Annotated in this window: 101 protein-coding genes and 1 pseudogene (2 of these 102 cut by a window edge); 49 read left to right on the top strand and 53 right to left on the bottom strand. The window is 72.2% G+C overall.

What is annotated here, in order from left to right:
* The 5 genes from mqnC to ABZT14_RS14235 form a co-directional block, all read left to right on the top strand.
* A protein-coding gene (gene mqnC, locus ABZT14_RS14255; protein WP_356301210.1) for a cyclic dehypoxanthinyl futalosine synthase crosses the window boundary here: on the top strand, positions 1–960 show its 3' portion. It extends 237 nt beyond the left edge of the window; 960 of the gene's 1,197 nt are visible here — the last part of the coding sequence; the start codon falls outside the window, past its left edge; its stop codon occupies positions 958–960.
* Positions 961–1,111: 151 nt separating this feature from the next.
* Positions 1,112–1,774, top strand: a complete 663-nt coding sequence (locus ABZT14_RS14250) for a hypothetical protein (protein WP_356301207.1) — start codon at positions 1,112–1,114, stop codon at positions 1,772–1,774.
* A 317-nt stretch (positions 1,775–2,091) separates the two neighbouring features.
* A complete protein-coding gene (locus ABZT14_RS14245) occupies positions 2,092–3,351 on the top strand; it encodes a hypothetical protein (protein ID WP_356301204.1) in 1,260 nt (419 codons plus the stop codon).
* Positions 3,352–3,417: 66 nt separating this feature from the next.
* Complete coding sequence (locus ABZT14_RS14240; protein WP_356301201.1) at positions 3,418–4,110, top strand: demethylmenaquinone methyltransferase; 693 nt, start codon at positions 3,418–3,420, stop codon at positions 4,108–4,110.
* Positions 4,111–4,143: 33 nt separating this feature from the next.
* Positions 4,144–4,818 carry a hypothetical protein gene (locus tag ABZT14_RS14235; RefSeq protein ID WP_356301198.1) on the top strand — a complete coding sequence of 225 codons (675 nt, stop codon included), beginning with the start codon at positions 4,144–4,146 and terminating at the stop codon, positions 4,816–4,818.
* Between the two features lie 34 nt (positions 4,819–4,852).
* Here ABZT14_RS14235 and ABZT14_RS14230 read toward each other — a convergent pair whose 3' ends face one another.
* The 8 genes from ABZT14_RS14230 to ABZT14_RS14195 form a co-directional block, all read right to left on the bottom strand.
* Positions 4,853–5,272 (bottom strand): NUDIX hydrolase, encoded by a 420-nt coding sequence (locus ABZT14_RS14230; protein ID WP_356301195.1) that lies wholly within the window; start codon positions 5,270–5,272, stop codon positions 4,853–4,855.
* Positions 5,273–5,390: 118 nt separating this feature from the next.
* Positions 5,391–6,131, bottom strand: a complete 741-nt coding sequence (locus ABZT14_RS14225; protein ID WP_356301192.1) for an ATP-binding cassette domain-containing protein — start codon at positions 6,129–6,131, stop codon at positions 5,391–5,393.
* A 14-nt stretch (positions 6,132–6,145) separates the two neighbouring features.
* Positions 6,146–6,730: a hypothetical protein gene (locus ABZT14_RS14220; protein WP_356301189.1), complete on the bottom strand. Its 585-nt coding sequence runs from the start codon at positions 6,728–6,730 to the stop codon at positions 6,146–6,148.
* On the bottom strand, positions 6,730–8,049 hold the full coding sequence (locus ABZT14_RS14215) for a hypothetical protein (protein WP_356301186.1): 1,320 nt from the start codon (positions 8,047–8,049) through the stop codon (positions 6,730–6,732). The genes ABZT14_RS14220 and ABZT14_RS14215 overlap by 1 nt, the downstream gene beginning before the upstream one ends.
* 319 nt (positions 8,050–8,368) lie before the next feature.
* Positions 8,369–9,535, bottom strand: a complete 1,167-nt coding sequence (locus ABZT14_RS14210) for a hypothetical protein (protein ID WP_356301183.1) — start codon at positions 9,533–9,535, stop codon at positions 8,369–8,371.
* Positions 9,536–9,789: 254 nt separating this feature from the next.
* Positions 9,790–10,638, bottom strand: a complete 849-nt coding sequence (locus tag ABZT14_RS14205) for a helix-turn-helix transcriptional regulator (protein ID WP_356301180.1) — start codon at positions 10,636–10,638, stop codon at positions 9,790–9,792.
* A gap of 4 nt (positions 10,639–10,642) precedes the next feature.
* Positions 10,643–11,161: a DUF6879 family protein gene (locus ABZT14_RS14200; RefSeq protein WP_356301177.1), complete on the bottom strand. Its 519-nt coding sequence runs from the start codon at positions 11,159–11,161 to the stop codon at positions 10,643–10,645.
* Complete coding sequence (locus ABZT14_RS14195) at positions 11,142–11,420, bottom strand: hypothetical protein (protein ID WP_356301284.1); 279 nt, start codon at positions 11,418–11,420, stop codon at positions 11,142–11,144. The genes ABZT14_RS14200 and ABZT14_RS14195 overlap by 20 nt, the downstream gene beginning before the upstream one ends.
* A 236-nt stretch (positions 11,421–11,656) precedes the next feature.
* Here ABZT14_RS14195 and ABZT14_RS14190 point away from each other — a divergent pair, with 236 nt between their 5' ends.
* Positions 11,657–11,848, top strand: a complete 192-nt coding sequence (locus tag ABZT14_RS14190) for a DUF397 domain-containing protein (RefSeq protein WP_356301174.1) — start codon at positions 11,657–11,659, stop codon at positions 11,846–11,848.
* A 508-nt stretch (positions 11,849–12,356) separates the two neighbouring features.
* Here ABZT14_RS14190 and ABZT14_RS14185 read toward each other — a convergent pair.
* The 3 genes from ABZT14_RS14185 to mshD all read right to left on the bottom strand — a co-directional run bounded on the left by ABZT14_RS14185 (position 12,357) and on the right by mshD (position 16,893).
* Complete coding sequence (locus ABZT14_RS14185) at positions 12,357–13,367, bottom strand: CHAD domain-containing protein (RefSeq protein WP_356301281.1); 1,011 nt, start codon at positions 13,365–13,367, stop codon at positions 12,357–12,359.
* A gap of 85 nt (positions 13,368–13,452) precedes the next feature.
* Positions 13,453–15,696, bottom strand: a complete 2,244-nt coding sequence (locus ABZT14_RS14180) for an RNA degradosome polyphosphate kinase (RefSeq protein WP_356301170.1) — start codon at positions 15,694–15,696, stop codon at positions 13,453–13,455.
* A 297-nt stretch (positions 15,697–15,993) separates the two neighbouring features.
* The gene (gene mshD / locus ABZT14_RS14175; RefSeq protein ID WP_356301167.1) at positions 15,994–16,893 is read right to left on the bottom strand and encodes a mycothiol synthase; all 900 of its coding nucleotides are present in this window, start codon (positions 16,891–16,893) and stop codon (positions 15,994–15,996) included.
* Positions 16,894–17,232: 339 nt separating this feature from the next.
* On the opposite strand from mshD, the gene ABZT14_RS14170 reads away from it, so the two are divergent.
* Both ABZT14_RS14170 and ABZT14_RS14165 read left to right on the top strand, forming a co-directional pair.
* Positions 17,233–19,029, top strand: coding sequence for a bifunctional metallophosphatase/5'-nucleotidase (locus ABZT14_RS14170; RefSeq protein WP_356301164.1), 1,797 nt, complete (start codon positions 17,233–17,235; stop codon positions 19,027–19,029).
* A 259-nt stretch (positions 19,030–19,288) separates the two neighbouring features.
* Positions 19,289–19,978, top strand: coding sequence for a class I SAM-dependent methyltransferase (locus tag ABZT14_RS14165; protein ID WP_356301161.1), 690 nt, complete (start codon positions 19,289–19,291; stop codon positions 19,976–19,978).
* A gap of 133 nt (positions 19,979–20,111) precedes the next feature.
* Here ABZT14_RS14165 and ABZT14_RS14160 read toward each other — a convergent pair whose 3' ends face one another.
* The 5 genes from ABZT14_RS14160 to ABZT14_RS14140 form a co-directional block, all read right to left on the bottom strand.
* Positions 20,112–22,379 carry an ABC transporter permease gene (locus tag ABZT14_RS14160; protein WP_356301158.1) on the bottom strand — a complete coding sequence of 756 codons (2,268 nt, stop codon included), beginning with the start codon at positions 22,377–22,379 and terminating at the stop codon, positions 20,112–20,114.
* On the bottom strand, positions 22,376–23,059 hold the full coding sequence (locus tag ABZT14_RS14155; protein WP_356301279.1) for an ABC transporter ATP-binding protein: 684 nt from the start codon (positions 23,057–23,059) through the stop codon (positions 22,376–22,378). Before ABZT14_RS14155 ends, ABZT14_RS14160 begins: the two co-directional genes overlap by 4 nt.
* Before the next feature lie 164 nt (positions 23,060–23,223).
* Positions 23,224–24,237: a LacI family DNA-binding transcriptional regulator gene (locus tag ABZT14_RS14150; protein ID WP_356301156.1), complete on the bottom strand. Its 1,014-nt coding sequence runs from the start codon at positions 24,235–24,237 to the stop codon at positions 23,224–23,226.
* A 145-nt stretch (positions 24,238–24,382) separates the two neighbouring features.
* Positions 24,383–25,204 (bottom strand): endonuclease/exonuclease/phosphatase family protein, encoded by an 822-nt coding sequence (locus ABZT14_RS14145; RefSeq protein ID WP_356301153.1) that lies wholly within the window; start codon positions 25,202–25,204, stop codon positions 24,383–24,385.
* A 184-nt stretch (positions 25,205–25,388) separates the two neighbouring features.
* Positions 25,389–26,168 carry a response regulator transcription factor gene (locus ABZT14_RS14140; RefSeq protein WP_356301150.1) on the bottom strand — a complete coding sequence of 260 codons (780 nt, stop codon included), beginning with the start codon at positions 26,166–26,168 and terminating at the stop codon, positions 25,389–25,391.
* A 480-nt stretch (positions 26,169–26,648) separates the two neighbouring features.
* Between ABZT14_RS14140 and ABZT14_RS14135 the strand changes: the two genes are divergently transcribed.
* From ABZT14_RS14135 to ABZT14_RS14110, 6 genes are all read left to right on the top strand, one after another.
* The gene (locus tag ABZT14_RS14135) at positions 26,649–26,915 is read left to right on the top strand and encodes a MoaD/ThiS family protein (protein ID WP_356301147.1); all 267 of its coding nucleotides are present in this window, start codon (positions 26,649–26,651) and stop codon (positions 26,913–26,915) included.
* 77 nt (positions 26,916–26,992) lie between these two features.
* Positions 26,993–27,790 (top strand): hypothetical protein, encoded by a 798-nt coding sequence (locus ABZT14_RS14130; protein ID WP_356301144.1) that lies wholly within the window; start codon positions 26,993–26,995, stop codon positions 27,788–27,790.
* Positions 27,791–27,983: 193 nt separating this feature from the next.
* A complete protein-coding gene (locus ABZT14_RS14125; protein WP_356301141.1) occupies positions 27,984–28,688 on the top strand; it encodes a DUF2993 domain-containing protein in 705 nt (234 codons plus the stop codon).
* Between the two features lie 196 nt (positions 28,689–28,884).
* Positions 28,885–28,968 carry a putative leader peptide gene (locus ABZT14_RS14120; RefSeq protein ID WP_356301276.1) on the top strand — a complete coding sequence of 28 codons (84 nt, stop codon included), beginning with the start codon at positions 28,885–28,887 and terminating at the stop codon, positions 28,966–28,968.
* Positions 28,969–29,209: 241 nt separating this feature from the next.
* A complete protein-coding gene (locus ABZT14_RS14115) occupies positions 29,210–30,049 on the top strand; it encodes a sulfurtransferase (RefSeq protein WP_356301138.1) in 840 nt (279 codons plus the stop codon).
* A 79-nt stretch (positions 30,050–30,128) separates the two neighbouring features.
* Positions 30,129–30,416, top strand: a complete 288-nt coding sequence (locus ABZT14_RS14110; RefSeq protein WP_356301135.1) for a DUF1416 domain-containing protein — start codon at positions 30,129–30,131, stop codon at positions 30,414–30,416.
* A 167-nt stretch (positions 30,417–30,583) separates the two neighbouring features.
* Here the strand turns inward: ABZT14_RS14110 and ABZT14_RS14105 are convergent, their stop codons facing one another.
* Positions 30,584–30,952, bottom strand: coding sequence for a DsrE family protein (locus tag ABZT14_RS14105; RefSeq protein WP_356301132.1), 369 nt, complete (start codon positions 30,950–30,952; stop codon positions 30,584–30,586).
* Between the two features lie 321 nt (positions 30,953–31,273).
* Here ABZT14_RS14105 and ABZT14_RS14100 point away from each other — a divergent pair, with 321 nt between their 5' ends.
* The 3 genes from ABZT14_RS14100 (at position 31,274) to ABZT14_RS14090 (ending at position 34,533) form a co-directional block, all read left to right on the top strand.
* The gene (locus tag ABZT14_RS14100) at positions 31,274–31,837 is read left to right on the top strand and encodes an FABP family protein (RefSeq protein ID WP_356301130.1); all 564 of its coding nucleotides are present in this window, start codon (positions 31,274–31,276) and stop codon (positions 31,835–31,837) included.
* A gap of 184 nt (positions 31,838–32,021) precedes the next feature.
* Complete coding sequence (locus tag ABZT14_RS14095; RefSeq protein ID WP_356301127.1) at positions 32,022–32,921, top strand: virginiamycin B lyase; 900 nt, start codon at positions 32,022–32,024, stop codon at positions 32,919–32,921.
* Positions 32,922–33,363: 442 nt separating this feature from the next.
* On the top strand, positions 33,364–34,533 hold the full coding sequence (locus ABZT14_RS14090; protein ID WP_356301124.1) for a family 43 glycosylhydrolase: 1,170 nt from the start codon (positions 33,364–33,366) through the stop codon (positions 34,531–34,533).
* A gap of 127 nt (positions 34,534–34,660) precedes the next feature.
* Here the strand turns inward: ABZT14_RS14090 and ABZT14_RS14085 are convergent, their stop codons facing one another.
* Genes ABZT14_RS14085 through ABZT14_RS14075 form a run of 3 tightly spaced genes read right to left on the bottom strand, consistent with a single transcriptional unit; the run spans position 34,661 to position 37,454 of the window.
* Positions 34,661–35,722 carry a hypothetical protein gene (locus tag ABZT14_RS14085; RefSeq protein ID WP_356301121.1) on the bottom strand — a complete coding sequence of 354 codons (1,062 nt, stop codon included), beginning with the start codon at positions 35,720–35,722 and terminating at the stop codon, positions 34,661–34,663.
* 23 nt (positions 35,723–35,745) lie between these two features.
* Complete coding sequence (locus ABZT14_RS14080; RefSeq protein WP_356301118.1) at positions 35,746–36,198, bottom strand: VOC family protein; 453 nt, start codon at positions 36,196–36,198, stop codon at positions 35,746–35,748.
* A gap of 11 nt (positions 36,199–36,209) precedes the next feature.
* Positions 36,210–37,454, bottom strand: coding sequence for an FAD-dependent monooxygenase (locus tag ABZT14_RS14075; protein WP_356301115.1), 1,245 nt, complete (start codon positions 37,452–37,454; stop codon positions 36,210–36,212).
* Between the two features lie 189 nt (positions 37,455–37,643).
* Here ABZT14_RS14075 and ABZT14_RS14070 point away from each other — a divergent pair, with 189 nt between their 5' ends.
* From ABZT14_RS14070 to ABZT14_RS14045, 6 genes are all read left to right on the top strand, one after another.
* Entirely contained in the window at positions 37,644–38,618 is a 975-nt protein-coding gene (locus ABZT14_RS14070) for a TetR/AcrR family transcriptional regulator C-terminal domain-containing protein (RefSeq protein ID WP_356301112.1), read from the top strand.
* A gap of 334 nt (positions 38,619–38,952) precedes the next feature.
* Positions 38,953–39,318 (top strand): PadR family transcriptional regulator, encoded by a 366-nt coding sequence (locus tag ABZT14_RS14065; RefSeq protein WP_356301109.1) that lies wholly within the window; start codon positions 38,953–38,955, stop codon positions 39,316–39,318.
* A complete protein-coding gene (locus ABZT14_RS14060; protein WP_356301106.1) occupies positions 39,315–39,887 on the top strand; it encodes a hypothetical protein in 573 nt (190 codons plus the stop codon). The genes ABZT14_RS14065 and ABZT14_RS14060 overlap by 4 nt, the downstream gene beginning before the upstream one ends.
* Before the next feature lie 213 nt (positions 39,888–40,100).
* Complete coding sequence (locus tag ABZT14_RS14055) at positions 40,101–40,406, top strand: hypothetical protein (RefSeq protein ID WP_356301103.1); 306 nt, start codon at positions 40,101–40,103, stop codon at positions 40,404–40,406.
* Between the two features lie 331 nt (positions 40,407–40,737).
* Entirely contained in the window at positions 40,738–42,021 is a 1,284-nt protein-coding gene (locus ABZT14_RS14050) for an MFS transporter (protein ID WP_356301099.1), read from the top strand.
* 131 nt (positions 42,022–42,152) lie between these two features.
* On the top strand, positions 42,153–42,749 hold the full coding sequence (locus ABZT14_RS14045; RefSeq protein WP_356301096.1) for an isochorismatase family cysteine hydrolase: 597 nt from the start codon (positions 42,153–42,155) through the stop codon (positions 42,747–42,749).
* Positions 42,750–42,789: 40 nt separating this feature from the next.
* Here the strand turns inward: ABZT14_RS14045 and ABZT14_RS14040 are convergent, their stop codons facing one another.
* On the bottom strand, positions 42,790–46,023 hold the full coding sequence (locus ABZT14_RS14040; protein ID WP_356301093.1) for a molecular chaperone Hsp90: 3,234 nt from the start codon (positions 46,021–46,023) through the stop codon (positions 42,790–42,792).
* A 314-nt stretch (positions 46,024–46,337) separates the two neighbouring features.
* Between ABZT14_RS14040 and ABZT14_RS14035 the strand changes: the two genes are divergently transcribed.
* Both ABZT14_RS14035 and ABZT14_RS14030 read left to right on the top strand, forming a co-directional pair.
* The gene (locus ABZT14_RS14035; protein WP_356301090.1) at positions 46,338–46,742 is read left to right on the top strand and encodes a DUF4357 domain-containing protein; all 405 of its coding nucleotides are present in this window, start codon (positions 46,338–46,340) and stop codon (positions 46,740–46,742) included.
* Positions 46,743–46,754: 12 nt separating this feature from the next.
* Positions 46,755–47,069, top strand: coding sequence for a hypothetical protein (locus tag ABZT14_RS14030; RefSeq protein WP_356301087.1), 315 nt, complete (start codon positions 46,755–46,757; stop codon positions 47,067–47,069).
* 251 nt (positions 47,070–47,320) lie between these two features.
* Here the strand turns inward: ABZT14_RS14030 and ABZT14_RS14025 are convergent, their stop codons facing one another.
* Positions 47,321–48,202 carry a DUF3027 domain-containing protein gene (locus ABZT14_RS14025; protein WP_356301084.1) on the bottom strand — a complete coding sequence of 294 codons (882 nt, stop codon included), beginning with the start codon at positions 48,200–48,202 and terminating at the stop codon, positions 47,321–47,323.
* A 384-nt stretch (positions 48,203–48,586) separates the two neighbouring features.
* On the opposite strand from ABZT14_RS14025, the gene ABZT14_RS14020 reads away from it, so the two are divergent.
* Genes ABZT14_RS14020 through ABZT14_RS14005 form a run of 4 tightly spaced genes read left to right on the top strand, consistent with a single transcriptional unit; the run spans position 48,587 to position 52,002 of the window.
* Positions 48,587–49,912: an MFS transporter gene (locus ABZT14_RS14020; protein WP_356301274.1), complete on the top strand. Its 1,326-nt coding sequence runs from the start codon at positions 48,587–48,589 to the stop codon at positions 49,910–49,912.
* 26 nt (positions 49,913–49,938) lie between these two features.
* Positions 49,939–50,424, top strand: coding sequence for a DUF2771 domain-containing protein (locus tag ABZT14_RS14015; protein ID WP_356301081.1), 486 nt, complete (start codon positions 49,939–49,941; stop codon positions 50,422–50,424).
* A gap of 10 nt (positions 50,425–50,434) precedes the next feature.
* Positions 50,435–51,139 carry a futalosine hydrolase gene (locus tag ABZT14_RS14010; RefSeq protein WP_356301078.1) on the top strand — a complete coding sequence of 235 codons (705 nt, stop codon included), beginning with the start codon at positions 50,435–50,437 and terminating at the stop codon, positions 51,137–51,139.
* The gene (locus ABZT14_RS14005) at positions 51,136–52,002 is read left to right on the top strand and encodes a 1,4-dihydroxy-6-naphthoate synthase (protein WP_356301075.1); all 867 of its coding nucleotides are present in this window, start codon (positions 51,136–51,138) and stop codon (positions 52,000–52,002) included. The genes ABZT14_RS14010 and ABZT14_RS14005 overlap by 4 nt, the downstream gene beginning before the upstream one ends.
* Before the next feature lie 123 nt (positions 52,003–52,125).
* On the opposite strand, the gene ABZT14_RS14000 is transcribed toward ABZT14_RS14005, so the two are convergent.
* Positions 52,126–52,509: a cold-shock protein gene (locus ABZT14_RS14000; protein WP_356301072.1), complete on the bottom strand. Its 384-nt coding sequence runs from the start codon at positions 52,507–52,509 to the stop codon at positions 52,126–52,128.
* Positions 52,510–53,407: 898 nt separating this feature from the next.
* On the opposite strand from ABZT14_RS14000, the gene ABZT14_RS13995 reads away from it, so the two are divergent.
* Complete coding sequence (locus tag ABZT14_RS13995; protein ID WP_356301069.1) at positions 53,408–53,704, top strand: hypothetical protein; 297 nt, start codon at positions 53,408–53,410, stop codon at positions 53,702–53,704.
* Here ABZT14_RS13995 and ABZT14_RS13990 read toward each other — a convergent pair.
* On the bottom strand, positions 53,647–54,282 hold the full coding sequence (locus ABZT14_RS13990; protein WP_356301272.1) for a haloacid dehalogenase-like hydrolase: 636 nt from the start codon (positions 54,280–54,282) through the stop codon (positions 53,647–53,649). The two genes, ABZT14_RS13995 and ABZT14_RS13990, sit on opposite strands and share 58 nt — an antisense overlap.
* A gap of 235 nt (positions 54,283–54,517) precedes the next feature.
* On the opposite strand from ABZT14_RS13990, the gene ABZT14_RS13985 reads away from it, so the two are divergent.
* The 4 genes from ABZT14_RS13985 to ABZT14_RS13970 are packed head-to-tail and all read left to right on the top strand — an operon-like array spanning position 54,518 to position 58,518.
* Entirely contained in the window at positions 54,518–55,486 is a 969-nt protein-coding gene (locus tag ABZT14_RS13985) for an iron ABC transporter permease (RefSeq protein WP_356301270.1), read from the top strand.
* A 20-nt stretch (positions 55,487–55,506) separates the two neighbouring features.
* Entirely contained in the window at positions 55,507–56,610 is a 1,104-nt protein-coding gene (locus tag ABZT14_RS13980) for an iron chelate uptake ABC transporter family permease subunit (RefSeq protein WP_356301268.1), read from the top strand.
* Complete coding sequence (locus ABZT14_RS13975; protein WP_356301066.1) at positions 56,600–57,523, top strand: ABC transporter ATP-binding protein; 924 nt, start codon at positions 56,600–56,602, stop codon at positions 57,521–57,523. The genes ABZT14_RS13980 and ABZT14_RS13975 overlap by 11 nt, the downstream gene beginning before the upstream one ends.
* A 17-nt stretch (positions 57,524–57,540) precedes the next feature.
* Positions 57,541–58,518 carry an iron-siderophore ABC transporter substrate-binding protein gene (locus tag ABZT14_RS13970; protein WP_356301063.1) on the top strand — a complete coding sequence of 326 codons (978 nt, stop codon included), beginning with the start codon at positions 57,541–57,543 and terminating at the stop codon, positions 58,516–58,518.
* A gap of 58 nt (positions 58,519–58,576) precedes the next feature.
* Here the strand turns inward: ABZT14_RS13970 and ABZT14_RS13965 are convergent, their stop codons facing one another.
* Positions 58,577–59,161: a hypothetical protein gene (locus tag ABZT14_RS13965; RefSeq protein WP_356301060.1), complete on the bottom strand. Its 585-nt coding sequence runs from the start codon at positions 59,159–59,161 to the stop codon at positions 58,577–58,579.
* A gap of 469 nt (positions 59,162–59,630) precedes the next feature.
* On the opposite strand from ABZT14_RS13965, the gene ABZT14_RS13960 reads away from it, so the two are divergent.
* The 4 genes from ABZT14_RS13960 to ABZT14_RS13945 all read left to right on the top strand — a co-directional run bounded on the left by ABZT14_RS13960 (position 59,631) and on the right by ABZT14_RS13945 (position 65,690).
* Positions 59,631–59,969 (top strand): SseB family protein, encoded by a 339-nt coding sequence (locus ABZT14_RS13960; protein WP_356301057.1) that lies wholly within the window; start codon positions 59,631–59,633, stop codon positions 59,967–59,969.
* A 2-nt stretch (positions 59,970–59,971) separates the two neighbouring features.
* On the top strand, positions 59,972–60,427 hold the full coding sequence (locus tag ABZT14_RS13955; protein WP_356301054.1) for a hypothetical protein: 456 nt from the start codon (positions 59,972–59,974) through the stop codon (positions 60,425–60,427).
* Positions 60,424–64,794 (top strand): DUF6531 domain-containing protein, encoded by a 4,371-nt coding sequence (locus ABZT14_RS13950; protein WP_356301051.1) that lies wholly within the window; start codon positions 60,424–60,426, stop codon positions 64,792–64,794. Before ABZT14_RS13955 ends, ABZT14_RS13950 begins: the two co-directional genes overlap by 4 nt.
* A 566-nt stretch (positions 64,795–65,360) precedes the next feature.
* A complete protein-coding gene (locus tag ABZT14_RS13945; RefSeq protein WP_356301048.1) occupies positions 65,361–65,690 on the top strand; it encodes a hypothetical protein in 330 nt (109 codons plus the stop codon).
* 458 nt (positions 65,691–66,148) lie between these two features.
* Here the strand turns inward: ABZT14_RS13945 and ABZT14_RS13940 are convergent, their stop codons facing one another.
* Entirely contained in the window at positions 66,149–66,637 is a 489-nt protein-coding gene (locus tag ABZT14_RS13940; protein ID WP_356301045.1) for an N-acetyltransferase, read from the bottom strand.
* 168 nt (positions 66,638–66,805) lie between these two features.
* Positions 66,806–67,894 carry a hypothetical protein gene (locus tag ABZT14_RS13935; RefSeq protein ID WP_356301042.1) on the bottom strand — a complete coding sequence of 363 codons (1,089 nt, stop codon included), beginning with the start codon at positions 67,892–67,894 and terminating at the stop codon, positions 66,806–66,808.
* A 536-nt stretch (positions 67,895–68,430) separates the two neighbouring features.
* Between ABZT14_RS13935 and ABZT14_RS13930 the strand changes: the two genes are divergently transcribed.
* Entirely contained in the window at positions 68,431–71,010 is a 2,580-nt protein-coding gene (locus tag ABZT14_RS13930) for a helicase-associated domain-containing protein (RefSeq protein WP_356301039.1), read from the top strand.
* Between the two features lie 125 nt (positions 71,011–71,135).
* On the top strand, positions 71,136–72,797 hold the full coding sequence (locus tag ABZT14_RS13925; protein ID WP_356301037.1) for a DNA repair helicase XPB: 1,662 nt from the start codon (positions 71,136–71,138) through the stop codon (positions 72,795–72,797).
* A gap of 760 nt (positions 72,798–73,557) precedes the next feature.
* Here ABZT14_RS13925 and ABZT14_RS13920 read toward each other — a convergent pair.
* Complete coding sequence (locus ABZT14_RS13920; RefSeq protein WP_356301035.1) at positions 73,558–73,869, bottom strand: hypothetical protein; 312 nt, start codon at positions 73,867–73,869, stop codon at positions 73,558–73,560.
* 437 nt (positions 73,870–74,306) lie between these two features.
* Here ABZT14_RS13920 and ABZT14_RS13915 point away from each other — a divergent pair, with 437 nt between their 5' ends.
* Together ABZT14_RS13915 and ABZT14_RS13910 are read left to right on the top strand one after the other, a co-directional pair.
* Complete coding sequence (locus ABZT14_RS13915; protein ID WP_356301033.1) at positions 74,307–76,466, top strand: AAA family ATPase; 2,160 nt, start codon at positions 74,307–74,309, stop codon at positions 76,464–76,466.
* Positions 76,467–76,559: 93 nt separating this feature from the next.
* Positions 76,560–77,351, top strand: a complete 792-nt coding sequence (locus ABZT14_RS13910; RefSeq protein ID WP_356301030.1) for a maleylpyruvate isomerase family mycothiol-dependent enzyme — start codon at positions 76,560–76,562, stop codon at positions 77,349–77,351.
* 848 nt (positions 77,352–78,199) lie between these two features.
* On the opposite strand, the gene ABZT14_RS13905 is transcribed toward ABZT14_RS13910, so the two are convergent.
* From ABZT14_RS13905 to ABZT14_RS13860, 10 genes are all read right to left on the bottom strand, one after another.
* Positions 78,200–79,621: an FG-GAP-like repeat-containing protein gene (locus ABZT14_RS13905; RefSeq protein ID WP_356301027.1), complete on the bottom strand. Its 1,422-nt coding sequence runs from the start codon at positions 79,619–79,621 to the stop codon at positions 78,200–78,202.
* A gap of 227 nt (positions 79,622–79,848) precedes the next feature.
* Positions 79,849–81,345 (bottom strand): FGGY-family carbohydrate kinase, encoded by a 1,497-nt coding sequence (locus ABZT14_RS13900; protein ID WP_356301024.1) that lies wholly within the window; start codon positions 81,343–81,345, stop codon positions 79,849–79,851.
* A 137-nt stretch (positions 81,346–81,482) separates the two neighbouring features.
* A complete protein-coding gene (locus tag ABZT14_RS13895; protein ID WP_356301022.1) occupies positions 81,483–82,526 on the bottom strand; it encodes a substrate-binding domain-containing protein in 1,044 nt (347 codons plus the stop codon).
* The gene (locus ABZT14_RS13890; protein WP_356301019.1) at positions 82,523–83,803 is read right to left on the bottom strand and encodes an ABC transporter permease; all 1,281 of its coding nucleotides are present in this window, start codon (positions 83,801–83,803) and stop codon (positions 82,523–82,525) included. Before ABZT14_RS13890 ends, ABZT14_RS13895 begins: the two co-directional genes overlap by 4 nt.
* Complete coding sequence (locus ABZT14_RS13885; RefSeq protein WP_356301017.1) at positions 83,800–85,443, bottom strand: sugar ABC transporter ATP-binding protein; 1,644 nt, start codon at positions 85,441–85,443, stop codon at positions 83,800–83,802. Before ABZT14_RS13885 ends, ABZT14_RS13890 begins: the two co-directional genes overlap by 4 nt.
* Positions 85,440–86,858, bottom strand: coding sequence for an L-fucose/L-arabinose isomerase family protein (locus tag ABZT14_RS13880; RefSeq protein WP_356301014.1), 1,419 nt, complete (start codon positions 86,856–86,858; stop codon positions 85,440–85,442). Before ABZT14_RS13880 ends, ABZT14_RS13885 begins: the two co-directional genes overlap by 4 nt.
* 59 nt (positions 86,859–86,917) lie before the next feature.
* Positions 86,918–87,802: a carbohydrate ABC transporter permease gene (locus ABZT14_RS13875; RefSeq protein ID WP_356301012.1), complete on the bottom strand. Its 885-nt coding sequence runs from the start codon at positions 87,800–87,802 to the stop codon at positions 86,918–86,920.
* Positions 87,792–88,748, bottom strand: coding sequence for a sugar ABC transporter permease (locus ABZT14_RS13870; RefSeq protein WP_356301009.1), 957 nt, complete (start codon positions 88,746–88,748; stop codon positions 87,792–87,794). Before ABZT14_RS13870 ends, ABZT14_RS13875 begins: the two co-directional genes overlap by 11 nt.
* Entirely contained in the window at positions 88,745–90,154 is a 1,410-nt protein-coding gene (locus tag ABZT14_RS13865) for a sugar ABC transporter substrate-binding protein (protein WP_356301006.1), read from the bottom strand. The genes ABZT14_RS13870 and ABZT14_RS13865 overlap by 4 nt, the downstream gene beginning before the upstream one ends.
* A gap of 92 nt (positions 90,155–90,246) precedes the next feature.
* The gene (locus tag ABZT14_RS13860) at positions 90,247–91,326 is read right to left on the bottom strand and encodes a glycoside hydrolase family 172 protein (RefSeq protein WP_356301003.1); all 1,080 of its coding nucleotides are present in this window, start codon (positions 91,324–91,326) and stop codon (positions 90,247–90,249) included.
* A gap of 234 nt (positions 91,327–91,560) precedes the next feature.
* Here ABZT14_RS13860 and ABZT14_RS13855 point away from each other — a divergent pair, with 234 nt between their 5' ends.
* From ABZT14_RS13855 to ABZT14_RS13845, 3 genes are all read left to right on the top strand, one after another.
* Entirely contained in the window at positions 91,561–92,568 is a 1,008-nt protein-coding gene (locus ABZT14_RS13855; RefSeq protein WP_356301000.1) for a LacI family DNA-binding transcriptional regulator, read from the top strand.
* Positions 92,569–92,612: 44 nt separating this feature from the next.
* Entirely contained in the window at positions 92,613–93,206 is a 594-nt protein-coding gene (locus ABZT14_RS13850; protein ID WP_356300997.1) for a TlpA disulfide reductase family protein, read from the top strand.
* Positions 93,207–93,274: 68 nt separating this feature from the next.
* A complete protein-coding gene (locus ABZT14_RS13845; protein ID WP_356300995.1) occupies positions 93,275–93,547 on the top strand; it encodes a hypothetical protein in 273 nt (90 codons plus the stop codon).
* 281 nt (positions 93,548–93,828) lie between these two features.
* Here the strand turns inward: ABZT14_RS13845 and ABZT14_RS13840 are convergent, their stop codons facing one another.
* Positions 93,829–95,298, bottom strand: a complete 1,470-nt coding sequence (locus ABZT14_RS13840; protein ID WP_356300992.1) for an FAD-binding protein — start codon at positions 95,296–95,298, stop codon at positions 93,829–93,831.
* Positions 95,299–95,911: 613 nt separating this feature from the next.
* Here ABZT14_RS13840 and ABZT14_RS13835 point away from each other — a divergent pair.
* Positions 95,912–96,349, top strand: a complete 438-nt coding sequence (locus ABZT14_RS13835; protein ID WP_356300989.1) for a glutaredoxin domain-containing protein — start codon at positions 95,912–95,914, stop codon at positions 96,347–96,349.
* Positions 96,350–96,820: 471 nt separating this feature from the next.
* On the opposite strand, the gene ABZT14_RS13830 is transcribed toward ABZT14_RS13835, so the two are convergent.
* From ABZT14_RS13830 to ABZT14_RS13800, 7 genes and pseudogenes are all read right to left on the bottom strand, one after another.
* Positions 96,821–97,153: a hypothetical protein gene (locus ABZT14_RS13830; protein WP_356300986.1), complete on the bottom strand. Its 333-nt coding sequence runs from the start codon at positions 97,151–97,153 to the stop codon at positions 96,821–96,823.
* Positions 97,154–97,484: 331 nt separating this feature from the next.
* Positions 97,485–98,753 (bottom strand): ATP-binding protein, encoded by a 1,269-nt coding sequence (locus ABZT14_RS13825; RefSeq protein WP_356300983.1) that lies wholly within the window; start codon positions 98,751–98,753, stop codon positions 97,485–97,487.
* The gene (locus ABZT14_RS13820) at positions 98,750–99,412 is read right to left on the bottom strand and encodes a response regulator transcription factor (protein WP_356300981.1); all 663 of its coding nucleotides are present in this window, start codon (positions 99,410–99,412) and stop codon (positions 98,750–98,752) included. Before ABZT14_RS13820 ends, ABZT14_RS13825 begins: the two co-directional genes overlap by 4 nt.
* A gap of 366 nt (positions 99,413–99,778) precedes the next feature.
* Positions 99,779–100,762, bottom strand: a complete 984-nt coding sequence (locus tag ABZT14_RS13815) for a VOC family protein (protein ID WP_356300978.1) — start codon at positions 100,760–100,762, stop codon at positions 99,779–99,781.
* A gap of 180 nt (positions 100,763–100,942) precedes the next feature.
* Positions 100,943–101,062 (bottom strand): annotated as a pseudogene (locus ABZT14_RS13810) (DUF397 domain-containing protein); the annotation flags it as partial.
* A gap of 146 nt (positions 101,063–101,208) precedes the next feature.
* Complete coding sequence (locus ABZT14_RS13805; protein ID WP_356300975.1) at positions 101,209–102,309, bottom strand: MerR family transcriptional regulator; 1,101 nt, start codon at positions 102,307–102,309, stop codon at positions 101,209–101,211.
* Between the two features lie 973 nt (positions 102,310–103,282).
* Positions 103,283–104,140, bottom strand: coding sequence for an aldo/keto reductase (locus ABZT14_RS13800; protein ID WP_356300972.1), 858 nt, complete (start codon positions 104,138–104,140; stop codon positions 103,283–103,285).
* Positions 104,141–104,500: 360 nt separating this feature from the next.
* On the opposite strand from ABZT14_RS13800, the gene ABZT14_RS13795 reads away from it, so the two are divergent.
* Positions 104,501–105,199 carry a Clp protease N-terminal domain-containing protein gene (locus ABZT14_RS13795; RefSeq protein WP_356300969.1) on the top strand — a complete coding sequence of 233 codons (699 nt, stop codon included), beginning with the start codon at positions 104,501–104,503 and terminating at the stop codon, positions 105,197–105,199.
* 154 nt (positions 105,200–105,353) lie between these two features.
* On the opposite strand, the gene ABZT14_RS13790 is transcribed toward ABZT14_RS13795, so the two are convergent.
* Genes ABZT14_RS13790 through ABZT14_RS13770 form a run of 5 tightly spaced genes read right to left on the bottom strand, consistent with a single transcriptional unit; the run spans position 105,354 to position 110,076 of the window.
* Complete coding sequence (locus tag ABZT14_RS13790; RefSeq protein WP_356300966.1) at positions 105,354–106,046, bottom strand: histidine phosphatase family protein; 693 nt, start codon at positions 106,044–106,046, stop codon at positions 105,354–105,356.
* Positions 106,047–106,050: 4 nt separating this feature from the next.
* Positions 106,051–107,148, bottom strand: a complete 1,098-nt coding sequence (locus tag ABZT14_RS13785) for a phosphotransferase family protein (RefSeq protein ID WP_356300963.1) — start codon at positions 107,146–107,148, stop codon at positions 106,051–106,053.
* Positions 107,145–107,894 carry an SDR family oxidoreductase gene (locus ABZT14_RS13780; protein WP_356300960.1) on the bottom strand — a complete coding sequence of 250 codons (750 nt, stop codon included), beginning with the start codon at positions 107,892–107,894 and terminating at the stop codon, positions 107,145–107,147. The genes ABZT14_RS13785 and ABZT14_RS13780 overlap by 4 nt, the downstream gene beginning before the upstream one ends.
* Complete coding sequence (locus tag ABZT14_RS13775; protein WP_356300957.1) at positions 107,891–108,808, bottom strand: SDR family NAD(P)-dependent oxidoreductase; 918 nt, start codon at positions 108,806–108,808, stop codon at positions 107,891–107,893. The genes ABZT14_RS13780 and ABZT14_RS13775 overlap by 4 nt, the downstream gene beginning before the upstream one ends.
* The gene (locus tag ABZT14_RS13770; RefSeq protein WP_356300954.1) at positions 108,805–110,076 is read right to left on the bottom strand and encodes an acyl-CoA dehydrogenase family protein; all 1,272 of its coding nucleotides are present in this window, start codon (positions 110,074–110,076) and stop codon (positions 108,805–108,807) included. The genes ABZT14_RS13775 and ABZT14_RS13770 overlap by 4 nt, the downstream gene beginning before the upstream one ends.
* Positions 110,077–110,117: 41 nt before the next feature.
* On the opposite strand from ABZT14_RS13770, the gene ABZT14_RS13765 reads away from it, so the two are divergent.
* Entirely contained in the window at positions 110,118–110,708 is a 591-nt protein-coding gene (locus ABZT14_RS13765; protein WP_356300951.1) for a TetR/AcrR family transcriptional regulator, read from the top strand.
* A gap of 35 nt (positions 110,709–110,743) precedes the next feature.
* Here ABZT14_RS13765 and ABZT14_RS13760 read toward each other — a convergent pair whose 3' ends face one another.
* Positions 110,744–111,661 carry an amidohydrolase family protein gene (locus tag ABZT14_RS13760; RefSeq protein WP_356300948.1) on the bottom strand — a complete coding sequence of 306 codons (918 nt, stop codon included), beginning with the start codon at positions 111,659–111,661 and terminating at the stop codon, positions 110,744–110,746.
* A 231-nt stretch (positions 111,662–111,892) separates the two neighbouring features.
* Here ABZT14_RS13760 and ABZT14_RS13755 point away from each other — a divergent pair, with 231 nt between their 5' ends.
* On the top strand, positions 111,893–112,990 hold the full coding sequence (locus tag ABZT14_RS13755) for a branched-chain amino acid aminotransferase (protein ID WP_356300945.1): 1,098 nt from the start codon (positions 111,893–111,895) through the stop codon (positions 112,988–112,990).
* A gap of 209 nt (positions 112,991–113,199) precedes the next feature.
* Here the strand turns inward: ABZT14_RS13755 and ABZT14_RS13750 are convergent, their stop codons facing one another.
* Positions 113,200–113,500, bottom strand: the 3' end of a protein-coding gene (locus ABZT14_RS13750; protein WP_356300942.1) for a medium chain dehydrogenase/reductase family protein. 782 nt of this gene lie beyond the right edge of the window; 301 of the gene's 1,083 nt are visible here — the last part of the coding sequence; its start codon lies beyond the right edge, outside the window; its stop codon occupies positions 113,200–113,202.

Here is a 113,500-nt window from a genome sequence, read left to right as displayed (position 1 = left end):
TACGCCCCGCCCAAGAGCGAGGACGTGTGGGTGCGGGACCTGGACGACATCCTGCGCCGCTGCGCGGAGACCGTCGAACTGGGCGGCACCCAGATCATGTTCCAGGGCGGACACCACCCCGACTTCGGCGTGGAGTACTACGAGAAGCACTTCGCCGCCATCAAGAAGGCCCACCCCGAACTGGTCATCCACTCCCTGGGCGCCTCCGAGGTCGAGCACATGGCCCGCATCTCCGGCGTCACCCCCGAGGAGGCCATCCGCCGCATCCGCGACGCCGGACTGGACTCCTTCGCCGGCGCCGGCGCCGAACTCCTCCCCGCCCGCCCCCGCAAGGCCATCGCCCCCCTCAAGGAGTCCGGCGAACGCTGGCTGGAGATCATGGAGATCGCCCACGGCCTGGGCGTGGAATCCACCACCACCATGCTGATGGGCACCGGCGAGACCAACGCCGAACGCATCGAACACCTACGGATGATCCGCGACGTACAGGACCGCACCGGCGGCTTCCGCGCCTTCATCCCGTACACCTACCAGCCGAACAACAACAAGCTGCGCGGCCAGACCCAGGCCACCCTGTTCGAGTACCTGCGGATGATCGCCATCGCCCGGCTGTTCCTCGACAACGTCGCCCACATCCAGGGCTCCTGGCTGACCACCGGCAAGGAGATCGGCCAACTGTCCCTGCACTACGGGGCGGACGACCTCGGCTCGGTGATGCTGGAGGAGAACGTGGTCTCCTCCGCCGGCGCCAAGCACCGCTCCAACCGGCTGGAACTCCTCCACCTGATCCGGGACGCCGGACGGGTACCGGCCCAGCGGGCCACCACCTACGAACACCTGGTGGTCCACGACGACCCGGCCCAGGACCCCACCGACGACCGGGTGGTCTCCCACCTGTCCTCCACCGCCATCGAGGGCGGCACCGCCCACCCCGAACTGAAGCTGGTCGAGGCCAACTGACCCCGGGCGGGCCACCGGACACCCCCTGGGGCACACCCACGGCACGGCACGAGACGGCGGAGGGAGTCGAAGCGGTGCTTCGACGGCTGACGGCCCCGGCCACCGGGCACACGTACCGCCCGGTGGTCGACCGCCCCGAGGGGCCGGCCCGTTGACCCGCGTACTCCACGCGGCGGAGGAACTGCTGCCCGCGCTGGGCGCCGAGCCCGTACCCGACGGCGCGGTGCTGGTGGAGGGTGACCGCGTCCTGGACCTGGGCCCCCTGGAACGGCTGCGGGAGGCCAACCCCACCGCGCGGGTACGGAGTTGGGCCGGGCTGCTGCTGCCCGGCCTCACCCACCCCCACACCGGCCCGCTGCTGGAGGCGGCCTACCACCCCGACCCCCGCGAGTACGCCGCACTGGGCGACCAGCCTCTGACCGGCCCCGCCCTGGACGCCCTCGCACCGGACGACACCCGCTGGGGCGGCAGCGCCCGACGGGGCCTGCAACGGCTGCTGCGCCACGGGGTCACCGAGGTGACCGGCCCCTTCCACCGCCCGCCCGTCCAGGTCGCGGTACGCCGCTCGGGGCTGAGGTCCCGCCCGCCCTCGTACGCCGCCCCCTCCGACGCCGGCCCCGTACTGGACCCGCTGGCTCTGGCTCCCCTCGACGAGGTGCTGCTCGGCCGGCTGGCCCCCGGCGCCCCGGCCGACCTGACGGTGCTCGCCCTGACCGCACGGGACCTGGCCGAAACCCGGCTCGGGGGCGGCACCGACCGACCGGAGTGCCGGGCCACCGTGGTCGGGGGCCGGCTGCTGTACCGGGGCCGCTGACGCGCCCCTGAGCTGAGGGGTCACACCCTCGGCCGGCGACCCATCCGTCCCGGGCGACCACGCCGGACCGGAGGCGGCACCCACCCAGACGCCCGGCCGCCATGCCCAGCGGCCGACTCCCGTACCGGAACCGCTGAGGGGCCGTGCCCTTCCGGCAGCCCCTCGGGAGACCCCGGACACCGTCGGACATCAACCCGGTCTCGTCCCGGTCACCCCGGGCAACCGCGCCGGACCCGGGGCGGTCCCACCCGGGAGCACCGTACGAACGAGACCGTGGGAACGGGCCCGCCCCCAGGGGCCGGTGAGCTGGAGGTCCGATGCGTGACCGGGAGAAGCGGGCACTCGCCACGGCGGGGAGCCTGCTGCTGTTGACCCCGCTGGTGGCCGCCTGCGGAGACGAGGGGGCCACCCCACCCAGGACGCCCACCGGCGCGGACCAGCGCGCCCGGGGCGAGGGCGGGGCGTCGCTCACCCTGCCCGACGGCACCCGGGTGGAGGTCCGGTGCGCGGACCGCTCCGGCCGGCGGGTGCTCAGCGAACGCCACCGCCCCTCGGGGGGCGACTGGTCCCGGCCCCGGAAGCTGCACGCCAGTGACCAGGAGGCCTGCCAGGAAGTGGAGTTGGCCTCCTCTCAGGGCACCGTCGCGGTGAACGCCGACTTCGGGCCGCCCACCGGGGTGGGGCAGCCGCCGGAGGAGACCCTGGCCGCCGTCGGCGCGGAAGGGCTGGACGAGTGGCGGACCCGCCTGGTGAAGGACTCCGACGGCTGGGACCGGGTGAACGTCTCCGACGGTGGCGGCACCGCCGCCTTCCTGGCGTACACCGAGAAGACCGTCACCACTCTGTGGTGGACCAGGGACGACGGCTTCACCGGCCCCCGTACGAGGAAGCGCCCGCCCAAGCGGCTGGACCGGGACTTCCACGGGAGCTGGAAGACCGGCGACGGTTCGTGGCGCCTGGCCGTCCAACCTCGTGGCAGGGGCGGGGTCGCCACCTTCTTCCGCGCCGACGGCACGGAATGCGTGGTACGGGTCGCGCTGTGGCCCAACTCCCGCCGGGTGGGCGAGTTCACCGAGGTCCACCGGGACCGGGGCTCCTACTCCCCGAAGTGCCCGGGCTGGAGCACCGACGACTTCGTGAAGCTGAACGCCGAGGGGGACGCCCTCACCTTCCAGGTCTCCCGGCTCCGCTTCACCCGCACCGAACCCGACTCCCGTGAACGGAAGCTCCCCGAACCGCCTGGGCCGGTCCCCGCGCTGGACCGGGCGTGGCGTGGCGAGTGGCGGCCGAAGGACGGTGGCCCGAAGGTCACCCTCACCGAGGAGCGGCCGGGCCACCCTCGGGCGACCTTCACCGACCGGCGCGGCGGCACCTGCGTCGTACGGGTCGAACTGTTCGTCGCCCACGTCGACTTGCTCACCGACACCGCGAACAGCGAGCCCCGGGTACTGAAGGGGAAGCGGACCGCCGACTGCCCACCCCGGGAGTTCCGGTTGCGGCTGGCCGAGGACGGCGACTCCTTCCGACTGGAACGCCAGGGGAAACCCGACCGGGTCTTCGTACGCCCCGGGAACTGAACGCGATGGAGCCGGGCCGAGGGGGCGTCCCGGCCGACGGCCGGGGCCATGGGCGAGAATGGCCGGGTGAGCCGAGCAGACCTGCACAAGCAGCCCCACGAGGTGGCCGCCATGTTCGACGACGTGGCGGCACGGTACGACCTGACCAACGACGTGCTGTCCCTGGGGCAGGCGCGGCTGTGGCGCCGGGAGGTGCGGCGGGCAGTGGCCGCCCGGCCGGGGGAACGGGTGCTGGACCTGGCCGCCGGTACCGGCACCTCCTCCCTGCCGTTCGCCGAGGACGGGGCCGAGACGGTCTGCGGCGACTTCAGCCTCGGCATGTTGCGGGAGGGCCGCCGGCGCCACCCGTGGATGCCGTTCGTCGCCGCCGACGCCACCCGACTCCCGTTCCGGGACGGGGTGTTCGACGCGGTGACCATCTCCTTCGGGCTGCGGAACGTGCAGGACACCGAGGGCGCGCTGGGTGAGCTGTGCCGCGTCACCAAACCCGGGGGGCGGCTGCTGGTGTGCGAGTTCAGCCACCCGGTGTGGGGGCCGTTCCACACCGTCTACACCGAGTACCTGATGCGGGCCCTGCCCCCGGTCGCCCGCGCGGTGTCCAGCAGCCCGGACGCCTACGTCTACCTCGCGGAGTCCATCCGGGCCTGGCCCACCCAGCCCGAACTGGCCCGGCTGATCGGCAAGGCCGGCTGGGGCCGGGTGGCCTGGCGCAACCTCACCGGGGGCATCGTCGCCCTGCACCGGGCCTACCGCCCCTGAGCGGTACCGGCCCGGGGTGGCTACGATGCCGCCGTGGCGGAGACGACGTACGACTGGGACCGGCCCGAGGGCATCCTCGCGGCGCTGAACGACACCCCGTTGCCCGAGCTGCGGCGGCGGGCGGCGGTCGTGACCGACCTGGCGGCCGTGATCCCGCTGTACGTGTCCGCGTCCCCGTCGTACCGGCTGGGCAACGCGACCCGGTACGCCTGCAACGACTCCGGTGGCTCCTCGAACACCCTCTATGTCACCGACGACGGTCGGGCACTGCTGCTCGGCCTCAGCCGTGACAGCGAACTGCACGTGGGCCGGGAGAACAACGGGAGGGACTTCGCGAACCTGCGGGACCTGTACCGGGGGGTGCCCGAGGACCTGATGCGGTACGCCGGGGACCGCACCGACGCCTACGAGAACCTGACCGTGACCGACCGGGAGACGGGCGCCTCGCTGCTGCTGGTGTCCGGGGCGTGCTGGTTCGACGGTGAACAGTGGCACTTCGCCCGGGGGCTGCTGGACCTCTGTGCGGCGGAGGGCCTCAACCCGGCCTTCGAGGCGGGACTGGTCCCGGACGAGTACCTGCTCGGCCACGAGTTCACCCTGGAGAACTTCTTCGAGGAGTACATCGGCCCCGGGGTGCTGTCCGACGAGGAGTGGGCGGAGTCGGTGGCCCTCGCCCGCCCCGTCTTCGAGCGGTACCCCCAGCCCTGAGCCGCCCCGAGGGGCGGCTCAGCCACGACGCGGTTCAGGTCAGCAGGGCCTCCACCGCCGCGTCCAGGGTGCCCCGGTCCAGCTCGTGGGTGAGCCGCTCGCGGGCCTCCCCCGCCGGCAGCCACTCCATCTCGTCCACCTCGGGCCCGGGCCGGAACGCCCCCTGGGTCGCCTCGGCCGTCCAGTAGTGGACCTCCTTGGGGCGGCCCGCCGACACGTAGCGCACGGTGGGCAGTTGGAGGCCCAGCGCGCAGTCCATACCGGTCTCCTCCCGCACCTCCCGGACCGCCGCCAGGGGGAACGACTCCTCGGGGTGCAGCTTGCCCTTGGGCAGCGACCAGTCGTCGTACTTGGGCCGATGGATCACCGCGAACTCCACCGCCTCCTCCCCCGGCCGCCACAGCACACAGCCAGCCGCGCGTACCGGCTCGTCAAGGGGGTGGGGATCGGACATCGATGGCCTCCTCCGTGTACGCCGATTCGGCCTCGATGTTCCACCCCCACCCCGGAACGAAACGCCCCCCACCCCTCCGGGGTGGCGGTCCAGGGGGTGGCGACGTGGAACTGCCCCCTCAGAGGGAACCGTCAGGCTCACTGAGGTGGGCGTAGGCGGCCTCGGCCTGACGTCCGGGCGCGGTACCGGTGGGGGCGTGCGCGAGGAAGCCGGTGGTGGTGCCGTCGAAGGTGACGGTTCCCCGTTCGAGCACGGTGACGTGGTGGGCCTCCTCGGCCAGGTCGGCGACGTCGTGGGTGGAGAGCAGTACCCGGACGTGCTCGGTGAGCGGGACCAGCAGGTCCCGGAAGAGGCGCCGCTGGCGGGGGTCCATGCCGGCGGTGGGTTCGTCCAGCAGCAGGACGCGCGCCTCGTGGACCAGGGCGGAGGCGACGCCGACCCGGCGGAGCTGTCCTCCCGAGAGTCTCCCGGTCCGGGTGTCCGCCTGGGGCGTCAGCTCCACCCGGGCGAGCGCGCCGGCCGCCCGGTCCCAGGCGTCGCGCCGGTTCATGCCCTTGAGCCAGCCGGTGTACGCGACCTGTTCGCGGGCGGTGAGCCCGCCCATGGCGGTGATCTGCTGGGGCATCCACGCCACCGCCGCCCGGAAGGTGCGGTGGTGCGAGGGCACGCCCTCGTGGGTGACGGTCCCCTGACGGGGGCGGGTGACGCCGGCGGCGAGTTTGAGCAGGGTGGACTTCCCCGCTCCGTTGGGGCCCAGCAACACGGTGAGGCCCGGGGGGAGTTCGTAGCTGAGGTCCCTGAGGATCGGAGGGGCCCAGGGGCGGTAGGCGAAGGTGCAGGAGTCCAGGTGGAGGCTCATGGGTGTCGTCCCGTTCAGGTGCGGGTGGGGGGTCGGTGCAGGGCCAGGGCGAGGAGGCCGACCAGCAGGGAGACCGTGGCGGCGACCAGGGAGGCCGGGTCACCCGGTTCGCGGGGGAGGACCGTCCAGAACAACGGGTGCCCCTGCCGGAAGCCGAACAGCATCACCGCCGTCAACCAGGCGACCGGCACCATCACCCCCGCCGGACCGGTCAACGGCCGTACGCACAGGGCCAGTCCACAGAGGAAGGCGGTGTTGCGCCCCAGCGAGAGGGCGGCCGGGGCGTCGAGAACGGCTCCGAGTACCAGGCCCACCAGGCTCGCGGCGGCCACGGTGGCGAGCGCGAGCCCGACGTCCCAGAGCCGGACCGTACGTACGGCGGTGGCCTCGGCCGGAAGCCGGTTCTCCAGGCAGAGGAGCAGCGTGGCGTAGAGGGGCACCGGGACCAGCAGCATGGCCACCACGGGGTTGTCGCCCCCGGTGAGGAAGGACGGCAGGCGGGCGACGGTGTCCTGGAGGAGGACCGTCAGGACGGTGAAGGCGAGGAGCGCGCCCGACAGGTACGTGGTGACGCGACGGGCCCTGAGCCACCAGAGCATCAGTCGTCCTCCCCCGTCGAGGACCGCGTACAGGCCCGCTCCCGCTGCTGGTGGTACCAGGCACTCTGTGCCCGCGCGGACTTCGCCCGCACCACGTCCACCGTCCGCCGGGCGGTTCGCACCAACCTGTCGCCACCGTCCGTCCGCCCCAACTCCCGGCGCTGCTCCCGGAGATAGGGCTTCTCCAGTCCGGTGACCCGGGCCGCCCACAGTCCCGTGCTGCGGGCCGCCAGCTCGTCCCGGGGTTCGGCGCAGGGGAGTTCGTTCACCCGGCGCAGCGCCTGGTACGAGGTGGTACCCGCACGCTGGCTCGACGTCAGCGGCAGCCGCCAGCGCGTGGCCGTACCGGCGGAACGGTGCTCCGCGACACTGTCGAGTACGGACACCGGCTCCGGGGTGCGGACACCGGCCGCGCGGAGCCTTGCCAGCGGGGCCATGACCTCGGCCTGGGCCCGCCGGGGGTCGGCCCGCCCGGCGGAGGGCACGCAGACCCGGGGAGCGGAGTTCACACAGCTCCAGTCCACCGGGGCGGCCACCTCGGGCGCGGTCGGCCCCCAGTCCCTGACCTGGTGGTACGCGGCGAGGGTGCCCGTGACCCCGACGGCGACCGCGAGCGCGAGCACCAGTGGGCGGAGGCGCCGGTGGCCGGGGGTGACCCACAGCAGCAGGACGCCCGTGGCGAGGCTTCCGGCGAACAGCAGGTGCGGGGCGACCGAACCCCAGGGCAGGGCGCTGCCGAAGCCCACCACCCCGAAGTACTGGCCCGCCAGGTGCCGTGGCCACATCGTCTCGCCGGAGGAGGCGGAGGCGACGACCACGTAGAACACCCCCACGGCGAGCACCGGCGCGGCCACGAGTCGGGGCACCCGGAGGCCCACCGCGAAGCCGAGCACCGCGTGGGCGCAGCAGACCCCCAGCGGCATCACCACCAGTGGGAGCGCGTCGAGGGGGAACCCCAACCCCTCCCGTACCAGGCCCACCACCACCGGTGTCAGTACGGTCAGCCACGCCAGCCCCACCACCGGCACCAGCACCTGGAGGGCCACCGTGAAGCGGCTTCGGGCCGGCGCCAGCAGGAAGACCTGGCCCCTCGTCAGCCGTCCGGCCTCCCAGGCGGCCAACGCCGAGGCGGCGGCGTAGGCGATGGCGGAGGCCGGGTTCAGTACCAGGGAGACCACCGTCGGGGCGTAGTCGATCGGGCCCCGGCTGTGGGCGTAGTCCTCGGTGAAGACCACGTACAGGTACAGGACGACCAGCGCCAGAACCACGGGAGAGGCCCACAGGGCACTGCTGGAACGAAGGACGGTACGAAACCTCATGAACACGCGCTCCGGGGAGAAGGCCACAGGCACCCGACTCCCCGGAGCCCCCGTGGACCCATGCGATGGTCTGGCGCGGACCACGGCCTTCCGCACCCGCGAGGCGGGGCCCGTTCCGACGCCAGTGGGCCTGTTGGTCTGTGCGTCCCTCCCCGCGTTCGCCCGACAGTGCTCCCACCCTAGGAAGCGGTGGCCCGTTCCCCCTCGCGCACGAACGGAAGGGGAGGGTCCGCGAGTTCGGTGCCCCCTTCGGCCGACGCCCGCTGCCGGGGGGCGCCCGCCGTACGGAGCCGCTCCGACCTGGCGGAAGCCCGGGCGGTCACCAACTCCCCGGCAGGGCCCCCGACTTGGCTTCCTGCCCCAGGGGGTTCGCCGCGTCGTCGAGCCACGGATGCGTACCGGTGTCATCCACCGTCAGGCCGAACCGCTGGAGGTGCGGCTGCCCCTCCCGCCGCCACCAGGAGTACGCGCGGACCAACTCGGCCCACAGGTTCCGTGGCCCGTAGACGGTCACCGCGCCCGACCGCCACCACTCACCGTGGCGGACGACGGTGACCGACGTCCCGGCCTCGTCCCAGAGCTGGGACTGCCTCCGCTGCCCCTCTCCCCGGTGGGCGTAGGCGACGTCCGGCAGTTGAAGGCCGAGTACGAACCGCTGGGACCAGTCCCCGGCGAACACCTCCTCGGGGTCGATCACCGAGCTCTCCCTACACGCCACGTCAGGCGGGTGGAGACGGTTCCGGGGCCGATGGCCTCGGGCCCACAGGTAACAGGCCCCGCCGACGAACCTCCCCGTCGCCACCCCGCCGCTGACCACGAGCCGCAACAGGCCACCGGCGGCGAACAGCGTGTTGAACGGCGCCAGGATGACGGCGCTCTCGCCCGCCTGCCGACGCCACTGCCCGGGGATGTGGCGCACGGCCGCCGTCGCGATGATCCGGTCGTACGGCGCACGGGGTGGCCAACCGACCAACCCGTCACCGTTCACCGTCGTGGGCGCGTAGCCGGCCCCTTCCAGGTTGGCCGCTCCACGGGCCGCCAGGACGGGATCGCACTCGATCGTCGTCACCCGGTCGCCGCCGACCAGTTCGCACAGCAGCGCGGAGTCGTAGCCGGAGGCCGTACCGATGTGCAGGACACGGTGGTCCGGCCGCACGTCAAGCTGGTTCAGCTTCTCGAAGGCGATGTCCAGTGCCGAGATCGAGGACGTGAACTCGCCCCGGGCCGGCCCCTGTTCGGGGGTCACCTCGTCGTCGATCTGCGTGATCAGGGAACGGTGGGTGCCCCACACCGCCCACCGCCACGCGTCCTCGTCCCTGGACCTGTCGATGACCTCGTGCAGCCCGTTCTCGTCGGTGTCGTACCCCCAGAACCGGGCCGGGGCGAACGCCTCCCGGTCGACGGCGTCGAAGGCCGACCGGAGGCCCGGGGACCGGAACGCCCCCATGACCTCAAGCTCCGCGCGGGCGATCTCCCGCTGGTCCATGGCCTGACTCACCTCGGCCGGGAACCGTCGGGAGACGGCGGCTGCGGCGGCGGGGTCCACGGCTTGTCGTCCGGTGGCCCTCCGTGCTTGCCGTCGTCGACCGTCCACACCACGCACATGCGCGTACCTCCTTGTACGGGGAGAATCCCAACGAGGCGACGCGGATCCGCTCAACGCGGCCCGGGTCGAACCACTGACCACGCTAGGGGCCGCGAGCGCCCGACTCCCCCTCGATTGCACCGGATTGCGCACCACTACCGGAGGCCGCTCCGCACCTCGGCGACCAGGGCTCGCAGCGATTCGCCGTACACCGCCTGACGCCTGAGCTGGACGAACGTGTCCTCGTACGCCGCTATCTCACTCGGCTCCGTCACGGTGAGGTACCCCGCGACCAACTCGACGTTCACCTGTTCCTGGTCGAAGATCCAGAAGCCTTCAACCGGCATACGCCGACGGCTGGTTGACGCGGGCACCACTCCCAGGCTGACGTGCGGCCGGCTCGCCACGTCGAGGAGACGGTCGAGCTGGGCGCGCAGGGCGTCGGCGGTACACGGCCCGTTGCGCAGAACGGACTCCTCCACCAGAAACGCGAACCGGCGCGAGCCCTCGGTCAGAACCTGCTGACGGTCCATACGAACGGCCACCGCCTCGGCCACGTCGTCGACCGCGACACGTCTTCTCTGTACGGCCCGGAGAACGGCCTCGGTGTAGGCGGCCGTCTGGAGCAGACCGGGCACGAACCACGAGGAGTAGGCACGGAACCGGTACGTACGCTCGAACAGCGGAAGACGTCTCTCCTGGGCCTGTCGCAGCCCGGTACGCTCCATGCGCCGCCAGCCGATCCACATGCCCTCGGCGGAACGCAGGGACTCGATCAGGTCCGCCGCCTGCTCTTCCGCTCCGCACGCGCGGGCCCACACTCTGATGTCGTCGGCGGACGGCAGGGTCCTGGCGTTCATCACCCGCGACGACTTGGACGGGTGCCAGCCGCACTCGGCGGCCAGGGTGGCGCCGGTGTGTCCCGCGTCCCGACACAGTTCCGCGAGCCGGTCCGCGAGAGCTTGCCGGGCCCGCTGGGCACTGGAGGACGGTGACCGCGCCACGATCTCAGACGGGCCGGTAGTCCTCGTGCGGGACGGCCAGGTCCCACGCCTCTTCCACCGCGTCGGCGAACCGCTGGACGCACGTCGCCTCCTCGACGTACTCCCGCCCGTCCTCGGCGAGTTGGCCGTCCCCGGTGAAGTGGTGGAGGAGGGCGAGCTTCCGGTCGAACACCCACCCGTCCGTCGCCGGCAGCAACAGGCGCGACGCCCTGCGACGAGGCAGCCAACGCACCTGTTCGCCCGCCGCGAGGTTCGTGAACGTCACGTCGTACTCGTACCTGACGTAGTCACTCAGCGGCTCGGACACGACTCGCACGCGCCGCACCTCGACCCCCCGGGCGACCGCGTCGGCCACGGCGTCGTGCCAACCTCCCCACCACTCCCCCCGGTCGGCGGGATCCAGGCGTACACCGTCCCGCCATGCGAGGAACCCGGGGTCGTCGGCCATGTATCCGTCGCGCAGTTCGATGTGCACCGCGGACTGTCGTGCTTCCGCGAGTGCGCTACGCGCTGGGGGTCGCACTGTCGATCTCTCCGTTGCTCTGGTCCGCGAGTTGGTGAATGTACTGCAACATTTCAGCGGGCAGGCGGACCATCACCTCGTGGTCCGGTACCTCGGTCGAGTGCCCGGGAACGGAACCCACCTCCTGGCACTTCCTCACCTCGTCCGGCGTCGCCCGATACGACTGGATCAGCAGGTCTCCCGTTTCGGAGTCGAGCCAGATCGTCGGGGACTCGTCAGTCGGAGTGTTACTGATGATTCCCAGGAACGTGTACGACACTTCCACCCCCTGCTGGATAGCGGATCCCCCGGCCTTGGAAAAGCCTCACCATCCCGGGTGAGCAGCATCAAGAGAGCACCGAAGCACACCGGGAGCGTCGACGTGGTCAGCCAGGTGGGGCGGGTGACAACGACGACTGGCCTCGCCCTTCAGGGGAATCACTCCACGGAAGACGGTGGCTCCGCCCCCTGGGGCAGCCGATGAGGGTTCTGATCGCGTATGAGGAGCGGTGGGAAATGCGGATCGATCTGAGCAACGCGGACTGGCGGAAGTCGACTTACTCCGACAACGGCAGCAATGCCTGTGTTGAGGTTGCCGCCGGTCTCCCCGGCATCGTTCCGGTACGGGACTCCAAGGACGTGTCCCTGCCGGCTCTGGTCGCCTCGGACGAGGCATGGGGCGCCTTCCTGGAGTCCCTCAAGGCATGACATCCCAAGGCCCCCACCCCGACGGGGTGGGGGTTCCGCGTTCGGCTGACAGGGGCCCCAGCGCCTTCCGTGGGCAGCGGGAGCGCAGAAGGGCGCGGTCGCGAACCCACAAGGGTTGAAGACGCCCCGCCCCTCAGACCGGCGAAGGTCGCCCCCTCCCGGGGGGGGCGGCCCTCAACCAGGTCAACGCCCCACGCCCACACCGAAGTTGGCGCACCACCAGGGACAGTGGCCGACCGGCGAGCCCTCCGGGGCACCCCAACACCCGGGGCACCGCCCGACGCCTGGTCCAGCCCCCTCCCCCGGCGAGACAGGGTCCCGCGCGACCCCCCTCACCCCTCACCCACGGCCGAGGCCGCCGTGCGGGCCCTCCCCCCTCACCCCCTCACCCCCTCACCCCCTCACCCCCTCACCCCACGGTCGGGGGTCGTTCCCGCGTACCCGACGCGAAGTGGTCCCCTCGGGGTCACCGCGCTCGGGGTGGGCCCCCCTCGGGGTCACCCGCCCCTCAGCCGCCCGACTCCCGGCCACCCGACTCGGGGTGAGCCGACTCGGGGGTGGCGTTCCAGAGTTGGCCGAAGGCGAAGCGGGTGGCCTCGACCTGGTGCCGTTGGTCGGCGTGCAGGACCCCGAGGGCGTAGGCGGTGGCCGGGGCGATGCGGGGGGTGCGGGCGGCCTCGGCGGCGGCTGCCGCCGCCTCCGCCGCGTCCCGGTGCCGTTCCAGTACCTCGCCGGCGGACACCAAGGTGCCCTGGGGCAGGGCGGGTGGGGCGGGGGTGACCTCCAGGGCGTAGCGGTGTCGGGCGAGCCGGAGGCGTACCCGGCGCCAGGACAGGTCCTCGGCGGTCTCGGCGACGAGGACGTGGGCGAGGCCCTCGGCGCGGTAGGGGTGGGGGGCGGGGGGTGACAGTTCGGCCACCGCCTCGCGCAGTGCCGCTCCGGTGGCCTCGGCCAGGGGGCCGGTACGGAAGCGGGCGGGCTCGCCGGGGTCGGCGAGCGGTACCTCGGAGGCGAGTACCGCGACCGCGTCGGCCACCGCGTGGAAGCGGGAGGAGCCGAGGGACCTGAGGGCGGCGGAGTGGGCGCGGGTGCGGGCCAGGGTCAGTTGGCGTTCCAGCAGGGCGGCGGCCCGGGCGGCTCCTCCGGGGAGGGCGCCGCGTACCAGGCCGGCGGTGTCGGCGGGTGCGGGACCGGGGTCGCTGGCCAGCCGGTGGAGGGCGGTCAGCAGGCGTTCCAGTCGGCTGGCGAGTACGTGTTCGCGGACCATGACGCCGGCCAGCCAGCCGAGTTCGGGGCGGAGCCGGTCGGCCCAGTCGGGGTCGAGGAGCGGGTGGAAGGTCTCCAGGGTGGCGTTGATCCGGCGGGCGGCCCGGTCCAGTCGCCGTACCGCCTCGGCCTCCTCGGGGGCGCGGTCGGCGCTGCCGGAGGCCTCGGAGTGGTCGCGCAGCGCGCGCAGGAGGTCGGCGGCGCGGGCGCGCAGGTAGTCGGTCAGGACCGGCGCCTCCCCGGGGTGCGGCACCGTGGCGGGCGGGCCGGCGGGCGCCGCGATCCGGGGCACGGTGGGGGCGCGGGTGGCGGGAGTGGCGGCCCCGGGGGCGGTGTTCCTAGGTGGTCTGGGGGACACGTCGGCGCCTCCGGGCGTCGATGAGCATCTCCTGGATGTTCCGCAAGGGTTGTCCCTCCGCGTCGAGCGAGTGGCGGGTCCAGTCACCGTCCGGGCCCAGGTGCCAGGAGGCGGTGGTGTCGGAGGTGCCGTTCTGCACCAGCTTGTTGAGCTGGGCGCGGTGGGCGGGGTCGGTGACCCGTACCAGCGCCTCGATACGGCGGTCCAGGTTGCGGTGCATCATGTCGGCGCTGCCGATCCACACCTCGGGTTCGCCGGCGTTGCCGAAGACGAAGACCCGGGAGTGTTCCAGGAAGCGGCCGAGCACGCTGCGTACCCGGATGGTCTCGCTGAGCCCGGGGACGCCGGGGCGCAGGGCGCAGATGCCGCGTACCCAGACGTCGACGGGTACGCCCTCCCGGGAGGCCCGGTAGAGGGCGTCGATCACGGCCTCGTCGACCATGGAGTTGACCTTGATGCGGACGTAGGCGTCCTGGCCGGCGCGGTGGTGGGCGATCTCCCGCTGGATACGGCGGATGAGGCCGTCCCGCAGGGACCGGGGGGCGACCAGCAGCCGGCGGTAGGTCTCCCGGCGGGAGTAGCCGGAGAGCCGGTTGAACAGGTCGGACAGGTCGGCGGCGACCTCCTGGTCGGCGGTGAGCAGGCCGAGGTCCTCGTAGAGCCGGGCGGTCTTGGGGTGGTAGTTGCCGGTGCCCACGTGGGCGTAGCGGCGGAGGCGTTCGCCCTCCTGCCTCACGACCAGGGAGAGCTTGCAGTGGGTTTTCAGGCCCACCAGCCCGTAGACCACGTGGCAGCCGGACTCCTCCAGTTTGCGGGCCCACTTGATGTTGGCCTGCTCGTCGAAGCGGGCCTTGATCTCGACCAGGACCAGCACCTGCTTGCCGGACTCGGCGGCGTCGATCAGGGCGTCCACGATCGGGGAGTCGCCGGAGGTGCGGTACAGGGTCTGCTTGATGGCCAGTACGTCCGGGTCGGCGGCGGCCTGTTCCAGGAAGGCCTGTACGGAGGTGGAGAAGGAGTCGTACGGGTGGTGGAGGAGCACGTCCCGTTCCCGCAGGGCGGCGAAGATGTCCGGGGCGGAGGCGGACTCCACCTCGGCCAGGTCGCGGTTGGTGCCGGCGACGAACTTGGGGTACCGCAGCTCGGGCCGGTCGATGGAGCCGACGATGGTGGACAGCCCGGACAGGTCCATCGGTCCGGGCAGCGGGTAGACCTCCGCCTCGGACACCTTCAGCTCCCGTACCAGCAGGTCCAGTACGTACGGGTCGATGTCCTCCTCGACCTCCAGCCGTACCGGGGGGCCGAAGCGTCGGCGCAGCAGTTCCTTCTCCAGGGCCTGGAGGAGGTTCTCGGCGTCGTCCTCCTCGACCTCCAGGTCCTCGTTGCGGGTGACCCGGAACATGTGGTGGGCCAGTACCTCCATCCCGGGGAACAGCTCCTCCAGGTGGGCCGCGATCACGTCCTCCAGGGGGACGAACCGCTGCGCGGAGGCCTCCAGGAAGCGGGTCAGCAGGGGCGGGACCTTCACCCGGGCGAAGTGCTGGTGGCCGGAGACCGGGTTGCGCACCACCACGGCGAGGTTCAGCGAGAGGCCGGAGATGTACGGGAAGGGGTGGGCGGGGTCGACGGCCAGCGGGGTCAGCACCGGGTAGATCTGCTGCCGGAAGAGGGTGAACAGCCGGGACTGCTCCTTGTCGGTCAGCTCGTTCCAGCGCACCAGGTGCAGGCCCTCGTCGGCGAGGGCGGGGGCGACGTCCTGCTGGTAGCAGGCGGCGTGCCGGGCCATCAGCTCCCGGGAGCGGGTCCAGATGTGTTCCAGTACCTCGCGGGGCTGGAGGCCCGAGGCGGAGCGGGTGGCCACCCCGGTGGCGATGCGGCGCTTGAGGCCGGCGACCCGCACCATGAAGAACTCGTCCAGGTTGCTGGCGAAGATCGCCAGGAAGTTGGCCCGCTCCAGCAGGGGCACGCTGGGGTCCTCGGCCAGTTCCAGTACGCGTTCGTTGAAGCCCAGCCAGGAGCGTTCCCGGTCCAGGAACCGGTCGGAGGGCAGGTCCTCCTCGGCGGCCCGCTGGGCGTCGTCCTCGCGGTAGGCGTCCAGGTCGGAGTCGAGGTCGGGTTCCAGTTCGGACACCAGCGAGGGTGCCACGGCGTTCGGGCGGTGCGCGGCGATCGAGCCCACCGAGGGCTGGGCGGGGGCCGGGGAGGACGACGGTGGCTGGCTCATTCCCCCATTCTTCCGCCGAGTGCCCATCTCGGACACCTCGGCGAGGGCCCCGGGCCGGCTGGCCTGCGGGGCGCCCTCCCGGCCGGGCCGGGGCGAGGTGTCTCGGGGGGACGGCATGGGGTGAGCGTCCCAGGCCAGGTTGAATCGATGGTTACGGCGACATGGCGGCCAGGCGAGCGGGCGGGGCCGGGGCGTTTCCCCTACGGGGCGTGCCGACCGGGCCGTACCAGGGGGTCACACGGACACGGGGCGGCCGGGGGCCGGGCCCACCCGTCGGCGGGTGGGCCCGGGGCGCGCTCAGTGTTCGGTGCGGTACATCAGGTCCTTCTCGTGGACGTGGAACCCCAGCCGCTCGTACACCGTCACCGCCGCCGTGTTGTCCGCGTCCACGTAGAGCATGGCGGTGGGCAGTGCCCGGTCCCGGGCCAGGTGGCGCAGGCCCAGCACGGTGAGGGCCTTCCCCAGGCCGGAGCCCTGGGCGCGGGGGCTGACCCCCAGTACGTAGACCTCGCCCAGCCGCTCGGCGCTGTGGACCTTGGTCCAGTGGAAGCCCAGCAGGGTGCCCGAGGTGTCCTCGGCGAGGAAGAAGCCGCCCGGGTCGAACCAGGGCTCGGCCATCCGGTCGGCCAGGTCCCGTCGGGTCAGCGAGCCCTGTTCCGGGTGGTGGGCGAAGGCCTCGGCGTTCAGCTCCAGCCAGGCGGCCTCGTCCTGTCCGGGGACGAAGGACCGTACCCGCACACCCTCGGGAAAGGTGGGCTCGGGCAGGTCGAGGTCGGCCAACGACCGCCGCATCTGCCGGAGTTCGCGGAACAGGGTGAGCCCCAGCGTCTGGGCCAGGTGGCGGGCGGCGGGGTGCCCTCCGTGCGCCCACAGCCGCAGCCGTCTGCCGGACAGGTTCAGGAGTTCGGTGCCCAGCGCCCGGCCGTACCCCTGACCCCGGTGCGAGGGGTGCACCACCATCTCGCTGGCCGGTGCCTCGACCGGGTCGGTGTCCTCCAGCTGCGCGTACCCCACCAGGGCTCGGCCGTCCCTCAGCAACAGGTGCCGTACGCCCTCCCGGCGCCCGCCGCGCAGTTGCAGCCGCCCCTGTTCGGACACCGCCGGTTGCCCGTCCACCTCGGCACCGGCGTCGAGCAGCGCCTCAACCTCCGGTACGACATCGGGAGTTACCTCGTCCACCACCAGCACGTCGCTCATACCCGGAGCTTACGGTGCCGGCGGCCCCTCCCGGGCGGCCCCGGCGGCCGGCGGGCGGCGTGTGTGGGGGCGGGTAACGCGCCGGGCTGGGGAGTCGCCGGGGAGTTGGGGAAGACCGAAGGGGGCGCCGGTCAACGCCGGGTGAGCGCCGGCCCCGGTCCTGCGGTACCCCAACCCGGCCTCGGCGAGGGGCCGTTGCCCACCTCGGGGGCCAACAGCGGGGGGTCGGGCGCCCGCTGGGCTTGACCCAGACGTAACCTCAGGGCTCCTGACACGCTACGCGCGTTGCGTTAGCTTTTCTGCGCCACACGACCACCCCCCACCCCCGAGGGAGCCCAGGTGCCCACGAAGAGAACCCCCAGACCGCGGGCCCGCAAGTGGGCTGCCGCACTGACCGTGCTGGCCGCCGCCACCGGACTGCTGACCACCGCACTGCCGGCCGGCGCGGACGGCCGGGGCGGGGGCAAGGGCGACGACACCGTCGACGTACAGCTGCTGTCCTTCAACGACCTGCACGGCAACCTGGAGCCGCCGCAGGGGTCCTCGGGCGAGGTGACGAAGAAGCACGAGGACGGCACCACCGAGCAGGTCAAGGCCGGCGGGGTGGAGTACCTGGCCTCCAGCCTGCGGGAGGCCCGGGACGGGCACCCGTACTCGGTGACCGCCGCGGCCGGTGACATGGTGGGCGCCAGCCCCCTGATCTCCGGGCTGTTCCACGACGAACCCACCATCGAGGCCCTCAACTCCCTGGACCTGGACGTCACCTCGGTGGGCAACCACGAGTTCGACGAGGGCCGCAAGGAGCTGAAGCGGCTCCAGAACGGCGGCTGCCACCCGGTGGACGGCTGCGCGGAGGAGGGCAAGACCTTCGCCGGCGCCGACTTCCCGTACCTGGCGGCCAACGTCACCGACAAGAAGAGCGGCAAGCCGCTGATGAAGCCGTACAGCGTCTGGAAGCACAAGGGCGTGAAGATCGGCTTCATCGGCGTCACCCTGGAGGGCACCCCGGACATCGTGTCCGGTGACGGCGTCAAGGGACTGAAGTTCCACGACGAGGTCAAGACCATCAACAAGTACGCCAAGAAGCTCCAGGCCAAGGGCGTGAAGTCGATCGTGGCGCTGGTCCACGAGGGCGGCGAGCCGGCCGACCAGTCCTACAACTACGACTGTGACAGCCCCGGCCCGGGCGACGGCATCTCCGGCCCCATCGCCGACATCGCCAAGAAGGTCACCCCCAAGGTCGACGCCCTGGTCACCGGCCACACCCACCAGGCGTACGTGTGCACCCTGCCCGACCCCTCGGGTGCCCCCCGGATGGTGACCTCGGCCTCCTCCTTCGGGAAGCTCTACACCGACACCACCCTCACCTACGACCGCAAGACCCGCGACATCGTGCGCACCAGCGTCAAGTCCGCCAACCACGTGGTGAACCGGGACCAGCCCAAGGCCACCGACATGACGGCCCTGATCAAGCGCTGGAACAAGCTGGCCGCCCCGGTGGCGAAGAAGCCCATCGGCTGGATCAGCGAGGACATCAAGGCACCGAGCGACCAGCCCGAGGCGCCCCTCGGCGACCTGATCGCCGACGCCCAGCTGGCCAGCGCCAAGGAGAAGGACGACAAGGCCGAACTGGCCCTGATGAACTCCGGCGGCATCCGCACCGACCTGGTGTACGAGGCCTCCGGTGACGAGGGCGACGGTGTGGTCACCTACTCCGAGGCCTTCGACGTCCAGCCGTTCTCCAACACCGTGAACGTCGTGGACCTCACCGGCGAGCAGCTGCTGAAGGTCCTCCAGGAGCAGGTCACCGGGGACAACGAGTCCCAGAACAAGATCCTCCAGGTCTCCGACGGCTTCACCTACACCCTGGACACCACCAAGTCCGGCGCGGACAAGATCGTCGCCGACTCGGTGAAGCTCAACGACGAGCCCCTGGAGTCCGACCGCACCTACCGGGTCGCCATCAACTCCTTCCTGGCCGGCGGCGGAGACGGCTTCCCCACCCTCGGCGAGGGCACCAACCCGCTGGTGGGCGACGACGACATGGCCGCGCTGGAGAACTACCTCAGCGCCAACTCCTCGGACGGCAAGCCGCTGCCCACCCCGAAGGCGGACCGGATCACCGTGAAGAAGTAACCACCACCCCGGCGCCGTTGATCGGCGCCCCTCCCCCGGCGTCGGGTCACCGACACCGGGGACCCGCTCCCCGAGCGCCCCGTGGGCCCTCCTCCCCGAGGAGGGCCCACGGTCGTGTTCCCCTCCCGTCACCGAACCCCGAAGTGGCCGCGTACCGGGGGGTGTGGGCGGAGGTGAGCCCGCTGGGCGTGGGTCACCCTCGGGTGAGAAACTGGGAAACCGGCCACGTGCCCGGGGCGCCGCCCGGAGGATGGGGCGGGTGACCACCACGGACCTCTGGCACCACTACGGCCGCACCCGAGCCGGGCGGGACCGTTCCGTACCCGCCGCCTTCCACTGGACCTGGAGCCAGGACGGGGGCCCCGGCCCGGAGGTTCTGGGCGATCTGAGGGGGCGGGTCGTCGGTGACCTCGGCGCGGGCGCCGCGCGGCACGCCGCGTACCTGGCGACCCGTCACCAGCCGGACCGCGTCGTCGCGGTCGACGCCTCCCCCGCGCAGTGCGCCATGGCCGGCGACCTCTACGGCCGCCACACACCGAGGCTGCGCGTCCTGAGGTCCGACGCGGTGGAGCACCTGCACGCGTCGCCGGACACCTACGACGTGCTCTACAGCGTCTTCGGCGCCGTCGACTTCACCGACCCCCGCAAACTGCTGCCGGCCGCGAACGCCGCCCTGCGGCCCCGGGGCCGGCTGGTCTTCTCCACCCTCGCCCACCACCTCACCGGCACACCCGCGCGGTGGGACGTCGTGGCCTCCGAGATCCCCGCGAGGACCCCCGACCGCGAACCGGCCGTGCTACGACGCTGGGTCCTCCAGCAGCCCCTGTGGACCGAACTCCTTGACCGGGCGGGGTTCGTGGACGCCGACGTCGTGGTCCTGCCCCCTGTCGCCGAAGGACCACGAGCGGCGAGCACCCTGCTGGTGACGGCCTTCCGCCCCCTCCCCTGAACCTCCGCCGCTCCGTCACCGAACCCCGAAGTGGCCACGTATCGGGGGTGTGGGCGGAGGTGAACCCGCTGGACGTGGGTCGACGAGCGTCGGAGGCCTCTGAACCCGGCGCCCCGAGCCCCCGTCGCCCCGGTCAGTCGCGACGGATCAACTCCGGGTCCACGCGCCGGCCGACCAGGGGCAGGGTGCCGAGGGCGGCGACCAGGAGCACCCCGAGGGCCGCCGCGAGGACCAGGGGAACCCCGTCGCCGTCCCAGAAGACCTGCCCGCCGCCGGTCACCAGGTAGGCGGACTCGGCGAGTCGCCCCGCGACCACGGCGAGGAGCAGCCCGGCCGCCAGGGGGAGCACCACCTGTACGCACTGCACCGCCCGCAGGGTGCGGGCGCGTGCCCCGAGCAGGGCCAGGGCGATCACCTGGGGTCGGCGCTCCACGGACCGGTCGGTCACCGCGACCAGGAAGGCGGCCACACCGATCACCAGGCCGAGCACCATCCCGAGGGCGAGCAGGGTCTCGATGACCGTGATCTGTTGCAGTGCCTCGACGTTGATCCCGACCGGTTCGACCTCGATGGTGGGGGCGACGGCTCCGATCGCGTCCAGTACCGCCCGTACGGTGGCCGGTGCCGAGGAGCTGGAGACCACGAGGGTGCCCGACGCGGGTCGCGCGCCCTCCGGCAGCCGTTCGGGCGGGACGAGCAGCGGCAACGACAGGTTCGACGGGTCGTTGCCCTCGTACCGCAGCCCCCTGTCCGGCACCCTGAGGGTCAGCTGGGTCCGCTCCCCGTCCCGTATGAGGGGGAACCGGCTGACGTCGGCGAGTGGTTCGGTCGCCTCGTTGACGTTGACCAGTCGCGTGACCCGGCCGTCCTGGCAGCCGGCCGCCCGGTGGACCAGCTCGCGGAACTGGGCGCAGGTCGCCACCACGGCGTCAGCGGAGACCACCTGTTCGTCGCCGCTCCCCCGCGCCTCCATGACCACGGCGTGGGCCCTGACCTCGGGGATGCGCTGGATACCGCGCTGTTGCTCGGCGGTGAGCCGCTCCAGGGGCAGGCCGTACTCCTGGGTGGGTGACTCGGGGCGGAGGATCTGGCTCTCCTCCACCAGTACCCCCTGGGCCAGCGAGGCGGAGAAGACCAGCAGCACGAGGCCGGTGACCACGCGCATGGCGCTGCCCGGTTCGACCTCGTTACGGCGCATGGCCATGCTCAGCGTCAGGGACTCGGAGCGGGCGAGCCACCTGGCGAGCAGATGGGACAGCAGGGGCGCCATCAGCACCAGGCCGAGTCCGGTCAGCAGCACCCCGGCGAGGAGCAGGGGTACGTGGACGCCGACGCTCTGCGCGGGGTGGTCGGTGAGGCCGGTCGCCGCGTAACCGGAGACGATGCCCAGTCCGGCGACGAAGCACAGTCCGCTCCACATCCGGGGCGGGCGGGGTACGGCGGTACGCCGGGTGGCCAGCGGATTGGAGGCGGCCGACCGGGCGGACAGCCGGCCGGTGCACCACGCCAGGGCCGGCGCCCCCAGCAGGCAGACCGCGAGGGTGCCCGCCGACAGCGCCCCGTCGTCCGGGTACCACCGCATTCCGGGCAGCCCCGCCCGGGCCATGCCCTGGTTCAGCAACACGTACTCGCCGATGCCCAGTACGGCGCCGACCAGGGCGGCGACCACGGTCTCTGCGGCGTTCACGCGCCGTACGCCCCGGGCGCTGACCCCCAGCAGACGGAGCGAGGCCAGCCGGCGGTTGCGGCTGGCGGCGGACAGTCTGGCGCAGACCGAGAGGAACACGGCCAGCGGCAGCAGGACCAGCGTGGCCAGGGTGAAACGGAGCATGTCGAGGGTGGACGGTTCGACGGTGGGGCTGGGGGTGTAGTCGACGCCGAAGCCCCTCAGGTCCCGGGTGCCGTCGTCCCGCAGCAGCCGGGACCTGTCGGTACCCACGTAGGCGTACAGCTCGGAGGGGTCGGTGAGTCCCTCGGGGGAGATCAGGCCCCGCTCCCGGCCGGGCAGCAGGCCCTTCAGGGCGGGCTCCCGGCGCAGCTGGTCGTGCAGCGCCGGGGACACGAACACCTCGCCGGGGCCCGGGAGTCGGTCCAGCCCGGGTGGCGGGGCGGGGGTGTAGCGAGTGCCCTGGGCGAGGAAGACCCGGTGGAAGGGCTTCGCTCCGTGGGGGTCGGAGCGGTTCAGTACCAGGGTGCGGTGCTGGGTCGGTTTGCCGCTGTGGGTGTCCGGCTCCCGAGCCGAGCCCCGGCCGTCCCGCGCGTCCAGGATGGCGGGGATGGTCAGCACCAGGGCCAGGCAGCACACCCCGAGGGAACTGCCGAGCGTCATCAGCGCGAACCGGACCCGTGTGCCGCGTCCCGAGCCGAACAGCAGCCGGAGTCCGAGGACGAACTCCCTCATCGCGCGGCCCCCGCCATGTCGAGGACGCCGTCGGCCATCGTGTACCGGGTGTCCGCCTGGGACGCCACCGTCGTGTCGTGGGTGACCAGCAGCACCGCGGTGCCCCGCGACCTCGCCAGTTCCAGGAACTCCCTGAGCACCGCGCCCGCGTTGGCGCTGTCCAGGGACCCGGTGGGTTCGTCGGCGAAGACCACCGTCGGGCGGTGCACCAACGCCCGGGCCACGGCGACACGTTGGCTCTGCCCGCCGGACACCTGCCCGGGCCGTCGTTCCCGCAGGTCCCCGATACCGAGCCGGTCCAGCACCTCGCCGGCCTCCCGCAGCGCGGCACGCTTACGCCGGCCGGCGAGGCGGAGGGGCAGGGCGGTGTTCTCCTCGACGGTCAGCTCGGGGAGCAGTTCGCCGTACTGGAAGACGAACCCGAACCGCTCCCGCCGCAGTGTGCTGATCTCCTCGTCGTCGAGGTCGCCGAGCACGCGCCCCTCGAACCGGACCTCGCCACGGTCGACCGGGAGGACCCCGGCCAGGCAGTACAGGAGCGAGGACTTGCCCGATCCGCTGGCTCCGGTGATGGCGGCCACCTCACCGGCCGCGAGGCTCAGGTGCGCCTCCCGTACGGCGGGGGTCTCCCCGTAACGAAGGCTGACCCCACTGGCACGCAGGACTTCTGACGTACTGATGTCTCCCCCAGGGCCCGGTGGACGGCGTGACGCTAACAAGGGCCCGCCCGGGTCGGGTTGGTGTGGGGAAAGCCGCGAGGAAACGCGGGGCGGGGCGGCAGCGGGGCGCGGTGGGGCGGGGGCCGTTCGGATCGGCCCGCCCGACCGGAGGGCTGAAGGGGGGGTCAGCAGCCGCAGGAGCGGCGGATGAGGAGGCGGGAGGGGAACTGGCGCATCCGGTCGCCGTCGGTGAGGCGGGGGGTGTCGTTCAGCACCAGGTCGACCGCCGCCATGGCCATGGCCTCCCGGTCGGAGCCGACCGTGGTCAGCGGCGGGTCGGTGAGGCCGGCCTCCTTCACGTTGTCGAAGCCGATCACGGCCAGTTCGCCGGGTACGTCGATGCCCAACTCCCGTGCGGCGCGCAGCAGTCCGATGGCCTGGTCGTCGGTGGAGCAGAACACGGCCGTGGGGCGGTCGGGGGCACTGAGCAGGTCGAGGGCGAGGAGGTAGGTGTCGTAGCGGTTGTAGGGGGCCTTCACCATCTGGCCCTCGGTCTCCAGGCCGGCGTCCTCCATGGCCCGTCGCCAGCCCTGTACGTGGTAGGTCACCGGGTCGCCGGACTCGGGGGTGCTGTCGAGGCCGCCCAGGCAGACCACGGTGCGGTGGCCGTGGTCCAGCAGGTGGCGGGTGGCGGTCTCGGCTCCGCCGACGTCGTCGATCATCACGGCGACCTCGTCGATGGCCTCGGGCTTGCGGTGGACCAGCACCACCCTGGCGTCCCAGGCCTCGATCTCGGCGGCGGCGTGCTCGCTGGGGCCCTGGCTGATGAGGATCAGCCCGGAGACCCGCATCCCGAGGAAGGCGCGGAGGTAGTGGACCTCGCGTTCGTCGAGGTAGTCGGAGTTGCCGACCAGGACCATCTTGCCGCGTTCGGCGGCGGCCTGTTCCACCGCGTGCGCCATCTCGGCGAAGAAGGGTTGTCGGGCGTCGGGGACGATCAGCCCTATCAGGTCGGTACGTCGCGAGGCCATCGCCTGGGCCACCCGGTCGGGGCGGTACCCCAGCTCCTGGATGGCGGCCAGCACCCGTTCCTTGGTGGCGGCTGCCACCGGCCTCGGACCGTTGTTGATCACATAGCTGACGACCGCGGTCGAGGTTCCCGCCAGCCGTGCCACATCGTCCCGCGTCACCTTGGCCACGCCGGGAGTCTACGCGGGGGGACCGGAACCGTGTTCCCCGGTTGTCCGAATCCGTACTCCTCTCCCGTGATCCGTCCCTGAGGCCCAGGTCGTACGGTTTTGGATCATGGTGCCCCCGGGCAACCCCCGGCCTCGGGAGGCGGGTTCAGCGGGCGGAGACCGAGATCCACACCGGCCGGTGGTCGGAGTGCAGCCGCTTCATACAGCCCTGCCGGTGCAGCCGGGTCCTCTTCGGGTCGTAGGCGAACCCGTCGATACGTCCGCCCCGGGCGCTGGTGCCGCTGGCGCAGGGGGTGCCCTTCAGCCAGTTGGTGGTCATCGCCATGCCCCGGTTCACCGGGACCGGGCTCCAGGCCTCGCGCCGTACGTCCAGGGGGTGGTTCCAGTCGCCCCCGGCGACGGGGTGGCGGCCGTGGGAGCGCAGGTCGCGGACCAGTGCGCGGTAGTTGCCGTTCATGGTGCGGTACAGCTTCCGCATCGCCGGGTCCTTGCTGGAGTCGGGGGGATAGTGCAGCCCGATCACCGTGTGGAGCTGGCCGTCGACGCGGTCCTTGAGGGTGACCCACAGCAGGTGGCGGCTGTAGTCGGGGCCCTTGAAGGCGGGTCGGGTGCCGGAGCCGACCTTGCTGAAGCGGGCGGTGTTCCAGGCGACGGCGGAGGCGCCCTTGGCCCCCTTGGGCTGGAGGACCTTCCAGGTGCCGGACTTGGTGCGCTCCTTGAGGAGCCGGTTCACGTTGCGCTTGCGTACCTCCTGGAGGACCAGGACGTCGGCCTTGGACCCGAGTACGTGCTTCAGCTGGGCGCCGGCCTTCTTGGCGGACAGCCCGAACGGCACGTTGGCGGTGACCAGGCGCACCTGCGGGGCGGCGGCCCGCTCCCGCACCGGGTGCTCCTCGCCGGCGGTGGCGCTGCTCTGGTGCAGGGCGAGGCCGGTGACCACGGCGGCGGCCGACAGCAGGGCCGTCATCCGGGAGGTGTGCCGTCTGCGTGCCCGATGCCTACCGCGCGCCCGCGCCATCTGGTCCCCCGAGTGCCCTCGCGTACGGCCTTCCGGCCCTTGCCGTCCCCGCAAGCTAGCAACGGAAGATCCCGCTGCCCATGGTCCGGGACAGCGGGATTACCGAAACCTGCTCGAAACCGTTCGAAACCGGTCAGTTGGCGCCGGCCTCACGCGCGGCCTTGCGGGTGACCTGTTCGGCGGCGTCGGTGACCGCCCTGGCGTCCGCCTCCGCGCGCCGGGCCTCGGCGCTCCTCTCCGGCTTCTCCGGGGAGACGAAGCGGTAACCGACGTTCCGTACGGTGCCGATCAGCGACTCGTGCTCCGGCCCCAGCTTGGCCCGCAGCCGCCGCACATGGACGTCCACGGTGCGGGTGCCGCCGAAGTAGTCGTAGCCCCACACCTCCTGGAGCAGCTGGGCCCGGGTGAAGACCCGGCCGGGGTGCTGGGCGAGGTACTTCAGCAGCTCGAACTCCTTGAAGGTCAGGTCGAGCACCCGGCCCTTCAACTTGGCGCTGTAGGTGGCCTCGTCGACCGACAGGTCGCCGTTGCGGATCTCCTGGGGACCCTCGTCGGCGGAGCCCTGCTGGCGTCCGGTGGCCAGCCGCAGCCGGGCCTCCAGCTCGGCCGGGCCGGCGGACTCCAGGATCACGTCGTCCACCCCCCAGTCGGCGGTGACGGCGGCGAGCCCGCCCTCGGTGACGATCAGCACCAGGGGGCAGCCGGGGCCGGTGGAGCGCAGCAGCTGGCACAGCGCCCGCACCTGCGGCAGGTCACGTCGGCCGTCGACGAGGATCACGTCGGCCCCGGGGGTGTCCACCAGGGCGGGCCCCTCGGCGGGGGCGACCCGTACGTTGTGCAGCAGCAGGCCCAGGGCGGGCAGCACCTCGGTGGACGGCTGGAGGGCGTTGGTCAACAGGAGCAGGGAACTCATCGGACGTCCCCCCTCACCCGGTGCGCCCGTCCCGTCGCCGGGGAGTGGTCGCGGGTGTGTGGATCGTCGATCTGCGTCGTTCGCTTGCCCATGACGTTGAGTCCTTCCGGTCCCCGGAATCGGGAGTGGGGACGATGGCGGCACTGCTTCGTACGGCACTTCGCTGGGGACGACGATGGCCCCGAAAGCACAAAAGGACCCGGGGGCGACGCTGCCCGGATCCCGCTTGCCCAGCAGGGTATCCCAGGTGGGGGCAAGATCGGAATGCGAGGTGTCTCACCCGGGGATCCACCTGGACACGGACGGTAGTCAAGGATGGCGGTACGAAGTGGGGCCATCCGGGCTCTCCGGGCATCCCACGCCGATACGGAGCTTCCGCCCCGTTTGCCGCCACGGGGCGGGGGACCGAACGCCGGGGCGGCCCCGGCCACCGGCGAGGGTCCATGATGGGGGCCGACACCGTCCGAAGGGGAACCGAACATGGCCAGCGGCACCATCCGCTACTGGGCCGCCGCCAAGGCCGCCGCCGCACGCGCGGAGGAGCCGTACCAGGCGGCCACCCTCGCCGAGGCACTACGGGCGGCACGTGAACGGCACGGCGGGCGCCCGGAGTTCGGCCGGGTGCTGGACCGGTGCTCCTTCCTGGTGGACGGCTCCCCGGTGGGCACCCGCGACCACGCCTCGGTGGAGCTGACCGAGGGCGGCACCGTCGAGGTGCTGCCCCCCTTCGCCGGGGGCGCCCGGTGAGCCAGCCACCACCCCGGCCGGGCTCGCCCGGTCACCGCCCGCCCAGCCCGCAGCCCGAAGGAACGGAACCGCCCCCAGTGAGCCCCACGCCCCTGCCACCCGAGCGCCCGCAGACCGCCCAGCCGCCCGCCGACCCGGGCCCGCGCCGGGACGGTGACCCGCTGATCGCTCCGGGGGCGCAGCCCGCCGCGCTGACCGTCGTCCTGGCCGGACTGCTGGCCCTGGGGGCGGTGGTGGGCCGCCCGGCGCTGGTGGTCCCGGTGGTGCTGCTCCAGGCCCTGACCTCGGCCGGCTGGTTCCGGCTCAACGGGATGTGGCCGGCGCGGCAGGGCATCGCCCTGGCCTTCGCCGGCGGACTGGCCGTGGACGTCGGGCTGTTGGCGGTGGACGGCGACCGGCGACCGGTCGTCCTGCTGGGGCTGCTGGGCTGCTGGTTCCTGCTGGTGCTGGTGCTCCAACTGCGCAACCACTCCGGCCCCGAGGAGCGCCTCTACGCGCTCACCGCCCTGGTGACGGCCACCGCGCTGTCGGTGGCCGCCGGGGGGCTGCTGGCCGCCGAGGCCCGGGTGGTGTGGGTGGGCGCGGTGGCGGTGGCCGCCGCGACACTGGTGCGCTCGCTGCCGCTGCCCGAGCCGGTGGCCGTGGTCCTGTCGGTACTGGCCGCCACCGGGGCCGGCCTGGGGGTGGGCTCGCTGGACGACTGGCTGGGAGGTGCCGCCGCGCTGTCCGCGCTGGTCGGGGTGGCGGCCGTGGTGGGCCTGCGGGTGGCCAGCTACGACTGGCCCTCCCGGTTCGTCCACTTCACCGCCGGGGTGGCGCTGCCGCTGACCCTGGGTGGGGTGGCCGCTCAGCTGGCCGGGAACTGGCTGGCCTGACCGGGCCGGGAACTGGCTCGCCTGGTCGACACGTCTCCTGGGTGGACGCGGCCGTGGGAGGCCCGGCCCGTGGGGTCGGGGTCCGCCCGGGCTCCCGGGGTACGGCGGGTCCGGGTCGGCCGGGTTCGCGTAGGCTCGCGAGCCCGTGCCGGTGTTCGACGTAGGCAACCGCTCCTGGGGGGAACCGACCGCTATGCGCGCTGTGTGGACACTCGTCGTCGTACTGGCGGTGCTCGCCGGACTGGCCGTGGTCGCCGACCGCGTCGCGGTGGGGATCGCCGAGGACCGGGTGGCCAAGGAGATCAAGCGGAGCTGGAAGCTCAGCGGGGACGCCGAGGTCGACATCAAGGGCTTCCCCTTCCTGACCCAGGTCGCCTCGGACCGGCTGGACGAGGTGGAGACCACCCTGCACGGGATGAGCGCCCGGGCCGGCGAGCGGGACCTGAGACTGAGCGAGCTGGACGCGACCTTCCACTCGGTGCGGATCAGCGGGGACTACTCCTCGGCCACCGCCGAACGGGCCACCGGCAGCGCCACGTTCAGCTACGCCGACCTGTCGAAGGCCGCCGAGGACGGGGTGCGGGTGGAGTACCCGGGCGCCGAGCGGGCCCGGGAGAACCAGGTGAGGGTCGTGGTGTCCCTCAGCTTGCTGGGCCGGTCGGTGGAGCGCAGCGTCTACAGCGAGGTCAGCGTCACCGGGGAGAACACCGTGCGGTTCCGCGCCGACAAGGTGCCCGGTGGCTCGATCCCGGGGCTGGAGCAGGCGGTGCGGTCCCGGACCGACACCAGCCGGAAGCTCAGCGGGCTGCCGAAGGGGCTGGAGCTGTCGGACCCGAAGGTGACGAAGGACGGGGTACGGGTGGCCGGTTCGGGGCGGGACATCAGCCTGTCCCAGTGACCGGCTCCGCCCGGCACCGCCGTCCCACGCACTGAGACCACGGGGTCCGCACCCCAGAAGAACGGGGCGCCGAAAGGGTCCCCGGCCGACTCCGACCCCGCCTCGCGACCCCACCCGTCCCGTACCGCAGACACTCTTGTCTCATCATGCGGATTCGCCATGACAGCCGGGGGGCCGGCTCCTTACGATCGACCACATGGCGCGACAAGCGGAACTCACCAAGCGACGGGCAGTGGACCTCTGCCGCGTCGCCGCCATGCTCTGTCGCTCCGTCGTCTGACGGCCGAAGGGCAACGGCAGACGAACTGAGCCGCCGCACGCGGATCGCCCCGGTCAAGTGCCGTCATCTCCCCGCCGCACAGCGCCGTGCGCCCAGCCGGGCGCCCCGACGCCCTGCTCGTACAGCGCACCCGCAACGCCCGTACAGCGCACGCACGGCGCCACCCGCGAGCGCCCCCGCAAGCGCCCCCACAAGCGCAGCAGTCCGCATCAGCAGCAGCACAGCCTCAGAGGAGAACCGCATGAGCCGTAGTGACGTCCTGGTGGACGCCGACTGGGTACAGGACCACCTGGACGACCCCAAGGTCGTTCTGGTCGAGGTGGACGAGGACACCTCGGCGTACGACAAGAACCACATCAGGAACGCCATCCGCATCGACTGGAAGCAGGACCTCCAGGACCCGGTGCGCCGTGACTTCGTGGACCAGGAGGGCTTCGAGAAGCTGCTGTCCGAGAAGGGCGTCGCCAACGACGACACGGTGGTCCTCTACGGCGGCAACAACAACTGGTTCGCGGCCTACGCCTACTGGTACTTCAAGCTCTACGGCCACCAGGACGTCCGGCTGCTGGACGGCGGGCGCAAGAAGTGGGAGCTGGACTCCCGCGACCTGGCGACCGAGGTGCCGCAGCGTCCGCGTACCGAGTACCGCGCCAAGCCCCAGGACACCTCCATCCGGGCCTACCGCGACGACGTGGTCTCCGCCATCGGCGACCTCAACCTGGTGGACGTGCGCTCCCCCGACGAGTTCAGCGGCAAGCTGCTCGCGCCCGCGCACCTGCCTCAGGAGCAGTCGCAGCGGCCCGGCCACGTGCCCACGGCCCGCAACATCCCCTGGTCCAAGTCCGCCAACGACGACGGCACCTTCAAGTCCGACGAGGAGCTGAAGGAGCTGTACGAGAACGAGGGCGTGGACCTGGGCAAGGACACCATCGCCTACTGCCGTATCGGCGAGCGCTCGGCCCACACCTGGTTCGTGCTGCACGAGCTGCTGGGCCAGTCCAGCGTGAAGAACTACGACGGCTCGTGGACCGAGTACGGCTCCCTGATCGGCGTGCCGATCGAGCTGGGCGCCAACTCCTGACCGGACCGTCAGCCGACCGAACCGACAGATCCACCGACCGACACCGACCGCGTACGCGAAGACCCGTAAAGGAAGCAGCATGTGCGGAGCACAGGCAGGCGGCCCGGACGCCTCCACCATCAAGCCCGGTGAGACCACCATCCAGGGCTCGGTGACCCGTGACGGCGAGCCGGTGACCGGCTACGTGCGCCTGCTCGACAGCAGTGGCGAGTTCACGGCGGAGGTCCCGACCTCCGCCACCGGACAGTTCCGCTTCTACGCGGCCGAGGGCACCTGGACCCTGCGGGCCCTGGTACCCGGCGCCACGGCGGACCGTACCGTCGTCGCCGAACAGGGCGGTCTCGCGGAGGTCGCCATCGCGGTGTGACCCGGCGCGGGCGCGGTGACCCCAGGGTCCGCGCCCGTTCCCCGGCACCACGCACCACGAACACAGGGGCCGCGCCCCCGGGTTGGACAGCTCGGGTGGGGGCGCGGCCCCTGCGCGTGCGCTCGGCCCGGGCACCCGCCCGAGGCGCTCCGCGCTCAGGAGAGACCTCAGTAGACGAGGGCCTGTACGCCGTCCTCCATCACCTCCTGGACGAACATCTGCGCCCCGGCGATCCGCACCCCCTCCAGTACGTCGTCCTCGGTGATGTCCCTGCGGGCCGCGCACTGGGTGCACAGGGTGATCCGGCCGGCCGCCAGGACGCCGTCCAACAGGTCGGGCAGCGGCGCCGCGTGCGGCAGCTCGAACTCGGCCGCCCGCCCCGGCAGGGCGAACCAGGAGGACTCCCCGGTCAGCCACACCGACACCTCCACCCCGCTGGCGGCGGCCACCGCCGCCACCGTGAACGCCTGCGCGCAGCGCTCCGGGGAGTCCGTGCCCGCCGTCACCTTGACCACCAGCTTCTTCTTCGTCGCCATGGACGCGAGCCTACGCACTCCCCCGGTGGTCGCCGCCCGTCCCCTGGGCCGTACCCCGGGCGGCACACCTCACGGCGCGGGTCGTTCCGGGGCCGACTAGACTCGGCGGCGGTCCCCTACGCAGTCCGCTCAAGGAGAGCCCCGTGATCGAGGCAGTGTTCACCGCACTCATGGTCCTGGTGTCCGTCGGCACCCTGGCCTTCGCCGTACTCGCAGTGAGCAAGCTCTACCAGGGCCAGCGCTGAGCACCCGGCTTCCCGACCCCTCGCGCACCCCGTCCGCGAGCCCCCGGCCCGACTTCCCCCGAGCGACTGAGTTCCCATGATCGAGATTCCGTCCGACCTTCACCCCGACCTGGTCCCCCTGGCCTTCCTGATCGGCAACTGGCAGGGCGCCGGGGTGGCCGACTTCCCCGGCACCGAGAAGTGCAACTTCGGCCAGGAGGTCAGCTTCACCCACGACGGCCGCGACTTCCTGGAGTACCGCTCGCACAGCTGGGTGCTGGACGAGGAGGGCAAGCGCGCACGCCCCCTGGAGTCCGAGACCGGCTACTGGCGGATCGGTGAGAACCGCCGCATGGAGGTCGTGACCGTACGCGACCAGGGCGTGGTCGAGGTCTGGCACGGCGAACTGGCCGAGCAGAAGCCCCAGATCGACCTGGCCACCGACGCCATGGCCCGCATCCCCTCCTCCGGCCCCTACTCCGGCGGCAAGCGGCTGTACGGCTACGTCAACGGCGACCTGATGTGGGTGGGCGAGAAGGCCACCCCCGAGGTGGAGCTGCGGCCCTACATGTCCGCCCACCTCAAGCGGGTGGTCGACCCCCGCGAGTGGATCCACGAGGTCAAGGACCTGCCCGACGACGGCATCGCCTTCTTCAAGTAACCCCGCCCCCGGGCCGGTCGGACCCGCCCGGACGGTGACGCCCGCCCTGCCGAGGGGCGGGCGTCGTGCGTGCGCGCCCGTACGCCCGTACCCACCCGCCGAAAACCCGGTTGCCCCGGGCCGCCGTTCTCCGGTGGGCTGACCCGCGAACGCGGGAGCCCTCCCGCGAGGAACGGGAGGACACGTGACCGAGCGAGGCGGAACACCCCGGCGGATACGGGAGGTGGCCGTCGCCGACCCGGAGGCCGGCCCCTACGGCGTCACGGCCGGCCCGGACGGCGCGCTGTGGGTCACCCTCACCCACCGGGGCGCCCTGGCCCGGGTCACGGTGGACGGCCGGGTGACCGAGTACCCCCTCAGCCCGTCCGACTGCCGGCCGGCCCTGGTCACCACCGGGCCCGACGGCGCCCTGTGGTTCACCCGCTCCCTGGACCACCGGGTGGGGCGGATGACGGTCGAGGGTGAGACCACGAGTTTCCCGGTACCCACGCCGGGCGCCGGCCCGTTCGGCATCACCTCCGGCCCCGACGGTGCCCTGTGGTACGCGGCGATGAACGCCGACCTCGTCGGACGGGTCACCGTCGACGGGGAGTTCGAGGAGTTCCCGCTGCCGGTGGAGGGCGGTTTCCCCTCGGTGATCACCGCCGGCCCGGACGGCGCGCTGTGGTTCACCCTCAACCAGGGCAACGCCGTCGGGCGGATCACCACCACCGGCGAGGTCCGGCTGCACCCCCTGCCCACCGAGGACGCCGCCCCGGTCGGCATCACCTCCGACGGGGAACACCTGTGGTTCGTGGAGATCGGCGCGGGACAGATCGGCCGCGTCTCGGTGGACGGCCGGATCGAGGAGTTCCCCCTCCCCGACCGTACGGCCCGCCCCCACGCCATCGTCGCCTCCGCCCCAGGTCAGTGCTGGTTCACCGAGTGGGGCGCCAACCGGATCGGCCACATCGACGCCGACGGCCACGTCACCGGCCACCCCTTGCCCACCCCCGCCTCCGAACCGCACGGCATCGCCCTCGGCCCCGACGGTGCCCTCTGGGCCGCCCAGGAGACCGGCACCCTGGCCCGGTTGGCGCCCTGACCCGGGGGCTCTTCGCGCGGTGTCGGGGGCGGGTGGCCGGACACCGGCGCGAGCGGTGGGCAGACCGGGGCCGGCACCGTGGCCTCGCGCCGGGACGCCCGGACCGCGGCCAAGGGGCCCGGCCCGGCCCCGTACCTCACCATGACCACGGTCGCCCTGGCGCCCTGGCGTCAGGAGAAAGCCCCCGAGATCGTGAAAGGCCAAGCCGGATTCCACGGTTCCGCCATGGGGATTTTCCGCACGCCCTGGTCGGGCGGAACGAGCCAGTGACCTCCGTGGCCGGGGGAGAACTCCCGGTGGGCGGGGTGACCACGGTCCATGGACCCCTGGTACGGCGCCCGGACGGCCGGCACGGGGCACTGACCCACCCGTTGACTCGTCCCTTTTCCGCACCGTCCAATACGGTCCAACGCCCGCATGTCGTCGGCTACAGGGGGAGCGCATGGACGAGGGATCGAGCAGGCGCGGGAGCGGCCGGAAGCGTGTTCTGACCCGCCGTCACGGAGCGGTGGTGGTCGCGGCGGTCACCGCCCTGGCGATCGGCGCGGGCATCAACGCGGCCAACGGTTCGGCCGTACCGTCCTCACCGGGCGGGAAACCGGGCGGGAAGGGAAAGGACGGCCAGGCGCTGTCGACCAGGGCCGAGGAGTCCAGCTTCCCGCTGGCGGACCCCGACACCGTACGCGCCAAGAACGGCAAGTACGTCACCTACGGCACCACGGTTCCGGCCGGCCGGGGCAAGCGGTGCGACGGCGCCAAGGGCAAGCTCAACGTGCCGGTCATGGTGCACGGTTCGGGCAACTCGGTCGGCATGACCAACTGCGCCTCGGACGACGCCCTGCCGGGCGGCCCGGGCAAGTGGGCGAGTTCGACCAGCAGCATCTGGGCGCCGGGCGTGGTCCACTTCGGCGGCCAGTACCTGATGTTCTACACGGCCAGCCGCAAGGGGACGAAGCAGAAGTGCATCGGCCGGGCGGTGTCCAGCACCACACGCGGGCCGTTCCGCAGCGTCGGCGTCTGGGCCTGCCCGCCGGCCGGTCGATGGGCCATCGACGCCAACCCCTTCGTTAGCGGCAAGTCCCTGTACGTGACCTACCGGGACGACGCCATCGCCTCCGGTGCCGAGACCGGCATCTCCACCGTGCGCACGGACAAGAAGGGCCGGGCCGTGTGGAAGACCCGCCGTGACGTCCTCAAGAGCACGGACATCAAGTGGGACAGCAAGAAGAACCCGGGTCGCCCGCACATCGTGGAGAACCCGGCGATGTGGCGGGCCTCCAACGGGCGCTGGTACCTGATGTTCTCCGGCAACCGGTGGGACAGCCCCCGGTACTCCACCGGCATCGCCACCTGCGGCAAGTCCCCGCTGCCCGCGTCACGTTGCAAGCCGGCCCGTCAGGGCGCCAAGCGCCCCTACTTCGGCTTCACCGGCAGCACCGGGCTCAACCCGTACCGGGGCCTGCCGAAGAACCACAAGGGCGCCGCCGGCATCGACGTCTTCACCGCCGCCGACGGCAGCCACCGGGTGGTGTGGCACTGGTGGGACGGCAAGCTGCGCCGTCCCATGACGGGAGTCCTCAAGCGCACGTCCAGCGGATACAAGATCAGCTAGCCGCGTCGCCCCGGGGCAGGACGACAGCAGGGGGCCCAGGCCGGACACGTCCGGCCTGGGCCCCGCTCCCCCCGGAGGAACCGACCGGGACGTCAACGGCGTCCGGGCCGGTTCCTCTCCCCCCGTCTCACCCGGCCCCGAGCGGGGCCGGTGCGGTCTCGCGCCCCCGGATGTGGCGCCCGAGGGCCCGGACCAGGACCAGTTCCAGACCGAGGGTGACCAGCCCGATCGCCGCGCTGACCAGCGAGGCGGGCATCATGAACACCGTGTGGGAGACGAGGACGCCCCCGATCAGCCACATCCGGTGGCTGTGGGACCAGTTGGCCGCGCTCCGCCAGCGCAGCACCACCCAGCCGAAGGGGATCGCGGTCATCGCCGCCGCGACCAGTCGGAACTGCGGTGACATCGCGTCGCCGAACAGCAGGTCCGATCCCAGACCGAGCGGCAGCAACGTGGTGAGGAAGGCCATGGTCAGGTACATCGACACGAAGCCGACCACCCCGGGACGGGGAGCCTGGCGATCCTGTCGCACCCCCACCGGCGACCTGCGGCGTGGCAGTACCCGCAGGGCCACCCAGCCCAGCAGCGCGATCAGCACCAGGTAGCCGACGGTCCACCCCCAGGGGGTGTGGTAACCGGGGTCCTCGGTGGCCGAGACGACGGCCCGCAGCCCGAGGACGCCGACCACCGCCAGGGCCCCGGTCACGACCAGACCGCCGGTACGCAGGTAGCTCCTGCCGCGCAGGGCGGGGAAGAGCAGGTCGGCGATCATGACCGGCAACAGCACGCTGAGCACCAGGTGTACGCCGATCTGGGATTCCCAGTAGCTCCAGTTGACGCCGAGGGAGCGGAGCCCCCAGTCGGCGGCGCCGTACATGTCCGGGCTGTTCAGTGCCTGGAGCCCGAGTCCGTCCTCGGCCACCTGGTAGGCCACGCCGAGCACGACCAGGCCGGGCCATCCGGTGCCCGCCCGGACGACCAGTTCCCGTACCAGCAGTACGCCCGCGCCGTACATCACCAGCAGCAGGGGGAGCAGTACCCAGGTGGAGGGGACGGCGACGGCGGTGAACGTCAACTCCGCGCACAGGGTCGTCAGCAGGACCAGGGCCCAGGCGGCGCGCAGCCGGTGGTGCGCGACCCGGGAGGTCCCCGGACGCGGGCGCGTGGCGGTGGGGGGTTGGGGGTTCATGGGAGGGTGCTTTCCGTCCGTGCTCACCGCTGGTCGTGGGCGTCGACCAGCGCCTGGATGTCGATCCTGGTCATGGCGTGCAGGGCGTTCAGGACGCGTTCGGCCGCCTCCGGGGCGCTCTCCCGGACCAGTTCCTTGAGGTTGCCGGGCAGGATCTGCCAGGTCACGCCGAACCGGTCGACCAGGGAGCCGCCCGGCCCCTCCTTGCCCCCGTCGGTCAGGCCCTCCCAGAGCCGGTCCAGTTCCCGCTGGGTGTCGCACTCCACGTACAGGGAGACGCCCGGGGTCAGGGGGTACCGCGGTCCGCCGTTGTAGGCGACCAGCCGCTGGTCGCCCAGGGTGAACTCGACGGTGGTGACGCGGCCTTCGGGGTCCCGCTGGACGTCGCGGATCTCGGAGTCGTCGAACAGCGCCGTGTAGTGGGCCGCCAGTGCCTCGGCCTGGCCGTCGAGCCACAGAAAGGTGCTGGTACGCATGGTGTTCTCCCTTACGGATGGTGGGTGTGGTGAGGTGTCGGGCCGGCGTAGTCGTCGAGGGTGACGGTGTCGGCCACCTTCTCCAGCCCTCGGCCGACGAGACGTCTGGGCAGGTGCGGCAGGACGCGTACCGACTGGTTGCGCAGCCACATCTGTACGGAGGAGTCCGGCATCAGGCCGCCGTCGCCGGAGGTACGGGCGAACTCCTGCGCCCGGTGGGCGAATTCGCGCATCCCGGACTCGTAGGCGGCGTGGGCCACCCGGTGGTCGCCGCCGGCCCGGAACAGTTCGCCGGCGAGGACGTAGGCGCCGACCAGGGCGAGGCTGGTGCCGATACCGGACATGGGTGAGGCGCAGTAGGCGGCGTCCCCCACCAGTACGGTCCGGCCGGTCGACCAGCGGTCGAGGTGGACCTGCTCGACCCGGTCGAAGTAGAAGTCGTCCGCGTCCCAGATCCTCTCCAGCAGCCCCGGGACCTCCCAGCCGGAGTTCTCGAAACGGCTGGCGACCTCGCGCTTCTGCGCCAGCACGTCGCCCCGGTCGAAGCGGAGCCCAGGCGCGCGGAAGAAGAAGCCGGCGAGCGCCCTGCCCGGGTCGGCCAGCGGCCGGAGCGCCGCCGTCCTCCCCGACCTGCCCTGCCGACCGGGGACGGTGTACATCAACTGCCAGCCGTCCAGGTCGGCTTCCCAGTCCAGGGAGAACAGGGCGATGAAGGAGTCGAGGTCACGGACGTAGCGGTCCTCCGGGCCGAAGGTCAGCCGTCGTACGGCCGACCGCACCCCGTCCGCGCCCACCAGCAGGTCGAACCGCCGGGGCGCGCCCCGCTCGAACGCGACGGTGACCCCGTCCTCGTCCTGATCGACCTCGGTGACGGCGTTGTCGAAGACGTACTCGACGTCCTCGCGGACCGCCTCGTAGAGGACCCGGGCCAGGTCGGTACGCAGGAGGGTCCACTCGGCGACGGGGCCGCCCGAGGGCCCGAAGGTGTCGAGGCCCATGCGCGCCACGTGCCTGCTGGTGGCGTCGACGAAGGCCATGCCCCGGGCACTGGTGCGCGCGGCCCGGACCTCCGCGACCAGCCCCATGCGTTCGATCACCTGGCGCGCGGTGCCACGGATGTCGACCGCGTGGCCTCCGGTACGGGGCGCGGGCGCGCGTTCCACCACCGTCGGCCGGAACCCGTACCGGCGTAGCCAGTACGCCAGGGTCGCCCCGGCGATACCACCCCCCGACACCAGGATGTCCCGATTCTCCATACGTCCGTCCGTCCTTCACCTACGTCGATACGCCGTCTCCCGGCGTCACTGCTCGTACAACGTATGGACTCAACTGGACGGTTGAACAGGGGAATCAAGGGCATAGTGCACTAGTTCTCCCAGCACAGTGCACTAGTTCACTGCCATCTGACATGCTGACCTCCCAACCCAGGCCAGCGGAGGGGAACCGTGCCGTCAGCGCAGAACACCGAGCCGCCCTACCGCGTGATCGCGGCCGAGATCCGGTCCCGGATCGCCAGCGGCGAACTCCGCCCCGGTGACCGGGTCCCGTCCATCCGGGCCATCTCCCAGCGGTGGGGGGTGGCCATCGCGACCGCGACCAAGGTGACGGCCGTCCTGCGCGCGGAGGGGCTCGTGGAGGCCCGGGTCGGCTCCGGCACCGTGGTCAGCCCCCGGGCCGGCGGCGAACGGACCTCCCCGGCCCACCGCACCGCCACGGGAGCCCGCGCGGCCGGGCCCCCGGACCAGGAGGCGCTACGGCCGCACGTCCTGCGCACCGCCGTCGAACTCGCCGACACCGAAGGGCTCCCGGCACTGACCATGCGCCGACTGGCGGCCGAACTCGACCTGGGGCCGATGTCCCTGTACCGGTACGTCACCGGCAAGGACGACCTGTTGGCGCAGATGGCCGACCTGGTCTTCGGCGACGTCACCCTGCCCGAGGACGGTCCACGGGGGTGGCGCGCCAAGCTCGAACTGGTCGCCCGTCAGCACTGGCGGCTCACCCGGCGGCACCTGTGGTTGCCGCACGTCATCTCGTTCACCCGCCCCGTACTGGCCCCCACCATGCTGGCGCACACCGAGTGGACGCTGCGGGCCCTGGACGGGCTCGACCTCCCCATGGACGTCCGCCTCCAGGAGGCGCTCACCCTGCACGCGTTCGTCGTCACCATCGGGCTGTCCAAGGCCGACGAGGCCCGGGCCGAGCGCGACACCGGACTGTCCCTGAACCGCTGGTCGGACTCCCAGCGCCCCCAGCGCCGGCAACTCCTCGCCAGCGGACGGTTCCCCCTGTTGGCGGCCCTTTCCGACGACGCCGCCCCCGACCTGGACGCCCTGTTCGAGTACGGCCTCGCCCGCCACCTCGACGGCTTCGCCGTCCTGGTCGGCGACCGGACCCAGGAGGCCAACGACCCGACGTAGGCGGGCCGTTGGGCGGCCCCGGCACACTCCCGCCGGGCGCCACCCGTCGTCCGTACAAGGGCGGGACCCCTCTTGCTGTGGCCGCTCGCTCGCCTCCCGCTCGCCTGTCCATGAGCGCTCGGGCCGTGCGGTACGACGAACCCGCGCTCTCGCGGGGGAACTTCCCGACCTTCCCGTCGTGGCCCGAGAGCCGTGGCACGTCCTCGCCGAGGACCTACGGCCCGGTCAACGGTGTCCGACGAGCCCCAAGTACCCCTCGGATGCCGGGTGTTGACCAAGGCGGGTGGCCGGCCGATCGGGACCGGTCCACCTTCCCGCATGTACTATGCATTGCATGGTAGCTGGCAAAGCAAGCAACGAACACGCGAACCGTGGCGTCAGCCAGCTACGCAAGGGCGTCCTTGAGTACTGCGTTCTGGCGTTGCTGCGTGACCAGCCCCGTTACGGAGTGGAACTGCTGGAAGTCCTCGCGGACTCACCGGTCATGGCCACCAGCCAGGGAACGCTGTACCCGCTGCTGTCCCGCCTGCGCAGATCAGGCCTGGCGGACACGTTCCTGGTGGAGTCGGCCAGCGGGCCGTCCCGCAGGTACTACGAGCTGACCGACCAGGGGCGGCAGGCCCTTGAGGGGTTCGCCGGGAACTGGCCCGGCTTTCGCGATGCCGTCGACCGTTTCCTCGTTCCTGGAGATGAAGCATGAGCAGGACATCCACCCACCCCCTGGTACGCGCCTACCTCTCCTCGGTCGAGAGGGAGACAGCGACGCTGCCCGACGCACGGCGCCGAGACCTGGTGGCCGACCTGCGCGAGCACATCGAGTCCGTACGGGCGGAGGGCGGCGACGAGCCGGTCCAGGAGACCCTGGACCGGCTCGGCACGCCCCGGGAGATCGCCGCTGCCGCGATCGAGGAGGAGCCCGGCGTCGAGCCACCGAGGCCGGATGGCCGCGCTCGTACCGCCGTGACCCTGGGCATGTTGGTGCTGTCGGCACCCCTCTGGGTCGTCGGCGTCGGCCTCGTACTGGCCGTCCTCGCCGCCGTGCGGATCTGGCGCTCCACGGCCTGGTCCCGGCGAAACAGGCGCCTGGGCGTCATCTGCGCGTTCTCCCCCCTCCTGGTGACACCCGGGATCGCCGCGCTGTTCTCCGCCGGTGGCCGCCTCGGCGCCCCCCAACTCCTGTGCGCCCTGCTGCTCTCCGCGGTGATCCCGCTGGCCGCCGCGGTCCGGCTGGGCCGGGACACCGCCCGCCTGCGAACGGAGACCCCCTGACCGGACGACCACCTCCCGGGTTCCGGTGGGACGGTGCCGCCGGGCCAGGCGCGGTGACCGCAGGCATGACGGGTCGTCAGATTCCGGGCAGCGGCCCGTAGGAGCGGCGGACTTCGCCACCGGACGCCACCCGTCGGTATGCTCGCGTGCCCGTCCTGGCGGGGCCGGCTGTACGGAGTTGGCGAACGGTACGGGGGAAGGGGGGAAGGGACCGTGTGGTGGGCGCTGCTTCTCGCTTTGGTACCGACGGCTGTCCTGGCCACCACGGGTACCGGCCTCCTGCTGGGCGCGGTGCGGGCACTGCGCACACGAAGCCCCGGAACAGTCGCCTCGGTGCTGCGCCTGGTCGCCGGCACCGGCACCCTGGGGCTGGCCGTGCTCAGCCTCGCCCCGCTGTGGAGCGAGATGCAGTACGGGGTGGTCATCCTCCCCCTCGCCGCGCTCTGCGCCGCACTGGTGTGGAACGGGATCCTGCTGGGTGCCGCCGCGTTGGCGTGGCGGATGAGGCGCTCACGCTGAGGTCCACGACACGGTCGAAGGTCGGACCCCGGGTACGGCCGTCGCGCGTGACGCCGAACCCGTACCGCTGACCGCACCCCCGTCGGCCCGAACTCACCCCTCGGTGACCGCGCTTCCGGCCGGGCAAACGGGCCGGACCCACCGGTGGCGGAAGCCTGGCCCCGAGGAACGGGGCGCTGACAGGGCGCTGACGGCGGGATGGCCGGAAACGGGCCGGCTCCCCTCGCCGTTGTGCCACCGTGCGAGGGCGCCCCCGATACGCGGTGGACACGGTGGGCCGGCCCGGGGGCGGGCGGGGGCCCCCGACGCCCCGGGCGGTGGGAGGAGACGGTTGGCGCGCGAACGGTTGGGGCGGGAGTTCGGCTGGCTGTGGGCGGCGTACGCGGTCAGCGCCTACGGGTCCGGCCTGGGCTTCGGGGCCCTGCCACTGATCGCGGTGCTGGTGGTGCACGCCAGCCCCGCCGAGGTGTCCGCCCTGTCAGCCGTCGGACCGGCGGTGGGCGCGCTGGTCGCGGTGCCGCTCGCCCCGTGGGTGGAGTTCCGGCGCAAGCGCCGGGTCATGATCGCGACGGACCTGGTCCGGTTCGCGGCCATGGCGACGATCCCGGTCGCCTACGCCCTCGGGCTTCTGGGCTTCGTCCACCTGCTGGTGACCTCGGTCGTGGTGGCCGCGTCCAGGATCGCGTTCGGCGCGGCCAGCGGCGCCTACCTCAAGTCCCTCGTCCGACCGGACGACCTGCTCGTGGCCCACGCGCGGTTCGAGTCGACCAACTGGAGCTCCATCGCGGTCGGGCCACCGCTGGGCGGGGCGGCGATCGGCCTGTTCGGGCCGGTCACCACCGTGGTGGCCGACGCGTTCAGCTACCTGCTGTCGGCGCTGAGCCTCACCGCGATCCGTGACCGGGAGAACCCGCAGAACCCGGAGGCCCCACAGAACCCGGAGGCCCCGCGGAACCAGGAGAGCCCGCGCACCCGGGGCCCGGACCGGGCGGGGGCCTGGCTGGACGGTTGGCGGCACCTCACGGGGCATCCCGGACTGCGGGCGCTGTACCTCAACCAGGTCCTGGTCGCCGGCCTGATCATGGCCACCGAGCCACTGCTGGCCGTGCTGTTGCTGCGTCAACTCGGGTTCTCCCCCTGGCAGTACGGTCTCGCCTTCGCCGCCCCCTGCCTCGGTGGGCTCATCGGTTCCCGGCTGGCCCGCCGGGTGGTGGACCGCTACGGGCAGTACGCGGTGTTGCGGACCGCCGGCGCCCTGCGCGCGGTCTGGCTGATCGGGCTGGTCCTCGTACGGCCCGGCGTCGTCGGCCTGGTCACCGTGATGGCCGTCGAGCTGGCGATCATCGTCAACATGAGCCTGTACGGGCCGGTGTTGGCCACCTACCGGCTCCAGCACACACCCCAGCACCTGGTGGCCCGTACCCTGACCGCCTGGTCGATCGGCCAGCAGGCGACCGTCGCCGCCCTCACCGCCCTCGGGGGGCTGTTGGCCGGCGTCACCAGCCCGCGTACCGCCCTGGCGGTGGCGGGGCTGCTCATCCTGGCCACCCCGTGGCTCCTCCCCGGGCGTGACCGGTTGGCGTCCGGGCCGGAACCCGTCGAGAGCCGTACGTGAGGCACGGGCCCACCGGCGGTGGCCGGGACAACCGCCGCCCGGCTCCCGCGCGTTCACCCCGACCGGCCGGCACCCGTCTCCTTTTCGTGGTTGGGTGCCGGCCGGCACCCAACCACGAGAAGGAGACCCACGTGAGCGCCACCCCCGTACTCGACCCGGTACGCACCGCCCTGCTGGTCATGGACTACCAGCCGGGCATCCTGGCCCGGCTGCCCGAGGAGGAGGCGGACGCCCTGCTGGACCGCCTGGCGGGGGCCGTCGCCGACGTGCGCGCGAGCGGCGGCACGGTGGCCCACGTACGCGTGGGCTTCACCGAGGCCGAGTGGGACGCCGTACCGGCCGGCAACAGGTCCTTCGCCGCGCTGGCCGAGCGTCGCGCGATGCACCACGAGGACCCGGCCACCGCCTTCCACCGGCGTCTGGCGCCCCGGGAGGGCGACATCACGGTACGCAAGATCCGCTACGGCGCCCTGTCCACCACCGACCTGGACCGGCGGCTCCGTGAGCGGGGCATCAGCACGCTGGTCGTCTCCGGTGTCAGCACCAGCGGCGTCGTGCTGTCCACCGTCATGGACGCGGCGGACCGCGACTACCGGCTGCTGGTCCTCTCCGACGGTGTCGCCGACCCGGATCCAGAGGTCCACGACGTCCTGCTCCACCGGGTGCTGCCCACCCGGGCCCACCTCGTCGACAGCGTGGAGCTGCGTGCCCTGCTCCGGGCGGGCTGAGCCCCACCACCCCCACGTGACCGGTGGTTGAGCCCCCGGGCTACTCGTACCAGCGTTCCCGTTCCAGTTCGGCGACCCGGCCCGGGTCCTCCAGCAGGGCGGCGACCTCGAAGCGGCGGGCCCACTGGCCGGCCGCCCAGGCGAGGCCGGCGGCGACTCCCTCCAGGGTGGACGCGTGCAGGGCGCCCCCGGGGACCAGTCGCCAGTCCACCTCGGTGCCGGACAGCAGCAGCTGTTCGTGCTCGCGGTAGCCGGTCGGGGCGCCGGGCAGCAGGCGCCGTACCGAGGGGGGCACCTCGCGGGGCTCGCCCTCTCCTTCGGGTACCGCCCGGTCGGCCAGGGTCTCGCTGAGCCGGGGCACTTCCAGCAGGGCGGCCAGGGCGCCGGCCATCCGGGGGCTGACCGGCAACAGCGGGCGGTCGCCGGCCAGGGGCACCAGGTCGGGGGCGTCGGCGACCACGGCCTCCTCGGCGTCCACCACGACCACGGTGCCGTCGTCGGCCCGTACCGCCCTCAACTCCTCGGGCAGGGTGACCTGTTCGGGGTCCAGCTCGGCCAACAGCCCGTACAGGCCGTGGAGTTGCTCGGCGGTGACCGTGCTGTCGGGGTCGACCAGGCGGGCCAGCAGCTCGGCGGGACCACCGGGCTCGTCCAGCAGGGCGGCGGCGGAGCTGCGGACACCCAGGGCGGCCAGTACCCGTACGTCCCCCTCCCCTCCCGAGTGGCGGAGGGCGGAGGTGTCCACCGGTGCGTAGAGGCCGGCCAGCAGGGGGTCGCCCTCGGCGGAGCGCAGTCCGGCCGGGCGCCGGCCGTCCAGGATCGGGTGGCCGCGCAGCCACCAGGCGGTGTACGGGCGGACCAGTTCGGTGGGCCCGTCGGGGGCGCCGGTGGGGCCGGCCACGCCCCGTACCCGTACCGGCTCCACCAGGGCGTCCCGCAGCGGGGGTTGGGCCAGCATCGCCAGGGCCCGGGGCCACTGGTCGTCGTCCACCAGATCCAGGTCACGTACCGCGACGATCTCGGCGGCGACCGGGGGCACCGCGCCCTCCGGGAGGCCGTCGAGGGTGTCCTCGCACCACACGTCCACCGCGTCCAGCAGGCCCACGTCGTCCGGCTCGGGGTAGTCACCCTCGCGGGGTTCCAGGTCGTCCGGGTCCAGCACCACGTCGGTGGCCCGCACCAGGGCGAAGGTGGCCAGTACGCCCACGGCCGTCAGCGGCTTCTCGCCCCAGCGCTCGGCCCACTCGGGGTCGACGGTGGCCAGCTCCTCGGGCCGGATCACCTGGTGGAAGGCGCTGCCCGGGTACACCAGCTCACCGGCCGGGCTCAGTTCGCCGTCCTCGTCCGGCAGGGCCAGCGCGGCCAGCCAGGGTTCGTCCCCGGGCTGGAGGCCGGCGTCCCGCACCAGGCCCAGGACGAGTTCCGCCAACTCCTCGGCGTCCGGGGCGCCTTGGGGCCCGGTACCGTCCAGGGCGGCGTCGAGGTCGTCCAGCCCGCCGAAGGCGCTGTCGGCCAGGTCCAGGGAGGCCGCCACCGCCGCCCGCACCTGGGGGGTGGTGAGCACCGCCCGGGGGGTGGCCGGGGTGGCGCCCAGCCGCTCCAGCAGGGGGTGAGCGGCGTCCGGGTGCGCCACCTTCAGCCCCAGTCGGGCCAGCCGGTCGGCGTCCTCGGTGGCCGGGTGCGGCAGCAGTACCCGACGGGGCCCGATGGTGGTGCGCCCGTCGGCCAACGGCACCGGAAGCCCGGTCAGCCGGTCGGGGTCGATGCCGGCCAGCGAGTCGTACAGCCGCCGCCACCAGCCGGTGGGCCGCTCCACTCCGGCCAGGCGGTCGATGACCTCGCCCAGCGGCACCCGGCTCACCTGGAGGGTACGCAGCTCGGGCCGACGTTCCAGACCGGCCGGCAGCAGCCCGGGGAACAGTTCGGCCAGCACGGTCAGGGTCTCCGCGCCGGCGCCCTCGACCAGTTCCGCGTCCCGGGGCCGCAGCCCGCTGGGCGACGGCTCGTCCTCCTCGGCCGGTTCCTCCCCGGCCACGGGGGCGGCACTCGGCAGGAACGGCACCTCCGGCAGCAGCCGCAGCAGGTGCCGCCGCAGCGCGGCGTCCAGCTCGCCCCGGCCCAGGGGGCCCGGTACCAGGTCGACGATGCCGCTCGTCAGGGGCCGCCACTCGCGCAGCAACCGTACGTAGACCTCGGCGGCGCGCTCCAGCAGGTGGTCGGTCAGCGGCCCGGGGGCGATCCGGCGCCGGGTGGACTCCAGCGGGAAGGTCCCGATCAGCAGCGCCGGCAGCCCCAGTTCGTCGTCGGTGGGGGTGGGGGCGTGCACCACCGCCCGGGTGCGGGGCGGGGCCGGGTCCCCCTCGGCGTCGACGGGAACCGCCCAGGTCACCGCCCACTCCGGGCGGCGCCGCTCCTCCTGGGGCCGGTCGGCCACCAGGGCGGGGTCGGTACGGCCGTGGGCGGTGGCCACCCGCCACCGGGTGGTGCGCGTGCCCTGGGCCGGGTGCCGGTCCTCCACCAGGGTGTCCGGCCCCTCCGTACGGCGGCACAGCAGCCGGGTGGCTCCGTCCACCTCCACGCTGACCTCGGCCAGCCCGGGCAGGGTCAGCAGCAGGGCGTCGTCCAGCTCGTCCAGCAGCCGCCGGGTCAGCTCCCGTGCCGCCGCGTCCCGCAACGGGAGGATGACGGCGGTGTCGTAGCCGGTGGGCGGGGTGCCCTGGGCGGGCAGGGGCAGCCGGAGCAGCGGGAGGTGGCCCTCGCGGCGGCGGAGTTCCTCGTCCAGCCCGGGCTGGACGTGGGCGCGTTCGGTGACCAGTTCGCGGGCGTCGGCCAGGGACCACCGCACCCCGCCGGTACGGCTGACCACGGCCGGCTCGTCGGTCACCGCGAGTACGGCGGAGAAGCCGACGCCGAACCGGCCCACCCCGGGGCTGTCCCGTTTGGCGGAGGCGCGGAGGGTGGCCAGCGACTCGACGCCGGCCGCGTCCAGGGGGGCGCCGTTGTTGGCGGCGACCAGCACTCCGTCCCGGAGCGCCAGCAGCAGCCGGCCGGGGGTGTCGGCGCGGGTGGCGGCGTCGGCCGCGTTCTGGGCCAGTTCGACCAGGAGGCGGTCGCGGTAGCCGCCGAGGACCAGTTCCTCCTCGGCGTTGGCGTCCTCCCGGAACCGGGCCGGGGAGGACGTCCACGCGTCCAGCACCGCGCCTCTGAGGCGTGCGGTGTCGAAGGCGTCCGTGTCCCCGTCCTGTCCCACCCACACCGTGCCGCCGCCGCTCACCTGGCTACTCCCTCGGGCCGCTGCCTGCTTCGTAGCGGCGACGGTACGACATCGCCACCGAACAGGCAGCGCCGGACACCGTCAGCCAGGCGTCTCCCCAGCACCCCGCACCCCCCAACACCCCCCGCTCCAGGGCGAGTCGGGACACTCCGCCGGTCTCACGGAGACCTCGGGCGACTCCTCTTCGGGGGCCGTCGCCGGGAGATCGGGAGCGGGTCACAGCGCACCTCGGGGTGGGCACGGAGATCGCGCTCACAATTCTATCTTCGCTCTTTTGCTGGCTTGAAACGCTCACGCGTGGCAGACTCCCCACCATGACCACCCATCGCATCGACCTGGAAGCCGACACCCACGAGAAGGTCACCCTCCTGTCGCGGGCGTGGGAGGTGACACCTGGCCAGGCCGTCGCCCGCCTCGTCGACCACTTCCACAACGCCGCCGCGTCACCCGTGTCGCCCCCCGCCGCCCCGGAGGACGACACCGTGCCGGTACACGCTTTCTACCGGGGGAAACGCGTCACCGGACGCTACGACCTGAACAACCGCAGCCTGACGGTGGACCCCGGCCCCGGCGAGGGCCACTACAAGTCCCCCAGCGGGGCGGCCGTGGCGGTGCTGCGGGACCTCAAGCCGGACGGAACCGCCAACCGCAACGGGTGGTCGTTCTGGCTGATCGACTCCAACGGGGAGACCCTACAGAGCATCAGAGAGCAATATTGAGATCGGCAAGAGATGTTCGAGACAGAGGGAGGCTCTCGCCTTCCCGCCATCACGCTCCCCGTCCTCGTCACCGTGCCCTGGTGGTTGGGCGCGCTCTGCGTGGTGACGCTCGCGGCCGGACAACTCCGTGCGCTGATGCGCGAGCGGGCCAGCCGCCAGTACGACGAGAACTTCGTGGCCACGGTCAACCACATGAACGACCCCGCCCAGCAGGTCCAGGCCCTCCTGGAGTACCGGAAGGCTGGCGTCCCCCAGGAGGAACCGCCACCGTCCGACCCCTCAACCTGGCGTTCCCCGCCACCACGCGGCGCGGAAGGAGGGGAGTAGGCGCCGGGGAGCGAGCCCGCCGCCGGGAACACGGCCGTGGGTCCCGGGCCACGGGGCACACCGCTCATCGCCGGGCGACAGGCCCTGTCGAGGGAGGTCACGCGACCACCGATGACGTGGGGCGCGGCCCACGTCATCGGTACGAGCGCCACCGCGAGGTCGTCCACGGCGCTCCTCGCGGCGCCAGGGCCGCCCGGTCCAACCGCCCGGTCCGGCCGGCTGTCGCGACCCGCCGGCCCGGGCGGAACCGGTCAGCTCTGGTGCAGTTCCAGGGGGTCGACCCGGGTCTCGTCGATCACCGGGGCCGGGGGGCGGGGCGGTTCGGGCATCACGGCACGCTCGGAGTGGCCGCCGCAGCCGTAGTCCAGGGCCACCACATGGCCGTCGGCGGGGCTGTTCTCGTTGGCGCACACCCCGAAGACCTGCCTCAGCGAACCGCTGAGCGGCACCAGGAAGCCGCAGCTGTCGCAGGCGCCGGGCGCCGACTGCGCCATGGGGGTACGCGGACCGTGGCTCTCCTCCCACCGTTCGGCGGCCAGTTGCAGCCCGTACCGGGACAGCACCCGGGGGCGGCCCATGCCCAGTTCCTGGGCGACCGAGACGATCTCCGCGCGGGTGGGCGGGTGCTCCGGCTGGTACTCCTCACCGTCCTCCGACTCGGGGCCGGCCTCCCCCTGGGGCTCGGTGGCCTGGGGTTCCTTGACCAGGGCCGAGTTGGGGGGCGGACTGTCCTCGCCGGAGGTGCCCGGTTCCAGCCGGAGGTCGTCCGACTCGGTGGGCAGCAGGTCACCGGGACCCATGTCGCCGGGACGTAGCCGCTCGCTCCAGGGCACCCACTGGGGGGCGAGGATGGCGTGCTGGCCGGGCAGCAGTACCGCCTCGTCCAGGGTGACGGTCTTGGCGCGGGAGGCGCGGGCGACGGTCACCGCCCAGTGCCAACCCCGGTAACCCGGTTCCTCGCAGGCGAACAGGTGGGTGACGATGCGGTCGCCCTCCCACACCGCTTCCAGGTGTTCGCCCACCATCCCCGGGCGCGCGGCTTCCTCCGCCGCGCCACGGGCGAGGTCCACCGCCTCGCTGCACAGGCGGTCGGGGGTACGGCGGCTCCGTGTGCTGCGCGTCGCGGCGCTCATTCGGCACTCACAAGAATTCGTCTCTCCTACGCCCTGATGCCTGACAGGGGTGCGCGACCGTACGGCAGGGATCTCCCGCCGGGAGTCCGTCCGAGCTCGGGGACGGTTCAGGGCGGACGGAGCGGGACCGGGTGGCCGCTGCGACGTCCGCGCCAGCACCGGTTGCCGGCCGTGCGGAGCGCACCGACCGCCACGCTACCCCAATGCTCCAGCCGAGGAACTCGCGGCGGTCCCCTGACGCCCCTCCTCCTGGGGGTCTCCTTGCTGCACACTGACGTGGTGACACCCGACAAGGCGGAGCACAACGGAAGGTCACCCACCAACGGAACGGATCAGGACGCCTCGGACGATCAGCCCGGGCGGGCTCGACGTTGGGCGCGGAAGGTGGCCGCTCCGCCGAGGGCGGTGGGCCGGCGGATACGCAGGGCCACCCACGCCCAGGGGGCCGGCGAGTCGGGGCTGGGGAAGCTGATCGAGCTGCACGCGGTGAACTCGGCCGGCGACATGCTGGTCACCGTGGCACTGGCGTCCACCATCTTCTTCTCGGTGCCCACCGGGGAGGCCCGGGGGCGGGTGGCCCTCTACCTGGCCGTGACCATGGCCCCCTTCGTCCTGCTGGCGCCGGTGATCGGCCCGCTGCTGGACCGGTTGCCCCACGGGCGGCGGGCGGCGATGGCCGCCGCGATGCTGGTGCGGGTACTGCTGGCGCTGGCGATGACCGGGCTGGTGGACCAGGAGGACCTACGGCTGTACCCGGCGGCCCTGGGGGTGCTGGTCGCCTCCAAGTCGTACGGGGTGGTCCGCTCCGCCGTGGTGCCCCGGCTGTTGCCGCGCCGTATCTCGCTGGTCAAGGCCAACTCGCGGGTGACCCTGTCCGGGCTGCTGGCGACGGGACTGGCCGCGCCCCTGGGGGTGGGCCTCCAACAGCTGGGTCCCCGCTGGCCGTTGTACGGGGCGGCGGTGGTGTTCGCGGCGGGGGCGGTACTGGCGTTCACCCTGGCGCCCAAGGTGGACTCGGCCAGGGGCGAGCGGCGGGCCCGGCTCGCCGAACCCCACATACCGCACCTCCCGCACCGCGCGCACGGGGCCGGGCGGGCCGGGCGCGGTGACCGGCCGGGGCTGCGCAACGTCGGTGGCTCGGTGTTGCCCGCCCTGCTGGCGAACTCCTCGCTGCGGGTGCTGTCCGGGTTCCTGACCTTCTTCCTGGCGTTCATGCTGCGCGAGCACCCCCTGCCCGGCATCTCGGCCGCCCTGGCGCTGGCCGTGGTGGGCGGGGCCGCCGGACTGGGGAACGCGGTGGGTACCGCCCTGGGGGCCTGGCTGAGGGACCGGGGCCCGGAGTGGATCATCACCACGGTGCTGCTGGTCGACCTGGCGGCGGCCACGGTCGCGACCGTGGTGTTCGACCTGGCGCCGGTGGTGGCGGTGGCCGCCTCGGCGGGGCTGTGCCAGGCGTTGGGGAAGCTGTCCCTGGACGCGCTGATCCAGCGGGACGTACCGCAGACCGTGTCCACCTCGGCCTTCGCCCGCTCGGAGACCCTGTTGCAGATGTCCTGGGTGGTGGGCGGGTTGGTGGGCATCAGCCTCCCACTGGTGGGCCCGCTCGGGATGGCCGTCGGCGGGGCGGTGGTCGCCCTGGGCTGGCTGACGACGGTACGGGGACTGGTCAGCGGGGCCCGTCGCGGCACGGGACACCCGCGCGTGGCCTAGCCGGACCTGGCCGGTAACCTGCCGGCATGACCACAGCACGCCTCAGCCGTCGGACCGCCCGTACCGCCACCGCGATCGGTGTCGTGACCCTCGGGCTCGTCGCCCTCTCCGGCTGCGAGAAGCCGACGCCGCTGGCGACCGCGACCGTGGGCACCAAGACCCTGAGCGTCAAGGCCGTCTGCTGGGACGAGGGCAAGAAGCTGGCCAACAGCAAGCTCCAGGGGTGCCTGGACCACGACGGCAACACCCTCAAGGTGGCGATGGGCGACAAGTTGCGCCTGGGCATGGAGTCGCACCTGACGGAGGACGGCAAGGGCTGGATGCTGTTCGTCAACAAGCAGGCCGCTCTGCCCGACGTGGTGAAGAAGACGTACTACAGCCTCTCGGCCGACCAGTTCTTCCAGCCCAGCCAGCAGGGCCAGCGCCCGCCCAAGTCGGTGTCGGTGCAGATCGTGGCCATCAAGGACGGTACGGCCCTGGGCGTGTGGCCGCTGACCCTCAAGCGGGACTGAGCCCCCGGTCATGAGGGTGCTGGCCGTCACGGCGGTGGTGCCGGAGCGGGACGCCTTCTTGGCGGGCCGCGACACCACCGTCCATCCCCTGCCCGGTGGGTACGAACTGCGACGTGCCGCCCTGCCCGGCGGGCGGGTGGACGTGCTGGCCGGCGGGGTGGGACCGGCGGCCTCGGCCGCGGCCACGGCCACCGCCCTGACGGTCGCCGAACTGGACGGCCACCCCTACGACGTGGTGCTGTCCGCCGGCATCGGGGGCTCTTTCCCCGGGGTCGGGCCGGCCGGCTGTGTGGTGGCCGAGTCCGTGGTGGCCGCCGACCTCGGGGCGGAGTCCCCGGAGGGCTTCACCCCGGTGACCGGCCTGGGGTTCGGGGTGGACCGGGTGGACTGCCCGGCTGACCTGGTGCGGTCGGTGGTGGCGGCGGTGGGCGGGGTACCGGGCGAGGTGCTGACGGTGTCCACGGTGACCGGTACCCGGGAGCGCGCCGAGCAGTTGTCACGTCGCCACCCCCGGGCCCGGGCGGAGGCCATGGAGGGGTTCGGAGTGGCCTCGGCGGCCCTCGGACACCGGGTGCCGGTGCTGGAACTGCGTACCATCTCCAACGAGGTGGGGCCACGGAACCGTGACGCGTGGGACATCCCCGGCGCGCTGGCCGCCCTGGGCAGGGCCGCCGAGGCGCTGGTGCCACTGTGGGAGGGCGAGGAGCGGACATGACCGAACTGACCGAGGACACGCTGGAGTTCAGCTACTCCCCGTGCCCCAACGACACCTTCACCTTCCACGCCTGGTCGCACGGGCTGCTGCCGGACGCGCCACCGTTGAAGGTGCTGCACCACGACATCGACGTCACCAACGGCATGGCCCAGCGCGGCGAGGGCGACGTACTCAAGGTCTCGTACGCGGTGCTCCCCTGGGTGTGGGAGCGGTACGCCCTGCTGCCCTGCGGCGGCGCCCTCGGCCGGGGCTGCGGCCCGCTGGTGCTGACCGCCCAGGAGGGCCAGTCACCGGAATCCCTCGCCGGCCGCACGGTCGCGGTACCCAGCGAGCGGTCCACCGCCTACCTGCTGTTCCGGCTGTGGGCCGCCGAACAGGTCCCCGGCGGCGTCGGCGAGGTCCAGATCCTGCCCTTCCACGAGATCATGCCGGCGGTACGGGACGGCCGGGTGGACGCCGGCCTGGTGATCCACGAGGCCCGGTTCACCTACCAGGACTTCGGGCTGCACTGCCTGGCCGACATGGGCGAGCACTGGGAGTCCACCACCGGGCTGCCCATCCCCCTGGGCGCGATCATCGCCCGCCGTTCGCTGGGCGCCGCCCGCCTGGAGCGGCTGGCGGAGTCGGCGCGCGCCTCGGTGCGGTACGCCTGGGACAACCCGACAGCCTCCGCGGACTACGTACGCCAGCACGCCCAGGAACTGGCTCCCGAGGTCGTCAACCAGCACATCGGGCTGTACGTCAACGAGTTCACCGCCGACCTCGGCGAGGCCGGATACGCCGCCGTACGCGGCCTGTTGACCCGGGCGGCGGCCGAGGGACTGGTGCCGCCGATGCCCACGGACGCCCTGGCCTTCCCCTGACCCGACCCGCTCGGTCCGGTTCTGACATACGGAGAGTGCCGACACCCCGTGGGTGTCGGCACTCTCCGTATGTGTGATGTCCTCCCCCGGCCCGTACGTGGACGGGGCGAGCACGGGCCCGGGTCAGACGTCCAGCTGGTCCGCCACCGCGCGCAGCATTCCGGCGATCTTGCGACCGTGCTGTCTGTCCGGGTACTTCCCCCGCTCCAGGGACTGGGTGACGCTCTCCAGCAGGGTCGTCAGGTCCTGCACGATGGAGGCCAGCTCGTCCGGCTTCCGCCGCTGCGCCGCCGCGACCGAGGGCGCGGGGTCCAGGACGGTCACCGACAGCGCCTGCTCACCGCGCTGCCCGGCGGCCACCCCGAACTCCACCCGCTGCCCGGGCTTCAACACGTCCACCCCCGGTGGCAGCGCGGAGGAATGGACGAAGACATCGTCACCGTCATCACGGGAGAGGAAGCCGAAGCCCTTCTCGCTGTTGAACCACTTGACCTTGCCGGTAGGCACGTCCGTCCTCGTCCTCGCACTCGGGCAGCGGGGCCGCTGCGTTGCTGGGGAAAACTGGCGCTCAATAGCACGCGAGCGGGCCACGGCCCGCCGGCTACAAGGCTAGTCGCAGGGCGGCCACTGGCAAGAAGCCCTGTTCGTTCCTGCGTCGTTCGTTCCTGCGTCTGTGACCGATCTACCCGCGCCCCCGCGCCGCTGAAACGCCACCACCCCGGACCAGAACCCACCCCGAGCACCGACCCAGCCACGAGGACGGGCGCCCACGTCTGGGCTCCGCCCCGAGCACCGACCCAGCCACGAGGGTGGGCGCCGTTGTCAAAGGGCTCCGCCCCGAGCACCGACCCAGCCACGAGGGTGGGCACCGTTGTCAAAGGGCCCACCCCGAGCGCCCCACCCCGAGGGCGGACCACCAAGACACCGAGGCCCACCCCAAGCCACTGGCCCAACCCCGAGGGATGGGTGCCCCTGCCAGTGGCTGGCCCCGGCAGCCCCGGCAAGGCGGCAACCCACGGAACCCGACAGCCACCCCACGAGGGCGGGTTGAGCCCACCCCGGTCACCCAAGCCGGCCACCCCGCTCCCCCGGACCGAGGCCGAACCCCACCCCGGTCACGCCTGCCCCGACCTCAGCCCCGAGGACAGGCGCCCTTGCCCGAGGGACCGCTTCCGAGGGGCCAGCCCAGCCACGAGGGTGGATGCCGTCCCCAGAGGACCCACCCCGAGCACCAGCCCAGCCCAGCCACGAGGGTGGGTGCCCACGTCCGGGCCCCGCCACGAGGACGGGCGCCGTTGCCAGAGCCTCCACCCCGAGCACCAGTCCAGCCACGAGGGCGGGTGCCCACGTCCAAGCTCCGCCCCGAGCGCCAGCCCCCCCTACGGCCACCGAGGGTGGGTCGGGGATGGGGCGGGCCTACCCTGGTGGGGTGAACGCTGAGACTCCCGGTACCGGTGACCGCCTGGTGCGCGCCGGCGGCATCCTGTTCCTGCTCGGCGCCGTCGGCACCCTGGTCACCGTCGCGCCCCTGTTCCTGGGCACCGACCCCTTCCCCGCCGCCGCGTACTGGGTGTGCATGTTGATGGGCGCCGGCTTCGCCCTCGCCGCCGCCGGGCTGCTGCACTCCGCGCGGGAGGGGCGCCGTCAGGCCAGGTCGTCCCTCGCCGGCTCCCCGACCGGGCCGGAGTCCCGGGAGCCCTGAGCCCCCTGGGGGCAGGCCGCCAGCCAGCCGGCGAACTCGCCGAGGTCCGGCAGTACCACGTGGGCGCCCGCCTCCCGCAGCTCCCCCGGGCCGCAGGGGCCGGTGGACACCGCCACCGACCAGGCCTCCGCCCGGTGGGCGCCCCGTACGTCCCCGACGTGGTCGCCCACGTACACCGCCGCGCCCTCCTCCCGTAGAGCGTCCCCCTTGGCCTCGGCCCACAGGCCGCCCAGCAGGCCGTCCACCTCAAGTCCCAGTCGGGACAGGTGCAGTTCGGCCAGCCGCCGGTTCTTGGCGGTGACCACCAGGACGCGCCCCCCGGCCCGGCGTACGGCGGCCAGCGCCTGGTGCGCCCCGGGGAGGGCGGGTACCGGTTCCACCGCGTACCGGGGGTACAGCCGGCGGTAGTGGTCGGCCACCTCGCCCACCGCCTCGGACGGGAACCAGTGGGCCAACTCCTCCTCCAGGGGCGGGCCCAGGCGGGAGACGGCCAGCTCGGCGTCCACCCACACCCCGGTCTCCTCCGACAGCGCCCGGTAGGTGGCCAGCACCCCGGGGCGGGAGTCGATCAGCGTCATGTCCAGGTCGAACCCGACGGTGGGCGCGGAGGGCAACGGCAGCGGCTGGTACGGGAATTGCGCGTGAGGAACCACCGACCCATTGTCGCGCACCCGCCCCGTACACTTAGGTCCGCCTTACCTGCCCCCAGGGACTCACCGGGAACCGATGCCTGCCACCACGCTGCCCGCCCCCGCCCGGGGCGAGGCCCGCGAGTCACGGAACACCCCCCGTACCTCCGCCCGCGTGGCCTGGATGGTGGCGGGGACCCTGGCGCTGGCGTTGACGGCACTGGCCAGCCTGGCGATCGGCTCCCGGGGCATCGCCCCGGCCACCGTCTGGGACGTGCTGTGGCACGGCGGGGACAGCGACGCGGCCCAGGTGGTCCGCTCCATGCGGGTACCGCGCACCCTGGTGGGCGTCATGGTCGGCACCGCCCTGGGGCTGGCCGGCTGCGTGATGCAGGGCCTGACCCGCAACCCCATCGCCGAACCCGGCATCCTCGGGGTGGGCCAGGGCGCGGCCGTCGGCGTGCTGTGCGCCATCGCCTTCCTGGACGTCCACCACCTCGCCGGCTACGTCTGGTTCGCCTTCCTCGGGGCCGGCGCCGCCGGGGTACTGGTGTACTCCGTCGCCGTACGGGGACGCGGCGGAGCCACCCCGGTCAAGCTGGCCCTCGCCGGCGCGGCCGTCAACGCCCTGCTGGCCTCGGTCATCACCGCCGTCCTCACCACCCGGGCCGCCGCCCTCGACGAGTTCCGGTTCTGGCAGGTGGGCTCCCTCGCCGACCGTGACCTGGAGATGGTCGACCAGCTGGCCCCCTTCCTGCTGACGGGGTTGACCCTGGTGGCCGCCGCCGCCCGGGGGCTGGACGCCCTGGCCCTGGGCGAGGACCTGGCCCGGGGGCTGGGGCACCGGGTGGCGACCGTACGCCTGGTGGGCGGGCTGGGAGCGACCGTACTGACCGGGGTGGGAGTGGCCGCCGCCGGACCGGTGGTGTTCGTCGGCCTCGCGGTACCGCACCTCGCCCGGGCCCTGGTGGGCGGCTCGCACCGCTGGCTGCTGCCGATGACGGCCCTGCTGGGCCCGGTGGTGGTGCTGGCCTCCGACGTGGTGGGCCGGGTGCTGTTCCCGCCCGGCGAGGTACCGGTCGGGGTGATGACCGCTCTGGTGGGGATGCCGTTCCTGGTGGCCCTGGTACGGCGGAAGGCGGTGTCCGCGTGACCGCCGCGCCCCCGAAGCCCCTGGCCCCGACCGGCTACCGCGCGGTGCGCCGCCCCGGCCTGTCGGTACTGCTGCACCGCCGCTCGATCCTGGTCGCCGCCACCCTCGCCGTACTGCTGGCCTGCGCCACGGTGGCCCACCTGAGCGTGGGCGAGACCTACACCGCCCCCACCGAGGTGGTACGGGTGCTGCTGGGCCAGCCCTCCCCCGAGGAACTGGTCGTCGGCACCCTGCGGTTACCCCGGCTGACGGTCGGCCTGCTCGCCGGTGCCGCCCTGGGCACCGCCGGGGCGCTGATCCAGACCGTCGCCCGCAACCCGCTGGCCAGCCCCGAGATCATCGGCGTCACCCACGGAGCCGCCGCCATGACGGTCGGCGCCCTGACCTTCGGCGTCACCTCCACCGCCGTACTCCCCTGGCTCTCGGTGGCCGGCGGAACGGGCGCGGCGGCGCTGGTGTACGTGTTCGCCTGGCGCGGCGGACTGCACGCCACCCGGTTCGTGCTGATCGGCATCGGCTTCGCGGTGGCCCTGCGCTCGGTCACCCAACTGTTCCTCACCAAGGGCGACTACCTGGCCGCCAGCCAGGCCAAGATGTGGATGACCGGCTCCCTCAACGGCCTCGGCTGGGACCAGGCCCGCCCCCTGGCCGCCGCGCTGGCGCTGCTGCTGCCCCTGGTGCTGTGGGCCGCCTGGGTACGCCGTGGGGTGACCCTGGACGACGACACCGCCATCGCCCTCGGGGCCCGACTCGGCCGCGACCGGCTGGTGTTGGTGCTCGCCGGGGTGGGCCTGGCCTCGGTCGCCACCGGGGCCAGCGGCCCCATCGACTTCGTGGCCCTGCTCGCCCCGCAGATCGCCCGCCGCCTCACCCGTACCGCGCGGATCCCCCTGCTGTCATCCGCCCTGCTGGGCGCCCTGTTCGTGGCCCTCGGCGACCTGCTGGCCCGCAAGCTGTTCGCGCCCACCGAACTGCCCGTGGGGGTACTGACCGCCGCCCTCGGGGCGCCCTACCTGATCTGGCTGCTGCTGCTCGCCGGAGGCTGGCGCCCCCGACCCTTCCGCCTCCGCCGGCCGGCCCGACCGTTCCGCCCCTCGCGTACGGAGCCCGACGATGACCACTGACCGCCCCACCCGGCCCCCCTCGGGCCAACCCCGGCTCACCGCCCGGGAGTTGACCCTCGCCTACGAGCAGCGGACCGTGGTCCGGGGCCTCGACCTGGACATCCCCGACGGCCGGGTGACGGCGGTGGTGGGCCCCAACGCCTGCGGCAAGTCCACCGTGCTGCGGGCCCTGGGGCGGCTGCTGCGCCCGGCCCGGGGAACGGTGCTGCTGGACGGCCGGGAACTCGCCCACACCCCCACCCGGGAGGTGGCCCGCCGGCTGGGGCTGCTGCCACAGAGCCCCGTCGCCCCGGAGGCCATCACGGTGTCCGACCTGGTGGCCCGGGGCCGCCAACCCCACCAACGCTGGTGGCAGCAGTGGTCCGCCGAGGACGAGCGGGCGGTACGCGAGGCCATGGAGCGCACCGGGGTGGCCGCGCTGGCCGACCGGGCGGTGGACGCCCTGTCCGGGGGCCAGCGGCAACGGGTGTGGATCGCCATGGCCCTCGCCCAGGAGACCGAACTGCTGCTGCTGGACGAGCCCACCACCTACCTCGACATCGCCCACCAGGTCGAAGTGCTGGACCTGGTACGGCAGTTGAACCACGAACGCGGACGCACCGTGGTGCTGGTACTGCACGACCTCAACCAGGCCGCCCGCTACGCCGACCACCTGGTCGCCCTCCGCGAGGGCCGGGTCGTCGCCCTGGGCGAACCCTCGGAGGTGGTCACCGCCGAGCTGGTGCGCGAGGTGTTCGGCCTGGAGGCCGTGGTCGTCCCCGATCCGGTCACCGGCTCGCCCCTGGTCGTACCCGGCCGGCCCTGGCGGCCCTCCCCGGACGGGACCGTGCCACCCGCCGCCCCCTCCCGCTCGCACCTCTCCCTGACCAAGCACCCCGTGACCGAGCACTCCCTGACCGAGCCTCCGAACTGACCCGAAAGGTTCGCCCGATGCGACAGCGCCCCGCCCGAGCCCGCCGCCACTCCCTGGTCGTCCTGGCCCTGACCACCTCGCTCGGCTGCGCCGGCCTCACCGGCTGCGGCTCGGACACCGACAGCGACTCCGGCGACGGCCGTACGCTCACCACCGTCCGGGGCAAGGTGCACGACGTCCCCACGAAGCCCAAGCGCGTGGTGGTCCTGGACACCGCCGAACTGGACTCGGCCCTCACTCTGGGCGTCAAGCCGGTGGGGGCCACCAAGTCCGACGTGGGCTCGGGCTTCCTCAGGTACCTCCCCGAGGACAAGGTGCGCGGCATCGCCGACGTCGGCAACATCGGCGCCCCCAACCTGGAGAAGATCGCCAAGCTCAAGCCCGACCTGATCCTCAGCAGCGACGTACGGGACCAGAAGCGCTACGACGAGCTGTCCAAGATCGCCCCCACCGTCTTCACCAAGACCACCGGCTACCCCTGGAAGGCCAACTTCCTGGTCCACGCCGAGGCCCTGGGCCGCAAGGCCGAGGCCCGCAAGGTCATCGCCGACTACCGCGACCACACCCGCGAGGTCACCAGATCCCTGGGCGGCGCCAAGAAGGCCGGCGCCACCGAGGTGGGCGTACTGCGCTTCACCGAGGGCGCCGACTCCCGCATCTACGGCCTCCGTTCGTACATCGCCACCCTCCTCAAGGACGTCGGCCTGGGCCGCCCCCCGATCGCCGCCAAGGCCACCGACTACGACGGCCTGGGCATGGACATCAGCCCCGAACAGGTCGACAAGGCCGACGCCGACGTCCTGTTCTGGTCCACCTACGGCGACCCCCGGAAGGCCGGGGAGTCCAAGACGGTCGGCAGCCCGCTGTGGAAGAACATGAACGCCGTCAAGAAGGACCGCGCCTTCCGCGTCGAGGACGAACTGTGGATCCAGGGCATCGGCTACACCGCCGCCGAACAGATCCTCGACGAGCTGGAAAAGCGCCTCACCCAGTAGTCCCCTCCACTCCCCTGGTGGCCGCCAGGGGTTGGCGGCCACCAGGGGTTGGGACGCGTCAGGTCCCCGGCGTCAACGGCTCGTGCTGGTGCCACAGCAGCCGACGGTCCTGGCTGCGCAACTCCGCGGAACCCCATTCGATACGCATGACCCCCTGCTCCAGGGAACAGGCGTACGCCACCAGCACGAGCCGCGTCTCTTCCGGCAGCAGATCCAGGTCGGGCTGGGCCTCGGACTCCTCCAGGTCACCCCAGTCCAGGTCGAACGCCGGCTGCATGGGCGGCGGACCGTACCGACGTATCAGCTCGGCTCGGAAGCCGGTGCCCTTCCGCAGCCGAGCCTCGGTGACCGGGACATTTTTCTTGGCGTATCGGAGGGGGTAGATCGGGTGTCCCCGTACCACCACGACCTTGCGTCCCTTGAGGCTCAGGGTCTCCCCGAACCCCTCAAGCCCGGCGGCCAACTCCTCGTACTGCACGGCGTGAAGGCCGTGACCGTACGCCTCCAACGTCTGTGTGTGCACACCCTCCTGGCCGCTGCGCGCCCGCTCGTGCGCTCGGACGAGACAGGCCGGGATGATGTCGGCCAGCTCACCGGCCAGGTCACCGAAGGTGTCTCGCGCCCACTGGCTTGCTGATCCCATGGCGTACGGCCTCCCGACGGTACCGACTCAGCGAACCGAACAGCCTGCGCCTCACCACCGTGCTGACCCGCTGCCCGGTCACACAAGGTGGCCTCCGGCGCACGGAGGGGGCGCACGGGACTGACCGTGGCCACCGGACGGCGGAACGCCCGGCCAACCACTCGGCCCACTCCGTCGGCGCGCACCGCTCAGCAAGACGCCGACGGCCCAGCAGTCCAGCCACCACCCCCTACGTCCACAGCCTGTGAACCCGGCGGATCCTCCCGAACCGGGGGCGCCTGTCCGCCGCTCCTCAGCCTGAGGAGTCGACCCGCGTTGCTGACCCACCCGGCGTGTAGCCTGCGCTGTCGCGGGGAGCTGTCGACGACCGTCAGGCAGGCGAGTCCCGCAGGTGACACGGGGCCAACTACGGCCGCGCCCAAGCCTGTTGGGCGCTCCTGCCCCGGTGGGCGCGCGGGGAGGGGACGCGGTGTCGTTGGAGGACCTGGTGCGCCGGGAGGCGGTGGCGGGGTTGCCACCGTCCGAACTGGCGGGCCGGTTGCTGGATTCCCGGTTGTACTTCGAGCGGCCCGACCGGCCGGGGTTCCTCGTGGTGGAGACGGGAGCCGGCCTGGTGGTCCCGGTGTTCACGTCGTGGGAGGGGCTGGCCCTCTTCGCCGGGGTGTGTGACTGGGCGTCGACGACGACCCGCGACCTGTTGGAGTTGCTGCCCGAGGACGTACGGGCGTTGGTGGATCCGTTGGACGGCGGCGGGTTCCTGTTGGATTCGGCCGCAGTGGCCGAACTGGTCGAGACGGGGGAGCGGTAGCGGTGGCTGGTGACGGGCCGAAGCCCGGTGGCGGGTACGCGATCCAGATCGCCAAAGTGCGCAGGATCATGGAGCCCCTGGAGGAGTCGGTGGTCGCGGCGCACAAGATCAAGCGTGAGTGGAAGTCGCTGTCGCAGGGCCTGCACAACGCGGTGACGTTCGACATCGAGAAGCCCGCCCAGGACGTGCTGTCCAAGTGGGGCTTCGGTATGGGGAAGATCGCCGACCACACGGACACCGTCGTGGAGACGCTGAAGCGAGTCATCGCGGCGTACGTGATGGCCGACCTGTTGAGCATCAAGAACTTCGCGCCGACCGAGGACAACATGGCGAAGCTTCCGATGGGTGAACACGGGCTGTTCGCCTGGAAGGACGGGGCCCGCCCGAAGTTCGACCCACCGCCGACGTACCAGGAACCGTGGGTGGACGACGGCGGGGACAAGGGGTCGGTGGCGTGACCCAGAAGGACGCGATGGAAGGAGGAACCTCCGAGCGGATTCCTCCCCACGCCAAGCCGTCCGACGTCATATTCGGCGACCCCGCCAAGGTGGACAAGCTGGTCGTGAAGCTCCGGGCGTACGCCGGAGCTTTCAAGGACGGTCACGAGAAGCTGACCGATCTGTCCGTACTGCCGTGGACGGGTGCCGCCTCGGACAGCTTCCAGGAAGCCACCAAGCGCCTGCCCAAGGAACTGGAGTCGGCGCACAAGTACTTCTCCTCCGCGGCGAACGCCCTGGACGCCTACGCGGACAAGCTGCGCTCGGTGCAGAAGCGGGTCAAGCCGATCATCGAGGACGCCGACGAGGTGCGGGCGGCCTCGAAGAGGTACTGGAAGCGGGTGAAGTCGTACAACGCGGCCGTGGAACGGGGGGACGACCCGCTTCCGCCCAGGCCACCGGACGACGACCCGATCAGTGGTCTCCACGCCTGCTACCGACGGCTGGACAAGCTGGAGAACGAACTCCAGTCGGTCCTTGAGGCGTCACGAAGCAAGTTGAGCAAGGCGGCGGAGAAGGCTCCTGACGCACCCAAGGGGTGGGACCGGGTCAAGAAGGGCGTGGGGGACTTCTTCGGCGGGGTCGGCGACAGCGGGAAGGAGGCGTGGAAGCAGTTCGAGCGGATGGTCGAGGACGGCCCCGGCGGCGCCAAACTCCAACTGGCGGGAATGGCGGACGGGTTCGACTACGCCACCGCACATCCCAAGGAGTTCGCCAAGGCCATGGCGAACTGGGACGAGTGGCAGCGCAACCCGTCCCGAGCCGCGGGCCAGATCACCCCGGACCTTCTCCTCGCCCTGGCCACTGGCGGCGGCAACGCCCTGCGCAAGGGAGGATCAGCGGTCAAGGACGCCGCCGCCCGGCTGGCCAGTCGCGAACGTGCCCTTGGCCGGGACGGCAGCGCCGCCAGACGCGCCGACGGCGAGCCTCACAAGAACGACAAGTGCAGCTCCGAGAGGTGCGGAGCCGGGGAACCGGTGGACGTCGCGACCGGCGAGATGTTCATGTCGGCCACCGACGTCGACCTCCCCGGAACCCTCCCCCTGGTGCTGGAACGCCACCACGTGTCCGGCCACCCCTGCGGGGGCTGGTTCGGGTCGAGTTGGGCCGGCACCCTGGACCAGCGCCTGGAACTGGACGACCAGGGCGTCGTCTTCGTCGCCGCGGACGGCATGGTGCTGCGCTATCCGGTGCCCGAACCCCGGGTGCCCACCATGCCCGTGTCCGGGCCGCGTTGGCCGCTGTCCTGGGACGGCTCCCGGGACGGAGGCATGTCGGTCACCGTCCCCGAGGACAACCGCCGACTGCACTTCTCCCACCTGTCGTTCACCGGGCGGGAACTGGCCCTGTCCGCGATCACGGACCGGACCGGTGAAGGCGACCAGGTCGAGTTCCACTACGACGAGCAGGGAACCCCCACCCACATCGTCCACTCCGGCGGCTACCACGTCGCCGTGGACACCGACCCCGCGCTCCGGCGTGTGACCTCCCTCAGCCTTCTCCACGGCGAGCGGCGCGAACGAACGACCCGACTGGTCTCGTTCACCTACACCAGCCGGGGTGACCTCAGCGGGGTGGTCAACTCCACCGGGAAACCGCTGGTGTTCCGGTACGACGACGAGCACCGGATCACTTCCTGGGAGGACCGCAACGGCACCGCCTTCGCCTACGTCTACGACGGTCGGGGCCGGGTCCTGCGCACCGTGGGACCGTCGGGGATCCTCTCCGGCCACTTCCACTACGACGACGACCAGCGCACCACCCGGTACACCGACTCCCAGGGCAACAGCACCACCTACGTCTACAACGAGGCGTACAAGGTGATCGCGGTGACCGACCCGCTGGGGCACACCACCCGCACCACCTGGGACACCACCAACCGCCTTCGTACCTCGGTGACCGACCCCCTGGGGCACATCACCCGCTACACCTACGACGACCACGGCAACCTCACCCGCGTCGAGCTGCCCGACGGCCACTTCGCCGAGGCGGCCTACGACAACGACCTTCCGGTCCAGGTGCGCGAGCCCAACGGCGCGACATGGCGCCACACCTACGACGACCACGGCGCCCGCACCTCGACCACGGACCCGGCCGGCTCCACCACCCGGTGGGCCTACGACGACACCGGCCACCTGTCCGCGCTCACCGACGCCCTGGGCCGCACCACCGAAGTGGTCACCGACCCGGCGGGGCTCCCGGTCGCCGTGACCGATCCCCTCGGCCACACCACCCACGTCAACCGTGGCCCGCATGGCCGCGTCACCGCGGTAACCGACCCGCTGGGGCGCACCACTCGCCTGGGCTGGACCATCGAGGGCAAGCCCGCCTGGCGCCACCACCCCGACGGCACCCGCGAGGAGTGGAAATGGGACGGCGAGGGCAACCTCGCCCAACACGTCGACCAGGCCGGTCACGTCACCGCCTACACCCACGCCCACTTCGACCTCCCCGCCACCCGCACCGACCCCGACGGCGCCCACTACACCTTCGACTACGACACCGAACTCCGTCTCACCACGGTCACCAATCCCCAGGGCGCGACGTGGCGTTACGAGTACGACCGGGCAGGCCGCCTGACGGCCGAGACCGACTTCAACGGCGCCAGGCGCACCTACGAACTCGACGACGCCGGCCATCTGACCGCCCAGACCAACGCCGCCCAGCAGACCCTGCGTTACACCCGCGACCCGTTGGGCCGGCTGGTCACCAAGCATGACCTGGCCATCGAGGAGACGACCTCCTACACCTACGACCCCCTGGGCAACCTCACCCACGCCTCCACACCCCAGACGGCACTCGACATCGAACGGGACGTCCTGGGCCGCGTGGTCACCGAGACGGTCAACGGCCAGGCCACCACCTTCACCTACGACGCGGTGGGCAACCGCCTCACCCGCACGACGCCGTCCGGCCTCACCACCACCTGGGCGTACGATCCGGCCGACCGGCCCCGCACCCTCCACACCCCCGACACCAGCCTGGCTCTCGCCCACGACGCCGCCGGGCAGGAAACCCAACGCACCCTGGGGGCCACCACCCTCCACCAGGACTGGGACGAGACCCGCCAACTCACCGCGCAGACGGTCACCGTCGGCGGTGACCTCATCCAGCACCGCACCTACCGCTACAGTCCCGACGGTTACGTCACCCAGATCCGCGACCTCACCTCGGGAACCCGGGACTTCCACCTCGACCCCGTCGGCCGCGTCACCCAGGTCCAGGCCCACGGCTGGACCGAGGGCTACTCCTACGACTCCGCCGGCAACCAGGCCCACGCCTCTGCTCCCGAACATCCCGCGCCCGGAGACCGGAACGTGGGCGGCACCCTCATCCACCGAGCCGGCCGCACCACTTACCACCACGACGACGCCGGACGCGTCATACGCAAGACCCGCAAACTCCTCAACGGCCAGCTACGCACCTGGACCTACACCTGGAGCACCGAGGACCGGCTACTGCGGGCCACCACCCCCGACGGCGAGACCTGGACCTACACCTACGACCCCCTCGGCCGCCGCCTCAGCAAGACCAACAACCAGGGCACCTCCCTCACCTTCAGCTGGGACGGCACCCGCCTGGCCGAGCAGCGCAGCCCCGACCACCACTCCCTCACCTGGGAGTACACCCCCCGAACGCACCGCCCCGTCACCCAGACCACACACCACCCCGAACCCGGCACCCCACAGACCCACGCCGTCGTCACCGACGCGGTAGGCACCCCCACCGAACTCCTCGCCCCCGACGGCACCCTCACCTGGCAAGCCCACGCCACGCTCTGGGGCACGCCCCTTCCCTCCCCACCCCAATCCACCGCCTGCCCCCTCCGCTACCCCGGCCAGTACGCCGACCCCGAAACCGCTCTCCACTACAACTACTTCCGCTACTACGACCCCGAGACCGCCCGCTACCTCACCCCCGACCCCCTCGGCCTCTCCCCCGCCCCCAACCCCCACGCCTACATCCGCAACCCGCTGACCTGGATGGACCCCCTCGGGCTGGCGCCGGATAACTGTAGAAGAGATCGGGGAAGACGCGAGGTACCGGAGTATTTTCCACAACGCGAGCGTGCGGGAGATCTCACAAAGTACGTCGAAACCCAGGACACTCGGGACCCTGCTTCTCAGTGGTACCACGAAATGTTGAGCAACGAGGAACTGTTGGATTCAATCAACCACGCACCAAGCGGGGATGGAATTCTCATCTCGCCAGAGGGTAGGGTCGTCGGCGGGCACCACCGCCGGGACGAGCTACTAAGCCGAATAAAGACCGGACAGATAGATCCGAACACGATAATCCGCTTCGACATCTTCTACAACGTAAGGTAGGAAAATGGCAATCATCCGCTCTACAGATCAAGATTATCGAGTGTGCCGAATTGAATTCGACACACTTCTCGACCTCCAAATCGAAGCCGAGGATAGGGGGTTCGCAACTCGGTGGACTTCGGTGGACGCTCTCCGCGCCCAGGTGAGAGAGGAGCCCGTACTCCTTCAGCCCTTGCTACGCGAAAAGAGAGGGGGAATCCTACGGGCATACCGCTGCCTCCTACTGTTTTCGGCTATCGACAACCGCACTGCGGGTGGCGTTACTACGCTCGACATTGAACCTTCAAGGCTCCAATCCCTGAGGCGATTCGACAGTGACCCAGAGACCAGAAAGGCGCTTGCCAGAGTGTTCTCTCTCGCCACGGGCGGAGTTTCTATGATTTCAAAGCATTAGATCATCTCACTCGCCGGAAAGGTCCCCACATACACTGGGCCACTAGAAAACTCCGCACCCGGTAGTCAACCATCGGACGGACCATACGTCTCATCACGGACACGCGTGAGATCTCACCAGGAACACTGAAGGATGCGGAAAGGCTCGAGACCGCAGCTTCGGTGAACCCGAAATGTCGAACAACCAAGAACCTCTGGACCTGGTTCGCCAGCCGACGAAGGCGCAGGAAACCCTTGCGAGCGTGTGCCGATGCGCCGAAGTCCAGTTCAGCCAGATCCGAACCGGCCCTTCCGGTCTTGACGGGGAAGCTCTACGGGATTTCACAGGTCAGATCTCCGGTGGAGCCGTTTTCGAGAACGACAGCTTTCCGGTGGCCGAGTTCGCCGACCAGATCAACAAGTGGATGACAAATCCGCCGGAGCACAGCATGGATTTCGTTTTCGATTCGACATTCTTCGAGAACATGGGAGAACTGGGGGTCCAACTTGAGGGCGCCCTCTGACAACTCTGCTCTCTCGACCAGGAAGGTCCCCTCGGTCTACGTCACAGCGTGGCTGCCTTAAACAAAGCTCTGAGAGAAGTCTTCTCGGCCAGGTACGGTGTCGAGTTGCTGATCCAGACGTCCTCTCGTGGCTTCTGGTCAGAGACAGGGCAACGTTGCCGTGGTCGGCGAACGAACACCTCGCGACCCTGAGGCTGTCCAACCGGTGAGGAGGGAAGGAGTTGGCCCAAGGCGTGTCCCGTAAAGATCGTCAGGGTCGGTAGTGGGCTGTCTCGTGACCGCTCAGGCGGCATCGCCATGTCGGCACGCTCGTGCCGTCGGTCGTGCCGTGCCGTGCCGTGCCGTGCCGTGCCGTGCCGTGCCGTGCCGTGGATTGTGGTCGCGTTCCCCGGAGGCCGACGCCCGGACCTGTTGACCACATGACCTTGGATGCCGCCTCCGCTGGGAGATCCCGGAGCCTACGCGAGTTCCTTCCGCATCAACGTGCACATCGTTTCGTAGCGGCGCAACGATCCGTCAGGGGCTTGCTCGTCCCACGAGTCCGGCTGGCGGTCATACGCGATGTAACCCAGCCTTTCGTACAGCTCACGTGCCCGGGGGTTGCTTTCCTCCACACCTAGTTCGGCCTGCCGCAGACCACGGTTCCTGATCCGCAGTTCTGCGGCTTCGACAAGGAACGTGCCGATCCCGCACGACCGCAACGCGGGGTGGACTGCCAGCTGCCACAAGGTGCCGACTCCCTTCTTGACCTGGTAGTCGACGCCGCCTTTCGCCACGGGGATGTCCGTTGCCGGGCAGACCGCGAGGTAGTCGACCTCGCCGGACCGGACACGCTCCAGTTGCTTGACGATGCCGGCCAGGTGGTGGTCAGACCCCGCCCACCCGCACGACGCCAGGTCCGCGTGCACCAAGTCACGGGCTGACAGCTTCAACACGACGTTGATCATCTTCGGTACCTCCGGCGAGTCAGCATCGATACGACCGCGCTCTTCACCTCCACCGCGGGAGTGGAGATCACCGTCAACATGAGCGACCCCCGGGCCTGACGTCCCGCACTGTCCGCCACCGCCGGCCCCCGCCATCCTCGCGAGTGGACACCCGAGCCCCAGGCCGCCCTACGGCGCCGGGCGGCGGGCCCTCCACAGGAGGAAGACCGCACTGGCCACGGCGGCCACCTTCAGGGTGACCGGCCAGGTGTTGGCGAGCACGTCGTTCATGGCGTCGCCGCCCTCGGGGATGGCGTCGCCCCAGCGGCCCTCGCGCCTCCCCCACAGCCACACCGCCGTGGCGCCGACCACCAGGCCGGGCATTCCCAGGGCGGCCCACTTGCCCTCGTTCTGGCTGAGCCTCGGCGACCAGTAGGCAGCCAGCCAGCCCAGGCCGAGGGCGAGCAGCGAACTGGTCACGGCGCCGGCGACCAGGATGAGCGCGGCCAGGTACTCCACGATGCCGCCGACCCGGGGCCCGCCGGTGTCGCCGGTTCCGCCCGGCATCAGTCGACGCCAGCCGGGGCGGGCGCCGTCCTTGTCGAGGGGTTGCCTGACCAGGCGTTGGTACGGGGTCTCGGCGGGTTTGCCCTCCGCCGGGCCCGCGCCGTCTGCCGTACCGGCACCGCCCTCGGCCTCGGGCTCCTCCTTCTCGACGGCCGGTGGCCTGAGCAGTTCGGGCAGTTCGATACCGCCGGTGAAGCCCTCGACCCGACCGCCCCGGGTGGGAGTGGTGGGGCTGCCGAACTCGGGGTCGTCGTCCTGCCACCAGTCGGGGTTGCTCTCCCGTTCGCTCAGCTCGTCCAGGCCGGCCAGGTGGGGTGGGGCGGCGGCCGGTACGGGCGGGGCCGGCTCGCCGGGGAGGGAGTCCGAACTCCCGCCGCCCTTCCCGGTCTCGGTGCCCCCGCTCTTGCGCAGGGCCTCCAGCCAGTTGCGGGAGCGTTCGGGCGCCTCGGTGGACGGGCGGGGTTCGGGTACGGCGACGGTGGTGCCACTGGCGGAGGCGACCACGTCCTCGGGTTTGCCCATCGAGCGGAGGATCTTGCGTACCGCCGCGTCGCTGTCGGCTCCGCCCTGGGCGGCGCGCCGGCGGTCGATGTCGCCGCGCAACTCCCCCACCAGCCGGGCCCGTTCGGCCGCCGACATCGACGTCGCCTGTGCCAGGTCCCCCACTTTGCTGAGGTAGTCCAACACCAGCCGGTCGCTCTCGATCCCCACCGCAGCCCCTGTCACCGTTCGCTCGTGTGCCTGTGGATGACGCTCCCGAAGGTACCGCGCGTGACGGGGAGTCGAGGCCCATCCGGGAAAGCTCCGAACCCGTCAGATGCCGAACCCGCCCGCCCGGAGAGCCGTACCGGCCACCTCGCCCGCCCCCGTACGCGGGCCCACCCACCGGCGCACCACCGACCCGAGCCGGCCACCCTCCCAGAAGCCAGGGCAAACCACCGGAACCCCACCACCCCGCCGAACGGCCCGCGACCGGACCCGCCCCACCCCGTACGCGGGCCCACTCACGAGAACGCCCACCGCCCCAAGCCACCCACCCAAGAACCACAGCAGGCCACCGGAACCCCACCGACCCCGCCCCCGAGCCCCCCAGGGGACAGCCCCCGGAGCCCCGCCCACACCCACCCCCGGAACCACCACAGCCCCCGCGCCACCGGGGCCGCACCGACCACCACCCCACCCCCCGTACGCGAGCCCGCCCACCTCTCACGCCTCACATCCGGCCGCTCCCCGCTAACGTGATACGGATGAGCACCCAGCGACCCCGTGGGCCGGCCCCGGCCGCGCCACGTACGCCCCGCACGCTGGCCGACGAGTTGCGCGCCCGGGGTGACGAGGAGCTGGCCCGGCTGCTGGAGTCCCGCCCTGACCTGCTGTCCCCGGTACCCGGGGACCTGAGCCGGCTGGCCACCCGGGCCGGTACGCGGGCCTCGGTGCTCCGCGCGGTGGAGCGGCTGGACGGGTTCGCCCTCCAGGTGGCGGAGGCCCTGGCCGTCGCCCCGGACCCCTGCCCGCTGTCGGATCTGCGGTCGCTGTTGGTCGGCGAGGGGGAGCCTCTGTTGGGGCCGCCGGAGGAACCGGGGTACGAGCCGGCGGCGGTGACCGCCCGACTGCCGTACGCCCTGGGGGAGTTGAGGTCGCGGGCCCTGGTGTGGGGGGAGGACGAGCGGCTGCGGCTGGTGCGTACCGCGCGGGAGGTACTGGCCCCCGCCCACGGCTCCCCCACCGGGCTGGGCCCTCCCCTGGCCGAGGCCGGCTCGGGGGCGTCTCCCGGGGGGCTCCAGGAGATCCTGGCGACCCTCGGCCTGCCGGCCACCCCTGATCCGGCCGGCGCGTGGGAGGCGCTGACCGCCCACCTCGGTGGCCCCGACGGCCTGCCCGCCCTGCTGGACTCGGCCCCCGAGGGGGTGCGGGAGGCGCTGGAACGGCTGGTGTGGGGGCCGCCGTTCGGCACCGTCAACCTGGAGCGGCCCAGCCCGCCGGTGACCTGGCTGCTGGAGCGGGGGCTGCTGTTGCCCAGTGGTCCCGGCACGGTGGTGTTGCCCCGCGAGGTGGCGCTCCGGCTGCGGGGCGGGCGTGCGCATCGGCGACCGCGCCCCGTTCCCCCGACGGTGACCGAGCGGCGGGCCCACGACCCGAAGGTGGTCGACGAGACGGCCGCCGCCCAGGCGGCCACCGCCCTGGCCACCGTCACCGACCTGTTGACGGCCTGGGAGAGCGAGCCCCCACCGGTGTTGCGGGCCGGGGGGCTGGGCGTACGGGAGCTGCGGCGTACCGCGCTCGTCCTGGACCTGCCGGAGTCGGCGACCGCCTTCTGGATCGAACTCGCCTACGGGGCGGGCCTATTGGCCCCGGACGGCGAGGTGGAGGAACGCTACGCCCCCACCCCGGCCTACGACGCCTGGCTGGAGCGCCCTGACCCCGAACGCTGGACCCGGCTGGTGGCGGCCTGGCTGGCCGCCACCCGGGTGCCCGCGCTGGTGGGGCACCGCGACGGGCGGGGGCGGGCCCTGGCCGCCCTCGGTTCCGGGCTGGACCGTGGCCAGGCCCCGGACCTGCGACTGCGTACCCTGCGGGCGCTGGCGCTGCCGCCCGAGGGGAGCGCGCCCGAGCGGGACTCCGTACTGGCCCGGCTGGACTGGGAGTCACCACTGCGCGGAGCCGGGCCCGCCGAGGGCGCGGGCACCCAGGAGCGACCGGACCCGGACGACACCCTGCGGCGGCTGGTCGCCCGGGCCACCCTGGACGAGGCCGAGGCGCTGGGGCTGACCGGTCGGGGGGCGCTGTCCTCCCCCGGCCGGGCGTTGGCCCTGGACGGCCGGCCCCCGTCGGGGCGGGAGGACCCCGGCCTGGGCTGGGGGCGTACCGCGGAGGAGACGGGGGCCGCCCTGGAGCGGGCCGCCGCCCTGTTGGCGCCCTCGCTGCCCCGGCCGGTGGATCACGTACTGCTCCAGGCCGACCTGACGGCCGTCGCCCCCGGCCCCCTGGAACGGCCGCTGGCCGAGACGCTGTCGGTGCTGGCCGACGTGGAGTCCAAGGGCGGGGCCACCGTCTACCGGTTCACCCCCGCCTCGGTACGCCGTGCCCTCGACCAGGGGCGTACCGCCGCCGAGCTGCACTCCTTCCTGGCCGCCCACTCCCCCACCCCCGTGCCCCAGCCGCTGGGCTACCTCATCGACGACGTGGCCCGGCGGCACGGCCAGTTGCGGGTGGGCGCCCTCTCGTCCTACGTCCGCTGCGAGGACGAGGCCCTGCTGTCCGAGATCCTCGCCGACCGCCGTACCGCCCCGCTGCGCCCCCGGATGCTGGCCCCCACCGTGCTGGGCTGCGCCGTACCACCGGACCAACTGCTGGAGCGGCTACGGGAGTTGGGGTACGCCCCGACCGCCGAGTCCTCCGAAGGGGCGACCCTGCTCAGCCGGGCGCCCACCCGCCGCACCCCGGCCCGCACTCCGCCCGAACCGGCACCCGACGGTCCCCCCACCCCCGACGCCACCCTGCTGGCCTCGGCGGTACGGGCCATCCGCGCCGGCGACCACGCGGTGACCGCCGAACACCGGCCCACCCCCGCCCCGACCCAGCTCCCCGAGAGCCGGCCGCCCCGCACCCACAGCGCCCGCACCCTGGAACTGATGCGGTCCGCCGCCCTGGAGGGAACGGTGGTGTGGATCGGCTACGTCAACGCCGACGGCGCCGCCAGCCAACGGGTCATCGCCCCGGTACGGGTGGAGGGCGGCTTCGTCACCGGCTACGACCACACCGTCGACGAGATGCGCACCTACCCCCTCCACCGCATCACCGGAGCCGCCGAACTGGCCGAGGACTGACCCCCACCCACCCCGGGGGCGAGACATGTCACGCCGAAGGGCGTCCGGCGGCCCGGGCCGGTACGGGACACTGGGGGCACCGGCCCCAGAACGGTCGACCGGTCCCGGAACAGTCAGGAGACAGGGTGAACGGCGGACCACTGATCGTGCAGAGCGACAAGACGCTGCTGCTGGAGGTGGAGCACGAGCGGGCCGACGCGTGCCGGCGCGCCATCGCGCCGTTCGCCGAACTGGAGCGGGCCCCGGAGCACATCCACACCTACCGGATCACCCCGCTGGGGCTGTGGAACGCCCGCGCCGCCGGCCATGACGCGGAGCAGGTGGTCGACGCGCTGGTGGAGCACTCCCGCTACCCGGTGCCGCACGCCCTGCTGGTGGACGTGGCCGAGACCATGTCCCGCTTCGGGCGGCTGCGGCTGCTGAAGCACCCGGTGCACGGGCTGGTCCTGGAGACCACCGACCGCCCGGTGTTGGAGGAGGTGCTCCGCTCCAAGCGGATCAAGCCCCTGGTGGGGAACCGGGTGGACCCGGACACCGTGGCGGTGCACCCCTCGGAGCGGGGGCAGGTCAAGCAGGTACTGCTCAAGCTGGGCTGGCCCGCCGAGGACCTCGCCGGCTACGTCGACGGGGAGGCGCACCCCATCGACCTGCGGGAGGACGACTGGCAGCTGCGCCCCTACCAGCGGCAGGCGGTCGAGGGCTTCTGGCACGGCGGTTCCGGTGTGGTGGTGCTGCCCTGCGGGGCGGGCAAGACCCTGGTGGGCGCGGGGGCGATGGCCACCGCCCGGTCCACCACGCTGATCCTGGTCACCAACACCGTCTCGGCCCGGCAGTGGAAGCACGAACTGGTACGCCGCACCTCGCTCACCGAGGACGAGGTCGGGGAGTACAGCGGGGCGCGCAAGGAGATCCGGCCGGTCACCATCGCCACGTACCAGGTGCTCACCACCAAGCGGAAGGGCGTCTACCCCCACCTGGAACTCTTCGACTCCCGGGACTGGGGGCTGGTGATCTACGACGAGGTGCACCTGCTGCCCGCCCCGGTGTTCAAGTTCACCGCCGACCTCCAGGCCCGCAGGCGTCTGGGGCTGACGGCGACCCTGGTGCGGGAGGACGGGCGGGAGTCGGACGTGTTCTCGCTGATCGGCCCCAAGCGCTTCGACGCCCCGTGGAAGGAGATCGAGGCCCAGGGGTACATCGCCCCCGCCGACTGCGTGGAGGTACGGGTCAACCTGACCGACTCCGAACGGCTGGCCTACGCCACCGCCGAGGCGGAGGAGAAGTACCGCTTCTGTGCCAGCACCGCGTCCAAACAGCGCGTGACCGAGGCGCTGGTACGACGGCACCGTGGCCAGCAGACCCTGGTGATCGGGCAGTACATCGACCAGCTCGACGAGTTGGGCGAGCACCTGGGCGCCCCGGTGATCAAGGGGGACACCACCAACGCCCAACGGGAGAAGCTGTTCCACGCCTTCCGGGAGGGCGAGTTGGAGGTCCTGGTGGTGTCCAAGGTCGCCAACTTCTCCATCGACCTGCCCGAGGCCACCGTGGCCATCCAGGTGTCCGGGACCTTCGGCTCCCGGCAGGAGGAGGCCCAGCGGCTGGGCCGGGTGCTGCGCCCCAAGGCGGACGGCCACGAGGCGCGGTTCTACTCGGTGGTGGCCCGGGACACCGTGGACCAGGACTTCGCGGCCCACCGTCAGCGCTTCCTCGCCGAGCAGGGGTACGCCTACCGGATCGCCGACGCCCACGAACTGCTGGCCGAGGACCCCGAGGACACCCCCTAACGCGAGCCGAACCGGGGGCCGGAGTTGGCCGACTCCGGCACGGGCCGTACGGACTCGGGCGGCCCCGACCACAGCCACTGCCAGCCCGGGCACCCCCGGGAGCGCGCGAGCCGAACGAACAAGCCCCAACACACCCCGAGCCGACCGGAGTTGGCCAGCTCCGGCACGGGCCGTACGAGCTCGGGTAACCCCGACCACGGCCACTGCCAGCCCGGGCACCCCGGCAGCACACGAGCCGGACGGGCAAGCCAGCCGAGGCTCAGCCCGCCCGGCCAGGGGCACCCGGACAGGACGTCCACCCCGTCGGGCACCCACCCGAACAGGCGTCAGCCCCAGGGGCGTTGCCCCAGCCATGACCCCTCCACCCCAGTACCGGAACAACACCAGCCCCCACCCAAGTGGCCCCCACCCACAGCCCGCCCCGCCCTAGAACGGACCGGACACCAGAGACCGCACGAGCCAGGGGCCACGGAACCCGAGCCACGCACGGGACCCCGCGAACAGGACCCCGGATACGACCCCGCGACCAGGACCCCGCCATCGGACCCGGTAACCACCCCGCGTGTGCCCCCGCCACCAGGTCCCCGTCACCAAGAACCCGGGGGGCGCCCGGGGTCACTGGGGCCGCCCAAGGCCACCGTGCCCAACTCCCGTACGGCTCAAGCCGGTTGGGGCACCCCTCACACCACTTCCGGTACCGCCTTGGTCCCCGTCCAGCCGGCGAGGCACCGGCGCTCCCAGGCTCCCGGCGCCCCGGGGATCAGGTATCCACCGCCCATCGGACCGCCGCCAGCACGCCGAGCGACAGGGCCGGGACCATCCACCACCACGGCATCAGCCTCCGAAGGGAGGGCACCAGCCACATCGCCGACGCCAGCCCCGAGGCGCCGAGGGTGAGGACACACGACAGGACGATGCCGGTGGACGCGTCGTGGTCCCAGGAGCCGGACGGCCTGATGGTCAGAGCTGTCCAACAGAAGAAGGCGGCGATCAGCGTGAGTACGACCAGGGGAACGACGAGAAGCGCACGGAGGCAACCACGATCACCATCCGCGAGGGAGGGGTCCGTCATCAGCGCAGTGCCTTCCTCGTGCCGCCAGGGTCGCGATCGGGGCCGCCACCAAGGGCGCCGGCGAGATTGACGGTGAACCCACATCCGTACACCCCGGCCACCGGGGCCGCCCCCGCCACGAGGGGAGAGTTCCCGGCCCTGACCAGGGTCACCGTACCGACCCGGGCCCACTCCCCGACGAACACCGGCCCTCAACGGCCCTCAACGGCCACACCGACGCACCCACCCACCCTCGGCCGCACGCCGCGCGCGGGGCGGGGAAAAGAGTTGGCGAGCCCCTGGTGACTGCCACTAGGATTCCGCGCCTTGCCTCCTCCCCGCCGGGAGGACCCCGCCCGGACGGAAACCGGTCGGCCTCTCCCCGTTTCCCGTACGTATTCCGCACGCGGTCGCCCCGGCGGGCCGACGCGTGTGCCGCACCGCCTGGAGGCTTCGCCGTGCCCGAGCACGTCCCCCCGTCCCCCGCCCCCGCCGCGACCGACCCGGCGCTGGCCCGGGAGCAGGCGCACCTGGCCCGGTCCCGGGCGGCGCTGCGCGCGATGCGCGAGGACGCCGAGTCCCTGGACCTGCGCGACGTCGCCGCGAACTGGGTCAACGCCGAGGTGCTCAACCGCCAGGTCGGCGAGCGGATCAAGGCGCTGGCCGACCTGGCGGACACCCCGCTGTTCTTCGGACGGCTGGACTACGAGCGCCCGCCCGGCGTCGACTCCGCCGGGGACGCCCCGGCCGACGGGCCGGACGCCGACGGCCGCCGCTTCTACATCGGCCGACGCCACGTCCACGACTCCGACGGCGACCCGATGGTGATCGACTGGCGCGCCCCGGTGTCCCAGGCCTTCTACCAGGCCTCCCGCAAGGAGCCCCACGGAGTGCTGCTCCGCCGCCGGTTCGGTTACCAGGGTGGGGAGTTGGTGGCCTACGAGGACGAGAACCTGACCGACCCGGAGGAGACGGAACGCGCCAGCGCCCTGCTCCAGGCGGAGATCGAGAAGCCCCGCGTCGGTCCGATGCGGGACATCGTGGCCACCATCCAGCCCGAACAGGACGAGATCGTCCGCGCCGGGGTCGAGCGGACCATCTGTGTCCAGGGTGCCCCCGGTACCGGCAAGACGGCGGTGGGCCTGCACCGGGTGGCGTACCTGCTGTACGCGCACCGGGAGCGGCTGGCCCGTACCCGCACCCTGGTGGTCGGGCCCAACCGCTCCTTCCTCCGCTACATCGAACAGGTCCTGCCCGCGCTGGGCGAGTTGCAGGTGAAGCAGGCCACCGTGGAGGACCTGGTGGCCCATGTGGAGGTGCGCGGCACCGACGACCCCGAGGCCGCCCGGATCAAGGGCGACGCCCGGATGGCACGGGTGCTGCGTCGCGCCGTACGGTCCCAGGTCACCATGCCCACCGAGCCCTGCGTGGTGGTCCGGGGCATCCGGCGCTGGCGGATTCCGGCGTACGAACTGGAGGAACTGGTACGGGAGTTGCTCGACCGGGACATCCGCTACGGGGCCGCCCGGGAGGCTCTGCCGCAGCGGATCGCCCACGCGGTGCTGGTCCGTATGGAGCGGTCCGGGGAGGCGCCGGACGACCGGGTGCAGGACGCGGTGGCCCGCAACAGCGCGGTCAAGGCGACGGTGAAACAGGTCTGGCCGGTGGTGGACCCGGCCAAGGTGGTGCTCCGGCTGCTGTCCGACCCCGGGTTCCTGGCCGCCCAGGCCGACGGGATCCTCGACGAGGAGGAGCAGCGGGCCGTCCTCTGGAGGAAGCCGCCGCGCGGGGTGCGTTCGGCGAAGTGGAGCCTGGCGGACGCGGTACTGGTGGACGAGGCGAGCGACCTGGTGTCCCGGACGCCCTCGCTGGGGCACGTGGTGCTGGACGAGGCGCAGGACCTGTCCCCGATGCAGTACCGGGCGGTGGGCCGCCGGTGTTCCACCGGCTCGGCGACCGTCCTGGGTGACCTGGCGCAGGGCACCACCCCCTGGGCGACCGGGAGTTGGGCCGAGGCGCTGACCCACCTGGGCAAGCCGGACGCCCGGGTGGAGGAGCTGACCGAGGGTTTCCGCGTACCGCGTCAGGTCATCGCCTACGCCTCCCGCCTGCTGCCGGTGATCGCCCCCCAGTTGCGGGAGGCGACCTCGATCCGTGAGGCGCCCGGACTGTTCGTGGTGCGTCGGGTCGAGGAGTCCCTGTTGGACGAGCGGGTGGTGGCGGCCTGTGCGGAGTCCCTGGAGCGCGAGGGGTCGGTGGGGCTGATCGCGGCGGACGAGCGGGTGCCCCGGTTGGCGAAGGCCCTGGAGGCGGCCGGCCTGTCCGCCCTGCTGCTGGGCGCCCCCGAGGGGGACGCGGAGGGGGTGGCGGCGGAGGGCCCCGAGGTGCGCGCCAGCCGGTTGACCCTGGCCCCTGCCTCGCTCGCCAAGGGCCTGGAGTACGACCACGTGGTACTGGACGAACCCTCCGCCCTGGTGGAGGCGGAGACCACCGGTGCCCCGGGGGACGAGCGGGCCCGGCGTACCGGTCTGCGCCGGCTGTACGTGGCCCTGACCCGTGCGGTGTCCGGGCTCACCGTCGTCCACTCCCGGCCGCTCCCCCCGGAGTTGGGGGACTGAGTCCAGGCCACCCGTGTGGGTTCGCCGACCGGGTGGGACGGCGAACCTCGCGGGATCGCCCGTTCCGTGCCCCGCGACTGCTAGGAATGCCCCATGCGTGAACCCTTCGACTTCAGCGAGTGCCTGTCCCTCGTCGAGACCCGCTCCGAGGCCTTCCGGGAGGCCGTACGCCGCTCCACCGACCTGGGTGAACGGGTGCCGGGCTGCCCGGCCTGGTCGCTGCGGGACCTGGTGATCCACCTGGGACAGGTACACCTCGCCTGGAGCCTCGTCGTCCTGCGGGGTCCCGCCGACGCCCCACCGGACCAGTTGGGGGACGGGGCCGAACCCTCGGGTGACCTGCTGGAGTGGTCCCGCGAGTGCACCGACCTCTATCTGTCGCGGTTGCGGGAGGCCGGCCCGGACCGGGGCTGCTGGGGCTGGTGGTCCCCCGAGGTGGCCGCGCTGTCGGCCGCCACGGTCGCCCGGCACCAGGTGCTGGAGGTGGCGGTGCACACCTTCGACGCCCAGGAGGCCGTGGGGGTGCCGGAGCCGGTACCGACCCGGGTGGCGCTGGACGGGGTGGAGGAGTTCGTCACCGTCGGGCTGTGCTCCATGGGGCCCTGGCCCCACCAGCCGGCCACGGTACGGCTGGCCTGTGACGAAGGGCCCGTGTGGTCCCTGGAGCTGACGGACGCGGGGACGACCGTCGACGAGGGCGGGCCGGACGACGGCACCCCGCCCGACCTCACCCTGCGGGGGTCGGCGAGCGAACTGCTGCTGGCCCTGCACAGCCGCTCCCCCATGGAGTCGCTGGAGGTCGAGGGGGACCGCAAGGTGTTCGAGCAGTTGCGGGCCTGGCCACCGCTGAGCCCCGACGACCAGGAGGAGCCCCCCGAGGACTGATCCGAGGTACGGGGCCGGCCCCGAGCAACCCGGCCACCAGGAGGCCGGTGACCGTCACCACAAGTGCCGTGGTTGCCGCACCCGGACGCCGCACCCCCGACCCCGGTCACGGCACCCCACCACCGGACACCCCCGCCCGCGACCACCCGGGATACGAGGCCAGCACCAGGGGCTCACCCTGGACGGAGTTCCCCCCTCGGCGGGCGACAGCACCCCCGCCCACCGGGGCCCGGACGGAGTGACCGGCCCACCCGATAGCCCGGTCACCCGGTGGGGGGCGGACCGGTAACCCCCGCCCTACGCGCCAGAGTTGCCGCACCCCCCGGCCCCGGTCACGGCACCCCACCACCGGACACCCCCGGCCACGAACACCCGCGATACGAGGCCAGCCCCGGAGGCTCACCCCGGACGGAGTTCCCCCCTCGGCGGGCGACAGCACCCCCGCCCACCGGGGCCCGGACGGAGTGACCGGCCCACCCGACAGCCCGGTCACCCGATGGGGGGCGGACCGGTAACCCCCGCCCTACGCGCCAGAGTTGCCGCACCCCCCGACCCCGGTCACAGCGCCCCACCACCGGACACCCCCGGCCACGAACACCCGGGATACGAGGCCAGCACCAGGGGCTCACCCCGGACGGAGTTCCCCCCCTCGGCGGGCGACAGCACCCCCGCCCGCCCGGGCCCGGACGGAGTGACCGGCCCATCCGACAGCCCGGTCACCCGGTGGGGGGCGGACCAGTAACCCCCGCCCTACGCGCCAGAGTTGCCCCACCCGGACGTCCTACCCCCGACCCCGGTCACGGCGCCGACCGGGCCGCCTCGGCGATGGGGTGGGCGTCGGGGCGGGGTCAGTCGCCCAGGGGGCTGCCGAAGGAGGTGCCCTCGCCGGCGGGTGCCCCGAGGGACTCGGGCCAGAACGAGGTGGCGCCCCGGGTGGTCAGACCCCCGGCGTCGCCCCGCAGTACCCAGGTCGCCCCGGTCTCCGGGTGTACGCCGTCCTCCTGGGGCGCGCTCACCGCGAGGTCGGCCCGACCGTCGCCGTCGGTGTCGCGGAGGGTCAGTTCGGTGCCGAACGAGTCGCCCGCCTCGCTCTTTCCCGGCACCCCCGGGGAGTCCTGGTCCAGGACCTGGCCGCCCTTCCCGGTGAGTCCCTTCTTGCTTCCCTTCAGCAGGACCACGGCACCGGAGTGCTCCTTGCCGCCCTCCTCGGGGAGTTCGTCGGTGCCGGAGAGGGCGCCCACCACGATGTCGGTGACGCCGTCCCCGTCGACGTCACCGGCCGCCAGGGCCGCGCCCCACCACTCGCCACCGTCGCCGACCCGGGGCATGGCGTCACGTTCGAGGACGGTGCGCCTGCCAGGCCCCTTCCGGGTGCCGTGGACGACCTCGATGCGTCCGGCCTCCGACTCGGGGCCCTCGGTGCGGGACATCACCAGGTCGTCGTAGCCGTCGTCGTCGACGTCGGCGAGGACCACGGCGCTGGCGTGGGGCAGTTCGTCCTTCTTCCCCGGTGCCTTCAGACCCCTGGCGCCGCCCCTCCAGAGAAGGGTGGCGGGGCCGAGGTCCTCCAGGGCGTGGCGGCTGACCAGGTCGTCCCTGCCGTCGCCGTCGAGGTCACCGACCGTCATGTCCCTGAGGGTCTGGTCCCGGCCCCTGGGGTAGGCGGTGCGGGCGACCTTCCCGTCCCGGGTGAAGGGGCCGTACAGCGCGGTGAGGCGGCCGTACCGTCGGGAGTCGGTGGCCAGGTCCGCGTGGCCGTCGCCGTCGAAGTCGCCCGACACCAGGGCCAGTTCGCCGGTGTCGAACTCCTTGCGGGGCAGGAGGGTTCCCCCGCTGAGGCGGCCTCCCCTGGTGCCCCAGAAGAGGGTGACGCCGTGGTCGGAGCCCACGGCCAGGTCCGGGACGCCGTCGCCGTCGAGGTCGGCGGCGGTGGCGCCGCCTCCGCCGAAGTGGACGCCCTTGCGCCCGCCGCCCTCGACCCCCTCGGAGTGCTGGGAGAGGATCTGTCGCCGGCCGGTGTCGATGCCCTGGGCCGAGCCGTAGAGCACGACCGCGTAGCCGGAGTCCTTGACGCCGTCGACGGTGGCCGTGGAGGAGACCGCCACCAGGTCCTCGTAGCCGTCCTGGTCGAAGTCGCCCCGCTCCTTCTGGACCGGCTTGGCGGGCTGGTGGGCCCAGTCGTCGGACGGGTCGTGCTGTCCGGGCAGTACGCCGGCCTGGTGGGCGATCAGTCCGGCGACCAGGCCGGTGACCACGACGACGGCCGCCACGAGGTATCCGGCCAGCCTCCCGGGCCTGGAGGGTCCGCGCCCCACTCTTCCTCCCGTTGTCCTCGGCGTTCCTCCCCACCGTGACCGGGGGCCCGGGGGCCGGCCCGGGGTGGGGGCACTCCTGGCGTAGACGTGCCGGGGCGGGGCACGGTTGTACCGCGCGCCGGCCCACCCCTCGTGGACTCTCCGAACGCCCCGCCCTCGTCCGCCCCGGGAGGGGGGCCGAACTACCGCTGGCTGTCGGTGTGTTGGCGGGCGGCCAGGGTGTGGGCCAGTTCGCGGGTGTCGGGGTAGAGGCGCAGGTAGTGGTCGTACAGCTGCTGGTAGACCTCGCGGTGGTCGGGGTCGGGGTGGACGGTGTGCTCGATCGGGTTCCAGTCGCCGATGTCCTCGGGGCGGGCCAGTCCGGCGCCGACGGCGGCGAGGAAGGCGTCGCCGTAGGCGGCGCCGATGGTGTGGCGGGGTACGTGCTGGGTGCGGCCGGTGACGTCGGAGACGATGCGCGTCCACAGTTCGCGGGCCCCTCCCCCGACGGCGACCACCCGATCCAGGGCTCCGCCGGCCTCGGTGAAGGCGGCGAGGTTGTGGCGTACCCCGTAGGCGGTGGCCTCCAGGGCGGCACGGTAGAGGTGGCCGCGCTGGTGGCGCAGCGTCAGCCCGGCGATCACCCCCCGGGCGTCGGGGTCGAAGACCGGGGTCCGCTCCCCCGCGAAGTACGGCAGCATCAGCAGGCCCTCGGCGCCCGGGGGCAGGGCGGCGGCCTCGGCGGTGAGGGTGCCGTAGTCGGAGCCGGTGAGGTCGGCGAGCCAGCCGGTGACCGCGCCGGAGGTGGCCATGCCGCCGGCCAGGCAGTAGGTGCCGGCGAAGGCGCCGGCGGTGCACCACAGCCGCTCGTCGGGCCGGGGCTCGGCCAGCACGTTGACCAGGAACATGGTGGTGCCGTACATCAGCATCAGGTCGCCGGGGCGGGTGGCGCCCACGGCGGTGGCCTCGGCCCAGGCGTCGATGGTGCCGGCGACCACGGGCAGCCCGGCGGGCAGCCCGGTGAGGAGGGCGGCCTCCGGGGTGACGGTGCCGACGGTCTGGGAAGGCCACACCAGGGTGGGCCACTGGAGTCCGGGGCCGATCTCCTCGCACCACTCCTCGATCCACTCGCGGCGGCGCAGGTCGTACAGCGGGGTGCACTGGCTGGCGGAGTGGTGGTCCAGTACGTAGGCGCCGGTGAGGCGGTGGGCGAGGAAGGAGCTGGCCATGTACCAGCGGTGGGCGCGCCGGTAGGTGTCCGGTTCCTCTTCCCGTAGCCAGGCGATCTTGGGGCCGAGGGACTGGCTGCTGAGGGGGGAGCCGCAGCGTTCCAGCACCCGTTGGGCGCCGTAGCGGCGGGTCTGGTCGTCGATCTGGCGGCCGGCCCGGGTGTCGACGCCGTAGAGGATCGCGGGGCGCAGCGGGGTGCCGTCCCGGTCGACCGGGAGCAGGCAGGGGCCGATGCCGCTCACCCCGAGGGCGGCGACGCTCTCCCCTTCGGGGACTCGTGCCAGGAGTTCGCGGGTCAGCTCGGTGAAGTCCCGCCACCACACGGTCTCGGCGTCGTGTTCCACCCAGCCGGGGCGGGGGGTGTCGGTGCGGTGCTCGCGCTGGGCCTGTGCCACGAGCCGGCCGTCGGTGCCGGTGAGTACTCCCTTGGAGCTGGAGGTGCCGATGTCGATGCCTAGCAGCAGGGTCATAGCCAAGTCCCTCGGCGGTTCGGTCGGTGACAGGTGGGGTCGGGGGGTTCGGGGGGTCCGTGGGAGGGGGGCGAGTGGGGTGGTCCGGGCCCGGTGGGGAGGTTGGGAGTCCGGGCCCGGACGGTCGAGGGGCCGGGTCAGCCGGTCTTCTTGCTGAAGTCGTACTTCCTGAACATCTCGGCGGCGTTGTCCTTGGTGATCTCCTCGGTGCCGAGGATCTGCTTCTTCTTCACCTTCTTCTTGGTGACGATGTCGTGGACCGTGCGGGCGGCCTCCTCGGCTCCGGTCGGGTAGACGAACGAGGCCAGCAGGTCGCCCTGTTGGACGGCGCGTATCCCTCCGCCGTCGATGGCGAGTCCGTCGATGCCGATGAACTTCATGTCCTTGGCCTTGCCCTTGCCCTGGGCGGCGAGCCGGGCGCCGATGGCCATGTCGTCGTTGTGACCGTAGACCAGGTCGATCTTGGTGCCGCCCTGTAGCCACTGCTGGGTGATCTCGGTGGCGTTCTTCCGCAGCCACTTGGCCTCGCGCTGTTTGACCACCTTGATCTTGGGGTTCTTCCTGAGCGCGGACAGGAAGCCCTGGTGGCGTTCGATCTGGGGCTTGGCGGAGAGTACGCCGCGCAGTTCGGCGACGTTGCCGCCGTCGGGCAGGGCCTTGACGGCGCGTTCGCCGGCACGCTTGCCGATCTCGTGGTTGTCGCCGCCGATGAAGGAGGTGTAGCAGTCGGTCTTGACGTCGCGGTCCAGGACGATGACCGGGATCTTGGCGTCGCAGGCGCGCTGTACGGCGGGGGTGAGCGGGTCGGGTTCGTTGGGCGAGACGATCAGCACGTCGACCTTCTTCTTCACGAAGGTCTGCACCTGGCTGATCTGGGTGGCGCTGTTCTGGTTGGCGTCGGCGATCGGCAGCAGCTTGAGGTTGGGGTACTTCTTGATGAAGTAGGTGAGCTGCTTGTTGAGTTGGGCGCGGTACGGCTCGGCGTTGTTGGCCTGGGAGTAGCCGACGGTGAAGGTGCCGTCCTTGTCGGGTTCGCCGTCGGCGCTGGTGCCCTTGGAGCTGCAACCGGTGGCGGCCGTCAGGGCGGCCAGGGCGGAGGCGGTCACCAGGGCGGTGGTGGTCAGGGTGCGCCGAGGGGTACGCCGGCGGGGGTGCCGCTGGATGTGCTGTCGGGTGTTCACGGGGCCTCGTTCTCCTTGGTGTGGTCGGGGCGCTCGGCCGGTTCGGCGGGGGCTGGTGCGGCCGGTTCCCGGCGAGGGGTCTGGTGCGGTGTACGGGGCGCCGCGTCGCCCTCGGGGGCGCTGGGGGGTTCGCCGTCGGAGCCACCGCCGGTACCGCCGCCGCCCGGCTCGGGGCTCCCGCCCGGCGCGGTCGTACGGTCCTCGGGCGGTGCCCGTCGGGAGGGGCGGCGCAGCAGGTCGGGACGCTGGAGGACGACGGCGACCACCACGATCACGCCCTTGATCACCAACTGCCAGTTGGAGCTGACGTCGTTGAGGCCCAGCACGTTGTCCAACAGGGTGAGGATCAGCGCCCCGATGAAGGTGCCGACGATGGTGCCCCGGCCTCCGGCGAGGCTGGCCCCTCCGATGACGGCGGCGGCGATGGCGTCCAGCTCGTAGGAGGTGCCGGCCAGGGGGTCGGCGGAGGCGCTGTAGGCGGCGTCGATGGGGCCGGCGAAACCGGCGAGCATCCCGGAGAGGGTGAACACCGCGATGACCACGAAGCTGACGTTGATGCCGGACAGCCGGGCGGCGGTGGGGTTGCCGCCGACGGCGTAGATGTGCCGCCCGAAGGTGGTGCGGGACAGCACCCAGTGGAAGAGGACGCACACCCCGACGAAGGCCAGTACGGGGAAGTAGACGCCGCCGGGCAGCAGTGCGGTGAGGACGTTGTGGCCTGGGGTGCCCAGCAGTTGGAAGGACTCGGCGTTCTCGGTGAGCCGGTCCCCGACGCGGGGCTGGGTGGACTGGGCCTCGTTGTTGGACAGTTGCTTGTCCAGTCCCCGGGCGATGGACAGCATGGCCAGCGTCATCACGAAGGACTGGATGCGCAGCCAGGCGGTGCCCACCCCGTTGAGGAAGCCGAACAGGGCGCCCAGGACCATGCACAACGGCACGATCTGCCAGACGGGCATGTCGTGGTCGAAGACCATCATGGCGGCGGCCATGGAGGCGATGCCCATCACCGAGCCGACCGACAGGTCGATGCCGGCGGTGAGGATGACCAGGGTGACGCCCACGGCGAGGATGCCCCGGGAGGCGAAGGCGCCGACCGCGTCGGTGAGGTTCTCCTCGGTCAGGAAGATCTCGCTCTGGGTGGTGACGCCCAGGACGATGACCAGGACCAGTCCGATGTAGCCCTGGAGGGAGCCGAGTACGGGCAGCAGGCGCCGGCCGCGTTCGGCCAACGTGGCGGGTTCCCGGGCCAGTTCGGGGGTGGACGGGTGCTTGGTCATGGGGCGCTCCGGGGGGTGTCGTGCGCGTGCGCGTCGTCGCCGGCCGCCGGGGGTGGTGGCGGTTCCTCGGTGACGGTCTGTCGGGCCATGGCGGCGGTGAGCAGGGCCTCCTGTTCGGCCGGTGGCCCGTGGGCGGGGTCGCGGTGGAACTCGCCGGTGAGCCGTCCCTCGCACAGCACCAGCACCCGGTCGCACAGGCCGATGAGTTCGGGCAGTTCGGAGGAGACCGCGAGGACGGCGGTGCCCTGGGCGGCGAGCCGGTCCAGCAGGGCGTGGATCTCGGCCTTGGCGCCGACGTCCACCCCCCGGGTGGGTTCGTCGACCAGCAGCACCTTCGGCTCGGTGAGCAGGCACTTGGCCAGCACGACCTTCTGCTGGTTGCCGCCGGACAGGTCGCGGACGGTGGTGTCGATGCTGGGGGTCTTGACCCGCAGTTCCTCCATCTGCCGGGCGACCGCCTCGCGTTCACGGCGCCGGTCGACGGTGCGCCAGGGGCGGCGGTAGCGGGGCAGGGCGGCCAGCGAGCCGTTGAACCGTACGGTGTTGCCCAGGACCAGGCTCTGCGCCTTGCGGTCCTCGGCCAGCAGGGCGAGGCCGGCGCGGATGGCCCGTTGGGGGCTGCGGGGCCGGTAGGGGGCGCCGTCGAGGGTGAGGGTGCCGTCCAGCCGGGTGCCGTAGACCCCGAACAGGGCGTTGAGGAGTTCGCTACGGCCGGCGCCCATCAGTCCGGCCAGCCCGACGATCTCCCCGGCCCGTACGGTCAGGTCGATGTCCCGCAGGGGGGTGCCCTCGGGCGGGTCGCAGCTCAGCCCCCGTACGGCCAGGCGTACGGGGTCACCGCCCCGCTGCTCCGGCGCCCTGGGGTACAGCTCCCCCAGCGGCCGGCCGACCATCAGCCGTACGAGTTCGGCGCGGTCGGTGTCGGCCATGGGGCGCTCGCCCACCCAGGCGCCGTCGCGCAGCACGGTGACCCGGTCGGCGATCTCCTCCAGCTCCTCCAGCCGGTGGGAGATGTAGACCACGCCCACGCCCTGGGCGGTCAGGTCGCGGATGACGGTGAACAGCCGCCGTACCTCGGCGTCGGCCAGGGCGGAGCTGGGCTCGTCCATCACCAGCAGCCGTACCCGGGCCCGCAGGGCCTTGGCCACCTCGATCAGCTGCTGTTCGGCGATCCGGCACTCCTTCACCGGGCGCCGAGGCGGGATGTCGAGGCCGAGTCGGGCCAGCAGCCGGGCGGCGCCGGCCTCCATGGCCCGTCGGTCCACGGTGCCGCGCCGGGTGGTGGGTTCGCTGCCGAGGTAGATGTTCTCGGCGGCCGACAGCTCCGGTACCAGGTGGAGTTCCTGGTGGATCATGCCGATGCCGTGGGCGCGGGCGTCCCGGGGCGAGTGGAGGGTGACGGGCCGTCCCTCGCACTCGACGGTGCCGCCGTGGTCGGGGTGCAGCCCGGCGAGGACGTTCATCAGGGTGGACTTGCCCGCCCCGTTCTCCCCGAGCAGCGCCATCACCTCCCCGGGGCGCACCGTCAGGTGGACGCCGCGCAGCGCCCGCACCCCGGGGAAGCTCTTGGTGATGTTCCGCATCCGCAGCAGCGGCGGGCCCCCGGGGTGGGGGCCGCCGCCGGGGTGCCGCTCGCTCACCGGGCGTCTCCGAAGCCCTCGTAGCGGATGTCCAACTGGGCGCAGACGGCGCGGAGTTCGGCGACGTAGTCACCGGGTACGGCGTGGATGTGGTTGGCGCCGAAGCGGCTGAGGAACTCCTCGGCCTCGCAGTTGAGGGAGGCGAAGGCGTGCGGCCACTCCCAGGTGGAGGCGCGCATCATCCGCTCGTTGGTGTCGGCGTCGTAGTCCACGAAGGAGCCGCGCATGACCTGCATCCGGTACCGGCTGTCCTCGCGGGTGAGCCGGGCGAAGGTCATGTCACCGGGGGCGGCCAGGTGTTGTACGGAGGCGCCGCCGGCCGGGAAGTAGAAGACCTCGGGGAACAGGTTGACCTTGCGCAGGTTCTCGGCCGGGTCGCTGGAGCGGGCGGCGTACCAGGTGGCGTGCTGGCCGGAGTTGCACAGGTCCCACACGTCCTTGTCCGCGTGGTAGTGGCGCACGTCGGCGAACAGCACCGGGTCGCCGGACAGCAGCTTGAGTATCTGCATCGTCAGCGCGGCGTCCATGTCGGCCTCGGTGGAGGTGACGTGGGTGTCCTTGGGGCCCTCCCAGTCGTAGGGGTCGTTGAGGAAGGCCTCGGCGATGTCCATGGTGCAGAAGTTGGCGGTCAGTTCGGGCTGGCCCTTGACGCCGGAGAAGTCGAGGTTCCACTCGTCGATCAGTTCGCGCATCGCGTAGTAGGTGCGGATCTGGCGTTCCAGCAGTTCGGGGGTGAGCCGGTCCCCGTCGTAGTGGACGCCGGCGGCGTGCCGCTCCAGCCACTCGCGGGCGGCGGTGACCCGGGACTGTTCGGCGTTCTCGCTACGGCGTACGACCTCCCACTGGTCGATCTCCTCCACGTCGACGCCGAACAGCTTCATCCACTGGTCGGTGTTGGCGGTGGCGGTGTACATGCCCATCGGTCGGCCGCCGACCCGGCCGAAGGTGGAGCCCCGCAGCCCGGACACCGCGGCCCCGGCCCGTACCTGGGCCAGGATGCGGTCGACCACGGCCGGGTCGTCCAGGTCGCCCCAGGCGCGGGCGTGGGTGCGGCCCAGCTGGTCCAGGGCTCCGCCGCCGGCGAGCATCCCGACCATGCCGGGGAACTGGGGGTCGATGTTGGCGACCAGCAGCAGCGGGCCGGGGGTGGACTCGGCGGCCAGGGCGGTGAAGTGGGGGAAGGTCCACACCGAGTGGTGGAGGATCGTCAGGTCGGGGTGGTGGTTGGCCACCCATCGAGCCTGGCTGGTGGCCAGGGAGTTACTGCTGACCTGCTCGGGGGCGACGATCACCTCGTGTCCGGCGTCCTTGAGGACCTGGGCGAGTTGCCGGGCCGCCCGGTCGATGTGGGCGGTGACGTCCCGCTGGACGTAGTCGCGGCCGTCGGAGAGGGGGAGCAGACCGATGCGTGCCATGAGGCGGATGTCCTCCGGGTGTTGGGGGGTGCTTCTGGCGTGGGTTGCGCGTCCGGCCGCTACTTGAGGCCGGAGGTCTTGATGGACTCGACGATCTGTCGCTGGAAGCCGAAGAACAGGACGATCATCGGGGCCGCGGCGACCACGGCGGCGGCCAGCACGTAGTTCCAGCTGGAGGTGTACTGCGCCTGGAACGAGGTGATGGCCAGTTGGACCACGGTCAGGTCGGGGTCGTTGGTGGCGACCAGGGGCCACAGGAAGGAGTTCCAGTTGGCGAGGAAGAAGAAGATGGCCAGCGCCGACAGGATGGGGCGGGACAGCGGCAGCACGATGGACCAGTACACGCGCCAGTGGCCGCAGCCGTCGACGATGGCCGCCTCCTCCAGTTCGCGCGGGAGTTGGACGTAGAACTGCCGCAGCAGGAAGATGCCGAAGGCGTTGAAGATCGCCGGGATGATCAGTCCGGCGTAGGTGTCGAGCATCCCCATCTCGCGGACCACCAGGAACAGCGGGATCAGCACCACCGGCGGGGTGATGAGCAGGGTGGAGAAGATCACCGTGAAGAGGGTGTCCCGGCCGGGGAACCGCAGCCGGGCCAGCGCGTAGGCGGCCATGGAGTGCAGCAGCAGGGCCACCACGGTGATCACGGCGGAGATCAGGAAGCTGTTCAACAGGTAGCGGGTGAAGGGGACTTCGGTGAAGACGTAGACGAAGTTCTGGAAGGTCACGTCCTTGGGCACCAGCCGGCCGTCGTTGACCTGGTCCCGGGGTTTGAGGGAGGCGGTGAGCATCCACAGCACCGGGAAGAAGGCCATCAGGGCGAGTACGGCGGTGACCACGGTCAGCCCGAGGCGTCCCGAGCGGCCGGCACCTCCGCCCCCGTGACCGGTTCCGTCGCCGCTGCGCGAAGCCCCGCGCCGGGGGGTGGCGGTCTCACTGGCCATCGTCGAACCTCCCGCCCTTGGTGATCCTGAAGATCAGTACGGAGCAGAGCGTCATCGCCAGCACCAGGGCGGTGCCCATGGCGGACGCGTAGCCGTACTCCCCGAAGACGAACGCCTGTTGGTAGATGTAGAAGATCGCCAGCGAGGTGCTGTTGGCCGGGCCGCCCTCGGTGAGGACGAAGACCAGCTCGAACCCGCCGGTGATGGCGGCCACGGTGGACATCAGCAGCACGAAGAAGCTGGTGGGCCTCAGCAGGGGCCAGGTGATGTGGCGGAACTGGGCCCAGGGGCCGGCCCCGTCGATGCGGGCGGCCTCGTAGTACTCCCTGGGGATCTCCTGGAGCCCGGCCAGGAAAATGATCATGTAGTAGCCCATCATGACCCAGACGAAGACCGCTATCACCGCGTACAGCGCGGTGGACGGCTCGCCCAGCCAGGAGTGGCCCTCCATCCCGGCGGCGCGCAGCGACTTGTTCACCACGCCCACCTGGTCGTCGAACATGAACTTCCACAGCAGCCCGACGACCACCAGGCTGATCACGTACGGCAGGAAGAACAGGGTGCGGAACACCCCCATGCCGGGCAGTTTCTGCCGCACCAGCAGGCCCAGGCCCAGGCTCACCACGAACAGGGTGGGCACCAGCACCAGTACGTACAGGCCGGTGGTCTGCATGGAGTCCCAGAACAGGGGGTCGCCCACCATGCGGCGGTAGTTGCCCAGGCCCACCCACTCGTAGCTGCCGAAGCCGCTGACCTGGAAGAAGCTCAGCAGCAGGGACAGCACCATGGGCAGGCCGACGAAGAGGGCCAGGCCCACGCAGTCCGGGGCGAGGAACAGGGCGGCGGCCAGCCACTCGCGGTGCCGGCGGCTCATCCGCCGGCCGGTCGGCCGGGGGGTCGCGGCCGGGGTGGCGGCGGGGGGCGGTGAGGTGGCGAGTTCGCTCATACCAGGCTCGCCCCCTTGTAGCCGCTGACGTAGGCGCGCACCGACTGGTCGGCCCGCTCGGCCTCGGAGCGCACGTCGCGGCCGGCGAGCATGGTGCCCTGGATGGCGTCCGACATGGCCTTGTAGATCACCGGGGGGTAGCGGGGTTCGGCCCGGCCACCGGGGAAGACCTCGTCCTTGAAGTACTTCATGGCCCAGTCGTCGTAGCCGCCGCGCCGGGTGCCCTCGCGCAGGGCGGACCGGCGGGGGGCGATGTCGGACTTGGCCTTGGTGCACCAGTCGACCATCCGGTCCACGCAGTCGCTGGAGGTACGGCCCAGCGCCCAGCCGCAGAACGCGGCGGCGGCCTCGGGGTCACGGCCCTTGGCGTTGGCGCAGAAGGACCAACCCCCCAGCGCGGTGGTGTACTTGCCGCCGGGCGGGGTGGGCAGTCTGAAGATGCCGTACTTGTGCTTGGGGGCGTAGGCCCGGAAGCTCGACACCTGCCAGATGCCGCTGTGCCACATCCCGGCGGTGCCGTTCTGGAAGGCCGACAGCAGGTCGTTGGCGGCCGGTGGGGTACGGGGGGTGATGCCCTCGCGTACCGCGTCCTTCCACAGTTGCAGCGCCTGCCGTACGGCTCTGGTGTTGACCGAGGGGTCGCCGTCCTTGTCCAGCACGTCGCCGCCGCCCTGCCACATCCACGGGTACCACAGGAAGTTCTGGAGGTAGCCGGGCACGGTCTCCATCACCAGCCCGGCCCGGGTACGGCTGCTGAGCTTCTTCCCCACGGCCAGCAACTGGTCCCAGGTGGTGGGGATGTCGCCCTCGGACAGGCCGACCTTCTCCCAGGAGGCGACGTCGTAGTAGATGGCCAGCGGCTCCACCTCCATCGGCAGGGCGTAGATCCGGTCGTCCACCATGCGGCTGTCGAGGGTGTTGGGGTGGTAGTCGTCGACCAGCCCCTTGTCGGTGTGCGGCGTCAGGTCGGCCAGCACCCCGCCGTTGTAGTAGCGCAGGAAGTCACCGGGGCTGGCCAGGAAGATGTCCGGTCCGCTGCCGGCCGCGAAGGCGGTGGGCAGCTTGGAGCCGGTCTGGTACGTCCGAGGGGGGACGTAGACCAGCTCGATCCGCGTGCTGTGGCTGGCGTTCCACTCGTCCACCAGGTCGGTGAACCACTTGGACTGGGCCCGCAGGGCGGGGTCCTCGGACTGCTGGGGCGCGTAGAAGTTCCAGAACTTCAACGTGCCGCCGCCGGCCTGGGCGGAGCCGCAGCCGGTGAGCAGCGCGGGCGCGCCCAGGGCCGCGGCGGTGCCGAGGAAGCGGCGTCGGGAGGGGGCGGAGGAGCCGGTCCGGGTACTGCTGGCGGTCCGGGCGGCCTGGTCGTCCTGCCTGGCCGGCGGTCGGGGTGGGCCGTGCTGGAGCATGGGGTGCTCCTGTTCTCGGTCGGGGAGTCGGGGTGGTCGCGGGTCCGGCGGCCCCTTGGCGGCTCGGGTACGCCGGACCCACGAGGGGTGGGTCAGTCCACTTCGAGGTCGAGCAGCCCCGGGGTGGCGGGGGCGCCGCTGGGCTCGGGGCGGTCGAGGTAGAACAGCGCCAGCGAGGCGATGTCGTCGCTGGTGGGGCGGTAGCGGTGGGGCAGCCCGTTGCCGTTGCCGGGGCCGATGCCCAGCGACTGCACGGTCACCCGCAGGTCGCTGGCGAAGCGCACGGGGTCGACCACGTGCCAGCGGTACATCCCGAACCGCTGCTGGCTGGCGTACAGCCCGTCCGGCCGCAGCACCTGGTTGAGCCCCAGGTAGGGGGTGGTGTACGTGGTGTAGCCCCGCTCGGGTACGTCGAAGTTCCAGGCCCCGCCCACGTAGTCCTCGGTGCCGGTGCCGCAGATGGTGGGGAACTCGTCGTCGCCGTCCAGGTAGAACTTCACCTCGCCCTCGCCCCACCAGCCGGGGCTGTTGGTGGCCCAGGCCAGGTAGGCGCCGACGTAGTGACCCCGGCCGGTGACGCCCTCCAGCAGGGTGTGGGTCTCACCCCGGGGGACGGGGTTGCTGCGGCGCCACTGGGCGTGCAGGTAGCAGGCGTCCTCGGGCACCTCGTCCAGTTCGTAGTCGATCTGGTAGTAGAGGGTGACGGTCTCGGCGGAGAGGTTCTCCACGGTGAACCGGGCCCGGGAACGGAAGGGCATGGTCCAGTAGCTGTTGAAGCCGCCGTTGGGGTTGGCGGCGACGGGCTGGGAGGACACCTGGCTGAAGGTGTTCCAGCCGTTGCAGAAGAAGTCGCCCAACGGGGTCTCGACGGCGGGCAGTTCGGCGTCGTCCCAGTAGGCGCGCAGCAGGGTGCCGCGCCAGGCGCGGTGGGGGGCGGTGGTGCACCAGAGGTGACGGATGGACCCCGAGCCCTCGATGTCGGCCAGCTCGGCGGTCTGACCGGGGGCGATCTCGATGCTGGGGGAGATCTTCCACCCCTGGCCGAGCGAGCCGGCCGCCTGGGCTCCGGTGCCCTGGGTCGCCCGACCACCGGCGCCCTTGCCACCGGTGAAGTTCTCCGGGCTGATCGAGCGGGAGACGGCGTTGGTCTTCCGGGCTAGCTCGTGGAGCATTCCACACCTCGTCGTCGTGAAATCGATTTCTTTTGATGGCGCAAAGAATCCCGCCAGCAGTGACTACCTGTGGGACACCACGAGACGGGCGGTCAACGGGAGCCGGGGGAAACCCTGTTGAAATCCATTTCACGCGAAAGTAGAGTTCGTACTCAGGGGTGTCAAGGGCTCGTTCGGTAAGGATTCACTCCACGCCCCTCACCGCTCGATGACCAGGAAGGCCGCGACAGACCAGTGGCAACGATCAACGACGTGGCCAAGGCCGCCGGCGTCTCCCCCGCGACAGTCTCCCGCGTGTTCAACGGCGGCCGGGTCACCCCCGAGCGCGCCGAACGCGTACGCCGCTCCGCCGACGAACTGGGCTTCTCCCCCAACCGCGTCGCCCGCTCCCTGCGGATGCAACGAGCCAGCGTGATCGGCCTGTTGATCCCCGACATCGCCAACCCCTTCTTCACCGCGCTGGCCCGGGGGGTGGAGGACGCCGCCCAACGCACCAACCTCTCGGTGGTGCTGTGCAACAGCGACGAGGACGTCGCCAAGGAGCGCCGCTACCTGGACATCGCCCTGGCCGAGCAGATGGCCGGAGTGATCGTCGCCGCCTCCTCCCGCAGCCAGACCGACCTGGGCCGGCTGCTGGAACGGGGGATGCCGGTGGTGGCCGTCGACCGGCGCCCCCGGGCCGCCGAGGTGGACGCGGTGATGGTCGACAACCAGCACGGGGCCGAGGAGGCCACCCACCACCTGGTGGACCGGGGCTACCGCCGTATCGCCTGCATCACCGGGCCGGCCGGCGCCTCCACCTCCGAGGACCGGCTCGCCGGCTACCGCACCGCCATGCGGGACGCCGGAGTGGACCCGGAGTGGGTCAACGCCCACGTACGGCACGCGGACTTCCGGGTCGAGGGGGGCCGCGCGGCCATGGCCGACCTGCTGGCGCTCCCGGACCCGCCGGAGGCGGTGTTCGTGGCGAACAACCTGATGACCGTGGGCGCCCTCCAGTCGCTGCGCGAAGCCGGGGTGGAGCCCCCGGGGTTCGGCATCCTCTCCTTCGGCGACGTGCCCTGGGCCTCGCTGGTGAACCCCTCCCTCACCACGGTCCAACTCCCCGCCTACGACCTGGGGGTGGCCGCCGCCAGCCTCCTCCAGGAACGGATCGCCGGCTCCGACAAGCCCCTCCAGACCGTGGTGCTGCGTACCGCCCTCCACCCCCGCGAGTCCACCGCCGGACCCCGCCCTGACTGAGCCGCCCCCGGGACGGTGGACACCCGGCCCCTAGAATCCGCCGGGTGAGTTCCCCTACGCGCCTCCGACGTCACGCCGCAGCTCTCGCCCTGGCCGGCTGCCTGCTGAGTTCCTGCGGCGACGGGAACCCCACGAGCGGGACCTCCTCGGAGAAGGACTCCCCCGAGGGGGCCGGCCGCGTCACCTACGTCAAGCCGGCCGACCGCGCCTCCGCTCCCCGGCTCAGCGGGGAGACTCTGGAGGGCGACCGCCTGCGGATGGCCGACTTCGACCGGAAGGTCCTGGTGGTCAACGTGTGGGGCTCCACCTGCGGTCCCTGTCGCGCCGAGGCCGGCGAGCTGGCGAAGGTCTCCAGGGAGACCCACGGCAAGGGGGTGCGCTTCGCCGGCATCAACACCCGCGACATCAGCAAGGACAACGCCCGTGCCTTCGAGCGCGCCTACAAGGTCCCGTACCCCAGCTGGTACGACCCCGAGGGCCGGCTGCTGTCCCGCTTCCCCCGGGGCAGCCTGATGCCCCAGGGCATCCCCAACACCCTGGTCATCGACCGCGAGGGCAGGATCGCCGTACGGATCCTCGCCGCCGTCGACGGCGCGGAACTGCGCGGGGCGGTGGACTCCGTCGTACGGGAGGGATGAACCGGCCGGGCCGGTGGACCGGCCCGGCGCGCGAGAACCTCGGCGGCCCACCTCAAGGAGCGACACCCATGACCACGAACGCGGACCGGAGTCCGGCCACCCTGTACGGGGGCGCGTCACTGGCACTGGGGGTGCTCGCCCTGCTCGGCGCGGTGTTCGTGGGGGTCGCGGGCCTGGGCCTGCCCCTGTTGTGCGGCAGCCTGGCCGGCGTCTTCGGCGCCCTGGGTCTGGGCAGCGGGTTCAGGGGTGTGCTCCACCGCCGCTACTCCGCCCTCGGTCTGGGCGCCGGCGTGGTCGCTGTCCTGTACCTCGGCTTCCTGGTCACCACCCTCGGGGGCTGAGCCGCCCCGCGCTGGAGCGACGCCGAGTGCGGCTCCTTCGGCTACGACGCCCACCCCCACGGCACCCCGTACCTGGGGAGGCTCTGCGGGAGTCGGGAGCGCCCAACCCGGGCCCCGGGTACGGCCGTAGCCGCTCACCGCGTCCCAACTCCCGTACCGCGCGAGCGAGTTGGGGCGGCACCCGGCGTGCGGCCCCTCACGGCGGCACCCCGGGCAGCCGCCCCGCGAGGGGGGCGGCACCGGGGTGCCGTCCGTCGGGCGCGCCTACGGCGCGGGGCGGATCAGAAGATCCCCTGCCCGGGGGTGAGGATGTCGGCCGGGTCGTAGCGGCGACGGGCCTCGACCAGGGCGGGCCAGACCGGCCCGAAGTGGGTCTGCCAGTCGGCGCGGCGGAACGGTACGGAGCCGACCGGGTAGTGCGTGCCGCCGGCGTCCCGTACCCGCTCGTAGGCCGAACGGTTCGCCGCCAGCAGCCGCTTGACGGTCGCCGGTTCGTCCGGCGGCGCGGTGCGCAGCACGGCCAGCAGGTACGGTGCCGGGTCGTCCGGCATCCGCAGCAGGGGCGTTTCCAGGGCGCGGCGGCGCATCGGGTACAGCAGCACCACACCGGAGGGGCCCACGTCCTCCGGGCTCAGGTCGTCGAGGATGCCGGACGCCAGCGAGGACGCGGAGGACGAGGGCAGCAGCAGGTTCAGCCAGGGGTGCGGGTCGTCCCACAGCCCCTGTTCCTTCTGTTCGGCGACGGAGGGCGCCAGCCGGTCCAGGAAGGTGTAGTAGTCCAGGGTCTCGGCGTTCTCCTGGCCGGGCACGAAGCGCAGTCCGGCCAGCAGCTCGGCGTCGTCCGGTTCGGGGCCGGCGGGCGGCCCGTAGGCGACGGCCTCCAGTACGTGGACGCGGAAGGCGCCGGAGTCGTCGGGCAGTACCAGGCCCTCGACGTAGTCGAAACGGCCCTCCTCGACGAGCCGTTTCTGGTCCTCCATGAACACCGACAGGTCGGTGTAGGGGAGTTCGTAGTGCCGCACGGTCTTCGGTGCCCGCCGCAGCGGGATCGTGGCACCGACGATGACGGCGCACTGGCCCAGGCCGGCCCGTACCGCGTCGAACAGTTCGCGGTTCCGCCGGGCCGAGCAGCGCACCAACTCGCCCGCGCCGGTGACGACCTGGAGTTCGGTGACGTTGTCGGTCTGGGCGCCGTCCCGCTGCGTCTGGCCGCCGAGCCCGCCGACGGAGAGCGTGCCGCCGACGGACAGTTCCAGGTAGTCGGTGAAGACCGGGGGCGTCAGGCCGTGCCGCAGGGTGGCCTTGGTGACCTCGCTCCAGCGGGCGCCGGCCCCGACGGTGACCCGGTCGTTCCTGACCTCGCCGATGTCGTTCAGCGGGCCGGTGAGGATCACCAGACCGCCCTTCACCTGCGCCTGACCGAAGGTCATGTGGCCCTCGCCCCGGGGGGCCACGGGGATGCGGTGACGCCGGCAGAACCGCGTCATCCGCACCACGTCCCGTACCGAGCCCGGCCGCAGGACGGCGGCCGGCCGGTGGTGGACGATGTGCCCGAAGTCCTCGGCGGCCTCGTCACGTGACGAACCGTCCGTCAGCAGGGTGCCGTCCAGCTCCGGGATGTCCTCGAAGTCGGAACTCCCCGAGGCGGGGCGTTCCGTGGCCCAGGCACCGGCCCCGGGAGCGAAGCCGACGACGGCGACCGCCGTGGCCAGAGTGCCGAACAGGGCCGTCCGTCTGGTCGGTTCCCTCATGCGTCTCCTCCTGAACGTCGCTGGACCGGGGGCTCCTCAGCCGTGGATGCTACTGGCGCGATCAGCGGCCCGACGGTGGTCCGGTGGTCGAGTCCCTGTCGGACTCGTGTGCCACCGGCTCGCGGGCGGCACGCCGGGGAGCCCCCGAAAGGGTACGGCGTCACCGCTCGGGGCGGACTCCTCGATGTTCCCCAACTCGCCCTGGCGAGCCGACAGATGACTGTCCGTCACCGTCGGCCGCCGGGTCCGCCCTCGTCCTTCCCGGGCTCCGTGACAGCGTCATCGCACGGCTCGGGGTGGGGTTCAGGCCCCACCAGACCTGGGGCCGCACCAGACCGGGCGATGTCGTCGCCGGACTTCCCCGACGAGGGCGGCGGTTGCGGGGCGACGACGGCCACCCGCGACCTCGTCACGGGTCCGGTCACTCGCATCCGCCGAAGGCGGCCCCGAACATCGGCGCGGACCGGGATCGATACGACCGGCCACACGAGCCGACAGGTCCGCGATGGTCCGCCCGGACCGTACGGCGTCCCAGTGGGCCCCGTCGAGGGCCTGACGCCGGGGGCGGAACAGTTCCGGGCAGGGCCGCGACCCTTCGGTACCGTGCCTGCCCATGACCCGTACCTGGATCCCGCCGACGCTGTTCGCCCTCACCGGCCTGGCGATCGCCACTGGACAGACCATGAAGGGAAACCCCGGGACAGCCGGGATGCTCCTGCTGGTGTTCCTGACACTGGCCGGTGTGTGCTCGCCCCTGGTCTTTCCGAAGACGACCGGCGCGTTGGAGGCGCGACGCCGCAGCGCGGTGGACGGCCGGCCCGTGGTCTTCTGGCGGCCGGGGTGCCCGTACTGCGTACGCCTGCGCCTGCGCTTGGGTCGCGCCTCACGCCAGTTGTACTGGGTCAACATCTGGCGCGACCCGAAAGGGGCGGAAATGGTACGGGCGGCGAACGACGGCAACGAAACGGTGCCCACCGTCTTCGCGGCGACCCGGCACCGCACGAACCCCGATGCCCAGTGGGTTCGCGAACAACTCCCGCCGTCCACGTGACAGGAGACTCGGAAATCGCGTCCTGGGGTGGGGAGTTCACGGAGTTCACAGGTCGATCTCAGGGGCGAGCGCGATGAGCCAAGACGACGCCCCCGGCGGAATTACCCGTTACCCACTCCCGTGGACACCCTGCGAGCCTTTCCGTGAAAACCGGGCGAGATGACCGCGTTCACGGATTCACGAACACCACTTGTCGATGGTGTTCGTCCCGGTACTTGTCGATGACCCTCTCCCGATGCCCCTCGTCATCGGCCTCTTTCGCGTTGCCCGGAGCGGTGTGGGGCGTACCCGCGCATCTCACGAAAGCGTCATCACCAGCCCCTCGGCCCGCCCCGGCCCCGCGGAAACCCCCGATCAGAGAGCTCGGCAAGCGACGAACGGGAGCCGGTCCCCCACTTCCGGGGTGCTCCCGAGCACGCTCACGTGGCTCGGGAGCACCCCGCCCCCGGGACCGGCAGGTCGTTCAGCGGGTCACTTGGCCGGCTTTCCCTCTTCGGCGGCCTTGCCCTCGGAGCGGGGCTTGGTCGGCTTCGCGCCGTGAGTGTTCTCCCACTCCTTCCTGGTGAGCTTCCGAACCTTCAGACCGTCCTCGGTGCGCTGGACGGCGACACCCTCGGGCTTGGCGCCGTGCTCGGCGTCGGCCTTGCTTCCGTGAGTGGTCCGCCCGGACTGCTTGGCCGGCTTGGCACCGCCGGAACCGTCCTCACCGCCGGAGAACGCGCCCGCCGTGGTGGCCACCCCGGCCGTCAGGCCGAAAGCCGCGACCGCCGCCACCGCGAAACCGATGATCCTGTTCTTACGCATGGAATTCTCCTGAGGTAATCGAGCGCCTGGACAACTGGATTCGTCGTCGTCCGTTGTGGAATCCCGACACGGTCTCCGCCGTGCGCGGTGAATCCATTCCATCCCGTGGCGCCGTTCAGCCCGGTAAGCGAAGGAAGGAGATCGCTCGCCGTTTCCTTATCCCTTTGGCACACGCGATCCTTTTGACGCACGCGGTCCTTTTGACGCACGCGATCCTCTTGACGCACGCGGCCCTTTGCCACGGGCGATCCTTCTGGCCCACCCGGTCCTTTGGCACGAGCGGTCCTTCTGGCGCACGCGCCGGGTCAGCGCCTGGACGCGGTCGGTCCGGTCAGGCGAACCGGACCGTAACCCTGAGTCCTCCGTCAGGACCCGGTTCGGCGTGCGGCTCGGCCCCGTGCGCACGGGCGATGGACCGGACGATGGACAGCCCGAGGCCGTGACCCGTAGTGCCGGTGCGGTCCCGCCCGAGTCGCCGGAACGGCTCGAAGAGTTCCTCCACGCGCTCGGGAGGGACCGGCCGTCCGGTGTTGGTGACGGTCAGCGTCCTGGCGTGCAGGGTCACGTCCACTCGGCCACCGGGCCGGTTGTACCGGAGCGCGTTGCCCACCAGGTTGGAGACGAGATGGCGGAGAAGCACCGGATCACCGGCCACCCGCCCCGGAGCCGAGAACTCGGTACGGAGTACGAGTCCCTTCTCCTGGGCGAGGTGCCGCAGCTCGGCCGTGGCCGCCTCGGCCACCTCCACCAGCCCGACTTCCTCCGTACGGTCAAGCCCCCGGTCCCCGTGTGCCAGAAGCAACAGGGACGCGATGAGCCGTTCCGCCTCCCGGTTGGTGGCGAGGAGGTCCTCACGGGTCTCCTCCAGGTCGTCCGCGTTCGGATCGGTGAGCCCGACCTCGATACTGGCGCGCTGCGCGGCGAGCGGGGTACGCAGTTCGTGGGAGGCGTTGGCGACGAAGCGGCGCTGGCTGTCGAAGGAGCGCTGGAGGCGGTCGATCATCGAGTCGAAAGCGTCGGCGAGGCGGTGCAGTTCGTCGTCTGGGCCGGTCAGAGCGAGTCGCCGGTCAAGACTCTGCTCACTCATCCGCAGTGCCGTCTCGGTGACGGCGGTAACGGGGCGGAGGGCCCTACTCGCCAACCATCTGCCGATCAGTGCCGCGACGAGGGTCATGAGCACGAGGCCGACCACCGACCAGAGAATCATCTGCTGCAGCGCCGCGTCCCGCACCGTGTGCACGGTCTCCCTGACCAGGGCGAAGTCCTCGCCGTCCACGTCATCCGCCGCACCGGGCCGGGTGGCCCCCTTCGAGGGCTCCGTCGGAGACGGCGCTCCCCCGGGGGACGCCGTCTCCGACCGCCCCGGCGGCGAAGCCGTAGGACTGGGAACCACCGGCGCCCTGCTGACGGAGATTCCCTCTGTCTTCTCCGCCGTCCCGTGCCGGGCCAGGAGGACGACGAAGGCCAGCAGCAGGGTGCCGGTCAGCAGGAAGAGAGCACCGAAGGCCAGCGCCAGTCGCGAACGGAAGGAGACACGCGAGGGCGAGAGCCGGTGGCGGGTACGGAGAAGGGGGCGGAGCACGCGGCAGATGGCGTTCACGGGGTCAGCCGGTAGCCCTGCCCGGTGTCCACGGCGATCGCGCCGGGGTCACCCAGTTTTCGCCGCAGTCTGCTGACGGTGGCGCGGACGGCGCTGGTCCGGGGGCTGAGGTTCTCGTCCCAGATCGTCCGTAGGAGCTTCTGGTGGGAGACGGCCTCGCCCCGGTGCTTCAGGAGCACGTCAAGGACGTCGAACTCCTTGGGCGTGAGATCAAGCGGCCGGCCGTGGGCGGACGCGGTACGGCGGGCGCGGTCCAACCTGATACCGCCGTACCGCAGTACGGGGTCCGCCGGTTCGGGCTTCCGGCGGTACAGGGTTCTGACACGGGCCACGAGTTCGGCGAAGTCGAAGGGCTTCGCCAGGTAGTCGTCGGCGCCGAGTTCGGTCAGTCCGTAGACCTTGTCCTCGGTGCCGCCGGCCGCCGTCAGCATGATGACCCGGGGGCGCGCCTCCAGCCCGGACAGACGCCGGCACAGCTCGTCGCCGGTCAGTACCGGCAGGTCGCGATCCAGTACCAGCACGTCGTACTCGGTCAGCTGGCACATCCGCTCAGCCTCGTCGCCACGGTCCGCGACGTCCACCGCGATCGACTCCCGACGCAGCCCCTTCGCGATCGTACGAGCCAACACGCGGTGGTCTTCGGCTACGAGAACCCTCATGGGCTCATGAAAGCAGCCGCACGTTGACAGCCGCATAAGGACCTTAGGGCGCGGGCACGGGCCGCCTCGCCCCGTCCGGCGATCCGGTACCGGGCGGATCGCTTCCCCCACCCACCCGGGCACCACCTGGCTCGGCAGGAGGCGCCCTCCCGGGGGGGAGCCGGGTGTACCTACTCGTGGTCGGACACCTCCCGGTCCCCGTGGCGGCATGGCCCAGCGCCCTGAGGCCGAGTGGGCTTCTCGGGTCACCACCGGCCGAAACCGCTCCCACGCCGCGTCCGGCGCCCGCCACTCAGGGGGCGTTACGTACACGGGGCCCCGGACCCGCCGGGTCCGGCGGGCGGTGGAGGAGGAATTCCCCGTTGCTCATGCGGCGGAGCGGAAGACGACAGCGGTGCCCAGAGCGACGTCAGACGGTACGAACACGTCGCCGGAGGGTGTCTCGCGCACGGGGAGCCCGTTGCGGCGCAGCAGGTCGCGGGTGAGGGCGAGGTCGCGTACGGAGACGGTGTAGCTGAGGAACGCCGGGAGGGCGGGGGGCTGTTCGTCCGGTAGGGCGGTGGTCAGGCCGGAGTGGGGCAGGAGTTTCAGGGTGGCGCCGTCGAGGTCGAAGAGGTGGGCGGGTCCTTCCTGCCGGGCTGGCAGGCCGAGGTAGGTCTCGTACCGCCGCCGGGCGGCGGCCAGTTCCGAGTCGGCGACGCAGAGCGTGGCCTCGACGAGTTCGAGGGCGCCGTTGGGGTGGTCGAGGCGGCGGGCGCCTTGGATGTCGGGGTCCAGGGGGGCGACGAAGCCCACCCGTCCCTCCGCGACCGTGCCTGGTGTGGTGTCGGGCCCGTCGCCGTCGATCTCCAGGTAACGGATCGTCTCCGTCGGGGTTTTCGCGCCTTCGGGTGCGGGTCGCCGTACCGTGTTGACCCCGCCGTGCCGTGTGCCGGCGGAGGTCAGTCGTTCGGCTGTCTCGTCGATGGCGAGCGACGAGAACATGACGATGTGCAGCCCCTGGAAGCGGTCCAGGCACGCGGCCAGGTTGGCGCTGGTCTCGCCGATCCGTTCCACCAGCAGGGGCAGCGTCTCGGCCGGGGCTTCCAGGGGGACGAGGTGTGTGTCGGCGGGCAGGCTTCCGGTGTCCCCGTCCTTCACCGCTGTCGCGAGTTCGAGGAAGGAACTCGGGAAGTCCGCGTGGGTGTTGGCGGCGCCGAAGGGTTCGGGTTCCGCGCCCTCACCTCGGGGCAGGGCCGGACAACTGGGCGGAGGGATGACGAACCCCAGCCGCTCGTACAGGCTGATCGCCTCAGCCATGTTCTCGACCAGGTGGCCCACGTGGTGGATGCGGGAAGTGCTGTGCCCCATGCCGTCACCGTAGGGAGGGGGCGATCCCCGGTCAACGCACCGCGGAACGGGCCACCACGTACCACCGGAGCACTCAACCCTCCACGGCACCAGTACGGCACCAGCACGTACCCCAGCCCACCGGTGCCCCCTGGGACAGCGCCCTCTCAGCGCCGGAGGTACGCCGTGAAGCTCTTCCCAACTCCCCTTGCCGAACACCAGGTGGGGACCCTCGGGAGCCTTGGAGTCCCACACGGGGAGGGCCGGCAGGTCGTCGGCGACCTCGACGCACTGGCCCCCGTCCGCGTTGCTGTCAGTGGACTTGCGCCAGGCGACGGCTCAGATCACCACGTACGAACCTCTCCCCATCCCGTCGACGCGCCCCTGGGGAAGCACCCACAAAGCACGGTCGAGGGCCTCCGACCGTCTACGAGTCCCACCCCTCCCCTGTGGTGCGGCTTCGTCCTTCATCCCTCCAGGGAGACGTCAGCCACCACACAGCTGATGTTGTCCGGGCCACCCCGTTCGTTCGCCAGGTCCACCAGGGCGCGCACCGTGTCCTCGGGAGTGGCGTCGGCGGACAGGGCGCGGTGCAGACGTTCCCGGGGCACCACCGAGTGCAGCCCGTCCGAGCACACCATCAGCCGATCGCCGGACCGCACCTCCTGCAGCCAGAGGTCGGGGTTGACCTCGCCACCCGTCAACGCCCTTGTGAGCAGGGCACGTTGGGGATGTGCGGCGACCTCCTCCGGTTCCAGTCGGCCGTCCTCCACCATCGCCTGGACCAGCGTGTGGTCCTGGGTCAGTCGCAGCAACTCCTCGCCGCGCAGCAGGTAGGCACGGGAGTCCCCGAGGTGCGCCACGGCCAGTCGGGTGCCGGTTCCCCAGAGGGCGGTGAGGGTGGTGCCGACCTCCTCGGCCGGGGCCGGACCACCGTCGTCCCCGCTGGGCGAGGCCCCGTTCCGGGGCAACTCCCGTACGGCCCGGGCCGCCTGGTCCAGCGCCTCCCGGATGCGCGGCAACAGTTCTTCGGTAAGGGCGTCCTGCGGTTCCAGTTCACGCAGGGCGTTCACCGCCGCGAGGCTCGCCCCTCGGCCCTCGGGGCCGAAGCCGTCGGCGACCGCCAGCAGCCGGGGGCCGCAGTAGGCGGTGTCCTGTTGTTGCGTGCGTTCACGTCCGGGGTCGGTGAGTGCGGCCCCGGTCAGGGTGAGGTGTCGTTCGTGAGACATGGAGTGCTCCCCGCTCGTCAGATGCTCGACGAGGAGGGTGGCCAGGTCAGCCCGAGCCGCCGTCTCCGCCTCCACGATCACCCAGTAGTCGCGTACACGCCGGGCGACCTCGGACAGGGGCAGAGGGGAGACCTCCCTGATCAGGTTGAGGGGCATCCCCAGGCGACGCAGCCAGGCCACGAGTCGGGCCCGCTCCAGTTGTTCCGTGCGGTAGTAGCGGTACCCGTTGAACGGGTCCACCCGGGCGGGCGGCAACAGTTCCAGCCGGTCGTACAGCCTCAGCGCCTTGGGCGTCAGCCCGGACTTGGCCGCAAAGGCTCCGATACTCAGTTCTTCCACAGCCACACCTCCTCTCTCCGGGGCGTTCCCCCGGCGAGTTCGACGCTGGGGCTTCCCCCAGGGTGAAGGTCAAGGGGAGGGGTGAGGGGGCTTTGGGTTGGGTGGGGGTGGCGTGGGGCTCCCGTTGGTGCGTGGGTGGTGGGGGGTAGGCGGTGGGGGGACTTGGGGTTCGTGGTGGGTGGGTTCAGTGGGGGGCTTCTCTGTGGGGGGCTTGGGGTGGGCTGGATTGGGTGGGGGCTGGGGGGCCTGTGGATAGGGGGTTGTGGATAACTTCGGGGGTTTTTGGTGGGTGGGTGATGATGGGTGGTGCCGCGGTGATCTCCGTTCGTGCACCGTGCGGGCTCGTTGTGACCGGTTGCCTTCGCTTCCTTGGTGAGGGGCCTCTCTTCGCGTGGAGGGCACCCTTTCCGTGAGGGGTGGGGGTGGTGTCGTGGACAGCGGGTGGAGCGGAGGTCGTCCACGCCTGGGGGCCGGTTTGTGCGCACCCTCGGGCGTCTCGGAGGAGGTGGTGGAGGGTGGGCTTGGGGGGAAAGGGGGGCCGGGGAAAATCCCCCACAACCAAACCCAACCCAGCCCGTTGCCCAGCCAGCACCCCACCAGTCCCGCCAACTCCCCACCACCCAGCCAAAGCCCAACGCCCTCCCCACCACCCCACGATCACACCGCTCCACCACCCCACGAGCTCCCGACACCGGCGCCCCCTCCCCACCCCGACACCACCCACCCCAGCACCACCCACAGCCCCGGCCCCCGGCCCACCAACCCCCTCAAATCACCACCCCACGATCAGTGACCCGGCCCCCGGGCCCACCAACCGCCAACCCGCTCAAATCACCACCCCTCACCCCCCACCCCCAAGCCTCAGGCACCCAACCCCCGGAAACCCCCTCCCCCTCACACCCTCGCCCCCCCCCTCAAATCACCACCACCCCACACAGGGCCGGCCCTCCTCAACCACCACCCCCCACCCCCCTCAAGCCCCCAGGGCGTCCAGGCGTGACCGTTGCTCGGGGCTGAGCCGAAGGGTGCCGGCGGCCAGGTTGTCGGCGAGGTGCTCGGGGTTGCCGGTACCGGGGATCGCCAGTACATGGGAGCCCTGGGCGAGGGTCCAGGCCACCCGGAGACGTGCCGTACTGACCTGGAGTTCGCGGGCGAGGGCGAGTACCTCGGGGTGTTCGCCCTCGGGTGGTAGCGCGCCCTTCTCCCTGCCGTCGCCGGCGATGGAGAAGTACGGGACATAGGCGATGTCCCGCCCCCCGCAGTACTGGAGCAGTCGGCGCTCCTCGGTGGGGGCACCGATGCCGTAGGGGTTCTGTACGCAGACCACGGGCGCGATGGCCTGGGCCTCGTCGAGGTGGTGACGTCGGATGTGGGACAGGCCGAGGTGGCGTACGAGTCCGGCCTGGCGGAGCTGTGCGAGGGCGCCGAAGTGGTCGGCGAGGGAGGACTCGGCATGGGACGGGGGCAGGCGCAGGTTGACCAGGTCAAGGTGGTCACGGCCGAGGGTGCGGAGGTTGTCCTCGACCTGTTGGCGCAGTTGCTCGGGGCGTGCCCAGGTCCAGTTGCCGTCGCGGTCCCGGGCGGGCCAGACCTTGGTGGCGAGGAGGAGGTCGTCGGGGTAGGGGGCGAGGTGGTCGCGGATCAGGGCGTTGACGGTGCCCGGGGGGTCGCCGTAGAAGGCGGCGGTGTCCAGGTGGTTGACGCCCAGTTCCCTGGCGCGGCGCAGCAGGGTGGGGGCGCGGTCGGGGGTCAGTCGCATGGCGCCGAGGCCGATGCGGTGCACGGTGTGGTCGGGGAAGTTCCAGTCGCCGGCGTGGGCTGCGCTGTTCATGCTCGGAGTGTGGGCGCGGAATGAGGGGTTTTCCACTTCGTTACCCCGCGCGCCGGTTGCGCGCCCGTGCCCCGGCCGTCCCCACCACCCCCGGTTTCCCGGGAGCCGTCGACCCCTCGCCCCCTCTCCCGGAACGCCCACGGGCCGCCCCGGCGACCGGGCAGGACTCCGGTGCCGTACCGACGCCGGGAACGCGGCCCCACCGTCCCGCCCACACCGGGACCCCTCGGTACTCCCCGAGCCCCTTCCACCCCCTTCCACCTCCGTGGTCACGAGCATGTCCCCGCCCTCTCGTGGAGCCCTGAATCCCACTGTCAACCATTGGTTGACACCTCCAGTGAGGCAACCTACGGTTGACACATGACGACGCAACCCGTTCGGCTCGACGACCTGATCGCGGCCATCAAGAAGAGCCATACCGACACCCTCGAACAACTCTCCAGCGCGGTGATCGCCGCCGACCACCTCGGCGAGGTCGCTGACCACCTCATCGGACACTTCGTGGACCAGGCCCGGCGCTCCGGCGCCTCCTGGACCGAGATCGGCCAGAGCATGGGGGTCACCCGGCAGGCCGCCCAGAAGCGGTTCGTCCCGAAGTCCGACGTGGACCTGGACTCCAGCCAGGGGTTCAGCCGGTTCACCCCCCGGGCCCGCAAGGCGGTGATGGCCTCCCAGGAGGAGGCCCGGGCCGCCGGCAACCACCAGATCAACACCTCTCACCTGGCTCTGGGGCTGCTCAGCGACCCCAGGTCGCTGGCGGCGAAGGCGATCACCGCCCAGCAGGTGACCCTCGACGGGCTACGGGAGGCACTGACCGCGACCCTTCCGCCGGCGGTGGAGGGGGTACCGGACCTGGTGCCCTACGACCAGGGGAGCAAGAAGGCGCTGGAGCTGACCTTCCGGGAGGCACTGCGCCTGGGCCACAACTACGTCGGCACCGAGCACCTCCTGCTGGCCCTGCTGGAACTGGAGGACGGCGAGGGGCCGTTGGCCTCCGAGGGGCTGACCAAGCCGACGACCGAGGAGCACGTACGACAGTTCCTCGCCGAACTGGAGTGAGGGCCGCCGCCACAGGGGTCCCCATGAGGGAGCCGGTGCCCGTGAGGGGCGTGCCGCTCGCAGGAGGCGCACGTCCCCGGGGGCGCCGGCTCCTCGTCCGCTGGCGGGGCACCCCCGTACGCCCGGCCACGGGGCGAGGCCAGGCGACGAGGTGTCAGCGGTAGGTGAGCAACTGGCGCCGGTGGTCGAGGTGTTCGTGGGCGTTGACGGTGACCAGGGTGAGGCCCCGGGAGCCGGCGACGACCTTGCTGACCCCGGTGTTGACCGCGACCGGGTTGAGGCGGGGCCACAACGAGCCGTTCCCGGCGAGCAGTTGGGAGGCGACCGCTGACAGGGGGCCGCCGGAGCTGACCACCAGGGCGGTGCCCCCGGGCGGGGTGAGCCGTGCCGTCTGGGCGAGGGCTCGGTCGACCCGGTCGGCGAAACGGGGGAAGGGCTCGGGATAGTCGCCGTCGTGGTCGCCGGACCACCAGCGGGTGGTGGCCTCCTCGAAGAGGTGTTGGAGGTCGCGGGCGGCCTGCGGGCCCCGGGCGAGTTCGGCGGCCAGCCGGCCCGGGGCGAGGTACTCCGGCCGGTGGGCGGCGAACACCTGGCGGTGGTCGAACTCGTCCCAGCGGCGGTCGACCTCGACCGGGACGGCGGCCCAGTCCGCGCCGGCCACGAGGTGCACGAGGGTCTGCTGGTGCCGGCGCAGCCCTCCGCGTACCAGCAGGTCGGGGGTGAGGCCACGGCGCGCCAGGGAGGCGCCCAGCAGGGTGGCCTGTTCCTGGCCGAGGGGGGTCAGCTCGTCGTAGTCGTCGGCTCCGAAGGAGGCCTGACCGTGCCGGACCAGCAGGAGTACGCTCACGGGTTCACCGTCCCCCGCGTTGCCGTTCGGCCTGGGCGATGACACGCAGGCAGCGGCGTTCCAGCATCCGTACCGCGATCCAGAAGCGGCGGAAGGCGGGGTTGGTGGTCTGCCGGTGGTGGTAGCGGTAGTAGATCTGCTGGCAGATGACGGCGAGTCGGAACAGTCCGAAGACCTCGTAGAAGGCCCACTGGTGGTCGGTGAGGTCGATGCCGGCGCGGTCGGTGTAGTAGCGGACGACCTCGGCGCGGGTGAGCATCCCCTCCACATGGGTGGGTTGGCGTCGGAAGAGGCGGAACATCCAGCCGTCGTCGGCCTGTACCCAGTACGCGAGGGCGCCGCCCAGGTCCATCAGCGGGTCGCCGAGGGTGGCCATCTCCCAGTCGAGCAGCCCCACCGGGCGGGTGGGGTCCTCGGGGTCGAGGACCACGTTGTCCAGGCGGAAGTCGTTGTGGATCAGGCACAGGGGGCGGTCGGCGGGCTGGTGGGTGTCCAGCCAGTTCATGACGCGGGTGAAGGAGCCGACGTTCCAGGTGCGGGCCTTGCGGTAGCGGGTGCTCCAGCCGGACACCTGCCGGGCCACGTAGCCCTCGCCCCGGCCGAGGTCGCCGAGTCCGGCGGCGGTGGGGTCGACGGCGTGCAGCTCGACCAGCAGGTCCAGCACGTTGGTGCACAGTCGCCGTACCTGTTGGGGGGTGAGCCCGAGGTCGGGCGGGAGTTCCTTGCGGGGGATGGGGCCCGGTACGCGTTCCATCACGTAGAACTCGGAGCCGATGACCTCCGGGTCCTGGCAGAAGGCCACCATCGTCGGTACGTGGGGGAAGACGGGGGCCAGCCGGCACTGGATGTGGTACTCGCGGCCCATGTCGTGGGCGCCCCGGGCCTTGGCGCCGGCGGGCGGGCGGCGCAGGATCAGGTCCCGTTCCGGGTAGCGCAGCAGGTACGTCAGGTTGGAGGCGCCGCCGGAGAACTGCCGTACCGAGGGGGCGGCCTCCAGCCCTCGCGGGTCCTCGGCGTGCTCGCGCAGCCAGTGGGCCACGGCGGTGACGTCGAAGGCGTCCTCGGTACGGACCTCGCGGGCGTCGGGGACTCGGTCGGTCACACCATCCTCCTCACCACGGACAGGGGCAGCAGTTTCATGGCGGTGCCGATGGGGGCCCAGGGCCAGGCGGGTACCCGGGCGTTGGTCCGGCGGCGTTCGATGGCGCGGACCATGGCGCGGACGCCGGTGGGGGTGTCGACCATGAACTTCGTACGGTGGGCGACGTGGGCGTTCATCTCGGAGCGGATGTATCCGGGGTAGATGACCGAGACGTCCACGCCGGGGACGCGTTCGGAACGGATGCCCTCGGCGAGGGCGGCGACTCCGGCCTTGCTGGCGGCGTAGGTGGTCATGGCGCGGCGCATTCCCCGCAGGGCGGACACCGAGGAGATCAGCACCAGGTGGCCGCCGCCGCGTTCCCGGAAGTGTTCGAGGGCGGCCTCGGTCTGGGCGAGGGCGCCGACGAAGTTGGTCATGGCGGTCTGCCGGTTGGCGTCGTGGCGGCCGGTGCCGAGGGCGGCGCCCTTGCCGAGGCCGGCGTTGACGATGACCCGGTCCAGGCCGCCGAGGGTGTCGGCGAGTTGGCGTACCACGGTGAACGGCGCCTCGGGATCGGTGACGTCGAGGGCGGCGATCTCGATACGGCGGTCGGGGTGGCGGGCGCGGAGTTCGTCGCGCAGCCGCTCCAGGCGTTCGACGCGGCGGGCGCACAGGGCCAGGTCCCAGCCGAGGGCGGCGAACTGGCGGGCCATCTCCTCGCCGAGGCCGGAGGAGGCGCCGGTGATCAGACAGGTGCCCCGGCTCATGCGGTGCCTCCCGGCGATGTCGTGTCGTGCGCGGCACTGGACGCACCCTCGGATGCGGCGTCGGATACGGCGTCGGACGGGGCGCCGGGCGGCTGGTCGGGGGTGGTGGTGTCGCTCCGGGCGGCGGTCCGTCGCGCCTCGGCCTGGACGCGGGCGCCGAACTGGCGCATCTGGCGGTGGTAGAGGGGGGACAGGAGGCGTTTGGCCCAGTAGGCGCGGCGGCCGGCGCGGTCGGTGAGGATCATCGGGCGGCGGCGGTCGACGCCGTGCAGGACGCGGGCGGCGATCTCCTCGGCGCTGTGCGGGGCCCTGGTGATCAGCTTGGTGGCGATGGTCTCCATCAGGGGGTCGCTGCCGGGCAGGGAGCGGGCGAGGTTGGTACGGAAGAAGGAGGGGCACACCACCGAGCAGGTCACCCCGTGGGGTTCGAGTTCGTGGCGGAGGGTCTCGCTGAGCGCGACCACGGCGGCCTTGACGGCGTTGTAGCTGCTCATGGCGGGCGGGTGGACCAGCCCGGCCAGGGACGCGGTGTTGACCAGGTGGCCGTGGCCCTGGCTCTTGAACAGCGGGGTGAAGGTGCGGCAGCCGCGTACCACCCCGAACAGGTTGATCTCGGTGACCCACCGCCAGTCGTCGACGGTGAGGGTGTCCACCCTGCCGCCGGCGGCGACCCCGGCGTTGTTGACCAGGATGTCGAGGCCGTCCCAGCGTTCGGTGGCCCAGCTGAGGGCGCGCTGCCAGTCGGCGTCGGAGGTGACGTCCAGGGGGAGGTAGCTGGCGCCGTCGGGGAGGTTGTCGGGCGGGGTCGGGGACCGGTCGGTGACCAGGAGTTGGGCGCCGCGTCGGGCGTAGGCGGCGGCGAGGGCGGCGCCCAGGCCGGAGGCGGCGCCGGTGATCAGGACGCGCTGGGTCATCGGGTCGCTCCGTGGGCGGTGAGTTCCAGTCGGGCGATGAGTCCTCGGTGGACCTCGTCGGGGCCGTCGGCGAGCCGCAGGGCGCGGGCGTTGGTCCAGGCGGCGGCGAGGGGGAAGTCGTCGGACAGGCCGGCTCCGCCGTGGAGTTGGATGGCCAGGTCGATGACCTGTTGGGCCATGGCGGGGGCGGCGACCTTGATCTGGCTGACCTCGCTGAGGGCGTTGCCGGGTCCGCCGACGTCGAGTTTCCAGGCGGTGTGGAGGACCAGGAGCCGGGCGGAGTCGATGGCGATCCGGGCGTCGGCGATACGTTCGCGGTTGCCGCCGAGGTTGGCCAGGGGCTTGCCGAAGGCGGTGCGGGACAGGGCGCGTTGGCAGGCGAGTTCGAGGGCCTTCTCGGCGAGTCCGACCAGTCTCATGCAGTGGTGTACGCGGCCGGGTCCGAGGCGTCCCTGGGCGATCTCGAAGGCGCGGCCGGGGCCGGCGATGATGTTGCCGACCGGTACGCGTACGTCGGTGAAGGACACCTCGCCGTGGCCGTGGGGTTCGTCGTGGACGCCCATGGTGGACAGCATCCGCTCGACCCGTACGCCGGGGGTGTCCCGGGGGACGAGGACCATGGAGTGGCGGTGGTGGCGGTCGGCGTCGGGGTGGGTGAGGCCCATGACGATGAGGAGCCGGCAGTCGGGGTGGCCGACTCCGGTGGACCACCACTTGCGGCCGTTGAGGACGACCTCGTCGCCGTCGATCTCGGCGCGCAGCTCCATGGTGGTGGCGTCGGAGGAGGCGACGTCGGGTTCGGTCATGCAGAAGGCGCTGCGGATACGGGCGTCGAGGAGGGGTTCGAGCCAGCGTCGGCGTTGTTCCTCGTCGCCGTACTTGAGCAGCACCTCCATGTTGCCGGTGTCGGGGGCGTTGCAGTTGAGGACGTGGGGGGCGAGGAAGGAGCGTCCGGTGACCTCGGCGATGGGGGCGTAGTCGAGGTTGGTGAGTCCGGTGCCGCCGTCGGTGCCGTACCGGCGGGCGTAGGCGGCGCTGGGGGCGCCCTCGTGGTCGGGGGGCAGGAAGAGGTTCCACAGTCCCTGGGCGCGGGCCTTGGCGCGGAGCTGGTCGATGAGGGGCAGGGGCTGCCAGGGGTCGCCGTCGCCGTGGCGGAGGGCGGCGACCTGGCGGTGGTAGTCGGCTTCGACGGGTTCGATCTCGGCTTCGACGAAGGCGCGTACCCGGGCGGTGAAGTCGGCGGCGCGGGGGCTGGGGGCGAAGTCCATGGGAGTTGACCGTAGCGGCCTACTGAGCAATGCTCAATAGCGTGAGTCAGGGATCACCGCGCCGCGCCCGTACCCGGATGTCGCCCCAGGAGCGCCGACGCCAGCTGCTCGGCATCGGGCTGAGCAAGCTGGTGGAGCGGCCCATCCAGGACCTGTCCGTCGACGAGGTGGCCCGGGAGGCGGGCATCTCGCGGGGGCTGCTGTTCCACTACTTCCCCAGCAAGACCGCCTACCACGAGGAGGTCACGGCGGCGGCGGTGCGCCGGGTGATGCGCAACACCGCGCCGGACGAGGGGGTCACCGGCGAGGAGGGGCTCGCCCAGTTCGTACGTCGGTTCTTCGCACAGGTCGAGCGGCGCCGGGAGTTCTACCTGGCGCTGGTGTTCGGCAGCGGGGTGGTGTCCCTGGGCGGGGACCGGGTGGACAGTCTGCGGATGACCATCGCCCAGCGGGTGGTGGCCACCCTGGGGCTGGAGGAGTCGGCCGAGGGCACCGTCCACGCCTGGGCGGCCTACGTCGAGGACCGGGCGCTGCGCTGGTCGGCGCCCCCTCCGGCGGAGCGGACCCGGGGGCTGGACACGGAGGTGCGCCACTGTGTGGCGGCGTTGCGGGCGCTGCTGGCCGTCGACTGAGGGGCCCGGTCAGCGCGGGGTGGGCGGGCCGGGGGTCACGACCCGAGCAGTCGGGCGGCGTTGTGGTGGCAGACGGCCCGGAGCCAGTCCTCGCCCAGCCCGGTGTCCCGTAGGGCGTACAGGGCGTCGACGTACCGGTAGGGGATGTTGGGGAAGTCGGTGCCCAGCAGTACGCGGTCCCCGAGCTGTTCCAGCCGGGGCAGCGCGCGGCGGGGGAAGGGGCCCCACTCCTCGGTGAAGGGGGTGAAGGCCATGGTGGTGTCGAGGGTGACGTGGGGGTGCCGTTCGGCCAGGTCGAGGAACTCCTCGTACTCCGGTGCCCCGAGGTGGGCGACGACCAGCGCCAGCCGGGGGTGGCGGGCCAGCAGCCGCTCGACGGGGGCGGGGCCGGTGTGGGCGCCGGGTACCGGGCCGGAGCCGCAGTGGGTGACCACCGGTACCCCGGCTTCGGCCAACAGCCCCCAGGCGGCGTCCAGTTGGGGGTCGAGGGGGTCGAAGCGCCCGACCTGGAGGTGGCACTTGAAGACGCGGGCCCCCTGTTCCAGGGCGCGGCGTACGTCGTCCTCCGCGCTGGGTTCGGCGTAGAAGGTGGCGCTGTGCAGGCAGTCGGGGGTGCGGGCGGCGAACTCGGCGGCCCAGTCGTTGAGCCAGCGCGCCATGTCGGGCCGGTGGGGGTACAGCAGCGAGGTGAAGGCCCGTACGCCGAAGCTCCTGAGGATGTCGACCCGTCGGGGCTCGGGCAGCCGGTAGGTGATGGGCCACTCCCGTCCGATCATGGGTCCGGCGGCGTCGAAGTAAGCCCACACCTTGGCCAGTACCCGTTGGGGCATGAAGTGGGTGTGGATGTCGATGAGCCCGTCGAGGCCCAACTCCTCGCGGAACGCGGCGACTTCGGCCGCCTCCGCCGCGAGTGCGGGTTCCGTCGCGTCACTCGGGGCGTGCGCCTCCCCCATGTCGCCCTCCTCCGTCGCCGGCCGTCCGGGCCGGGCCGCTCGTTGGCCACCGCCGGCCGAGCCTACCGACCTCCCCCTTCCCCCGGTGCGGCCACCGCCGGTCGCCGCCCGCGCGTGGCCGGCCCCGATTAACGGCCGCTAACATGGCGGCGCCCCGGGGGGTGTTCGGGAGCGGTGGGGAGCCCACCGGGAGCCGTACCGCCTCCAGACCGGCCAGACGAGGACGTGACGATGAGTACCGCCTTTCCCCTGACCCGTAGACCCGACCCGCTTCCCGAGGCGGAGCGGGAGGCCGTACTGAGGGCTCCCGGGTTCGGCCGGCACTTCACCGACCACATGGCGGTGGCCACCTGGACCCCCGACCGGGGGTGGCACGGCCGCCGGATCGGTCCACGGGAGCCGTTCTCCCTGGACCCCAGCTCCGCCGTGCTCCACTACGGCCAGGAGGTTTTCGAGGGCCTCAAGGCCTACCGGCACCCCGACGGCGGCGTCCGGCTGTTCCGGCCGGAGGTCAACGCCCGCCGTTTCGCCCGGTCCGCCCGGCGGCTGGCGCTGCCGGAGCTGCCCGAGGAGGACTTCCTCGCCAGCATCGAGGAGCTGGTACGGGCCGACGAACCGTGGGTGCCCTCCCCCACCGGCGAGGAGAGCCTCTACCTGCGGCCGTTCATGTTCGCCTCCGAGGGCTTCCTCGGGGTGCGCCCGGCCACCGAGGTCACCTACGCGGTGCTGGCCAGCCCGGCCGGACCGTACTTCCCCTCGGGGGTCACCGGGGTGACCCTGTGGATCTCGACGACCTACGCCCGCGCCGCCGAGGGCGGTACCGGGCCCGCCAAGTGCGGCAGCAACTACGCGGCCGGGCTCGCCGCCCAGGTCGAGGCCCGGGAGCACGGCTGCGAGCAGGTGATGTACCTGGACAGCGCCGGCCGGGGCACCGTGGAGGAGTCCGGCACCATGAACCTGTGCCTGGTCACCTCCGAAGGGCAGTTGGTCACCCCCGAGTTGGGCACCATCCTGGAGGGCGTCACCCGCGACACCATCCTGACCCTGGCCGGCGACCACGGGCTCACCCCGGTGGAACGGCGGGTCACCCTGGAGGAGCTGCGGTCCGGGGCGGCCGACGGCACCGTCACCGAGGTCTTCGCCGCCGGCACCGCCGCCGTGGTCACCCCGGTCGTCGGGTTCCGGGGCGCCTCGGAGGAGGGCGAGTACGGGTTCACCGTCGGCGACGGCTCGCCCGGCCCGTACACCGTGGCCCTCCGCCAACACGTCACGGACATCCAGTACGGCCGGGCCGAGGACACCCACGGCTGGCTGCGCCGGGTGCTGTGACCCGTCGCGAACTCCTCGCGGTCACCCACACGCCGGTGGTGGCCGGCCCCGGTGGGCAGCCGCCGCCCCGGGCGGCGCCCCGTGCGACCGGGCGCTGTCGTGGGCGCCAGCGTCGACGGGACCCCGCGCCGTGGGCGCCGCGCCTGACTGGACCTGCCCTGTGACCCGTCGCGTCCGCCGTGCGGGCGCCATACGGGGCGCCGTGGGGATCAACGGGGCGCGGCCGGGGTGACCAGGACGACCTTGCCGACGACCGTACGGGACTCGGCGAGTTCCATCGCCCGGGCCGCCTCGGCCAACGGCACCCGGGCCGCGACCTGGGCGGTGAGCACACCGTCGGCGAGCAGCTCCAGCACGGCGGTGAGGTCCTCGCGCAGCCGGGCCTGGAAGGCCCGCCGACGCCGGTGTCCGGCCCAGATGTTGTAGAAGGTGGCGCGGCGGCCGTTGGGCGCCAGGTTCCACCACAGCAGCCGACCGAACAGGGCGAGGATCGGCGCCTTGGACGAGCCG

The organism is Streptomyces sp. NPDC005438 (genome assembly GCF_040606315.1).
Taxonomy (GTDB): Bacteria; Actinomycetota; Actinomycetes; order Streptomycetales; family Streptomycetaceae; genus Streptomyces.
The sequence above is the reverse complement of the archived record's forward strand: the minus strand, read 5'-3'. Positions and strand labels throughout refer to the sequence as shown.

What these genes read in the sequence shown, in the direction of transcription:
- ABZT14_RS14245 (WP_356301204.1), top strand. Translation starts at nt 2,092, where the DNA reads ATGCGTGACCGGGAGAAGCGGGCACTCGCCACGGCGGGGAGCCTGCTG.
- ABZT14_RS14230 (WP_356301195.1), bottom strand. Translation starts at nt 5,272, where the DNA reads ATGTCCGATCCCCACCCCCTTGACGAGCCGGTACGCGCGGCTGGCTGT.
- ABZT14_RS14225 (WP_356301192.1), bottom strand. Translation starts at nt 6,131, where the DNA reads ATGAGCCTCCACCTGGACTCCTGCACCTTCGCCTACCGCCCCTGGGCC.
- ABZT14_RS14220 (WP_356301189.1), bottom strand. Translation starts at nt 6,730, where the DNA reads ATGCTCTGGTGGCTCAGGGCCCGTCGCGTCACCACGTACCTGTCGGGC.
- ABZT14_RS14215 (WP_356301186.1), bottom strand. Translation starts at nt 8,049, where the DNA reads ATGAGGTTTCGTACCGTCCTTCGTTCCAGCAGTGCCCTGTGGGCCTCT.
- ABZT14_RS14210 (WP_356301183.1), bottom strand. Translation starts at nt 9,535, where the DNA reads ATGGACCAGCGGGAGATCGCCCGCGCGGAGCTTGAGGTCATGGGGGCG.
- ABZT14_RS14190 (WP_356301174.1), top strand. Translation starts at nt 11,657, where the DNA reads ATGCGGATCGATCTGAGCAACGCGGACTGGCGGAAGTCGACTTACTCC.
- ABZT14_RS14180 (WP_356301170.1), bottom strand. Translation starts at nt 15,696, where the DNA reads ATGAGCCAGCCACCGTCGTCCTCCCCGGCCCCCGCCCAGCCCTCGGTG.
- mshD (WP_356301167.1), bottom strand. Translation starts at nt 16,893, where the DNA reads ATGAGCGACGTGCTGGTGGTGGACGAGGTAACTCCCGATGTCGTACCG.
- ABZT14_RS14160 (WP_356301158.1), bottom strand. Translation starts at nt 22,379, where the DNA reads ATGAGGGAGTTCGTCCTCGGACTCCGGCTGCTGTTCGGCTCGGGACGC.
- ABZT14_RS14145 (WP_356301153.1), bottom strand. Translation starts at nt 25,204, where the DNA reads ATGACGGCCCTGCTGTCGGCCGCCGCCGTGGTCACCGGCCTCGCCCTG.
- ABZT14_RS14140 (WP_356301150.1), bottom strand. Translation starts at nt 26,168, where the DNA reads ATGAGTTCCCTGCTCCTGTTGACCAACGCCCTCCAGCCGTCCACCGAG.
- ABZT14_RS14135 (WP_356301147.1), top strand. Translation starts at nt 26,649, where the DNA reads ATGGCCAGCGGCACCATCCGCTACTGGGCCGCCGCCAAGGCCGCCGCC.
- ABZT14_RS14125 (WP_356301141.1), top strand. Translation starts at nt 27,984, where the DNA reads ATGCGCGCTGTGTGGACACTCGTCGTCGTACTGGCGGTGCTCGCCGGA.
- ABZT14_RS14120 (WP_356301276.1), top strand. Translation starts at nt 28,885, where the DNA reads ATGGCGCGACAAGCGGAACTCACCAAGCGACGGGCAGTGGACCTCTGC.
- ABZT14_RS14115 (WP_356301138.1), top strand. Translation starts at nt 29,210, where the DNA reads ATGAGCCGTAGTGACGTCCTGGTGGACGCCGACTGGGTACAGGACCAC.
- ABZT14_RS14110 (WP_356301135.1), top strand. Translation starts at nt 30,129, where the DNA reads ATGTGCGGAGCACAGGCAGGCGGCCCGGACGCCTCCACCATCAAGCCC.
- ABZT14_RS14105 (WP_356301132.1), bottom strand. Translation starts at nt 30,952, where the DNA reads ATGGCGACGAAGAAGAAGCTGGTGGTCAAGGTGACGGCGGGCACGGAC.
- ABZT14_RS14100 (WP_356301130.1), top strand. Translation starts at nt 31,274, where the DNA reads ATGATCGAGATTCCGTCCGACCTTCACCCCGACCTGGTCCCCCTGGCC.
- ABZT14_RS14090 (WP_356301124.1), top strand. Translation starts at nt 33,364, where the DNA reads ATGGACGAGGGATCGAGCAGGCGCGGGAGCGGCCGGAAGCGTGTTCTG.
- ABZT14_RS14085 (WP_356301121.1), bottom strand. Translation starts at nt 35,722, where the DNA reads ATGAACCCCCAACCCCCCACCGCCACGCGCCCGCGTCCGGGGACCTCC.
- ABZT14_RS14080 (WP_356301118.1), bottom strand. Translation starts at nt 36,198, where the DNA reads ATGCGTACCAGCACCTTTCTGTGGCTCGACGGCCAGGCCGAGGCACTG.
- ABZT14_RS14075 (WP_356301115.1), bottom strand. Translation starts at nt 37,454, where the DNA reads ATGGAGAATCGGGACATCCTGGTGTCGGGGGGTGGTATCGCCGGGGCG.
- ABZT14_RS14065 (WP_356301109.1), top strand. Translation starts at nt 38,953, where the DNA reads ATGGTAGCTGGCAAAGCAAGCAACGAACACGCGAACCGTGGCGTCAGC.
- ABZT14_RS14060 (WP_356301106.1), top strand. Translation starts at nt 39,315, where the DNA reads ATGAGCAGGACATCCACCCACCCCCTGGTACGCGCCTACCTCTCCTCG.
- ABZT14_RS14035 (WP_356301090.1), top strand. Translation starts at nt 46,338, where the DNA reads ATGACCACCCATCGCATCGACCTGGAAGCCGACACCCACGAGAAGGTC.
- ABZT14_RS14030 (WP_356301087.1), top strand. Translation starts at nt 46,755, where the DNA reads ATGTTCGAGACAGAGGGAGGCTCTCGCCTTCCCGCCATCACGCTCCCC.
- ABZT14_RS14025 (WP_356301084.1), bottom strand. Translation starts at nt 48,202, where the DNA reads ATGAGCGCCGCGACGCGCAGCACACGGAGCCGCCGTACCCCCGACCGC.
- ABZT14_RS14015 (WP_356301081.1), top strand. Translation starts at nt 49,939, where the DNA reads ATGACCACAGCACGCCTCAGCCGTCGGACCGCCCGTACCGCCACCGCG.
- ABZT14_RS14010 (WP_356301078.1), top strand. Translation starts at nt 50,435, where the DNA reads ATGAGGGTGCTGGCCGTCACGGCGGTGGTGCCGGAGCGGGACGCCTTC.
- ABZT14_RS14005 (WP_356301075.1), top strand. Translation starts at nt 51,136, where the DNA reads ATGACCGAACTGACCGAGGACACGCTGGAGTTCAGCTACTCCCCGTGC.
- ABZT14_RS13995 (WP_356301069.1), top strand. Translation starts at nt 53,408, where the DNA reads ATGGGGCGGGCCTACCCTGGTGGGGTGAACGCTGAGACTCCCGGTACC.
- ABZT14_RS13990 (WP_356301272.1), bottom strand. Translation starts at nt 54,282, where the DNA reads ATGACGCTGATCGACTCCCGCCCCGGGGTGCTGGCCACCTACCGGGCG.
- ABZT14_RS13985 (WP_356301270.1), top strand. Translation starts at nt 54,518, where the DNA reads ATGGTGGCGGGGACCCTGGCGCTGGCGTTGACGGCACTGGCCAGCCTG.
- ABZT14_RS13975 (WP_356301066.1), top strand. Translation starts at nt 56,600, where the DNA reads ATGACCACTGACCGCCCCACCCGGCCCCCCTCGGGCCAACCCCGGCTC.
- ABZT14_RS13970 (WP_356301063.1), top strand. Translation starts at nt 57,541, where the DNA reads ATGCGACAGCGCCCCGCCCGAGCCCGCCGCCACTCCCTGGTCGTCCTG.
- ABZT14_RS13965 (WP_356301060.1), bottom strand. Translation starts at nt 59,161, where the DNA reads ATGGGATCAGCAAGCCAGTGGGCGCGAGACACCTTCGGTGACCTGGCC.
- ABZT14_RS13945 (WP_356301048.1), top strand. Translation starts at nt 65,361, where the DNA reads ATGTCGAACAACCAAGAACCTCTGGACCTGGTTCGCCAGCCGACGAAG.
- ABZT14_RS13940 (WP_356301045.1), bottom strand. Translation starts at nt 66,637, where the DNA reads ATGATCAACGTCGTGTTGAAGCTGTCAGCCCGTGACTTGGTGCACGCG.
- ABZT14_RS13930 (WP_356301039.1), top strand. Translation starts at nt 68,431, where the DNA reads ATGAGCACCCAGCGACCCCGTGGGCCGGCCCCGGCCGCGCCACGTACG.
- ABZT14_RS13920 (WP_356301035.1), bottom strand. Translation starts at nt 73,869, where the DNA reads ATGACGGACCCCTCCCTCGCGGATGGTGATCGTGGTTGCCTCCGTGCG.
- ABZT14_RS13910 (WP_356301030.1), top strand. Translation starts at nt 76,560, where the DNA reads ATGCGTGAACCCTTCGACTTCAGCGAGTGCCTGTCCCTCGTCGAGACC.
- ABZT14_RS13900 (WP_356301024.1), bottom strand. Translation starts at nt 81,345, where the DNA reads ATGACCCTGCTGCTAGGCATCGACATCGGCACCTCCAGCTCCAAGGGA.
- ABZT14_RS13890 (WP_356301019.1), bottom strand. Translation starts at nt 83,803, where the DNA reads ATGACCAAGCACCCGTCCACCCCCGAACTGGCCCGGGAACCCGCCACG.
- ABZT14_RS13880 (WP_356301014.1), bottom strand. Translation starts at nt 86,858, where the DNA reads ATGGCACGCATCGGTCTGCTCCCCCTCTCCGACGGCCGCGACTACGTC.
- ABZT14_RS13875 (WP_356301012.1), bottom strand. Translation starts at nt 87,802, where the DNA reads ATGGCCAGTGAGACCGCCACCCCCCGGCGCGGGGCTTCGCGCAGCGGC.
- ABZT14_RS13870 (WP_356301009.1), bottom strand. Translation starts at nt 88,748, where the DNA reads ATGAGCGAACTCGCCACCTCACCGCCCCCCGCCGCCACCCCGGCCGCG.
- ABZT14_RS13865 (WP_356301006.1), bottom strand. Translation starts at nt 90,154, where the DNA reads ATGCTCCAGCACGGCCCACCCCGACCGCCGGCCAGGCAGGACGACCAG.
- ABZT14_RS13860 (WP_356301003.1), bottom strand. Translation starts at nt 91,326, where the DNA reads ATGCTCCACGAGCTAGCCCGGAAGACCAACGCCGTCTCCCGCTCGATC.
- ABZT14_RS13845 (WP_356300995.1), top strand. Translation starts at nt 93,275, where the DNA reads ATGACCACGAACGCGGACCGGAGTCCGGCCACCCTGTACGGGGGCGCG.
- ABZT14_RS13840 (WP_356300992.1), bottom strand. Translation starts at nt 95,298, where the DNA reads ATGAGGGAACCGACCAGACGGACGGCCCTGTTCGGCACTCTGGCCACG.
- ABZT14_RS13835 (WP_356300989.1), top strand. Translation starts at nt 95,912, where the DNA reads ATGACCCGTACCTGGATCCCGCCGACGCTGTTCGCCCTCACCGGCCTG.
- ABZT14_RS13830 (WP_356300986.1), bottom strand. Translation starts at nt 97,153, where the DNA reads ATGCGTAAGAACAGGATCATCGGTTTCGCGGTGGCGGCGGTCGCGGCT.
- ABZT14_RS13820 (WP_356300981.1), bottom strand. Translation starts at nt 99,412, where the DNA reads ATGAGGGTTCTCGTAGCCGAAGACCACCGCGTGTTGGCTCGTACGATC.
- ABZT14_RS13815 (WP_356300978.1), bottom strand. Translation starts at nt 100,762, where the DNA reads ATGGGGCACAGCACTTCCCGCATCCACCACGTGGGCCACCTGGTCGAG.
- ABZT14_RS13800 (WP_356300972.1), bottom strand. Translation starts at nt 104,140, where the DNA reads ATGAACAGCGCAGCCCACGCCGGCGACTGGAACTTCCCCGACCACACC.
- ABZT14_RS13795 (WP_356300969.1), top strand. Translation starts at nt 104,501, where the DNA reads ATGACGACGCAACCCGTTCGGCTCGACGACCTGATCGCGGCCATCAAG.
- ABZT14_RS13780 (WP_356300960.1), bottom strand. Translation starts at nt 107,894, where the DNA reads ATGAGCCGGGGCACCTGTCTGATCACCGGCGCCTCCTCCGGCCTCGGC.
- ABZT14_RS13775 (WP_356300957.1), bottom strand. Translation starts at nt 108,808, where the DNA reads ATGACCCAGCGCGTCCTGATCACCGGCGCCGCCTCCGGCCTGGGCGCC.
- ABZT14_RS13770 (WP_356300954.1), bottom strand. Translation starts at nt 110,076, where the DNA reads ATGGACTTCGCCCCCAGCCCCCGCGCCGCCGACTTCACCGCCCGGGTA.
- ABZT14_RS13760 (WP_356300948.1), bottom strand. Translation starts at nt 111,661, where the DNA reads ATGGGGGAGGCGCACGCCCCGAGTGACGCGACGGAACCCGCACTCGCG.
- ABZT14_RS13755 (WP_356300945.1), top strand. Translation starts at nt 111,893, where the DNA reads ATGAGTACCGCCTTTCCCCTGACCCGTAGACCCGACCCGCTTCCCGAG.